The sequence below is a fragment of the Rhodoferax saidenbachensis genome (assembly GCF_001955715.1).
Lineage (GTDB): Bacteria > Pseudomonadota > Gammaproteobacteria > Burkholderiales > Burkholderiaceae_C > Allorhodoferax > Allorhodoferax saidenbachensis.
Map to the genome: position 1 here is coordinate 279,582 of NZ_CP019239.1, position 111,702 is coordinate 391,283.

Annotated in this window: 113 protein-coding genes, 1 tRNA gene and 1 pseudogene (2 of these 115 running past the window's edge); 78 read left to right on the plus strand and 37 right to left on the minus strand. The window is 59.3% G+C overall.

Annotation, left to right across the window (positions count from 1 at the left end):
• The 3 genes from mreC to mrdA form a co-directional block, all read left to right on the plus strand.
• Positions 1-888, plus strand: partial view of a rod shape-determining protein MreC gene (gene mreC, locus RS694_RS01350; protein WP_029709392.1) — the 3' portion only. 36 nt of this gene lie to the left of the window's left edge; only the last 888 of its 924 coding nucleotides appear in the window; its start codon lies beyond the left edge, outside the window; the stop codon is at positions 886-888.
• 28 nt (positions 889-916) lie between these two features.
• Positions 917-1,447: a rod shape-determining protein MreD gene (mreD, locus tag RS694_RS01355; protein WP_029709393.1), complete on the plus strand. Its 531-nt coding sequence runs from the start codon at positions 917-919 to the stop codon at positions 1,445-1,447.
• A 124-nt stretch (positions 1,448-1,571) separates the two neighbouring features.
• A complete protein-coding gene (gene mrdA, locus RS694_RS01360; protein WP_029709394.1) occupies positions 1,572-3,572 on the plus strand; it encodes a penicillin-binding protein 2 in 2,001 nt (666 codons plus the stop codon).
• A 64-nt stretch (positions 3,573-3,636) separates the two neighbouring features.
• On the opposite strand, the gene RS694_RS01365 is transcribed toward mrdA, so the two are convergent.
• The 5 genes from RS694_RS01365 to RS694_RS01385 all read right to left on the minus strand — a co-directional run bounded on the left by RS694_RS01365 (position 3,637) and on the right by RS694_RS01385 (position 9,303).
• A complete protein-coding gene (locus tag RS694_RS01365) occupies positions 3,637-4,395 on the minus strand; it encodes a sulfite exporter TauE/SafE family protein (protein ID WP_029709395.1) in 759 nt (252 codons plus the stop codon).
• Positions 4,396-4,620: 225 nt separating this feature from the next.
• Positions 4,621-4,881, minus strand: a complete 261-nt coding sequence (locus tag RS694_RS01370) for a hypothetical protein (protein ID WP_076069236.1) — start codon at positions 4,879-4,881, stop codon at positions 4,621-4,623.
• Between the two features lie 561 nt (positions 4,882-5,442).
• Positions 5,443-7,194 (minus strand): GMC family oxidoreductase, encoded by a 1,752-nt coding sequence (locus RS694_RS01375; RefSeq protein ID WP_051392098.1) that lies wholly within the window; start codon positions 7,192-7,194, stop codon positions 5,443-5,445.
• A gap of 33 nt (positions 7,195-7,227) precedes the next feature.
• On the minus strand, positions 7,228-8,505 hold the full coding sequence (locus RS694_RS01380) for a putative Na+/H+ antiporter (protein ID WP_029709397.1): 1,278 nt from the start codon (positions 8,503-8,505) through the stop codon (positions 7,228-7,230).
• A gap of 3 nt (positions 8,506-8,508) precedes the next feature.
• Entirely contained in the window at positions 8,509-9,303 is a 795-nt protein-coding gene (locus tag RS694_RS01385; protein ID WP_029709398.1) for an enoyl-CoA hydratase/isomerase family protein, read from the minus strand.
• 81 nt (positions 9,304-9,384) lie between these two features.
• Here RS694_RS01385 and RS694_RS01390 point away from each other — a divergent pair, with 81 nt between their 5' ends.
• Genes RS694_RS01390 through RS694_RS01410 form a run of 5 tightly spaced genes read left to right on the plus strand, consistent with a single transcriptional unit; the run spans position 9,385 to position 13,709 of the window.
• Positions 9,385-10,539 carry an MlaE family ABC transporter permease gene (locus RS694_RS01390; protein WP_174407701.1) on the plus strand — a complete coding sequence of 385 codons (1,155 nt, stop codon included), beginning with the start codon at positions 9,385-9,387 and terminating at the stop codon, positions 10,537-10,539.
• Complete coding sequence (locus tag RS694_RS01395) at positions 10,536-11,363, plus strand: ABC transporter ATP-binding protein (protein ID WP_029709400.1); 828 nt, start codon at positions 10,536-10,538, stop codon at positions 11,361-11,363. Before RS694_RS01390 ends, RS694_RS01395 begins: the two co-directional genes overlap by 4 nt.
• Positions 11,364-11,374: 11 nt before the next feature.
• Positions 11,375-12,331, plus strand: coding sequence for an MlaD family protein (locus tag RS694_RS01400; protein WP_029709401.1), 957 nt, complete (start codon positions 11,375-11,377; stop codon positions 12,329-12,331).
• Entirely contained in the window at positions 12,328-13,029 is a 702-nt protein-coding gene (locus tag RS694_RS01405) for an ABC-type transport auxiliary lipoprotein family protein (RefSeq protein ID WP_081708714.1), read from the plus strand. The genes RS694_RS01400 and RS694_RS01405 overlap by 4 nt, the downstream gene beginning before the upstream one ends.
• A gap of 26 nt (positions 13,030-13,055) precedes the next feature.
• On the plus strand, positions 13,056-13,709 hold the full coding sequence (locus RS694_RS01410; protein ID WP_029709403.1) for an LON peptidase substrate-binding domain-containing protein: 654 nt from the start codon (positions 13,056-13,058) through the stop codon (positions 13,707-13,709).
• 7 nt (positions 13,710-13,716) lie between these two features.
• On the opposite strand, the gene RS694_RS01415 is transcribed toward RS694_RS01410, so the two are convergent.
• The gene (locus tag RS694_RS01415; protein WP_029709404.1) at positions 13,717-14,349 is read right to left on the minus strand and encodes a MarC family protein; all 633 of its coding nucleotides are present in this window, start codon (positions 14,347-14,349) and stop codon (positions 13,717-13,719) included.
• Between the two features lie 75 nt (positions 14,350-14,424).
• Here RS694_RS01415 and RS694_RS01420 point away from each other — a divergent pair, with 75 nt between their 5' ends.
• Positions 14,425-15,315 (plus strand): amidohydrolase family protein, encoded by an 891-nt coding sequence (locus RS694_RS01420; protein WP_029709405.1) that lies wholly within the window; start codon positions 14,425-14,427, stop codon positions 15,313-15,315.
• Positions 15,316-15,324: 9 nt separating this feature from the next.
• Here RS694_RS01420 and RS694_RS01425 read toward each other — a convergent pair whose 3' ends face one another.
• Positions 15,325-16,071: an SDR family oxidoreductase gene (locus RS694_RS01425; protein ID WP_029709406.1), complete on the minus strand. Its 747-nt coding sequence runs from the start codon at positions 16,069-16,071 to the stop codon at positions 15,325-15,327.
• A 48-nt stretch (positions 16,072-16,119) separates the two neighbouring features.
• Between RS694_RS01425 and RS694_RS01430 the strand changes: the two genes are divergently transcribed.
• Positions 16,120-16,866 carry an MgtC/SapB family protein gene (locus RS694_RS01430; RefSeq protein WP_029709407.1) on the plus strand — a complete coding sequence of 249 codons (747 nt, stop codon included), beginning with the start codon at positions 16,120-16,122 and terminating at the stop codon, positions 16,864-16,866.
• A 30-nt stretch (positions 16,867-16,896) separates the two neighbouring features.
• Positions 16,897-17,880 (plus strand): Bug family tripartite tricarboxylate transporter substrate binding protein, encoded by a 984-nt coding sequence (locus tag RS694_RS01435; protein WP_029709408.1) that lies wholly within the window; start codon positions 16,897-16,899, stop codon positions 17,878-17,880.
• Between the two features lie 47 nt (positions 17,881-17,927).
• Here RS694_RS01435 and RS694_RS01440 read toward each other — a convergent pair whose 3' ends face one another.
• The 3 genes from RS694_RS01440 to hemB form a co-directional block, all read right to left on the minus strand.
• Positions 17,928-18,671: a substrate-binding periplasmic protein gene (locus RS694_RS01440; protein ID WP_051392099.1), complete on the minus strand. Its 744-nt coding sequence runs from the start codon at positions 18,669-18,671 to the stop codon at positions 17,928-17,930.
• 112 nt (positions 18,672-18,783) lie between these two features.
• Complete coding sequence (locus RS694_RS01445; protein ID WP_029709410.1) at positions 18,784-19,905, minus strand: magnesium transporter CorA family protein; 1,122 nt, start codon at positions 19,903-19,905, stop codon at positions 18,784-18,786.
• A 72-nt stretch (positions 19,906-19,977) separates the two neighbouring features.
• Complete coding sequence (gene hemB, locus RS694_RS01450) at positions 19,978-20,994, minus strand: porphobilinogen synthase (protein ID WP_029709411.1); 1,017 nt, start codon at positions 20,992-20,994, stop codon at positions 19,978-19,980.
• 361 nt (positions 20,995-21,355) lie between these two features.
• Here hemB and RS694_RS01455 point away from each other — a divergent pair, with 361 nt between their 5' ends.
• From RS694_RS01455 to RS694_RS01555, 21 genes are all read left to right on the plus strand, one after another.
• Positions 21,356-21,784 carry a CopD family protein gene (locus tag RS694_RS01455; protein ID WP_029709412.1) on the plus strand — a complete coding sequence of 143 codons (429 nt, stop codon included), beginning with the start codon at positions 21,356-21,358 and terminating at the stop codon, positions 21,782-21,784.
• Positions 21,785-21,805: 21 nt separating this feature from the next.
• On the plus strand, positions 21,806-22,900 hold the full coding sequence (locus RS694_RS01460) for a VanZ family protein (protein ID WP_029709413.1): 1,095 nt from the start codon (positions 21,806-21,808) through the stop codon (positions 22,898-22,900).
• Between the two features lie 9 nt (positions 22,901-22,909).
• Positions 22,910-23,260 (plus strand): (2Fe-2S) ferredoxin domain-containing protein, encoded by a 351-nt coding sequence (locus RS694_RS01465; RefSeq protein ID WP_029709414.1) that lies wholly within the window; start codon positions 22,910-22,912, stop codon positions 23,258-23,260.
• Positions 23,261-23,333: 73 nt separating this feature from the next.
• Positions 23,334-23,987 (plus strand): alpha/beta hydrolase, encoded by a 654-nt coding sequence (locus RS694_RS01470; protein ID WP_029709415.1) that lies wholly within the window; start codon positions 23,334-23,336, stop codon positions 23,985-23,987.
• A gap of 21 nt (positions 23,988-24,008) precedes the next feature.
• The gene (locus tag RS694_RS01475; protein ID WP_029709416.1) at positions 24,009-25,193 is read left to right on the plus strand and encodes a D-alanyl-D-alanine carboxypeptidase family protein; all 1,185 of its coding nucleotides are present in this window, start codon (positions 24,009-24,011) and stop codon (positions 25,191-25,193) included.
• Between the two features lie 201 nt (positions 25,194-25,394).
• Positions 25,395-25,772, plus strand: coding sequence for a 30S ribosomal protein S12 (gene rpsL / locus RS694_RS01480; protein WP_011466063.1), 378 nt, complete (start codon positions 25,395-25,397; stop codon positions 25,770-25,772).
• Between the two features lie 177 nt (positions 25,773-25,949).
• Entirely contained in the window at positions 25,950-26,423 is a 474-nt protein-coding gene (gene rpsG, locus RS694_RS01485) for a 30S ribosomal protein S7 (RefSeq protein WP_029709417.1), read from the plus strand.
• 155 nt (positions 26,424-26,578) lie between these two features.
• A complete protein-coding gene (gene fusA / locus RS694_RS01490; RefSeq protein ID WP_076069242.1) occupies positions 26,579-28,681 on the plus strand; it encodes an elongation factor G in 2,103 nt (700 codons plus the stop codon).
• A gap of 161 nt (positions 28,682-28,842) precedes the next feature.
• Positions 28,843-30,033, plus strand: a complete 1,191-nt coding sequence (tuf, locus tag RS694_RS01495; RefSeq protein WP_076069245.1) for an elongation factor Tu — start codon at positions 28,843-28,845, stop codon at positions 30,031-30,033.
• A 24-nt stretch (positions 30,034-30,057) separates the two neighbouring features.
• Positions 30,058-30,372 carry a 30S ribosomal protein S10 gene (gene rpsJ, locus RS694_RS01500; protein ID WP_029708110.1) on the plus strand — a complete coding sequence of 105 codons (315 nt, stop codon included), beginning with the start codon at positions 30,058-30,060 and terminating at the stop codon, positions 30,370-30,372.
• A gap of 175 nt (positions 30,373-30,547) precedes the next feature.
• Entirely contained in the window at positions 30,548-31,222 is a 675-nt protein-coding gene (rplC, locus tag RS694_RS01505) for a 50S ribosomal protein L3 (protein ID WP_029708111.1), read from the plus strand.
• The gene (gene rplD, locus RS694_RS01510; protein WP_029708112.1) at positions 31,222-31,845 is read left to right on the plus strand and encodes a 50S ribosomal protein L4; all 624 of its coding nucleotides are present in this window, start codon (positions 31,222-31,224) and stop codon (positions 31,843-31,845) included. The genes rplC and rplD overlap by 1 nt, the downstream gene beginning before the upstream one ends.
• 8 nt (positions 31,846-31,853) lie before the next feature.
• Positions 31,854-32,177, plus strand: coding sequence for a 50S ribosomal protein L23 (gene rplW / locus RS694_RS01515; RefSeq protein WP_152528836.1), 324 nt, complete (start codon positions 31,854-31,856; stop codon positions 32,175-32,177).
• Positions 32,178-32,179: 2 nt separating this feature from the next.
• Positions 32,180-33,004: a 50S ribosomal protein L2 gene (rplB, locus tag RS694_RS01520; RefSeq protein ID WP_029708114.1), complete on the plus strand. Its 825-nt coding sequence runs from the start codon at positions 32,180-32,182 to the stop codon at positions 33,002-33,004.
• 11 nt (positions 33,005-33,015) lie between these two features.
• Positions 33,016-33,294, plus strand: a complete 279-nt coding sequence (rpsS, locus tag RS694_RS01525; protein ID WP_029708116.1) for a 30S ribosomal protein S19 — start codon at positions 33,016-33,018, stop codon at positions 33,292-33,294.
• Positions 33,295-33,303: 9 nt separating this feature from the next.
• Positions 33,304-33,633, plus strand: a complete 330-nt coding sequence (gene rplV / locus RS694_RS01530; protein WP_029708118.1) for a 50S ribosomal protein L22 — start codon at positions 33,304-33,306, stop codon at positions 33,631-33,633.
• Between the two features lie 16 nt (positions 33,634-33,649).
• Complete coding sequence (rpsC, locus tag RS694_RS01535; protein ID WP_029708119.1) at positions 33,650-34,552, plus strand: 30S ribosomal protein S3; 903 nt, start codon at positions 33,650-33,652, stop codon at positions 34,550-34,552.
• 2 nt (positions 34,553-34,554) lie between these two features.
• A complete protein-coding gene (gene rplP, locus RS694_RS01540) occupies positions 34,555-34,971 on the plus strand; it encodes a 50S ribosomal protein L16 (protein ID WP_029708121.1) in 417 nt (138 codons plus the stop codon).
• A gap of 16 nt (positions 34,972-34,987) precedes the next feature.
• Positions 34,988-35,197, plus strand: coding sequence for a 50S ribosomal protein L29 (gene rpmC, locus RS694_RS01545; protein WP_029708123.1), 210 nt, complete (start codon positions 34,988-34,990; stop codon positions 35,195-35,197).
• Between the two features lie 10 nt (positions 35,198-35,207).
• The gene (gene rpsQ / locus RS694_RS01550) at positions 35,208-35,477 is read left to right on the plus strand and encodes a 30S ribosomal protein S17 (protein WP_029708125.1); all 270 of its coding nucleotides are present in this window, start codon (positions 35,208-35,210) and stop codon (positions 35,475-35,477) included.
• A 96-nt stretch (positions 35,478-35,573) separates the two neighbouring features.
• Complete coding sequence (locus RS694_RS01555; protein ID WP_029708127.1) at positions 35,574-36,080, plus strand: peroxiredoxin; 507 nt, start codon at positions 35,574-35,576, stop codon at positions 36,078-36,080.
• Between the two features lie 56 nt (positions 36,081-36,136).
• Here RS694_RS01555 and RS694_RS01560 read toward each other — a convergent pair whose 3' ends face one another.
• Positions 36,137-36,631, minus strand: coding sequence for a GNAT family N-acetyltransferase (locus RS694_RS01560; RefSeq protein ID WP_029708129.1), 495 nt, complete (start codon positions 36,629-36,631; stop codon positions 36,137-36,139).
• A 17-nt stretch (positions 36,632-36,648) separates the two neighbouring features.
• The gene (locus RS694_RS01565) at positions 36,649-37,314 is read right to left on the minus strand and encodes a cytochrome b/b6 domain-containing protein (protein WP_029708130.1); all 666 of its coding nucleotides are present in this window, start codon (positions 37,312-37,314) and stop codon (positions 36,649-36,651) included.
• Between the two features lie 155 nt (positions 37,315-37,469).
• Between RS694_RS01565 and RS694_RS01570 the strand changes: the two are divergent.
• Positions 37,470-37,922, plus strand: a pseudogene (locus RS694_RS01570) (c-type cytochrome).
• 88 nt (positions 37,923-38,010) lie between these two features.
• Here the strand turns inward: RS694_RS01570 and RS694_RS01575 are convergent.
• On the minus strand, positions 38,011-38,508 hold the full coding sequence (locus RS694_RS01575) for a TlpA disulfide reductase family protein (protein ID WP_029708131.1): 498 nt from the start codon (positions 38,506-38,508) through the stop codon (positions 38,011-38,013).
• A gap of 15 nt (positions 38,509-38,523) precedes the next feature.
• Between RS694_RS01575 and RS694_RS01580 the strand changes: the two genes are divergently transcribed.
• From RS694_RS01580 to ptsP, 5 genes are all read left to right on the plus strand, one after another.
• Entirely contained in the window at positions 38,524-39,225 is a 702-nt protein-coding gene (locus RS694_RS01580) for a DUF4197 domain-containing protein (protein WP_029708132.1), read from the plus strand.
• A gap of 8 nt (positions 39,226-39,233) precedes the next feature.
• Positions 39,234-39,737: a hypothetical protein gene (locus RS694_RS20705; RefSeq protein WP_029708133.1), complete on the plus strand. Its 504-nt coding sequence runs from the start codon at positions 39,234-39,236 to the stop codon at positions 39,735-39,737.
• Between the two features lie 84 nt (positions 39,738-39,821).
• Positions 39,822-40,268, plus strand: coding sequence for a PTS sugar transporter subunit IIA (locus RS694_RS01590; protein WP_029708134.1), 447 nt, complete (start codon positions 39,822-39,824; stop codon positions 40,266-40,268).
• The gene (locus RS694_RS01595; RefSeq protein WP_029708135.1) at positions 40,237-40,506 is read left to right on the plus strand and encodes an HPr family phosphocarrier protein; all 270 of its coding nucleotides are present in this window, start codon (positions 40,237-40,239) and stop codon (positions 40,504-40,506) included. Before RS694_RS01590 ends, RS694_RS01595 begins: the two co-directional genes overlap by 32 nt.
• 85 nt (positions 40,507-40,591) lie before the next feature.
• A complete protein-coding gene (gene ptsP, locus RS694_RS01600; RefSeq protein ID WP_029708136.1) occupies positions 40,592-42,367 on the plus strand; it encodes a phosphoenolpyruvate--protein phosphotransferase in 1,776 nt (591 codons plus the stop codon).
• 61 nt (positions 42,368-42,428) lie between these two features.
• Here the strand turns inward: ptsP and RS694_RS01605 are convergent, their stop codons facing one another.
• The 3 genes from RS694_RS01605 to mgrA all read right to left on the minus strand — a co-directional run bounded on the left by RS694_RS01605 (position 42,429) and on the right by mgrA (position 45,096).
• Positions 42,429-43,265, minus strand: coding sequence for a DMT family transporter (locus tag RS694_RS01605; protein WP_029708137.1), 837 nt, complete (start codon positions 43,263-43,265; stop codon positions 42,429-42,431).
• A 64-nt stretch (positions 43,266-43,329) separates the two neighbouring features.
• Positions 43,330-44,019: a helix-turn-helix domain-containing protein gene (locus tag RS694_RS01610; protein WP_029708138.1), complete on the minus strand. Its 690-nt coding sequence runs from the start codon at positions 44,017-44,019 to the stop codon at positions 43,330-43,332.
• A 27-nt stretch (positions 44,020-44,046) separates the two neighbouring features.
• The gene (gene mgrA, locus RS694_RS01615; RefSeq protein WP_029708139.1) at positions 44,047-45,096 is read right to left on the minus strand and encodes an L-glyceraldehyde 3-phosphate reductase; all 1,050 of its coding nucleotides are present in this window, start codon (positions 45,094-45,096) and stop codon (positions 44,047-44,049) included.
• Between mgrA and RS694_RS01620 the strand changes: the two genes are divergently transcribed.
• Positions 45,095-45,649 carry a hypothetical protein gene (locus tag RS694_RS01620; RefSeq protein ID WP_029708140.1) on the plus strand — a complete coding sequence of 185 codons (555 nt, stop codon included), beginning with the start codon at positions 45,095-45,097 and terminating at the stop codon, positions 45,647-45,649. The two genes, mgrA and RS694_RS01620, sit on opposite strands and share 2 nt — an antisense overlap.
• 21 nt (positions 45,650-45,670) lie before the next feature.
• Here the strand turns inward: RS694_RS01620 and RS694_RS01625 are convergent, their stop codons facing one another.
• A complete protein-coding gene (locus RS694_RS01625; RefSeq protein ID WP_029708141.1) occupies positions 45,671-46,084 on the minus strand; it encodes a DUF1801 domain-containing protein in 414 nt (137 codons plus the stop codon).
• An 820-nt stretch (positions 46,085-46,904) separates the two neighbouring features.
• Here RS694_RS01625 and RS694_RS01630 point away from each other — a divergent pair.
• Positions 46,905-47,744 carry a hypothetical protein gene (locus RS694_RS01630; RefSeq protein ID WP_037247482.1) on the plus strand — a complete coding sequence of 280 codons (840 nt, stop codon included), beginning with the start codon at positions 46,905-46,907 and terminating at the stop codon, positions 47,742-47,744.
• Positions 47,745-47,763: 19 nt separating this feature from the next.
• Positions 47,764-50,046 (plus strand): hypothetical protein, encoded by a 2,283-nt coding sequence (locus RS694_RS01635; protein WP_051391925.1) that lies wholly within the window; start codon positions 47,764-47,766, stop codon positions 50,044-50,046.
• Positions 50,047-50,306: 260 nt separating this feature from the next.
• Here RS694_RS01635 and RS694_RS01640 read toward each other — a convergent pair whose 3' ends face one another.
• The 3 genes from RS694_RS01640 to istA form a co-directional block, all read right to left on the minus strand.
• Positions 50,307-51,830 carry a hypothetical protein gene (locus RS694_RS01640; protein ID WP_037247484.1) on the minus strand — a complete coding sequence of 508 codons (1,524 nt, stop codon included), beginning with the start codon at positions 51,828-51,830 and terminating at the stop codon, positions 50,307-50,309.
• A gap of 958 nt (positions 51,831-52,788) precedes the next feature.
• The gene (gene istB, locus RS694_RS01645) at positions 52,789-53,580 is read right to left on the minus strand and encodes an IS21-like element helper ATPase IstB (protein WP_029708149.1); all 792 of its coding nucleotides are present in this window, start codon (positions 53,578-53,580) and stop codon (positions 52,789-52,791) included.
• The gene (istA, locus tag RS694_RS01650) at positions 53,570-55,114 is read right to left on the minus strand and encodes an IS21 family transposase (RefSeq protein ID WP_029708150.1); all 1,545 of its coding nucleotides are present in this window, start codon (positions 55,112-55,114) and stop codon (positions 53,570-53,572) included. The genes istB and istA overlap by 11 nt, the downstream gene beginning before the upstream one ends.
• A gap of 584 nt (positions 55,115-55,698) precedes the next feature.
• On the opposite strand from istA, the gene RS694_RS01655 reads away from it, so the two are divergent.
• The 11 genes from RS694_RS01655 (at position 55,699) to RS694_RS01705 (ending at position 73,447) form a co-directional block, all read left to right on the plus strand.
• The gene (locus RS694_RS01655; RefSeq protein WP_029708152.1) at positions 55,699-56,367 is read left to right on the plus strand and encodes a 3'-5' exoribonuclease domain-containing protein; all 669 of its coding nucleotides are present in this window, start codon (positions 55,699-55,701) and stop codon (positions 56,365-56,367) included.
• Between the two features lie 146 nt (positions 56,368-56,513).
• Positions 56,514-57,176 (plus strand): heteromeric transposase endonuclease subunit TnsA, encoded by a 663-nt coding sequence (locus RS694_RS01660; protein WP_029708154.1) that lies wholly within the window; start codon positions 56,514-56,516, stop codon positions 57,174-57,176.
• Entirely contained in the window at positions 57,173-59,083 is a 1,911-nt protein-coding gene (locus RS694_RS01665; RefSeq protein ID WP_029708155.1) for a helix-turn-helix domain-containing protein, read from the plus strand. Before RS694_RS01660 ends, RS694_RS01665 begins: the two co-directional genes overlap by 4 nt.
• Positions 59,083-59,982 carry a TniB family NTP-binding protein gene (locus RS694_RS01670; protein WP_029708156.1) on the plus strand — a complete coding sequence of 300 codons (900 nt, stop codon included), beginning with the start codon at positions 59,083-59,085 and terminating at the stop codon, positions 59,980-59,982. The genes RS694_RS01665 and RS694_RS01670 overlap by 1 nt, the downstream gene beginning before the upstream one ends.
• 5 nt (positions 59,983-59,987) lie before the next feature.
• Positions 59,988-61,004 carry a TniQ family protein gene (locus tag RS694_RS01675; RefSeq protein ID WP_029708158.1) on the plus strand — a complete coding sequence of 339 codons (1,017 nt, stop codon included), beginning with the start codon at positions 59,988-59,990 and terminating at the stop codon, positions 61,002-61,004.
• Positions 61,005-61,176: 172 nt separating this feature from the next.
• Positions 61,177-62,661, plus strand: a complete 1,485-nt coding sequence (locus RS694_RS01680) for a TM0106 family RecB-like putative nuclease (protein WP_161631568.1) — start codon at positions 61,177-61,179, stop codon at positions 62,659-62,661.
• A gap of 74 nt (positions 62,662-62,735) precedes the next feature.
• The gene (locus tag RS694_RS01685; protein WP_029708161.1) at positions 62,736-64,028 is read left to right on the plus strand and encodes a restriction endonuclease-related protein; all 1,293 of its coding nucleotides are present in this window, start codon (positions 62,736-62,738) and stop codon (positions 64,026-64,028) included.
• The gene (locus tag RS694_RS01690) at positions 64,025-67,486 is read left to right on the plus strand and encodes a pPIWI_RE_Z domain-containing protein (RefSeq protein WP_152528834.1); all 3,462 of its coding nucleotides are present in this window, start codon (positions 64,025-64,027) and stop codon (positions 67,484-67,486) included. Before RS694_RS01685 ends, RS694_RS01690 begins: the two co-directional genes overlap by 4 nt.
• A gap of 4 nt (positions 67,487-67,490) precedes the next feature.
• Positions 67,491-70,175: an RNaseH domain-containing protein gene (locus RS694_RS01695; RefSeq protein WP_076069250.1), complete on the plus strand. Its 2,685-nt coding sequence runs from the start codon at positions 67,491-67,493 to the stop codon at positions 70,173-70,175.
• Between the two features lie 363 nt (positions 70,176-70,538).
• Entirely contained in the window at positions 70,539-72,053 is a 1,515-nt protein-coding gene (locus RS694_RS01700; protein ID WP_029708165.1) for a helix-turn-helix domain-containing protein, read from the plus strand.
• A gap of 5 nt (positions 72,054-72,058) precedes the next feature.
• Entirely contained in the window at positions 72,059-73,447 is a 1,389-nt protein-coding gene (locus RS694_RS01705) for a DNA adenine methylase (RefSeq protein ID WP_076069255.1), read from the plus strand.
• Here the strand turns inward: RS694_RS01705 and RS694_RS01710 are convergent.
• The 6 genes from RS694_RS01710 to RS694_RS01735 all read right to left on the minus strand — a co-directional run bounded on the left by RS694_RS01710 (position 73,349) and on the right by RS694_RS01735 (position 80,622).
• On the minus strand, positions 73,349-74,719 hold the full coding sequence (locus RS694_RS01710) for an LlaJI family restriction endonuclease (protein ID WP_037247492.1): 1,371 nt from the start codon (positions 74,717-74,719) through the stop codon (positions 73,349-73,351). The two genes, RS694_RS01705 and RS694_RS01710, sit on opposite strands and share 99 nt — an antisense overlap.
• Positions 74,688-76,550, minus strand: a complete 1,863-nt coding sequence (locus tag RS694_RS01715; RefSeq protein WP_051391927.1) for an AAA family ATPase — start codon at positions 76,548-76,550, stop codon at positions 74,688-74,690. The genes RS694_RS01710 and RS694_RS01715 overlap by 32 nt, the downstream gene beginning before the upstream one ends.
• A 285-nt stretch (positions 76,551-76,835) precedes the next feature.
• Entirely contained in the window at positions 76,836-78,527 is a 1,692-nt protein-coding gene (locus tag RS694_RS01720) for a hypothetical protein (RefSeq protein ID WP_152528835.1), read from the minus strand.
• 66 nt (positions 78,528-78,593) lie between these two features.
• The gene (gene lipA / locus RS694_RS01725; protein ID WP_029708172.1) at positions 78,594-79,616 is read right to left on the minus strand and encodes a lipoyl synthase; all 1,023 of its coding nucleotides are present in this window, start codon (positions 79,614-79,616) and stop codon (positions 78,594-78,596) included.
• A 15-nt stretch (positions 79,617-79,631) separates the two neighbouring features.
• Positions 79,632-80,279 carry a lipoyl(octanoyl) transferase LipB gene (gene lipB, locus RS694_RS01730; protein ID WP_051391929.1) on the minus strand — a complete coding sequence of 216 codons (648 nt, stop codon included), beginning with the start codon at positions 80,277-80,279 and terminating at the stop codon, positions 79,632-79,634.
• A gap of 61 nt (positions 80,280-80,340) precedes the next feature.
• Positions 80,341-80,622, minus strand: coding sequence for an HP0495 family protein (locus tag RS694_RS01735; RefSeq protein ID WP_029708174.1), 282 nt, complete (start codon positions 80,620-80,622; stop codon positions 80,341-80,343).
• A 195-nt stretch (positions 80,623-80,817) separates the two neighbouring features.
• Here RS694_RS01735 and RS694_RS01740 point away from each other — a divergent pair, with 195 nt between their 5' ends.
• The 15 genes from RS694_RS01740 (at position 80,818) to RS694_RS01810 (ending at position 95,278) form a co-directional block, all read left to right on the plus strand.
• Positions 80,818-81,318, plus strand: coding sequence for an ATP synthase subunit I (locus RS694_RS01740; protein ID WP_029708175.1), 501 nt, complete (start codon positions 80,818-80,820; stop codon positions 81,316-81,318).
• 13 nt (positions 81,319-81,331) lie between these two features.
• Positions 81,332-82,210, plus strand: a complete 879-nt coding sequence (gene atpB / locus RS694_RS01745; protein ID WP_029708176.1) for a F0F1 ATP synthase subunit A — start codon at positions 81,332-81,334, stop codon at positions 82,208-82,210.
• Between the two features lie 62 nt (positions 82,211-82,272).
• Positions 82,273-82,521: a F0F1 ATP synthase subunit C gene (atpE, locus tag RS694_RS01750; protein WP_029708177.1), complete on the plus strand. Its 249-nt coding sequence runs from the start codon at positions 82,273-82,275 to the stop codon at positions 82,519-82,521.
• Between the two features lie 35 nt (positions 82,522-82,556).
• Positions 82,557-83,027 carry a F0F1 ATP synthase subunit B gene (locus tag RS694_RS01755; protein WP_029708178.1) on the plus strand — a complete coding sequence of 157 codons (471 nt, stop codon included), beginning with the start codon at positions 82,557-82,559 and terminating at the stop codon, positions 83,025-83,027.
• A 9-nt stretch (positions 83,028-83,036) separates the two neighbouring features.
• Positions 83,037-83,567: a F0F1 ATP synthase subunit delta gene (locus RS694_RS01760; RefSeq protein ID WP_029708179.1), complete on the plus strand. Its 531-nt coding sequence runs from the start codon at positions 83,037-83,039 to the stop codon at positions 83,565-83,567.
• A 50-nt stretch (positions 83,568-83,617) separates the two neighbouring features.
• Complete coding sequence (atpA, locus tag RS694_RS01765) at positions 83,618-85,171, plus strand: F0F1 ATP synthase subunit alpha (RefSeq protein ID WP_029708180.1); 1,554 nt, start codon at positions 83,618-83,620, stop codon at positions 85,169-85,171.
• A gap of 30 nt (positions 85,172-85,201) precedes the next feature.
• Complete coding sequence (gene atpG, locus RS694_RS01770; protein ID WP_029708181.1) at positions 85,202-86,080, plus strand: F0F1 ATP synthase subunit gamma; 879 nt, start codon at positions 85,202-85,204, stop codon at positions 86,078-86,080.
• Positions 86,081-86,139: 59 nt separating this feature from the next.
• Complete coding sequence (gene atpD, locus RS694_RS01775; RefSeq protein WP_029708182.1) at positions 86,140-87,555, plus strand: F0F1 ATP synthase subunit beta; 1,416 nt, start codon at positions 86,140-86,142, stop codon at positions 87,553-87,555.
• A gap of 3 nt (positions 87,556-87,558) precedes the next feature.
• Positions 87,559-87,975, plus strand: a complete 417-nt coding sequence (locus RS694_RS01780; protein WP_029708183.1) for a F0F1 ATP synthase subunit epsilon — start codon at positions 87,559-87,561, stop codon at positions 87,973-87,975.
• A 242-nt stretch (positions 87,976-88,217) separates the two neighbouring features.
• Positions 88,218-89,381 carry an ROK family protein gene (locus RS694_RS01785; RefSeq protein ID WP_076069258.1) on the plus strand — a complete coding sequence of 388 codons (1,164 nt, stop codon included), beginning with the start codon at positions 88,218-88,220 and terminating at the stop codon, positions 89,379-89,381.
• Positions 89,378-90,865: a sugar ABC transporter ATP-binding protein gene (locus RS694_RS01790; protein ID WP_029709747.1), complete on the plus strand. Its 1,488-nt coding sequence runs from the start codon at positions 89,378-89,380 to the stop codon at positions 90,863-90,865. Before RS694_RS01785 ends, RS694_RS01790 begins: the two co-directional genes overlap by 4 nt.
• On the plus strand, positions 90,846-91,859 hold the full coding sequence (locus tag RS694_RS01795) for an ABC transporter permease (RefSeq protein WP_029709746.1): 1,014 nt from the start codon (positions 90,846-90,848) through the stop codon (positions 91,857-91,859). Before RS694_RS01790 ends, RS694_RS01795 begins: the two co-directional genes overlap by 20 nt.
• 71 nt (positions 91,860-91,930) lie before the next feature.
• Positions 91,931-92,902, plus strand: a complete 972-nt coding sequence (locus tag RS694_RS01800) for a substrate-binding domain-containing protein (RefSeq protein WP_029709745.1) — start codon at positions 91,931-91,933, stop codon at positions 92,900-92,902.
• 141 nt (positions 92,903-93,043) lie between these two features.
• Positions 93,044-94,051 carry a sugar phosphate isomerase/epimerase family protein gene (locus RS694_RS01805; protein WP_029709744.1) on the plus strand — a complete coding sequence of 336 codons (1,008 nt, stop codon included), beginning with the start codon at positions 93,044-93,046 and terminating at the stop codon, positions 94,049-94,051.
• 51 nt (positions 94,052-94,102) lie between these two features.
• Positions 94,103-95,278 carry a Gfo/Idh/MocA family oxidoreductase gene (locus tag RS694_RS01810; protein ID WP_029709743.1) on the plus strand — a complete coding sequence of 392 codons (1,176 nt, stop codon included), beginning with the start codon at positions 94,103-94,105 and terminating at the stop codon, positions 95,276-95,278.
• 122 nt (positions 95,279-95,400) lie between these two features.
• Here the strand turns inward: RS694_RS01810 and RS694_RS01815 are convergent, their stop codons facing one another.
• From RS694_RS01815 to RS694_RS01825, 3 genes are read right to left on the minus strand one after another with little or no spacing between them, the layout of a single operon-like run.
• Positions 95,401-95,916, minus strand: coding sequence for a TPM domain-containing protein (locus tag RS694_RS01815; RefSeq protein WP_029709741.1), 516 nt, complete (start codon positions 95,914-95,916; stop codon positions 95,401-95,403).
• Positions 95,916-96,791 (minus strand): TPM domain-containing protein, encoded by an 876-nt coding sequence (locus RS694_RS01820; RefSeq protein ID WP_029709740.1) that lies wholly within the window; start codon positions 96,789-96,791, stop codon positions 95,916-95,918. The genes RS694_RS01815 and RS694_RS01820 overlap by 1 nt, the downstream gene beginning before the upstream one ends.
• 3 nt (positions 96,792-96,794) lie before the next feature.
• Complete coding sequence (locus tag RS694_RS01825; protein ID WP_029709738.1) at positions 96,795-97,403, minus strand: LemA family protein; 609 nt, start codon at positions 97,401-97,403, stop codon at positions 96,795-96,797.
• 64 nt (positions 97,404-97,467) lie between these two features.
• Between RS694_RS01825 and RS694_RS01830 the strand changes: the two genes are divergently transcribed.
• Genes RS694_RS01830 through RS694_RS01845 form a run of 4 tightly spaced genes read left to right on the plus strand, consistent with a single transcriptional unit; the run spans position 97,468 to position 100,345 of the window.
• Positions 97,468-98,208: a Rossmann-fold NAD(P)-binding domain-containing protein gene (locus tag RS694_RS01830; RefSeq protein WP_029709737.1), complete on the plus strand. Its 741-nt coding sequence runs from the start codon at positions 97,468-97,470 to the stop codon at positions 98,206-98,208.
• 19 nt (positions 98,209-98,227) lie between these two features.
• On the plus strand, positions 98,228-98,683 hold the full coding sequence (locus RS694_RS01835; RefSeq protein WP_029709736.1) for a YybH family protein: 456 nt from the start codon (positions 98,228-98,230) through the stop codon (positions 98,681-98,683).
• Positions 98,684-98,728: 45 nt separating this feature from the next.
• Complete coding sequence (locus RS694_RS01840; RefSeq protein WP_156876163.1) at positions 98,729-99,799, plus strand: YheT family hydrolase; 1,071 nt, start codon at positions 98,729-98,731, stop codon at positions 99,797-99,799.
• Positions 99,800-99,802: 3 nt separating this feature from the next.
• A complete protein-coding gene (locus RS694_RS01845) occupies positions 99,803-100,345 on the plus strand; it encodes a DUF2946 family protein (protein ID WP_029709734.1) in 543 nt (180 codons plus the stop codon).
• Positions 100,346-100,393: 48 nt separating this feature from the next.
• Here the strand turns inward: RS694_RS01845 and RS694_RS01850 are convergent, their stop codons facing one another.
• Positions 100,394-100,924 (minus strand): c-type cytochrome, encoded by a 531-nt coding sequence (locus RS694_RS01850; RefSeq protein WP_037248609.1) that lies wholly within the window; start codon positions 100,922-100,924, stop codon positions 100,394-100,396.
• A gap of 86 nt (positions 100,925-101,010) precedes the next feature.
• Between RS694_RS01850 and RS694_RS01855 the strand changes: the two genes are divergently transcribed.
• The 3 genes from RS694_RS01855 to RS694_RS01865 all read left to right on the plus strand — a co-directional run bounded on the left by RS694_RS01855 (position 101,011) and on the right by RS694_RS01865 (position 102,172).
• A tRNA-Arg gene (locus RS694_RS01855) sits at positions 101,011-101,086 on the plus strand.
• Between the two features lie 262 nt (positions 101,087-101,348).
• Complete coding sequence (locus RS694_RS01860) at positions 101,349-101,633, plus strand: hypothetical protein (RefSeq protein ID WP_029709731.1); 285 nt, start codon at positions 101,349-101,351, stop codon at positions 101,631-101,633.
• Between the two features lie 212 nt (positions 101,634-101,845).
• Positions 101,846-102,172, plus strand: coding sequence for a hypothetical protein (locus RS694_RS01865; protein WP_029709730.1), 327 nt, complete (start codon positions 101,846-101,848; stop codon positions 102,170-102,172).
• 6 nt (positions 102,173-102,178) lie between these two features.
• On the opposite strand, the gene rsmI is transcribed toward RS694_RS01865, so the two are convergent.
• A complete protein-coding gene (gene rsmI, locus RS694_RS01870; protein WP_029709729.1) occupies positions 102,179-103,090 on the minus strand; it encodes a 16S rRNA (cytidine(1402)-2'-O)-methyltransferase in 912 nt (303 codons plus the stop codon).
• A 1-nt stretch (position 103,091) separates the two neighbouring features.
• On the opposite strand from rsmI, the gene RS694_RS01875 reads away from it, so the two are divergent.
• The 3 genes from RS694_RS01875 (at position 103,092) to RS694_RS01885 (ending at position 104,807) form a co-directional block, all read left to right on the plus strand.
• Positions 103,092-103,481 (plus strand): YraN family protein, encoded by a 390-nt coding sequence (locus RS694_RS01875; protein ID WP_029709727.1) that lies wholly within the window; start codon positions 103,092-103,094, stop codon positions 103,479-103,481.
• A gap of 91 nt (positions 103,482-103,572) precedes the next feature.
• Complete coding sequence (locus RS694_RS01880) at positions 103,573-104,172, plus strand: phosphoheptose isomerase (protein ID WP_029709726.1); 600 nt, start codon at positions 103,573-103,575, stop codon at positions 104,170-104,172.
• Positions 104,169-104,807, plus strand: coding sequence for a BON domain-containing protein (locus tag RS694_RS01885; RefSeq protein WP_029709725.1), 639 nt, complete (start codon positions 104,169-104,171; stop codon positions 104,805-104,807). The genes RS694_RS01880 and RS694_RS01885 overlap by 4 nt, the downstream gene beginning before the upstream one ends.
• 73 nt (positions 104,808-104,880) lie before the next feature.
• Here RS694_RS01885 and RS694_RS01890 read toward each other — a convergent pair whose 3' ends face one another.
• From RS694_RS01890 to RS694_RS01900, 3 genes are all read right to left on the minus strand, one after another.
• Complete coding sequence (locus RS694_RS01890) at positions 104,881-105,807, minus strand: NAD(P)-dependent oxidoreductase (protein WP_029709724.1); 927 nt, start codon at positions 105,805-105,807, stop codon at positions 104,881-104,883.
• Positions 105,808-105,953: 146 nt separating this feature from the next.
• On the minus strand, positions 105,954-107,090 hold the full coding sequence (locus RS694_RS01895; RefSeq protein WP_029709723.1) for a PilT/PilU family type 4a pilus ATPase: 1,137 nt from the start codon (positions 107,088-107,090) through the stop codon (positions 105,954-105,956).
• 135 nt (positions 107,091-107,225) lie between these two features.
• Positions 107,226-108,269, minus strand: coding sequence for a type IV pilus twitching motility protein PilT (locus RS694_RS01900; protein ID WP_029709722.1), 1,044 nt, complete (start codon positions 108,267-108,269; stop codon positions 107,226-107,228).
• A gap of 50 nt (positions 108,270-108,319) precedes the next feature.
• Here RS694_RS01900 and RS694_RS01905 point away from each other — a divergent pair, with 50 nt between their 5' ends.
• Positions 108,320-109,018, plus strand: coding sequence for a YggS family pyridoxal phosphate-dependent enzyme (locus tag RS694_RS01905; protein ID WP_029709721.1), 699 nt, complete (start codon positions 108,320-108,322; stop codon positions 109,016-109,018).
• Here RS694_RS01905 and RS694_RS01910 read toward each other — a convergent pair.
• The 3 genes from RS694_RS01910 to RS694_RS01920 all read right to left on the minus strand — a co-directional run.
• Positions 109,015-110,142, minus strand: a complete 1,128-nt coding sequence (locus RS694_RS01910) for an ABC transporter substrate-binding protein (protein WP_029709720.1) — start codon at positions 110,140-110,142, stop codon at positions 109,015-109,017. The two genes, RS694_RS01905 and RS694_RS01910, sit on opposite strands and share 4 nt — an antisense overlap.
• Before the next feature lie 200 nt (positions 110,143-110,342).
• Entirely contained in the window at positions 110,343-110,882 is a 540-nt protein-coding gene (locus RS694_RS01915) for a DUF3617 domain-containing protein (RefSeq protein WP_029709719.1), read from the minus strand.
• Between the two features lie 713 nt (positions 110,883-111,595).
• A protein-coding gene (locus RS694_RS01920) for an Lrp/AsnC ligand binding domain-containing protein (RefSeq protein WP_029709718.1) crosses the window boundary here: on the minus strand, positions 111,596-111,702 show its 3' end. Its footprint extends 367 nt past the window's final position; the window shows 107 of its 474 coding nt (coding positions 368-474); its start codon lies beyond the right edge, outside the window; it ends in the stop codon at positions 111,596-111,598.

The following is a 111,702-nucleotide window of genomic DNA, read 5'->3' on the forward strand; positions in this document are numbered from 1 at the left end:
TTCTTCCGCCAGGGCCCATCGGCCCTGTCCAAGTTGGCTGTCTTCAGTGCTCTGGCGCTGTTTCTCATGGTGGCCGATGCACGGTTCAAGATGATGCAGCCGCTGCGTGTGGCCTTGGCCGCCGTGTTGTACCCCGTGCAATGGCTGGCCATGCGCCCGGTATTGCTGGTTCAGGACAGCGGCCAGTACCTTGAATCACTGCGCAGCGCCCAGTCCGCTGAAGAGGCGGCACGCAAAAAACTGAACCTGCAGTCCCAGCGCGCCAACCAGGTCGAGCAACTGGCCCTGGAGAACGACCGCCTGCGCAAACTCATGGGTCTGCGCGATCGCCTGCATTCGCCTTCTATAGCCGCCCAGGTGCTCTATGACGCGGCCGACCCGTATACCCGCAAGGTGGTGATCGACAAGGGCCAGATGGACAAGATTGGCCTGGGCTCACCGGTGCTGGACGAATCCGGTGTGCTGGGCCAGGTGACCCGTGTGTACCCCTTTGTGAGCGAGGTCACGCTGATCACTGACCGCGACCATGCCATCCCCGTGCTCAATACCCGTACCGGTGCGCGTGGTGTGGCCTTTGGCGACACCTCCACCCACGCCGATGCCATGGTGCTGCGGTTCATGGCCGCCAATGCCGACGTGGAGGTGGGCGATCTGTTGACCACCAGTGGTGTGGACGGCGTGTATCCGCCCGGCCTGCCGGTGGCGCGCGTGGAAAAAGTGGACCGCCGTGTGGACGCGGTGTTTGCCTATATTTATTGCCAGCCGCTGGCGCTGGCATCGGGTGCCGCGCATGTGATGGTGTTGGAGCCGCTCACAGCGCAGATACCGGTGCGCCCTCTGCCGGATGGGCCCACGCCTGCCGTAACGCGCCGCGGAGAACTCAAATGAACGCCCTTGACTTTGCTGGAGCGCGGCCATGATCATGCGCCAGGGCCAGCAACTGCTGTTGCCTGCCAATCCCTTGTTCATCTGGGGCAGCCTGTTGTTGGCATTGCTGCTCAACATGTTGCAAAACATGGGGCTGTGGGGCCGCGCCGCCTGGTCGCCGGATTTGTTGGCGGTGGTGCTGGTGTTCTGGACCGTGCACCAGCCGCTGCGCGTGAGCATTGGTGCTGCTTTTTTCTTTGGCCTGCTGATGGACGTGCACCAGGGGGGCTTGCTGGGCCAGCATGCCATGGCCTACACAGTGTTGAGTTTCTTTGCCATCACCATCCACCGCCGTTTGTTGTGGTTCTCGGTGCCTTCGCAAGCAGCCCAGGTGTTTCCGCTGTTTCTCGCTGCCCACGGGGTGGAGCTGGTGTTGCGCATGCTGGGGGGCGGCACGTTCCCGGGCATCGCCATGGTGTTGTCGCCCGTGATTGAGGCCCTGCTGTGGCCGGTGGCCAGCATCCTGTTGCTGGCGCCGCAGCGTCGGGCGCCCAATCCCGATGCGAATCGCCCACTCTAGTCGAAATGATGGCCCCCACGCTCCCTCACTTTGTGTGGTCGCTGCCCCCATCCGGGGGAGGGGCCCTGGATTTTCAAGGGCGTGGAGCTAGCCTGGCTTGGGTCGGCCCTGCGCTGCGGCTGCCATGACTGAGTTACGCAATGTAGAAGCCGACCTGGCCCGCTTTCGCACCCGCATTTTTGTGGTGAGCATGGTGGTGCTGGCGTGTTTCCTGTTGCTGGTGGCACGCCTGGTCTACCTGCAGATCTGGCGGCATGACGACCTGCGTGCGCAGGCCGAAAACAACCGCACCGCCATCATCCCCATCGTGCCCAACCGGGGCCTGATCCTGGACCGCAATGGCATTGTGCTGGCCAGCAACTATTCGGCCTACACGCTGGAGATCACGCCGTCCAAAAGTGGCGGCCTGGAGCGCACGCTGGAAGAGCTGTCCCAGGTGATTGACATCACGCCGCGCGACCGCCGCCGCTTCAAGAAGCTCATGGACGAGTCCCGCAGCTTTGAGTCGCTGCCCATTCGCACCCGCCTGACCGACACCGAGGTAGCCCGTTTTGCAGCCCAGCGTTTTCGCTTCCCCGGGGTGGAAATCAAGGCCCGGCTGTTTCGCAACTACCCCTATGGCGAACTGGCCAGCCATGTGATCGGCTACATCGGCCGCATCAACCAGTCCGAGAAGGAAAAGATCGAGGACAGCGACGACCAGGCCAACTACCGCGGCACCGAATACATCGGAAAACTCGGTGTGGAACAAAGTTTTGAGACACAGCTGCACGGCATCACGGGTGTGGAACAGATCGAGACCTCGGCGGGCGGGCGCGCCGTGCGCAAGCTGGCCAGCAACCCTTCCACTCCCGGCAACGGTGTGATGCTGTCCATCGACATCAAGCTGCAAAAACTCATCGAAGACATGTTTGGCGAGCGCCGTGGTGCGCTGGTGGCACTGGACCCCAAGACCGGCGAAGTGTTGGCCTTTGTCAGCAAGCCCACGTTTGATTCCAATCTGTTCGTCGAAGGCATTGACCAGGAAAACTGGGCCATGCTTAACGAGTCGCTGGACAAACCGCTGTTGAACCGGGCCCTGCGCGGCACCTACCCACCGGGCTCCACCTACAAACCCTTCATGGCACTGGCCGCGCTGGAAACCGGCACCCGCTCTCCCTCCACGTTGGTCAATGACCCCGGCTTCTACATGTTTGGTGGCCACCGCTTCGGCAGCCCGGAAAACGAGAAGGGCGGCATCATGGACATGCACCGTGCCATCGCCGAGTCCAGTAACGCCTATTTCTACTCCCTGGCGAACGAGTTGGGTGTGGACACCATGCACGACTTCATGAAGCCTTTGGGCTTTGGCCAGATCACCGGCATCGACATCAATGGTGAAGTGCGCGGTGTATTGCCCAGCACCGACTGGAAGCGCCGCTACTACAAGCGCCCCGAACAGCAACGCTGGTACGCCGGTGAAACCATCTCCCTGGGCATCGGCCAGGGTTACAACAGCTTCACCATGCTGCAGTTGGCCCAGGCCACGGCCACACTGGCCAACAACGGCGTCAAACACAAACCGCAACTGGTCATCGCCACCCAGGACGCCACCACCCATGCGACCGAGCGTGTGCCGGCGCAACCTGCAGAGGATCTGGGTTTCAAGCCCGGGCACATTGACGTCGTCCGCAAGGCAATGGTCAGCGTCACCCAGGAAGGCACCTCGTCACGCGTCTTTGCCGGCGCGGGTTACCTGAGCGCGGGCAAAACCGGTACCGCCCAGGCGGTGAGCCTGGGCCAGAAAGAAAAGTACAACGCCGCCAAGATGGAAGAGCGCCAGCGCGACCATTCCCTGTACATCGCTTTCGCGCCGGTCGAAGACCCCAAGATTGCGTTGGCCGTGATTGTGGAAAACGCGGGTTTCGGCTCGGCCGCTGCGGCGCCGATTGCGCGGCGCGCTTTTGACTACTGGTTGATGGGTCAGTACCCCAGCCAAGAAGACCTGGTTGCTGTGAGCCGTGGCCAGGCCACCGCCCCCACCGGCAAGCCCCGCATCGTCAAGGATTTGCCCTGGCCCCTGCCGGGTACCGCAGTCGTCACGCCTGCTACGGCCCCCGCAGTTATAGGCGAAATCGGTCACTAGCCCTTATGGGGATTGCGCAAGTAGCTACTAAAAATGTAGCAATTTGCGCTCTGTGCGCAGCGGCTCAGCGCATGAAAGCGTCGTAGCCGGTCTTCAGGATCAGGGCCGACACCACCAGAATAAACACGCCGCGTACAAAACCCGTGCCGTGTTTGAGCGCCAGGTGGGTACCGGCCACGCTGCCCACCACATTGGCCAGCGCCATCACCAGCGCGTAGTGCCACCACACATGGCCTTTGAGCGTGAACAGCAGCAGTGCGGCCAGATTGGTGGCGGTATTGAGCAGCTTGGCGCCAGCGGACGCATGTAAAAAGTCATAGCCCAAAAAGCGCACCAGCAAAAACACAAAGAAGCTGCCCGTGCCCGGGCCAAAGAAGCCGTCGTAAAACCCGATCAGCGCACCAATGCCACTGGCCACCAGCATCTCCGCCACGCCGGAGAAACGCGGCGCGTGGTGGCGCCCCAGTTCTTTCTTGGCAATCGTGTAGATCAGCACCAGCACCAGCACGCCCGGCAGCAGCTTGCGCAGAAACTCGGGCGATATCACCGTCACCAGCCAGGCCCCGCCCAGCGATGCGGTAAACCCGGCCACTGCCGCAGGTGCCAGCGCTTTCCAGGGCATGGTCACGCGTTGGCTGTACTGCACCGTGGCAATGCCCGTGCCCCAGACCGAAGCGCCCTTGTTGGTACCAAACAGCGTGGCCGGATGGGCGTTGGGGAAGGCGGTGAACAGCGCAGGGATCAAAATCAGTCCCCCGCCCCCCACGATAGAGTCCACAAACCCGGCCAGCAGCGAGGCCAGCGTGACGACAAGCATTTCCATTTCCATGGGTTGATTGTCGCGGGGTTTTAGGGGGCTATTTCAGGGCCAGGCTTTCTCGCTTCGGGTGAAGTGGCTTGAGATTTTGCGAGTCTTGGACAGGCTGCTTCAGACTGATAGTCGACTTTCACATCGCTCTAAAGCAGTCGTTAACGTTGGCGCTGCCCGGCACACAGCACTGGCCGCGAAGCGGCCTCTCTCTGCTGTGTGTCCGCGCCGAGCAACCCGTTAGGTTTTGTACCCATTGCGGATTGTTCTAAGAATGACCCTGCCATGAGGTTCTTCGCCATCGCCCTGAAGAACGGCAACTTGAATGCTTCCTCCGATACATGGAGTAATGCGCTTTTCAAGTAACTCTGTAATTCTCAAACTTGCATCTGCGGCATTTTTCTTGTCGTAATCTTTTACTTCTGTATTTGGATCTGTGCGCAAAACAATCCGAATTCCTTCGACAGCCCAGACCTTTTCCTCAAAATCACTTGCTTTCATGTTGTAACGCTCCTTGTGGTGAAAAAAACTCGATAAAAACCTAACGAATGCCTACCGCAAAACCTGCGGGATATTCTGGTCGCTGCGGGATAAACTGGGCGAAAAATGCGCTGGGAAGCCGCTTGCAGTCTCGATTTCAGTAATATTCATGTGCGTTTGTACAGGTATAAAAATTCCGACAAACCACGCACGTTGTAAGGAACGGCGTGGGCCACAGAATTCACGATTCTCACGCCTCGGAACCAGCTTGAACATCCCCCATTCGGGTGATTCTGCGAACGACTGCTTCCGCCGCAATGCAGCCCAAGCAAACATTGAATCCACCATAAAAAAAGCACCGGGATCACCGGTGCTTTTTGAAGCAGTCTTTGCGAAGCTGCTGTTGTTGTTTTTGCCGTCTCCTCGGCGTCGTCTCTAACCAGGTTGCGTGTTCGCAGTTGCTGTGTGTCTGGAACAAGCCTCAATGTAGCTGCCTTGTGGGGGCGTCGGCATCAGGACAAACCCTTTAAACATATTGCCCCCACGCTCCGCCGCTGCGCGGGTCGCTGCCCCCGGAGGGGGCTAATTCTGCTTGGGGCGGCCCGGCGCAAAATTGTCCCGGGCGTCCTCGGCGATCCACTGGGCCGCCTTTTCCGCAATCATCAGGGTGGGGGAGTTGGTGTTGCCGCTGGTGATCAGTGGCATGACGCCCGCATCGACCACGCGCAGACCGGCCACGCCGCGCACCTTGAGGCGGTTGTCGACCACAGCCATCGGGTCGTTGTCGGGTCCGTCCACGCGGCCCATTTTGGTGGTGCCGACGGGGTGGAAGATGGTGGTGGCGATATCACCGGCCAATTGCGCCAGTTCGGCGTCACTCTGGAACTGGGTGCCGGGTTTGTATTCCTCGGGCTGGTATTTCTGCAGCGCCGGCTGCGCCACGATCTTGCGGGTTACGCGCAGCGAGTCGGCGGCGATCTGGCGGTCTGCGTCGGTGCTCAGGTAGTTGGGCGCAATGGCCGGTGCGTCCTTGAAATCGTTGCTCTTGATCTGCACCGTGCCGCGGCTGGTGGGGTTGAGGTTGCAGACGCTCGCGGTAAAGGCGTTGAAGCTGTGCAGCGGCTGGCCAAACGCATCCAGGCTCAGCGGTTGCACGTGGTATTCCAGATTGGGGTGCGGTTGGCTGGCATCGCTGCGCGTGAAGGCGCCCAACTGGCTGGGCGCCATGCTCATGGGGCCGGTGCGTTTGAAGGCGTATTCCAGCCCGATCTTCGCCTTGCCCCACAGGCTGTTGGCCTGGGTGTTGAGGGTGGGGGTGTTCTTGACCTTGAACACCGCGCGGATCTGCAAATGGTCTTGCAGGTTGGCGCCCACTCCGGGGGTGTCCTGCACCACAGGTACGCCGCGCGCCTGCAGCAGCGCGGCCGGGCCCAGGCCCGAGAGTTGCAGAATCTGTGGGCTGCCCACGGCACCTGCACACAGCAGTACCTCGGCGCGCGCTGTGGCGGTCACAAGCGTGGAGCCATCCCACACCTGCACGCCGGTGCAGCGCAAGGGCGCGTCACCTTCGGTTTGCGGCTCCACTACCAGCTTGGCCACTTGGGCGCTGGTCCACAACTCGAAGTTGGGGCGGGCGTAACAGGTGGGGCGCAAAAAGGCCTTGGCCGTGTTCCAGCGCCAGCCGGCTTTCTGGTTCACCTCGAAATAGCCCACGCCTTCGTTGTCGCCGCGGTTGAAGTCGTCGGTGGCGGGGATGCCGGCCTGTGTGGCCGCTTGTGCAAACGCGTCCAGCACATCCCAGCGCAGTCGTTGTTTCTCGATGCGCCATTCACCGCCCGCACCCCGATGGCGCAGTACTTTCTGGTACGGCGTGCTGCCTTCCTGCAGCAACGCTGGGGTGGTGCCGCGTGCTCCGTGTACGGCGCTGGCGCCTTTGTAGTGGTCTTCGTGCAGCTTGAAGTAGGGCAGCGACTGGTCCCAGCGCCAGCTTGGGTCGTTCAGCAGCTGGGCCCACTGGTCGTAGTCACGCGCCTGGCCGCGCATGTAGATCATGCCGTTGATGCTGGAGCAGCCGCCCAGCGTCTTGCCGCGCGGGTAACGCAGCGCGCGGCCGTTGAGGCCGGCCTCGGGCTCGGTGTTGTAGAGCCAGTCGGTGCGCGGGTTGCCGATGCAGTGCAGGTAACCCACGGGGATATGGATCCAGTGGTAGTCATCGCGGCGGCCGGCTTCGATCAGCAGCACGCGCTTGGATGCGTCCGCCGAGAGCCGGTTGGCCAGCAGGCTGCCTGCCGTGCCTGCGCCGATGATGATGTAGTCAAACGTGGTTTCGCTCATGCCGTGCAATCCGTATAAATCGAGAAGAGGCTCTCAGAGCCACAGGAAGAAAACGCAGGCCACCGCCGTAGGTGCCAGCGCACCCAGCAGCAAGCCGAGCGCACCGATGGAGCCATCGGCAAAACCACGTTTGAGCAGGGCCACACCCGCAGGGTTCGGCGCATTGGCAATCACGGTGAGGCCGCCGCCCGCCACGGCGCCGGCCATGAGCATGTATTTGGATGCGTCCGACATACCGACGATCAGCGAACCCAGGTAGGTGAGTGCCGCGTTGTCGGTGACGGCGGTCAACCCCAGTGCTCCGAAGAACAGCGCGTTGGGGCCCAGGCCGGCGACGATGGGTTGCAGCCACCACTGCTGCATGCCGCCCAGCACCACCAGCCCGGCCAGGAAGAAGCCCACCAGCAGCCCCTCCTTGAGGATCAGCGGGTTCTGGAAGCGCTCATAGGCCTGGGTGTAACCCAGGAAAAACAGGAACAGTCCCAGAAACAAAACCGGGTGGTGCGCCAGCAGCACCACACCCGCCAGAAACGCCAAGTGCACCAAGCTGACGAACCACGGCACTGCGGCACGTGTCTCTGCAGAAACGGAGGGCGCATCCGCTGCGCGCAGATGTTTGCGCAGGAAGAAGACCACACCCGTCGCGTTGACCACCACCGCCAGCGCCGCCTTCCAGCCAAAGGTGGCGGCCATGAAGGCCGTGTCCCAGTGCCAGGTGCTGGCCACCATGAGCACTGGCGGGGCGGCATACGAGGTCAGCGTACCGCCAATCGACACATTGACAAACAACACGCCCAGCGCTGCGTACTTGAGCCGTTCGGGCACATCGGGGCGAAAGATTTGTGTGCTCAACATCAGTGCAGCCAGCGTCATGGCGGCGGGCTCGGTGATCAACGAGCCCAGCAGCGGCACGGCGGCCAGCCCCAGCCAGGCGAGCATCAGCGGCGTGGGCAGGGGCACCACACGCGCTATGCCTCCCATAAGCTGGCGCACGGCTTCGAGCACCGGGCGTGACGCGGCCACCACCATCACCACAAACACAAACAGCGGCTCGGTGTACTGGCGCGACTCGGCATAGGCAATCGCCTCCGCCCCGCCCTGGATAAAGGCCATGCAGGCGATCAGCACAAAGGCCCAGAAGCCAAACACCACCTCCACCTCGCCCAGCAGGTGCAGCAAACCAGCATGGCGCGGGTTCTTGTGGGCCAGCACTTCAAAGGCCTTCGCGGCAAAGGTGTGCAGCAGCGCCAGGCCAAACAACACCGCCCCGAGGATTTGCATCACGGGGCTCAAGGAATCTTGTGTAGGCATGGTTTACTGCCCCGTCCAGACCGGCTTGCGCTTTTCCTGGAAGGCCTTCTGGCCTTCCTTGGCGTCTTCGGTCAGGGTGAACAGGGCGATCTGGCTTTCGGTGAAAGACATGCTTTCCTCAAAAGACATGGCTTCGATTTTTTTCATCGTGTATAGGCCGCGGCGGATAGCGGCGGGCGACTTGTCCAGCAGGCGATCCAGCAGCCACTGCAGCTTGACGTCCACGTCATCGTCCACATGGTTGACCAGCCCATACTGCAGCGCCTGCGCGCTGGTGATGGGCTCGCCCGTGATGCACATCTCCACCAGCACGCGCCGTGGAATCAGGTGCTGCAGCACGGCCAGCACCTGCGCCGGGAACACGCCCACCTTGACCTCGGGCAGGCCGAAGATGGCGTGGCTGGCCGCCACCGCCATGTCACACATGCTCATCAGGCCCATGCCCCCGGCCATGCAGGCGCCATTGACGCGCGCGATCAAAGGGATGGTGCTGGCCTTGGCTACGCGCAACAGTTGCGCCAGGTGGCCATGCGGCTCCGAGTAGTCGGTGGTGAATGCATTGGCGCTTTGCAGGTCGGCACCGGCGCAAAAGGCCTTGCTGCCGGCACCGGTGATCACGATGGCGCGGATGCGGCGCTCACCTTGCGCTGCTTGAATGGCCTGCGCCATGCCGGCCAGCACGCCGTGGCTCATGGCGTTGCGCCGTTCTTCGCGGGTGATGGTGAGCCACAGGACGGGGCCGCGTTGCTCGACCGACAATTCGGCGGATGAGGTGAAAGAAGTGTTCTGGCTGCTCATGGTGTCTCCTGCCGCCATTTTGCTTGCAATTGGCATGCGGGCACCTTACGTGGCGATCACCCCAGTGCGGCAACGGGTACCATGCGTGCCATATCCACTTTGACATCGCATACCGCCGTGGAGGACACCCAACCCCGCATCGCCCGAGAGTCCACGCCCGAAGGGGTGTGTGCTGTGCTGTGGGGGCGCTGGACGGCGGCCGACCTGGCCGCGCCGGCGCACTGGGCGGCAGTGCAGGCCAGTATGCGCGCGCACCGCGCGACCACTGTGTGGGACGTGCGCCAGGTGCTGCGCATGGACCATGCGGGCGCGCAACTGCTGTGGAATGGCTGGGGCCACCAGTGGCCGCAGCAGGTGCTGGCCCTGCCCGCACAACACGCCATGCTGGAGCGTGTGGCCCGGTTGACCGAAGTGGCCCCTGCGCCACAGGCCACCTCTTTCTGGACCTTGTTTTTGCGGCTGGGCGCGTGGGTGCATGCCGTGGCCGGGCAGTGGCTGGACGCTGTGCGCCTCTTGGGCCAACTGCTGCTGGACATAGGCCGTCTGCTGCGCAAACCGGCCAAGGGCCCGTGGCGCGATATCTCGGGCCACCTGTACCGCATCGGCGCCACGGCCTTGCCGATCACGGCGCTGGTGGGTTTTCTGATTGGGGTGGTGCTGGCCTATCTGATGTCGCAGCAGTTGCGCCAGTTTGGTGCCGACGCCTTCATCGTCAACATCCTGGGCATCTCGCTGATCCGCGAACTCGGGCCGGTGCTGGCCGCCATCCTGATCGCCGGGCGCAGCGGCTCGGCCATCACTGCACAAATTGGCGTAATGCGCGTGACCGAAGAGTTGGACGCCATGCGTGTCATGGGCATTGCCCAGGGCTATCGGCTGGTGATGCCACGCGCGCTGGCGATGGCGCTGGCCATGCCACTGCTGTCGGTGTGGACCACGGTGGCGGCGCTCCTGGGCGGCATGCTGGCGTCGGACTTGGCCATGGGGCTCACGCCCGCGTATTTCTTGAGCGCACTGCCTAAGGCGGTGCAACTCTCCAACCTCTGGCTGGCCATGGGCAAATCGGTGGTGTTTGGTTTGATGATTGCACTGATCGGTTGCCACTACGGCCTGCGCGTGTTGCCCAACACCCAAAGCCTGGGGCAGGGGACCACCGCGTCGGTGGTCACCTCCATCACCATGGTGATTCTGGTGGACGCGTTGTTTGCCGTGGTGTTCAAGGACATTGGCATATGAGCGCCATCCGTCCCCCCTCTGTGCCCACCGCACCCGTGGTGGAGGTTAAAAAACTCTGGTCGACCTTCCGCACCGACGGGGTGGACGCGGTCATCCACAAAGACCTGGACCTGACGATTGCGCAGGGTGAGCTGCTCTCCATCGTGGGGGGCTCGGGCAGTGGCAAGACCGTGCTGTTGCGCCAGATCCTGGGGCTGGAAACACCGGCGCGCGGCAGCGTCACCGTGCTCGGGCACCCGGCCGCCGAGCTGGGCCGTGCCGGGGCGGCCAGCCGTGTGGGCATGTTGTTCCAGCACGGCGCGCTGTTCTCGGCCTTTACCGTGCTGGAGAACATCGCCTTCCCGCTGCGTGAGTTGCGCAACCTGCCCGACGACCTGGTGCGCGACGCGGCCATGGTCAAGCTGCGCATGGTGGGGCTGGACCCGTCGCACGCGCACAAGATGCCGTCGGATCTGTCGGGCGGCATGGTCAAGCGTGTGGCACTGGCGCGCGCCCTCATCATGGACCCGCCGCTCTTGCTGTTGGACGAACCCACCGCCGGGCTGGACCCAGACCGCTCGGACGCGTTTTGCACGCTGCTGCGTGAACTGCACCGCGAGCTGGGCCTGACCGTGGTGATGGTCACGCACGATCTGGATACCATCTACGAACTCAGCACCCGCATTGCGGTGGTGGCCGAAAAGCGGGTGATTGTGGACGCCTCGCCCCAGGAAGTGCTGGCCTATCCCCATCCGTTTGTCAGCGCCTTCTTTTTGGGCGGACGGGGCCACCGGGCCATGGAATTGTTGCGCGCCCAGCCCCCGCGGCCGCTAGAAGGCGTGTAAAAAGAGGTCTTATGGAAAATAAATCCCACGCGCTGGCCGCCGGCCTTTTTGTGCTGGCCATTGCGGCCCTGCTGGCCGGCATGGCCGCCTGGCTCACGCGCGACACGACGCAGCGGCGCGCGTTTGAGCTCGCCAGCCGCGAAGCCGTCACCGGCCTGCAGCCCCAGGCGGGTGTGCGCTATAAGGGCGTGTCGGTCGGCAAGGTCACCGCCATCACGCTGGACCGCCAGGTGCCGGGCCAGGTGCTGGTGCGCATTGCGGTGGACGACAGCGTGCCCATCACCCAGTCCACCTTTGCCACGCTGGGTTTCCAGGGCGTGACCGGTCTGGCCTTTGTGCAGCTCGACGACAGCGGTACCTCCACCGTGGCCTTGGCAAGCAGTGGCGATGCCGTGCCGCGTATTCCCATGCGCCCCGGGCTGATGTCGCGCCTGTCGGACCAGGGGGCCAATCTGGTGACACAACTGGACCAGGTCAGCCAGCGCACGAACCAATTGCTGGCGGCGGAGAATCAGAAAGCCCTGATGGCGGCGATTGGCAATATCGGGCAGGCGGCCGCGCAGCTCAGCCAGTTGTCGCAGCGGGTAGACCAGGCACTGCTGGCACCCGTGGGCCAGCCGGGCTTGCCGCAACTGGTGCAACAGGCGGACCAGACCTTCAAGACCATGCAGACCACGGCCGAGCGCCTGAGCGCCAGCGCCACGTCGGTCAACACCTCGGCCGCCGAGTTCAAGCGCATGTCCGCGCGCATGAACGAATCCGGCGGCACGCTGGACCAGATTGCCCGTGGCGTGGACGTGCTGGTGCCGCGCCTGAGCCGCACCGCCGATGAAGCCACCCGCACCGCGCGCCAGGTTGGGCGCGTGGCCGATGCGGTGAACGAGAACCCGCAAACCCTGTTGCTCGGCAAGGGCGCGACCCCGCCTGGCCCGGGAGAGTCCGGCTTTGTCGTGCCACCCAAACAATGACCTCTGAAAACGCTATCAAAATGCTAGCTGCTTGCGCACATTCCATAAGGGCTGGAGGCCTATTTGTCTTTGTATTGCTCGGGCTTTCGGCCTGCAGCAGCCTGCAGGCGCCCGCGCGCCCGTTGGTCTATGACTTCGGCCCCGGCGCGGTGGCCACCGAGCCGACCAACCGCATGGCGCGCCTGCCCACACTGTCCCTGGCCGAGGTGGACGCGGGCGCCGCGCTCGACGGCACCGCAGTCCTGTACCGCCTGGCCTATGCCGACGGCCAGCAGCTGCGCCCTTACGCACAAGCCCGCTGGTCCATGCCACCGGCGCAACTGTTGCGCCAGCGCCTGCGCGAGCAACTGGGCCAGCGCCGTGCGGTGCTCAACCTGTCGGACGGCCTGCTCGCCGGGCGTGCGTCTTTGACCCTGCATGTGGAGCTCGAAGAATTCAGCCAGTTGTTTGAAGCCGCCGACCGCAGCAGCGGCCTGGTGCGCCTGCGTGCCACGCTGGGCCATGTGCGCCCTGAGGGCGCGGGTGGTGGCCCGGCCGGGGAACGCCTGGTGGCGCAGCGCAGCTTTGTGGTGCAACGCCCTGCTGCCAGTGCCGATGCGGCGGGCGGTGTGCGCGCACTCACCCAAGCCAGCGACGCACTGATCGAGGAACTGGAGCAGTGGATTGCCCAGGTCCAGCAGGCGGCCGCCAGCCGCTGAGTCGACCCTGCGTGACTAGGGCATTCATGGCTGCGCCCCTGTCGCTGTCTTCCCTGCCGCTGTTTCCGCTGCACACGGTGCTGTTCCCGGGCGGCACGCTGCACCTGCAGATTTTTGAGGTGCGTTACCTCGACCTGATGAACAAATGCATCAAGACCGGCGCCCCGTTTGGTGTGGTGTCTTTGGTGGAAGGTCAGGAAGTGCGCCAGCGCAGCACTGAGGCTGGTGACGGTTTTGCATCCGAGCGTTTTGCCGACGTGGGCACGCTGGCCACTGTGACCGAATGGGAGTCACCCCAGGCCGGACTGATGAAAGTGCGCTGCACCGGCGGCGAGCGTTTTCGCATTGCCCGGCACAGCCAGCTCAAGCACGGCTTGTGGGTGGCCGACGTGGATGGCCTGGCCGCGGACACCGGAGTGCCCGTTCCCGACGACTTGCAGGTGATTGCCGATGCGCTGGACACCGTGTTGCAGGGCCTGAAAGACCAGGACCTGCCGCCCGCGCAAATGCCAGTGCAACCGCCCTACCACTTGCAGGACTGCGGCTGGGTGGCCAACCGCTGGTGTGATCTGCTGGCCCTGCCGCCTGCGCTCAAGCAAAGCCTGATGCAGTTGGAGAATCCGCTCTTACGCTTGGAGCTGGTGGGCGACATGTTGACCAAGGGCGGCATTACGCCCTGAAAAACGCTTAGTGCATCAAGGCCGGGAACAGCTTGGAGAGTCCATCGGCCATCACCTCTACGGCGAGCGCGGCCAGGATCAGGCCCATCAGTCGCGTCATCACATTGATGCCGGTCTTGCCCAACACCCGTGCGATGGGCTCGGCCAGCGAGAAACACAAGGCCGTGGCCAGCGCGATCACCACGCCGTAGCCCAGCAGCGTGCCCAGTTGCAGAAAGGTTTTGGCCTTGTCGGCATAAATCACCACGGTGGACATGGTTGCCGGACCGGTGAGCAGCGGAATGGTCAGCGGCACCACGGCAATGCTGGCGCCCTGGGCGGCTTTCTCGGCACCGTCTTCGAGTTCGTGGGTGCTGGTTTTTGCCTCGGCTGGCTGGGCGTTGAGCATGTTGAGCGCACCGGTGAGCAGCAGCAGGGCGCCGCCGACCTGGAAGCTGGCCAGCGAGATGCCGAAGAACTCCAGAATCTGCAGGCCCAGCAGCGCGCTCACAGCGATCACTACAAACGCACTGACCGACGACACCCACACCGTGTTGCGGCGCTGCGCCCGGCTGAAGCCTTGCGTGTAGTGGATGAAGAACGGAACGATGGCCAGCGGGTTCACAATGGCCAACAGGGTGATGAGCGGTTTGAGGTCCATAGGAGGGGCTTCCGAGGTTGCGGGCAAACTGTGCCACAGTAATGGCGGCTTGCGCGCCTATTGAAGGAGAAAAGCATGCAATTCCTGGTGCAAGGCCTGCTGTGGCTTACCGTGGCGCTGTGTGGCACGGCCAGAGCCGCCGACTACACCGGCCCGATTTTTGACGCCCACCTGCACTACAACGTGGAAGCCCAGTCGCCCCATCCACTGCCCGACGTGCTGGCGCGCATGCAGCGCAACGGCGTGCGGGCGGTGCTGGCCAACTCGCGGCCCAACGACGGCACGCGCACGCTGGCCGAAGCCGGTGCGCAAACCCGCGCCGCGGGCGTGACGGTGGTACCACTGGTGCGCCTGTACCGCAACCGCGACGACTACACCAGTTGGTTCCGCGACGACAGCATCTACGACATGGTGCTGGCCGAACTGGCGCGCGGCACGGCCGCCGGGCCCTACCGCGGCATTGGTGAATTCCATTTGTATGACAGTGCCAATGCCGCAGGGCCGGTGGCCAAAAAGCTCATGGCCCTGGCCGAAGCGCGCCAGCTAGTGGTGCTGGCCCATGTAGACGATGCGGCGATTGATGGCCTGATGCAACCCACCCCGTCGGGTGGCAAAGCCGTGCGCCTGATCTGGGCACACACCGGCATTGGCGGTGCACCGGTGGAGCGGGTGCGCGCGCTGCTGCAGCGCTACCCGCTGCTCATGGGCGAGTTGTCGTACCGGCCCGGTCTGACGTGTACCGGCACGGGCGGAGTCGTTCAACTGTGCCCCGAATGGCGAGCCCTGTTGCTGGACTACCCAGACCGGTTTGTGCTGGGCTCCGACACCTGGATCAACCAGCGCTGGCAGTACTACGACGACACCATGCAGGACTACCGCGCCTGGCTCGGTGGCCTGCCCGCGCCGGTGGCACGCCAGGTGGCGTGGGACAACGCGGCGCGTCTGTTTGGGCTGCCGTCTCCCTGAGCGCGGGGCTCACCGCCCGCCGCTCACGTCCAGAAGGGCACCGGTCGTGTAGCTGGACTGTGCACTGAGCAGCCAGACGATGGCGTCGGCAATTTCCTGTGCCGTGCCCGGGCGTTGCATGGGCAACTGGCTGGCCAGGCGTTGCGCGCGGTCAGGCTGGCCGCCGCTGGCGTGGATGTCGGTGTCGATGACGCCGGGGCGCACGGCATTGACGCGGATGCCCTCGGCCGCTACTTCACGCGCCAGGCCGATGGTGAAGCTGTCGATCGCCCCTTTGCTCGCCGCGTAGTCCACGTACTGGCCCGGTGAGCCCAGTGTGGCGGCCACGCTGGAGACATTCACGATGGCGCCACCACTGCCGCCATGGCGTGTGCTCATGCGCAGCACCGCTTCGCGCGCGCAGACCATGCTGCCCAGCACATTGGTGGCCAGCATGCGCTGCAGCCGCTCCACTGTCATGGCGTCCACGCGGGAGGCCACGTCCACCACGCCGGCGTTGTTGACCAGTGCGCTGATGCGCCCCAGCTTGGCATCGACCTTGGCAAACATGGCCAGCACCTGTGCCTCTTGCGACACGTCGGCCTGCACCGTGATGGCCGTGCCGCCCATGGCGCGGATCTGGCGCACCACTTCGTCGGCGGCCAGTGAGTTGGCGGTGTAGTTGACCGCCACGGCATAACCGGCACGGGCCGCGGTGAGGGCGGTGGCGGCGCCGATGCCGCGCGAGCCGCCGGTGATCAGAACGATGGGTTGCATAGTGTTTCCCAGGGTGTACAGAGTAGGTAATTGCAGTATCTTCGCACCATGTTCTCCGCCGATGCATTTGCAGCATATTGGTCCTGGCCCATCCTGATGGCTAACTTCTTTGTGTTGCTGCACCTGATGGGTGCACTGGTACTGGGTCTGCTGGTGGGGTATGAGCGCAGCTACCACGGCCGCGCGGCCGGCATGCGCACCTATGGTCTGGTGTGTATGGCCTCGGCGGCCCTCACTGTCATCGGCGGTTACTCCCATTACTGGTATGGCGGCACGGCCACCACGGTCTTCTCGGTGGGTGACCTGTCGCGTGTGCTGCAGGGCATCTTGACCGGCATCGGTTTCCTGTGTGCCGGTGTGATCATGAAAGAGGGTTTCAACATCAGCGGCCTGACCACGGCGGCGTCGCTGTGGGCCTCGTCGGTGATCGGCATTCTGGTGGGTGTGGGCCTGTACCCCGCGGCGATGGCACTGGCCTTGCTTAGTGCGGTGTGTATGGTGTGGATTTCCAAACTGGAGCAGTGGCTGCCGTCACGCCAGGCGGTGGCCATCAGTCTCAAGTTTGACCCGGGGTTTGTGCCAGTGGAGCGGGCGTTGCGCAAGCTGGCCCACGCGCAGGGGTATGACATTGCGGGTGGCACCATCGTGATTTCCGCGGAGGGAAACACCCAAAGCTGGAGTTTTGTGGCCGTGGCGCGCAGCCGCAAGACTGCTGCGCCGGTGTCGGAGTTGAGTGCACAGATTGCACAATTTCAGGGCGTGCAGAGTTTCAATCTGGCGTACGCTCGCAACTAGTTTTCGTCGTCACTTTTTCAGGAGTTCTTCATGTCGGTCTTTTCTTTGCAGCGTGTGTTGGGCACGCTTCGCCACTCCCTGGTTCTGGGGGCTTTGCTGGCTGCAGGTGCCAGCCAGGCGCAAAACGCAACCGTGCATTTGCTGGTGGGTTTCCCCGCTGGCGGCGGCACCGATGCCATTGCCCGCACCCTGGCGGACAAACTCAAGGACCAACTGGGCATGCCCGTGGTGGTGGACAACAAGGCCGGTGCCGGTGGCCAGATCGCGGCCCAGAGTCTGAAGGCCGCAGCGCCAGACGGCTTGACGGTTTTCCTCACCCACGACCACACCATTTCCATCCTGCCCCAGGTGGTGAAGAACCCGGGCTTTGACCCGGCCAAAGACTTTGTACCCGTGGCTGGTTTCGCCACCTTTGTGAATGCGCTGGCGGTGTCGGGTGGCACACCCGCCAAGTCGGTCAACGAATACGTGGCCTGGGTCAAGACCCAGGGTGGCAAGGGCACCGTGGGTGTGCCTGCACCCGCCTCCACGCCCGAGTTTCTGGTGAGCGTGATTGGCAAAAAATACGGCCTGGACCTGCAGTCCGCCCCCTACCGCGGCAGTGCGCCCATGATGGCCGACATGCTGGGCAACCAGATTGCTGCGGGCATGGGTTCGGTGCCTGATTTCATCGAAAACCACAAGGCCGGCAAGATTCGGGTGGTGGCGGTGCTGGGCGGTGCCCGCCAAGCCATCCTGCCCGATGTGCCCACGTTTGCCGAACTGGGGCTGGCAGGGTTTGAAGACCTGCCTTATTACGGCATCTTCGCACCCGCCGGTACGCCCAAGGCGGCCATCGACAAGTTCTCTGATGCGCTGGCCAAGGTGCTGGCCCAGTCGGATGTGAAAGAGCGCCTGACTGCCATGGGCCTGACGGTGGGTTTCATGGACCAGGCGACACTGGCCAAACGTGAACAGGCCTACACCCAGGTCTGGGCCAAACTGATCAAGGCCAGCGGGTTCGTCGCGCAGTAAACGCCGCGAAGACGGATCGGTAACGTGCTACCGGCACCCTGGGCCTGTCAATTGCCCGGGGCGTAACGCCCGGCTTCGGCATCGTCCAGAAAGCGTTTGGCGGTGCCGTCCCGGATGACCTTGGCCAGGCCCTGGTTAAAGGTTTGCATCAGTTTTTCCGCGTTGGGCAGCGTCTTGGCAATCACCATGCGCGACTGCTTCTCCGAGACGCTGACGGATGATGCGGCAATGCGTTCCCGGTCGGCGGTCGGAAAGCTGTGGAGGAGTTCGAAACCCACGGCACGGTTGAGCACGATCATGTCAAAGCGCCCGGCCAGCAGCTTGCGCAGGTTGCTGGTGTCATCGATCGCACGGTCCAGCGTGAAGTCGCCGGCTTTCTCTGCCGCGTCGAATGCGGTGCCGTAGGAATAACCTATCGTGGCGCCAAGGGTCTTGCCCTTGAGGTCTGCCAAGGTTCGGAAGTTGACCGGTTTGTCCTTGCGGAAGAAAAGCACTTCTTTGGACAGGATCACGGGGTCGCTGAACAGAAAAGTCTTGGCGCGCTCGTCTGACATGACCCAGCCCGGCGAGCCGCTGACGCTGCCGTTTTCCGCCAACAGCAGCGCACGTTTCCAGGGGTAAAACTCGTAGCTGACGCTCAGGCCTTCACGTGCGAACGCTTCCTTGACGATGTGTGCGAACACGCCGTTCTCACGCAGGTTCTGCGAGAAGTAGGGCGGCCATTCGCCAATGGCCAGTTTGACCGGCTCGGCCGCCCAGGCCCCGCCGGCCAGCAGGCTGCTGAGCAGCAAAAGGAGCCCCCTTCGGTTTGGGACTGTGGTGTGCATGGCATTTCCAACGGATAGGGTGGCCCATGGTAGGCAGCCCCTGGGATGGGTGTCAACAGGCAAGAGCCCGGCGGTCTCAGCGCACCGAACGCGCCAGATAACGCTTGCGCCAGAAGAACACCGCCAACACCACGGCGATGAACAGCATGCTGGTGAGCGCCCACCAGAAGCCGCCCTGTTGGTGCAGCAGGGGGATGAAGTCGAAGTTCATGCCGAAGATGCCGGCAATCAGGTTCAGCGGGAGGAAGATGGCGGTGAGCACCGTGAGCGTGCGCATGATGTCGTTGGTGCGGCTGCCCTGCACGCTGAAGTGCATTTGTACCGCGGTCTCCACGCTTTGCTCCAGCCGGCGCACATGGTGCACCACCCGCTCGATATGTTCCAGCACGTCACGGCTGCGCACCTGCAGCAGTTCCCGCTCGCGCGCCTCTGTCGGGCTGTTGGGTTCCGGCCAGGTTTTGATGGCCTCGATCCAGTCCTGCACGCTGGAGCGTTGCTCCTCACACACGTCGTCGAGCTGGTGCAGCGCCATGCGTGCGTCCAATAGCGAGCCCCAGTTGGTGAAACGTCCGCGCGGACTCAGCAGCTCGTTTTGCCAGTGGTCCAGCTGTTGGGTGAGTTCCTTGCGCAGCGCCAGGTAGCCGTCCACCATGTGGTTGACAATGCGCAGCATCAGGTCGGCCGGGCTGGTGGGCAGGCGGGCTCCAGCGCCATGGGACTCGTTGCTCGCGGCTTGCAGCAGCTTGGCGGCGTAGGCGTCGCGCACGGCGCAGTCGGTAGGGTGCACGGTAAGCAACACGCGGTCAAACACGGCAAAGCCGACCGGGCTGGTGTCGATGCGCCGCAGGATCGGCGGACCACCACGCTTGGGCGCCACATTCAGGGGCTGGCCGGGTTGCTCCAGGTCGGTGGGGCGGTTGCCCGCAGCCAGGCGGCGGAACACCAGCAGGTCGTACTGCGAGGTGTAGTCGTAGTGCGAGGGGAGCTGGTTGTTGATCAGGTCGGAGATGTGCAGGTCCAGCAGTTGCACGCCGCACAGCGTTTGCAGGGCCGCTTGCACTTCGGCCTGCGTCACCTCAAACTCGCGCCGCGCGCAGGCAATCCACACATAACCTTGGGTCGGCAGGCCTTGCGCCGTGAGTTCGGGCAGGCTCAGGCCCTCGGTCACGCCACTGGTCTGGATATGGAAGATGCGCATGGTGTTGTCTGGGTGTGGGCTGTGTTTATATAAGAAATAGGCCTCTAGCCCTTATACATTGTGCGAAAGCAGCTACGTTTTTTGTAGCAATCTGGCGGCATCCCGGGCAAAGTAGGTCAGCACGCCATCGGCTCCGGCGCGTTTGAAGGCCAGCAGGCTCTCCATCATGACCGCATCGTGGTCGAGCCAGCCGTTGTGCGCAGCGGCCTTGAGCATGGCGTATTCGCCACTCACCTGGTAGGCGAAGGTGGGGACCTTGAATTCATCCTTCACGCGGCGCACCACGTCCAGGTAGGGCATGCCGGGTTTGACCATCACCATGTCGGCGCCTTCGGCAATGTCCATAGCCACTTCGCGCAGCGCCTCATCGCTGTTGCCGGGGTCCATCTGGTAGACCTTTTTGTTGCCCTTGCCCAGGTTGCCGGCCGAGCCCACCGCGTCGCGGAACGGGCCGTAAAAGGCGCTGGCGTATTTGGCGCTGTAGGCCATGATGCGGGTGTGGACGAGCTTCTCGGCTTCCAGCGCGGCACGGATGGCGCCAATGCGGCCGTCCATCATGTCGCTGGGCGCCACGATGTCCACGCCGGCGCGCGCTTGCGTGAGCGCCTGCTGCACCAGTTGGGCCACGGTTTCCTCGTTGAGGATGTAGCCGTTCTCTTCGGGCCGGGTATCCGGCAGACCGTCCTGACCGTGGGTGGTGAAGGGGTCCAGCGCCACATCGGTCATGACACCCAGATCGGGAAATTCCTTTTTCAGCGCCCGCACCACGCGGGGCACCAGGCCGTCGGGGTTGAGCGCTTCTTTGCCATCGTACGTTTTGAGCGACTGGTCGACCACGGGGAACAGCGCCATCACCGGGATGCCCAGCTTCACGCAATCTTCGGCCACGGGCAGCAACAAATCCAGGCTCAGGCGTTCCACGCCGGGCATGGAGCCAATCGGTACGCGCTGTTGCTGGCCGTCCACCACGAATACCGGGTAGATCAGGTCGTGCGCCGTCAGCGTGTTTTCGCGCACCAGATTGCGGGTAAAGCTGTCGCGGCGCAGGCGGCGGGGCCGGCCGGCGGGAAAGGGGGCGTAAGAGGTCATGGGGAAAATTGTGCCTGAATCCCGGACGCGCCCTTTGGCGCGGGGGGTCTGCACAGCCTTCAATACCAGAGGCCATTGAGCGGTTATTTGGTAAAGCTGCTTGCCATTGCCGCGGAAGCTTGTTAGATTTCACACCGGGTAGCTTGCTACCTCCCGCTTTTCCTCCCTGAGCGGGGCCTTGATGTGTGACAGCAAATAGGCTTACCACCCCAGCCCACGTGCTGGGGTTTTTTTTGGCTGCGGCATAACTTCGCTACGCGAAGTGAGCCTGCGCCGCAACCCGGCAAGCGGGTTGTGCCTTTCCATGAAAGCAGCGCTGTGGGCGCCTGCCAACGCAGACACCAGCGACTACACTTTCCCCATGCTCTGGGTCAAAGCCTTCCACATCGTTTTCATCGCCAGCTGGTTTGCCGGCTTGTTTTACCTGCCACGCATTTTTGTGAACCTGGCGCTGGTGCCGCCGGGTTCCATTGCCGAGCGGGATCGCCTGTTGCTCATGGCGCGCAAGCTGATGCGTTTTACCACGCTGCTGGCTGGGCCCGCGTTGGCGCTGGGAGTCTGGCTGTGGCTGGGTTATGGCATTGGCCGCGGCCCGGGCAATGGCTGGATGCATGCCAAGCTGGCGCTGGTGGTGCTCGTTGCCGGCTACCACCATGGCTGTGGTGTGATCCTGCGCAAACTCGAAGCGGGTACGCTGCAGCGCAGCCACGTGTGGTTTCGCTGGTTCAACGAGGTGCCGGTGCTCTTGCTGCTTGCCATTGTGATCTTGGTGGTGGTCAAGCCTTTCTAAACCCAGGAACGGCGCAGCACCATGCACAAAACCGCTGCCTGGCCCCTGGCGCTGATTTATATCGGGCTGATCGTCTACGCCAGCCTGTACCCGTTTGGCGAGTGGCGCGACCAGGGCATTGCGCCCTGGGCCTTTCTGAGTGCCCCCTGGCCCCGCTACTGGACCGGTTTTGATGTGACCATCAATGTGCTGGGCTATATCCCTTTGGGCGGGTTGCTGGCCCTCAGTGCCCTGCGCACCGGGCGGTCCCGCCATCCGGTGCTGATGCCGGCGCTGGTGGGCGGGGTGCTGGCGCTGACCATGGAGTGTCTGCAGGGCTACTTGCCCGTGCGGGTGGCTTCCCGGGAAGATCTTTTGCTGAATCTGGGCGGCGCCTGGGCCGGTGCCGTGGGCACGCTGGTGCTGGAAAAAATGGGGGCGATTGACCGCTGGAGCCGTTTGCGGGCGCGCTGGTTTGTGGACCATTCGCGTGGTGGCCTGGTCCTGCTGGCGCTGTGGCCCATGGCCTTGCTGTTTCCCGCGGCCGTGCCGTTCGGACTGGGACAGGTGCTGGACCGGCTGGAAGGTGCGTGGAGCGAGTGGATGATTGACTCGCCCTTTCTGGAGTGGCTGCCCACGCCGGGTCTGGAGCTGCGCGCGCTGGTGCCTGGGGCCGAGCTGGTGTGTGTGACGCTGGGCTTGTTGATTCCGTGTCTGCTGGGGTTTTGTGTGGTCCGTGCCATTGGGCGCCGCTTGGTGCTTGCGCTGTTGGTGCTGGCGTTGGGCGTGGCCGCGACTGGGCTGTCGGCGGCGTTGAGCTGGGGCCCTGCCCATGCCTGGGCCTGGCTGGACTTGCCCACGCAATTGGGGCTGGCCGCCGCGGCGGTGCTGGCGCTTTTGCTGCTGGCTATTCCCGTGCGGGCCAGCGCTGCGCTGGTGTTGCTGGCCTTGGGGATCTACCTGAGCCTGCTGAACCAGGCGCCCGAAAGCCCCTACTTTGCACAAACCCTGCAGGCATGGGAGCAGGGGAGATTCATCCGTTTTAACGGCCTGGCGCAGTGGGTGGGCTGGCTGTGGCCCTATGGCACGCTGGTCTATGTGTTGTCGCTGGTTTGGCGGCGCGACACAAAAAACTAAAATCGGCGTATGAACGCAAACCCTCCGAAACCGGACTCGTATTACGAGCGCCACATCTTCTTTTGCCTGAACGAACGCAAAAACGGCGAAGAGTGCTGCGCCCAGTACCAGGCGCAAGCTGCTTTTGACCGCTGCAAGATGGCGGTCAAAAACGCGGGGCTGTCCGGCCCCGGCCAGGTGCGTGTCAACAAGGCGGGTTGCCTGGACCGCTGTGCGGGCGGGCCTATTGCCGTGGTCTACCCCGAAGCTGTCTGGTACACCTATGTGGACAACCAGGACATCGACGAGATCGTCGAATCGCACCTGAAAAATGGCAAGGTGGTGGAGCGCCTGCTGACACCGCCCAACGTCGGCCGGTAATCCGGTTTAGTGTCAAATTGGCCTCTAGCCCTTGCGGATATTGCGCAAGCAGCTATCAATTAAGTAGCATTTTGTGAACACCCAGACCCAAAAAATCAGCCTGTCCGGCCCGGCTGGCGCATTGGCCGCCCAGATCGACGAGCCAACCTTGGCGCCGGGCGCGTCCGCACGGGGTGTGGTGGTGATCGCCCACCCGCATCCGCTGTTCGGCGGCACCATGGACAACAAGGTCGTGCAGACCTTGGCACGTGCATTTGTCCAGTGCGGCTGGCGCGCCGTGCGTTTCAACTTCCGCGGTGTGGGCGACAGTGAAGGCGTGTACGACGAAGGCCGCGGCGAACTGCAGGATCTGCTGGCGGTGATTGCCCACAGCGCACCGCAGGGTGCTTTGGCCTTGGCCGGGTTCTCGTTTGGCGCTTTTGTCACCAGCCATGCGGTCGCTGCGTTGGGTCCGGACCGCGCCCCGGAGAAGCTGGTGCTGGTAGGCACGGCTGCATCCCGATTCACGGTTGCTCCGGTACCGCCCGAATTGCACGAACGCACGCTGGTGCTGCACGGCGAACAAGACGACACCGTGCCACTGGCCGACGTGATGACTTGGGCACGGCCGCAAACCTTGCCTGTCACGGTGATTCCCGGGGTGGCGCACTTCTTTCATGGACAATTGCCGCTTTTGCGCAGCCTGGTGGTACGCCACCTCCAGGCCGAGCCTGGCGCCGCCGCATAGACATCTACTGACGAACTCCCCATGAAATCATTTTTTACCGCTCTTTTGGTCACGGTCTGCCTTGGTGCTGCCGCACAAACGCCCCAGGCTCCGGAAATTGCGGCCCGTTCTTACCTGTTGCTCGATGTCACGGCCAACCAGATCCTGGCCTCCAAGGAAATCGACACGCCGGTAGAACCAGCCTCGCTGACCAAGCTGATGACGGCGTATCTGGTCTTTGACGCGCTGAAGTCCAAAAAAATCGATATCAAGCAAACCATGCCGGTCAGTGAACGCGCCTGGAAGATGCCTGGATCGCGCATGTTCATCGACCCCAAGATGCAGGTGCCGGTGGACGATTTGATCAAGGGCATGATCGTGCAGTCCGGCAACGACGCCACCATGGCGCTGGCCGAAGGTGTGGGGGGCACGGCTGAACGGTTTGTCGAAATGATGAATGCGCAGGCCAAGCTGCTGGGCATGAAGGCCACCGGGTACAAGAACCCCGAAGGCCTGACTGAAGCTGGCCACACCACCACCGCACGCGACCTGAGCATCCTGGCCACCCGGTTGATGGCGGATTTCCCGGAGTACGTGGGGATTTACGCCATCAAGAAATACCGCTACCCCGGCACCCCGGCCGCCAATGACAGCAACCGAAATCTGCTGCTGTTCCGTGACCCGACGGTCGATGGCCTGAAGACCGGTCACACCGACGCGGCCGGCTACTGCATGGTGGCCACGGCCAAGCGCGACTTTGCCAATCTGGTGACGCCGGGTGCTCCCGCCGGTTCGCCCGAGGCCACCGGAAGCCGCCGCCTGTTGTCCATCATTCTGGGCGCCGACAGCGAAAACGCCCGTGCCAACGAGTCCCAGAAACTGCTGAACTGGGGCTACACCGCCTATGAGCCGGTCAAGTTGTTTGACGCCAACCAAGCGGTGGCCACGCCCAACGTCTGGAAGGGCTCGGCTTCTACGGTCAAGTTGGGGCGCCCCCATTCGATCGTCGTCGCTGTCCCGCATGGCAGCGCGGCCAAGCTCAAAACCCAGATCATCCGTGCCGAGCCCCTGGTTGCACCGTTTGCCCGTGGGCAACAAGTGGCGACCTTGCGGGTTCTGGCGGGTGACCAGCCGGTGGTGGATGTGCCTTTGCTGGCGCTGGAAGGCGTTGACCAGGCCGGTATCTTTGGCCGCGCATGGGATGCCATGCGTTTGTGGGTTCGCTAAGACGGCTTTGATAGGATTGCACTGAAAGTCGCCGAAATCGAGGTTTCGCGACTTTCATTGGGCAACCAAGTCGACGCAATGCGCCGCACCACCCCGCAGTTCTTGCAGGGAAACCCTCAATCTGATACATTAGAAGGCTTTTCGGAAATTCCGAAGAGATTCACGTTTTCGTAATATTCAAACGTTTAGGGACGTTTTTCAATGCCAACCATTAACCAGCTCGTGCGTCAAGGCCGTGAGGTCGAGACCATCAAGTCGAAGAGCCCTGCTATGCAGAACTCTCCGCAGCGTCGCGGTGTGTGCACCCGTGTGTACACCACAACGCCTAAAAAGCCCAATTCCGCTCTGCGTAAAGTCGCCAAAGTGCGCCTGACCAACGGTTTTGAAGTCATTTCCTACATCGGCGGTGAAGGCCACAACCTGCAAGAACACAGCGTAGTGCTGGTTCGCGGCGGTCGTGTCAAGGATTTGCCCGGTGTGCGTTACCACATCGTTCGTGGCTCGCTCGATTTGCAAGGCGTGAAAGACCGCAAGCAATCGCGCTCCAAGTACGGTGCAAAGAAGCCAAAGGCCAAGTAAATTGACCTGGATTCAAGGCGATCAGCCCTGGATTTGGAAAAGTAAAAGGTGTTTGTTTGCTGCGTGGCGCAGGAAATGAACGAAGTGACCCGCTGTTTGGGTCGAGTAAGTGAGAGTCTTATTGATTAACTCTCGCGGTGCCTGCAAAGGTGCCAACTGAAGCAAAGAGGTGAAAAAATGCCACGTCGTCGCGAAGTCCCTAAACGTGAAATTCTGCCGGATCCCAAGTTCGGCAATGTAGAGCTGTCCAAATTCATGAACGTGATCATGGAAGGCGGCAAGAAGGCTGTAGCCGAGCGCATCATTTACGGTGCTCTCGAGCTGATCGCCAAGAAGCACCCTGATAAAGACCCGGTGGAAGCTTTCACCGTCGCTATCAACAACGTCAAGCCCATGGTGGAAGTGAAATCCCGCCGTGTGGGTGGTGCCAATTACCAGGTGCCCGTTGAAGTGCGCCCTGTCCGTCGCCTGGCTTTGTCCATGCGCTGGATCAAGGATGCCGCCCGCAAGCGCGGTGAGAAGTCCATGGCGCAGCGTCTGGCCAACGAAATGTTGGAAGCCACTGAAGGCCGTGGCGGTGCCATGAAAAAGCGTGACGAAGTTCACCGCATGGCAGAAGCCAACAAGGCTTTCTCCCACTTCCGCTTCTAAAGCGGTATTCGCGACTTTCAGGTGGGGCGGGCCCTGGCGGTGCCATGGCGCCGTCATTTTGACCGGCCACACTTCGAAAGTCGCTCGCCACGCAGCAAGGATCAAGAGCCCTTGCTGCTGGCAGTTTAAAGATACAGACCAACCAAGGATCCATCATGGCTCGCAATACTCCCATTGAGCGCTATCGCAATATTGGTATTTCAGCGCACATTGACGCTGGCAAGACCACCACGACCGAGCGTATTTTGTTTTACACCGGTGTGAACCACAAGATTGGTGAAGTGCACGACGGCGCAGCCACCATGGACTGGATGGAGCAAGAGCAAGAGCGTGGTATCACCATTACTTCCGCAGCAACAACCTGCTTCTGGAAGGGTATGGATGCGTCCTTCCCCGAGCACCGCATCAACATCATTGATACACCTGGACACGTGGACTTCACGATTGAAGTGGAGCGTTCCATGCGCGTGCTGGACGGTGCATGCATGGTGTATTGCGCTGTGGGTGGCGTGCAGCCCCAGTCTGAAACCGTGTGGCGTCAGGCGAACAAGTACAAGGTGCCACGTCTGGCCTTCGTGAACAAGATGGACCGTACGGGTGCCAACTTCTTCAAGGTTGTGGAACAGATGAAGTTGCGCCTGAAGGCCAACCCTGTGCCCGTCGTCATCCCAATTGGCGCTGAAGAAAACTTCACCGGCGTGGTCGATCTGCGCAAGATGAAAGCCATCATCTGGGACGAAGCGTCTCAGGGCATGAAGTTCACCTTCGAAGAAATCCCCGCTGAACTCGTGGCAACTGCCAAAGAGTGGCGCGAGAAGATGGTTGAAGCTGCGGCTGAAGCCACCGAAGAACTGATGAACAAGTACCTCGAAGAAGGTGACTTGACCGAAGAAGAGATCACCGCCGGTCTGCGCGCGCGCACCATTGCTGGCGAAATCCAGCCTATGTTGTGCGGTACTGCGTTCAAGAACAAGGGTGTGCAGCGCATGCTGGACGCCGTGATCGAACTGATGCCTTCCCCGCTCGACGTGAAAGCCATCAAGGGCTTTGACGAAGACGAAAAGGAAGTCACCCGCAGGGCCGACGACAACGAAAAGTTCGCTGCGCTGGCGTTCAAATTGATGACGGATCCGTTTGTGGGTCAGTTGACATTCGTGCGTGTGTACTCCGGCGTTCTGAAAAAGGGCGACACCGTTTACAACGCGGTGCGCGGCAAGAAGGAGCGTATCGGACGTATCGTGCAGATGCACGCCAACAACCGCGAAGAAGTGGATGAAATCCGCGCCGGTGACATCGCCGCTTGCGTGGGTCTGAAGGACGTGACGACCGGTGAAACCCTGTGCGATCCGCAAGCTGTGATCACACTGGAGCGCATGGTGTTCCCGGACTCGGTGATCCGCCAAGCCGTCGAGCCCAAGACCAAGGCCGACCAGGAAAAAATGGGTATTGCTCTGAGCCGTCTGGCTGCAGAAGATCCATCTTTCCGCGTGCAAACCGACGAAGAATCCGGCCAGACCATCATTGGCGGTCAGGGCGAGTTGCATCTGGAAATTATTGTTGACCGCATGAAGCGCGAATTTGGCGTGGAAGCCAACGTGGGCAAGCCCCAGGTTGCCTACCGCGAAACCATTCGCAAGCAAGTCACCGAAGTCGAAGGCAAGTTCGTTCGCCAATCCGGTGGTAAGGGTCAATACGGTCACGTGGTGTTCACGGTCGAGCCGAACGAAGCCGGCAAGGGCTTCCAGTTCGTCGACGCGATCAAGGGCGGTGTGGTTCCTCGCGAATTCATCCCTGCGGTTGAAAAGGGTGTCATCGAAGCGCTGAACCAAGGCGTGCTGGCCGGTTACCCCGTGGTGGACGTCAAGGTCACGCTGACTTTCGGTTCCTACCACGATGTGGACTCGAACGAAAACGCGTTCAAGATGGCCGCTATCTTCGGTTTCAAGGAAGGTTGCCGCAAGGCCAACCCCGTGATTCTGGAGCCCATGATGGCTGTGGAAGTGGAAACGCCTGAAGACTATGCCGGTAACGTGATGGGCGATCTGTCCAGCCGCCGCGGTATGGTGCAAGGCATGGACGACATGGTTGGCGGTGGCAAGGCGATCAAAGCCGAAGTTCCGCTGTCCGAAATGTTCGGCTACTCCACCACGCTGCGTTCGATGTCGCAAGGCCGCGCTACCTACACGATGGAATTCAAGCACTACGCGGAAGCTCCGCGCAATGTGTCTGAAGCCATCATGGCTGCTCGCGCAAAATAATGACCAGGGGTCAGACCACTTGCTTCAGCGTGTGGTCTGACCCCTCTAATTAGTTCCCTGTCTGCGACGGTGTGCCGCCCTGTTTTCCGTGCGGGGCGAACCAGCAACACCGTGCAGACATAAAACCAATACACGGGATTAGCTCTTTGGAGATTTGAAAAATGGGTAAAGAAAAATTCACACGTACGAAGCCTCACGTCAATGTGGGCACGATTGGCCACGTTGACCATGGCAAGACTACGCTGACAGCGGCCATCACGACCGTGCTGGCAGCCAAGTTTGGCGGTTCTGCCAAGGCTTACGACCAGATCGACGCAGCGCCTGAAGAAAAAGCACGCGGTATCACGATCAACACCGCCCACGTGGAATACGAAACGGCTAACCGCCACTACGCCCACGTTGACTGCCCCGGACACGCTGACTATGTGAAGAACATGATCACTGGCGCTGCCCAAATGGACGGCGCCATCCTGGTTTGCTCCGCAGCTGACGGCCCCATGCCTCAGACCCGTGAGCACATCCTGTTGGCTCGCCAGGTGGGTGTTCCTTACATCATCGTGTTCCTGAACAAGTGCGACATGGTCGATGACGCTGAACTGCTGGAACTGGTCGAAATGGAAGTTCGCGAACTCCTCGACAAGTACGACTTCCCAGGCGACAAGACCCCCATCATCCACGGCTCTGCCAAGCTCGCCATGGAAGGCGACAAGGGTGACCTGGGTGAAGGCGCCATCATGAAACTGGCCGACGCACTGGACAGCTACATCCCCCTGCCAGAGCGTGCTGTTGACGGCGCGTTCCTGATGCCCGTGGAAGACGTGTTCTCCATCTCTGGCCGCGGCACCGTGGTGACTGGCCGTATCGAACGTGGTGTGGTCAAAGTCGGCGAAGAAATCGAAATCGTCGGTATTGCTGACACCCAAAAGACCACCTGCACTGGCGTGGAAATGTTCCGCAAGCTGCTGGACCAAGGTCAAGCGGGCGACAACGTCGGTATCCTGTTGCGCGGCACCAAGCGTGAAGACGTGCAGCGCGGCCAAGTGCTGTGCAAGCCCGGCTCCATCAAGCCCCACACCCACTTCACTGGCGAGATCTATGTCTTGTCCAAGGACGAAGGCGGCCGCCACACGCCTTTCTTCAACAACTACCGCCCTCAGTTCTACTTCCGTACAACGGACGTGACCGGTGCGATCGAGTTGCCAGAAGGCAAGGAAATGGTCATGCCTGGTGACAACGTGTCGATCACTGTGAAGCTGATCAACCCCATCGCCATGGAAGAAGGCCTGCGCTTCGCTATCCGCGAAGGTGGTCGTACCGTGGGCGCCGGTGTGGTTGCCAAAATCATCGCGTAATTCGCAGTACCTAAAGGAATTACCATGGCTACCAAGCAAAAGATCCGTATCCGTCTGAAAGCGTTTGACTACAAGCTCATCGACCAATCGGCCGCTGAAATTGTGGACACCGCCAAGCGCACCGGCGCGATTGTCAAGGGCCCTGTGCCTCTGCCAACCCGCATGAAGCGTTTCGACATCCTGCGTTCACCCCACGTGAACAAGGCCAGCCGCGACCAGTTCGAAATCCGCACCCATCAGCGCCTGATGGACATCGTGGATCCTACGGACAAGACCGTGGACGCTTTGATGAAACTCGACCTGCCAGCCGGCGTCGACGTGGAAATCAAGCTGCAGTAATGGGTTTGTGCAGGTCTGGATGTAAATTCAGGCTTGCACGGATTTAAGGAGCGGGTTATACTCGCGGGCTCGCTTGGACAGGCTATGACCTGTCCTTCGGGTTTTATTAACAGTCTTTCACGCAAAAACGGTACTGCCAATTGCAGTCGTACCGGTGGAAGTTACGGAGAAAACAATGAGTCTTAGCAATCACTTAGGGTTGCTGGGTCGCAAGGTTGGCATGATGCGCCTATTCACCGAAGACGGGGATGCAGTTCCTGTGACGGTGGTAGACGTTTCCAACAACCGCGTGACGCAGGTCAAAACCCAGGAGAACGATGGCTACGTTGCCTTGCAGGTAACGTTCGGTTCGCGCAAAGCTTCGCGTGTGACCAAGCCTATTGCCGGTCACCTCGCCAAAGCGGGTGTTGAAGCCGGTGAAATCATCCAGGAATTCCGCATAACAGCTGACGCTGCCGCCAAGTACGCAACCGGCGCTACTGTGCCTGTGGCTGATGTATTTGTTGTGGGTCAAAAAGTGGACGTGCAAGGCACTTCCATTGGTAAAGGCTTCGCCGGTACCATCAAGCGTCACAACATGAGCTCGCAGCGTGCTTCTCACGGTAACAGCCGTTCGCACAATGTCCCCGGCTCTATCGGTATGGCGCAAGATCCAGGTCGAGTATTCCCTGGCAAGCGCATGACCGGTCACCTCGGTGATGTCACCAAGACGACCCAAAACCTCGACGTGATTCGTATCGACGAAGCCCGTCAACTGCTGCTGATCAAGGGTGCAATCCCCGGTGCGGCCGGTGGTTTTGTAACCGTCCGTCCCGCAGTCAAGGCTAAAACAGCGAAAGGAGCGAACTGATGCAGCTCGAACTCCTGAATGACCAAGGTCAGGCTACGTCGAAATACGACGCGCCCGAGACCGTGTTTGGTCGTGCATACAACGAAGACTTGGTTCACCAAGTGGTGGTGGCCTTCCAAGCCAACGCGCGTCAGGGCACCCGTGCCCAGAAGGATCGCGAACAAGTCCATCACAGCACCAAGAAGCCTTTCAAGCAAAAGGGAACCGGTCGCGCTCGCGCTGGTATGACGTCCTCGCCACTGTGGCGCGGAGGCGGTCGTATTTTTCCGAACATGCCTGACGAAAACTTTGCTCAGAAAATCAACAAGAAGATGTACCGCGCTGGTATGGCTTCCATCCTGTCCCAGTTGGCCCGTGAAGGTCGTCTGGCGGTGGTTGATTCCCTGAAAGTTGACTCTCCCAAGACCAAGCCACTGGCTGCCAAATTCAAGGCCATGAACCTTGAATCGTCGGTGCTGGTGATTGCAGACGAAGTGGATGAGAACCTGTACCTGGCATCGCGCAATCTGGTGAACATCCTGGTTGTTGAGCCACGTTACGCTGATCCGCTGTCGTTGGTGCACTACCGCAAGGTGTTGGTGACCAAGGCTGCCATGGACAAACTCAAGGAGATGTTCGCATGAGCGCCCGTATGAACAACACGTCGAAAGTCAAGTACGACGAAGGTCGCTTGATGCAGGTTTTGGTTGCTCCCATCGTGTCCGAAAAGGCCACCATGGTTGCTGAAAAATCCAATGCCGTGACATTCAAGGTGCTGCAAGACGCTACCAAGCCCGAAATCAAGGCCGCTGTGGAATTGATGTTCAAGGTGGAAGTACAAGGCGTTTCTGTGGTGAACACAAAAGGCAAGGCCAAGCGCTTTGGCAAATCCAATGGCCGTCGCGACAATGTTCGCAAAGCCTACGTGATGCTCAAGGCTGGTCAAGAGCTGAACCTCGGCGGGGAGGCTGCGTAATCATGGCTGTTATCAAAATGAAACCAACTTCCCCAGGCCGTCGTGGCGTGGTGAAGATTTCGCGTGACCACCTGTACAAGGGTGCGCCTCACGCTGCCTTGCTGGAACCCCAGTTCCAGCAAGCCGGTCGTAACAACAACGGCCACATTACGACTCGCCACAAGGGCGGTGGACACAAGCACCACTACCGTGTGGTCGACTTTGTCCGCAACAAGGACGCAATTCCTGCCAAGGTTGAGCGTATTGAGTACGACCCTAACCGTTCCGCGCACATCGCTCTGGTGTGCTACGCAGACGGTGAACGCAAGTACATCATTGCTCCGCGTGGTCTGGAAGTCGGCGCAACCATCATGAATGGTTCCGAAGCTCCCATCCGCGTTGGTAACACGCTGCCGATTCGCAACATCCCCGTGGGTTCCATCATCCACTGCGTGGAATTGCAAGTTGGCAAGGGCGCCCAGATCATCCGCTCTGCGGGTACATCTGCCACCTTGCTGGCCCGCGAAGGTACTTACGCTCAGGTTCGCATGCGTTCCGGTGAAGTCCGCAAGGTCCACATCGACTGCCGCGCAACGATTGGCCAAGTGGCCAACGAAGAGCACAGCCTGCGCCGCCTGGGTAAAGCCGGTGTCAAGCGCTGGATGGGTATTCGCCCGACCGTTCGCGGTGTGGTGATGAACCCGGTCGACCACCCACACGGTGGTGGCGAAGGCAAGACTGGCGAAGGCCGTCATGCAGTCGATCCTTGGGGTAATCTGACCAAGGGTTACCGTACCCGTAACAACAAGCGCACGCAGGTCATGATCGTGTCGCGTCGCAAGAAGTAAGGGGTAGGTAAATGACTCGTTCTCTCAAAAAAGGTCCCTTCGTGGACCACCACCTGATCGCCAAGACTGAAAAGGCTGTGGCGACCAAGGACAAAAAGCCGATTAAGACCTGGTCGCGCCGCTCCATGATCCTGCCCGATTTCATCGGTCTGACGATCGCCGTGCATAACGGCAAGCAGCACGTTCCGGTCTATATCACCGATCAAATGGTTGGCCACAAGTTGGGTGAGTTCGCTCTGACCCGTACTTTCAAGGGTCACCCTGCGGACAAAAAAGTCCAGAAGAAATAAGGATTGACCATGGAAACACGTGCAACCCTTCGTGGCGTCCGTTTGTCTGTGGACAAAGGTCGTCTGGTCGCGGATCTGATTCGCGGCAAGAAAGTGGACCAAGCCCTGAACATCCTGCAATTCACACAGAAAAAAGCTGCTGTGATTATCAAGAAGGTTCTGGAGTCCGCGATCGCCAATGCTGAGCACAATGATGGTGCCGATATCGATGAACTGAAGGTTACGACCATCTACGTCGAACAAGGTGCTTCTCTGCGTCGCTTTACGGCCCGCGCCAAAGGCCGCGGTAACCAAATTCGCAAACCCACGTGCCATGTGTACGTGACGGTTGGTAACTGAAAGAGGCCAGGAATTTATGGGACAAAAAATACACCCCACCGGCTTTCGCCTTGCGGTGAGCCGTAATTGGTCTTCTCGCTGGTACGCCAACAACCGTGACTTCGCCGGCATGCTGGCCGAAGACATCAAGGTACGTGAGTACCTGAAGCTGAAGCTGAAAAACGCTTCGGTGTCTCGCATCCTGATCGAGCGTCCTGCCAAGAACGCCCGTATCACGATCTTCTCGTCCCGTCCGGGCGTGGTGATCGGCAAGAAGGGTGAAGACATCGAAAACCTCAAGCGCGAACTGGGCAAGCAGCTCGGCGTGCCTGTGGCAGTGAACATCGAAGAAGTGCGCAAGCCCGAAATCGATGCCAAGCTGATCGCTGACAGCATCACCCAACAGCTCGAAAAACGCATCATGTTCCGCCGTGCCATGAAGCGCGCCATGCAAAACGCCATGCGTTTGGGCGCCCTGGGCATCAAGATCATGTCTGCCGGTCGTCTGAACGGTATCGAAATCGCACGTACCGAGTGGTACCGTGAAGGCCGCGTGCCTTTGCACACTCTGCGCGCTGACATCGACTACGGCACCTCTGAAGCCAAGACCACCTACGGTGTGATCGGCGTCAAGGTTTGGGTCTACAAGGGTGACACACTGGGTCGTAACGACCTGCCGGCTGCCACTGAGCCCCGTGCCGAAGAAGAACGTCGCCCACGTGGCCCGCGTCGTGACGACCGTGGCGGTGCACGCCCCGGTTCTGACCGTCCGGCGCCCCGCGGTGCTGCACCTCGTCGTCCAGTCGGTGGCAACACTGCACCGGCTGATGGCAGCGACAAGCCCGTCGAGGCCTCTGGCGTCGACGCTACCAAACCCGCCGTTAAGCGCGTTCGCAAAGTCGCCGCGCCAGCCGCAGCAGCTGACGGTAAAGGAGAATAACCATGTTGCAACCCGCTCGCCGGAAATACCGCAAAGAGCAAAAGGGCCGTAACACCGGCATCGCGACACGAGGCAGCTCGGTCGCATTCGGTGACTTTGGTCTGAAATGTACTGATCGCGGCCGTCTGACGGCTCGCCAGATCGAAGCTGCACGCCGTGCAATTTCCCGTCACGTGAAGCGTGGCGGCCGTATCTGGATTCGCGTGTTCCCTGACAAGCCGATCTCCCAAAAGCCTGCTGAAGTGCGTATGGGTAACGGTAAAGGTAACCCCGAGTACTACGTGGCTGAAATTCAGCCCGGCAAGATCGTGTTTGAAATCGTCGGTGTGCCTGAAGAGCTGGCACGCGAGGCATTCCGTTTGGCTGCGGCCAAACTGCCTCTGCGTACCACTTTCGTGGCACGCATGATTGGCCAGTAATTCAGGAGATATCGAAATGACGAAAGCTGCTGAACTGCGGACCAAAGACGTTGCCGGACTGCAATCGGAAGTCAAAGCGCTGCAAAAAGCCCACTTTGGCCTGCGTATGCAAAAGGCTACACAACAACTCAACAACACCGCTACGCTGCGCACTGCGCGCCGCGATATTGCTCGCGCCAAGACTATTCTTGTCGAGAAGCAAAGCGCTGAAAAATCCGCCAAATAAGGAGCGATAAATGACGGAAGCTAAAAAATCCCTCAAGCGCACCTTGGTTGGCAAGGTGGTCAGCGATAAGCGTTCGAAGACAGTGACAGTACTGATCGAGCGCCGTGTTAAACACGAGCTCTATGGCAAGATCGTTGCCAAGTCGAGCAAGTACCACGCCCATGACGAAAAGGGCGAGTACCACATGGGCGACGTGATCGAAATCACCGAAAGCAAGCCTATCTCGAAGACCAAAAACTGGGTTGCGACCCGTTTGGTTGAAAAGGCTGCTGCGGTTTAAGCATATTGCTTAAGTTCGCTGCAAGGCACTTTAAAACGGCTCACAATGTGAGCCGTTTTTATTGGTAAGTACAGATTGCATTTTTAAGGAGCCAGCATGATCAAGGTAGGTGATTCTCTTCCCGCAGCCACACTGATGGAATATTCCGAAGTCGAAGGGGAGGGCTGCAGCATTGGTCCCAATCCGGTCGACGTGACCAAAGCCACGGCGGGCAAGACCATTGCCCTGTTTGCCTTGCCAGGCGCGTTTACGCCCACTTGCTCTGCCAAACACGTGCCTGGTTTCGTAGAGAACTTCAATGCGTTCAAGGCTGCTGGTGTGGATGAGATCTGGTGCGTCAGCGTGAATGATGCGTTTGTGATGGGCGCCTGGGCACGTGACCAGAAGACGGATGGCAAGGTGCGCATGCTGGCTGACGGAAGTGCCGCCTTTGCCCAGGCCACCGGCCTCACGCTGGACCTGACCAGCCGCGGCATGGGTCTGCGCAGCAACCGTTATTCCATGCTGGTCAAGGACGGCAAGGTGACGGCGCTGAACATTGAAGGCCCCGGCAAGTTCGAGGTCAGCGACGCTGCTACTCTGCTGGCCCAGACCAAGGCCTAAGACCTGCCTTTGGCAAAAGCCCGGCCGCACGGAAGTCTGGCTGGGTTTTTTTATGCCTAGAGATCGGCCTTCAGGTAGTGCGCTCCGGGGATTGGGTTGTAGTAGTAGGGGGGCACTTCGACAAATCCCAGCTCCTGGTACAACGCGCGGGCCGACTCCATGTCGTCCAGGGTGTCCAGCAGGATGCAGTCGTAGTCTTGCTGGCGGGCTGCATCCAGCGTTGCCTCCGCCAGTATCCGCCCCAGGCCGCTGCCCCGGTGGTCGGGACGCACATACAGGCGTTTCATTTCACAGGCATTGGCATAGTCCACTGTGTCCAGAGGCCGCAAGGCGCAACAGCCAGCGAACTGACCGCCTACAGTGGCCAGCAGCAATGCGCCACGGGGCGCTGCGTATTCGCCGGGCAGGTCGCGCAACTCATCTTCAAAGTTCTGGAAACACAGATCCACTTTGAGGGACTGTGCGTATTCCATAAACAAGGTTCGCACGGCGTCCAGTTCGGCTTTGGTGGCCGGCGATACCAACGTCACTTCCAGATTTCCGGGTTGCATGGTTATGAATATGCGCGCTAGTTGGCCCAGCGAACCAGCCAAGTGACTGCGCCGGCACACAACAAAAAGACCGCGGCCGCCAGGGTGCGGCTCACCGCATCGTCGCGCGATGGTTCGACGGTGTCCGGCAGCTCTTTGTCGCCGTTAAGCATGGGAGAAATCAGGTCTTCTTTCTTCTTGATGCGGTAGAAGAGGATTGCGACAATGTGCAGGACGACCAAAGCGATCAGGATCACAATGCCTACTTCGGTGTGGTAGTCGGTGGCACGCCCTACCCACTCACCAGAAGCCATTTTGGACAAAGGCCCGGAGGTTGCAATTTCGTCATCGCTGAACAGGCCGGCTGCTACCTGCAACAGGACAAAACCCAACAGCGCCCATACCGACAAGGCGCCCAGCGGGTTGTGGCCCACCGCATGTTCTGCGCGGTGTTCACCTTTGAGATAACGAATGAGGGTGCTGGGTGTGTACATAAAAGAGGCGAAGCGCGACCAGCGCCCTCCGACGACACCCCAGACCAGGCGAAACAGCAACAGGCTGAGTACCGAATAGCCTAGACGGAAGTGCCAGACCATGGCCTCGCCCCCCACCTGGCTGGTAATGATGAGCCCCACGAAACACACCGCCAGTGCCCAGTGGAACAGGCGTGTCGGCAAATCCCAAACCCTGACTTTCTTCACCATCCGTCTCCTTCAAAGCCCGTAGTCCACGCCCTGGCGCTCGAAAACCGCGCCAAATCAGTAGTTTCCCTGACTCGCGGCGCAAGGCAGAACTTTCGCGCGCCGCCTACACTCTATCCGGTTCTCCCCTTTTTCAACCTCCATTTTCAGGAAACACCATGAAGAAAATTGCTTCTTTCATTCTGGCGGCTGCCGCCTGCGCGTTGTCTGTTCCCGCCATGGCCCAATTTGCCAAACCTGAAGATGCGATCAAGTACCGCCAAAGTGCCTTGTTTGTGATGCAGCAGAACTTTGCTCGCGTGGCCACCATGGCCGCAGGCCGGGCGCCTTTTGATGCCAAGGTGGCGGCAGAAAGCGCCGCGACGGCGGAGTTCATGTCCAAACTGCCCTGGGCGGCCTTTGGCGAGGGTACCGACAAGTGAGGAAACACCAAGGCCAAGGCGGAAATCTGGTCCGACAAAGCCAAGTTCATGGAGTATTCCGAGAAGATGCAGGGCGAAATGAGCAAGCTCAATGCCGCTGCCAAAACCGGCAACCTGGACAGTATCAAGGCGGCTGTGGGTGCGGTGGGTGGTTCGTGCAAGGCTTGCCACGACGCTTTCCGCTCCTGATGCGGCGCGTGGCAGTGCTAAAATGCTACTGATTTAATAGCTGCCTGCGCACGTTACATAAGGGCTGCAGGCACTTTTTACGTATAAGTCAGGACTCCAGCAGCAGCTTGTCTATCAACTGGTGCAGCTCTGCCATGTTGGGCTCGCCCACGTAGCGCTTGACGATCTCGCCCCGCTTGTTGACCAGGTAGCTGGTGGGGGTTAACTGCACCTCTCCCCAGGATTTGGCCACGTCGCCGGTGTTGTCGATGGCTACGTCAAATGGCAGTTTGCGGGTCTGCACAAAATTCACCACATAACTGGGCGGGTCGTACTGCATGGCCACGGCCAGCGTGCCATAGCCGCGGCTTTTGAACTTCTCATGCGTGGCGATCAGCTTGGGCATTTCGGCCACACAGGTGACACAGCTGGTGGCCCAGAAGTTGACCAGCGTGACCTGGCCCTTGAGGTCGGATGTCTGCTTCTTGGACCCATCCAGCAGCACATAGGTGGCTGCCGGCGCAGCAGAGCTGCTGCTCCAGAAATAAGTGCCTGCCAGCAGGGCGCAAAACGCTAGGATGGCGGCAACTGCAATATTTCGTTTCATAACAAGGTGGTATCCATGGATCGTCGTCAGTTTAATTCTCTTTCCCTCTCCACGCTGGCCCTGTTCACCATGACCCTGCAGCAGGCCCATGCGCTCACACTGGCAGACCTGACCAACGCGGACGCGTCCAAAGGGCTCAAAACTGCACTGGAAAAGGGCGCCCAGTCTGCCATCGGCATCCTGGGCGCCAAGGATGGATTCCTCGGCAACGAAAAAGTTCGCATTCCTTTGCCCGGATATCTGGAAGATGCCGCGAAATTGATGCGTACGTTCGGCCAGGGCGCCCGCATCGACGAACTGCTGACCGCCATGAACCGTGGCGCTGAAGCCGCCGTGCCGTTGGCCAAAAACCTGCTCGCCAAGGCCGTGAATGGCATGACGGTGAACGACGCCAAAGGCATCCTCACCGGAGGTGACACGGCCGTCACCCAGTTTTTTGCAGACAAGACCCGCACGCCGCTCGGTGTGCAGTTCCTCCCCATCGTGACCCAGGCCACCGCCAAAGTCGGCCTGGCCGACAAATACAACCAGGTCGCAGGCAAGGCTTCCGAGCTGGGCCTGGTGAAAAAGGAAGACGCCAACATCCAGCAGTACGTCACCGGCAAGACGCTCGATGGCCTGTACTTCATGATTTCCGAAGAAGAAAAGAAGATCCGCCAAAACCCCGTGGGCTACGGCAGCGCCATCCTCACCAAGGTCTTCGGCGCGCTGAAGTGACAGGAGGCATGTTGCGCCATGGCTTGGTTGTGGCTGCTAGCGCCCTGCTGCTGGCGTGCAGCCCGGCATTGAACTGGCGCGAGGTGCCGCTGGGCGGTGCAGCCGTTATGTTGCCCTGCAAACCCGATCAGGCGCAACGCACCGTTGCCATGGGTGGGCGCGATGTGGTGCTCAGCATGGCGGGTTGTGAAGCGGCCGGTGCGCTGTTTGCGGTCAGCCACGTGCAGGCCGCGAATGCGGCACATGCCGCAACGCTGCTGACCGAGTGGCGCGCCGCCAGCCTGCAAGCCATGCGCAGCAGCACCGCAACCGAGCTGCCAGCTCTCGTAGGTGCGGGCCGTGCACCAGCTCTGTCGCTCGCGGCCCAGGGTCAGCGGCCCGATGGCACGGCAGTACAGGCTCGCCTGGCCTGGTGGCTGGTGGGGGATGCGGTCTTCCACATGGCGGTATACGCGGACCGGCTGACCCCTGACATGAGCGAGACGCTGGTGTCCGAACCCCGGCGGTTATGAGTACACGGCTACGTCTGAAATGCCTCGCGATTTGTCTGCGCGCAAAGCGGCCATAATCAACACCGAATCCACCCGGGCTGCTCCATGAATACAGGCATTCTCATCATCGCCCATGCGCCGCTGGCCAGCGCACTGCGCGCGTGCGTGTTGCATGTGTTCCCCGAGTCGGCCAGCGGTATCACCGCACTGGATGTGCCCCCCAACGAAGCCACCGACACCACGCGTGCTGCAGCCCAGGCGCTGCTGGCGCAGATGGGTGCGCCCTACACTCTGGTGCTGACCGATGTGTTTGGTGCCACGCCCTGCAACATTGCCCAGAAGGTGGTGGACGGTGTGAACGCCAAGCTGGTGGCCGGGGTCAACCTGCCCATGCTGTTGCGCACCATCAACTACCGCCATGAAGCGCTGGATGTGCTGGTGGCACGCGCGCTGGCCGGCGGCACCCAAAGCATCATGCAGGTCGCCGTCACTGCGCCGCAAAACCAGAACCGCAAACCCAATGACCCAAGCCACTACGACCATAGTCAATAAACTGGGCCTGCACGCCCGCGCATCCGCCAAGCTCACCAAGCTGGCCGGCAGTTTCCCCTGCGAAGTCTGGATGGTTCGCGGCGAACGCCGTGTGAACGCCAAGAGCATCATGGGCGTGATGATGCTGGCCGCGGGTCTGGGCTCCGAAGTACTGCTGGAAACCACAGGCGACCGCGAACAAGAGGCCATGGACGCCTTGTTAGCTCTCATCGCAGATAAATTTGGAGAAGGCGAATGAGTGACCTGAGCGGCGCCGGGCCGTCCCAAGCCGCGAGCGCCCCCTCGGGGGGCAGCGAACCACGCGCAGCGGGGAGCGTGGGGGCATGACTTTCTCTATCCACGGCCTGGCGGTTTCCCGCGGCGTTGCCATCGGGCGTGCCGTGCTGGTGGCGTCCAGCCGCGTGGATGTGGCGCATTACTTCATCGCTGCGGACCAGACCGAAACCGAGATTGACCGCGTGCGCGCCGGGCGTGATGCGGTGGTCAACGAAATCCATCGCCTGCAAAAAAGCATCACGCTGATGGGGCCCAAAGAGGCACCGCACGAACTCACTGCGCTGCTCGATGTGCACCTGATGTTGCTGCAGGATGTTGAGTTGATCGGCGGCGTGAAACACTGGATTACCGAGCGGCTGTACAACGCCGAGTGGGCGCTGACCACTCAGCTGGAAATCATTGCGCGCCAGTTTGACGAGATGGAAGACGCCTACCTGCGCGAGCGCAAGGCGGACCTAGAGCAAATCGTCGAGCGCATCCTGCGCGCCATGAAAGGGGCGGCCTCGCCCATCATGGCCACCAACCCGCGCGGGCCACGCAAGCCCTCGCAGCAGGACCTGCTGCTGGACGACACGGTGGACGTGCCGCTGGTGTTGATTGCCCATGATTTGTCGCCCGCCGACATGCTGCAGTTCAAGCAAAGCGTGTTTGCTGGCTTCATCACCGATGTCGGCGGCAAGACCTCGCACACCGCCATCGTTGCGCGCAGCATGGACATTCCTGCCGTGGTGGGGGCCCGCACCAGCAGCCAGTTGGTGCGCCAGGACGACTGGGTCATCATCGACGGCGACGCCGGTGTGGTCATCGTCGACCCGTCTCCCATCATCTTGGCGGAATACGGTTTCAAGCAACGCCAGGGCGAGCTGGAGCGCGGCCGCCTGCAGCGCCTGCTGCACACACCGGCCGTCACCATGGACGGCCAGAAGATCCAGCTGCTGGCCAACATCGAAATGCCCGAAGACGCGCTGGGCGCACTCAAGGCGGGTGCCCAGGGCGTGGGGCTGTTCCGCAGCGAGTTTTTGTTCATGGGCCGCCAAGGCCGCCTGCCCGACGAAGAAGAGCAGTACCAGGCCTACAAACGCGCCGTGGAAGGCATGAACGGCCTGCCCGTGACCATCCGCACCGTGGATGTGGGCGCCGATAAACCGCTGGACGATTCGGTGCGTGACAACGCCCACCTGAACCCGGCGCTGGGCCTGCGCGCCATCCGCTGGAGCCTGGCCGACCCGGCCATGTTTTTGACGCAGTTGCGCGCCATCCTGCGCGCTGCCGCCCATGGGCCCGTGCATCTGCTGGTGCCCATGCTGGCCCATGCGCGCGAGATCCGCCAGACGCTGGCCCACATCGACCATGCGCGTGCCCACCTGGACAACCGCGGCGTGGCCTATGGCAACGTGAAGCTGGGCGCGATGATCGAGATCCCCGCCGCGGCGTTGAGCCTGCAGCTCTTTCTCAAGTACTTTGATTTCCTGTCCATCGGCACCAACGATTTGATCCAGTACACGCTGGCGATCGACCGGGCTGACGAATCGGTGGCGCATCTGTACGACCCACTGCACCCGGCCGTGCTCAAGCTGGTGGCCGACACCATTGCCGAATGCCGCGCGCAGGGCAAGGAAGTGGCGGTGTGCGGCGAGATGGCGGGTGACGTGACGCTGACACGCCTGCTGCTGGGCCTGGGCCTGCGCAGCTTCTCCATGCACCCGGCGCAGATACTGGCCGTCAAGCAGGAAATTTTGCGTGCCGACACCAGCACCCTCGAAGCGTGGGCACGGCGCGTGTGTACCGCTGAGGACCCGGCGCTGGCGATGGCGCTGCCCTGAATGCTATTAATTCGGTAGCTGCTCGCGCATATTCCATAAGGGCTGGAGCCCTATTTGGCACTTATTTTCCAGCGCGTGAGCCCAGTACTGCGGCTCCAATAATCATGGCGGCAGCCAGCACCACCGACAGGCTGGGCACCTCGGAGCGCACCCACAGCAGCGCCAGCGTGGAGAGCAGCGGTGTGAGGAAAGACAACACCCCAATCTGCCGCGCGTCCCCGCGCTTGAGCGCCGCATCCCACAGGTAAAACGCGCCGCCCAGCGGCCCCAGGCCCATGGCGGCCAGCAGCAGCCAGTCGTGTTGGCTCAGCGTCACCGGCGTTTCCAGCAGCGCATGGCACACGAGCGAGAACAGGCCCGACACCAGCCCGAACAGGCCAATGGCCGCACTGGGAAACGCCGGCACCCGTTTGGTGAGCAGCGAGTAACTGGCCCACACGAACGCCGAAGCCAGCGCGGGCACATAACCCCAGGCAAAGCCACCTTGCAGGTCGCGCCCGCCCACAATTGCCAGCGCCGCACCGGCAAACCCCAGAAAAGCCGCCGCAATGTGCAGGCCGTGCAATCGGGTGCCAGGCAAAAACAGCGGTGCCATCAGCACAATGCCCAGTGGCCACAGGTAGTTCACCAGATTGGCCTGTACCGGCGGCGCGTGGCGCAGTGCGATGAACAGCAGAAAGTGAAAGCCAAACAGCCCATACACGCCCAGCGCCAGCGTGGCAGCGGGCACCTTCCACTGTTGCAATCGGCCCTTGGAGAGCACCAACCCGATCAGGCTGCCAATGAGCAGCGCACAGCCGGTCAGCAAAAACGGCGGCACATGGGTCAGCGAGACACCGAGCGGGGCGAGGGAGCCCCACAGGGCAATGGCGGCGAGGGCGAAGAGGGAAGCTTGCATGGCCGCAAGCTTAGCCGCTGGAGCCTGCTTTGGACGACGGTTATGCGTCGCCAAACGCCGGTCTTTAGTGCAGTGCGTTGTGGCGCAGGGCCGCGGTGAGGGCCGATGCCGACTGGTAGCCGCAACGCCGCGCAATCTCGGCCATGGCCAGCCCTTGCGCGCGCAGCGTGCGGGCGCGTTGCAGCCGCAGGTCGCGCAGCCACTGCATGGGGCGCATGCCGGTGTCCTGCTGGCAGCGCACCGCGAACTGGGTGGGGCTTAGAAACACCTGCTGCGCCAGATCGGCTACCGTCAGTGGCGTGTGCAGCTGGCGCTCGCACCATGCCGTCAGGTTGCGCCAGTCAATGCGGCGCTGGCTGCGCGTGGGGCGGGCCAGGGGCGCACGCCAGCAGTCCAGCAGCAACAGCGGGCCGTAGTGCTGGGCTAGGCTGTCTTTCTGGGTCAGCGCCAGTTGCAGGTACTGCGCCAGTGCCAGCGCGGTGGCGGGTTGCACCGGTGCATCCACGGCGCTCGCCCAGTCAGGTTGGGCCGTGTCCAGCACCAGGCAGCGGGCGTTGTGCCGGGCCTCAAAGTCGTGCCGCGCGCCAGGCGCTATCACGCATCCACCGCCCGCAGTAATGCGCTGCCCTCGGCCGTCCACCTCCAGCTCCAGCGTGCCGTCCAGGCCCAGAAGCACCTGAAAGTGGTCGTGCGCATGGCTGCCCGGTGAGGGGCCGTACTGGCGCAGCGACAGGGAGCCGTGGGCAGGGTGCATGGATCAGGCCAGGCCGCTTCGACAGGCTCAGGACAGGCGCTGGTCGGTGGAAGGGCGCTTCCACAGATTGATGCCGCCGTCCACCGCGTGCTGGTCAATCGCGGCCAGCTCGTCGGCGGTGAAGTCCAGCTTTTGCATGGCGCCCACCAGGTCGACGATCTGCTCGGGCTTGCTGGCGCCAATCAACGCAGAGGTGACGCGTGCATCGCGTAGCACCCAGGCCGTAGCCATCTGCGCCAGGCTTTGGCCGCGGGCTTGCGCAATGTCGTTGAGGGCGCGCACATGTTTCAGGTTGGCATCGCTCAAATGGTCCTTGTTGAAGGAGCCACCGCCGGGCCGGTTGATGCGCGCGTCTGCGGGCACACCGTTCAAGTACTTGTTGGTCAGCAGGCCCTGCGCCAGCGCGCTGAAGGCAATGCAGCCCATGCCGGTGTCGTCCAGTGCATTGAGCAGGTCTTCCTCAATCCAGCGGTTCAGCAGGCTGTACGACGGCTGGTGGATCAGCGCCCGCACGCCCATGCTTTTCAGAATGGCCGCAGCCTCGCGCGTCTTGGCGGCCGAGTAGCTGCTGATGCCTACGTACAGCGCCTTGCCCTGTTGTACGGCTGTGGCCAGTGCACCCATGGTTTCTTCGAGCGGAGTGTCGGGGTCAAAGCGGTGGCTGTAGAAGATGTCCACATAGTCCAGGCCCATGCGCTTCAGGCTCTGGTCCAGGCTGGCCAGCACGTACTTGCGGCTTCCGCCGCCCTGACCGTAGGGGCCGGGCCACATGTCGTAGCCAGCTTTGCTGGAGATGATCAGCTCGTCGCGGTAGGGCTTGAAATCGCGGCGCAGGTGTTCGCCAAAATTGGTCTCGGCGCTGCCAAAGGGCGGGCCGTAGTTGTTGGCCAGGTCGAAGTGGGTGATGCCCAGATCGAAAGCCGTGCGCAGCATCTGGCGCTGCGCTTCCATGGGCGTGGCATCGCCAAAGTTGTGCCACAGGCCCAGCGACACTGCAGGGAGCTTGAGTCCGCTTTTGCCGCAATAGCGGTAGGGCACGGTGCCGTTGTAACGTTCGGGTTTGGCGTGGTAGTTCATGGGGGTAGATACTATCTGCCCAGCCATAGCCCCACAGCTCCCTCAGTTACAACCGCGCGACAGCGCTCTATCCGTGTCCGACACCCCCGAAAAAATCCAAGAACCCCGCACCTGGCGCAGCGACGGCTGGACCGCCCAGGTCATCAAAAACGAAGACGATGACGGCTGGGCCGTCGCCATGACCAAAGACGGCCAGTCCGAGCCCGCCCTCGTAGGCCCCTGGACCATGGGCCGCGACAAAAAGAACCCCAAGCCGCTGGACAGCAATGCGTTCAGCACACTGGTGAAAACCGCGAGTGAGTTTGTGCGCCGCAGTGAACAGCAGTTGCATGCGTCGTTGCACCAGAGTATTGCGGTGACTGCCGGTGGGGCCCGCGTGACGGTGCATCTGGACATTGAGCCCGATGAAGACAACCCTTCGGCGACGTTGAGCGCGCGGGATGAGGGCGACGATCTGCTGGCTGAGGTGCGTGTGGGGCCTTCGTTCAAGCTGAACCGCAGCAGTGCGGTGGCCTGGGTGGAGGGTGGGTTTGGGAAGCCTAAGGGCGGGTAAAAGCCTGTTCGACTGAACGCGTTAGGCTTTTGCCTTCTTCGCAGGCTTGGCCGCACTGTTGAGCGCAACCGCTTCGCGGATCAGCGCCTTGAAGGCGTCCGCATCCACTTCATCCCCTTCAAAGATATCCAGCGCGCGGCGTGCATTGCCGTCAAGGCTGGAATTGAAGAGGCCGGTGGGGTCCTTCAATGAGGCGCCTTTCATGAAGGTCAGCTTCACCTTGTCTTTGTAGGTTTCACCGGTGCAAAGGATGCCGTTGTATTCCCACACCGGTGTGCCCATCCACTTCCACGTCTCGACGACATCAGGGGCAGCCTGCTGGATCAGCTTGCGCATGCGGGCCAGCGTTTCGCCGCGCCAGTCGCCGAGGTCGGCGATGCGTTTGGAGATCAGTTCCGATGCTGGCAGGCCCGGGCTGTTTTCTGTCTTTGCCATGCGTGTCTCTCGAGAGTTCCCGCAGGTGCCAAGGTTCAGGCGACGGACGTTCCTGTGAAGAAAGCTATCAATTTGCGACAACTCGGCCGTATTTGCGCACTTTCATCATGAGTTAATGCGAACGTATCTACAAGTTAGTGAGACTGTTTAGGCGGTTGCACTACGGCCAAGTCCGCGGATGGCTCTTGCATTCTAGTCCTGCAAATTTCAGAGGGTCTACCTACGGCACAGTTCCTGAGCGGAACTCAAAGACGAATTGAGCAAAAATTGTCTGTCAATGCCGTGACTTCATGCCAAGGCGATAAGTGCAGCAAAGGTTAGTAACCGCATCCGATCAGAAATAGCGCATCGATCCTAACCTGCGCCAAGCAGTACGCTCAACGGCTTCTGGAAAGTCGTACAGAGAAGGCGCAGTCCGTACACCCAGAAGTGTGACCTACTGCTGAACACAGTACTGTCTCTTGTTAAGGTCGTCGCCATCGGCAGTGAGTGGTTGCCAGAGCGAAATTTATGTGGCGTTGTTCCGCGATGTTCCAGAGCATCCGGTTTTGAGTTATAATTGGAACAACATGTCACAACAGAGCCACGCCGGCGTTTCCACTTCTTGGCTTCCGCTGCATGATGGTGTGGCTGGGACGAATCAAAAGTGGAATGTCATAAAGCACAACGCCACCCGAAGGTGGCGTTGGCTCTGGTACGAACAGGGGCATCACCAACTTTCAGTTCTCGCGAACCTATGGAACCCAGCGTGGCTAGGTGTGGGAGTGGGATCTCTGCCGCTTATGAGAATAAGTATAACGCATGCCCTGAGGGACGTCAAATGAGCGCCGCGCTGTTTTTGGACGCGTTGTCTGTCCCGCGTGTTGGGATCTACCGTAATCTGTTTCGCACACAGAGCGACGATGAAACCGTCGGTGCGGTTCTCTGGGGACAGGCGATGGCTGCAGCCTTACAGCCGTTGATCTGTACGAGCGAAGTGGCGCTGCGCAACCGAATCCACGCTAGTCTGTCGCGACAGGCCAGCGTACATGCGAGTCTGCAGCCTTCAAAATCGTACCCCTGGTACGACCAACGTCTGGGTTGGAAGACGCTTGAAGGCGAGACGCTTGCCAAGGTCGAAGACCTGCTGATTAAGAACGGCATGCTTTTGACAAATCCGCCATCGCCCGACCGAGTCGTAGCGGAGCTTTCGCTGGGAGTCTGGCCGAACATTCTCGAGTCGCAGTTGACCAACAAGCAGCAACAGGACACATTCAACGACGTTTTTCCCGATCACCCCAATCGCCACCGCAAACACTGGAAGCACTCGAACGCGCGCGAGGACGCGATCGCTCGCTGCAAAGACTTGCAACGGCTGCGTAACCGCATCGCGCACCGTGGCCCTATTTGGCCCGAAAATTGGTCGCATGGACGTCCGCACTGGACGGAGATGCTTGATCGCCTGAGGGCGCGTCGCGCCCAGTTGCTGGAATTGTTGTCATGGATTTGCGCTGCGTCGGCTGACATCCACAGCCAGTCGCTGATGGGTCGACTGTTCGACCACTTGTGTACCACGGACGCCGTGATGGCTTTCATGCTAGACCCCATCAATGCCGGCGGACTCCAAGTCTTCACCCGAGTTGATCAAACCACGCTCGACGCTCACCTGCAGCGTAAGTGAACTCGCCAGGACTGCTCCCATGGCTTATACCGCCTCCCTCTCACCCAGCAAAGATCGCCCTGGGTTCAACATTACCTTTCGGCATCCGTGTCGCCAGGATGCCAAAGGCAAACTCGGACTTAAAGTGCGGCGTGGACTTGGAACGACCGACGAGACCGAGGCTAGGGGCCTGGTCGAGCAGATGAACCAGTTGCTGGCAGATGAGGGCTGGTGGAACGCGAACCGCTACACCCAAGCGCTCGGGACATTTGCGACCGTGGTTGTGGACGCCTTTTACGACGGTCTGCAGGCCGGCGCAACAGCCTCGTCAGTATTGCGCGATAGCTTCATCCGATTGCCGGATCGCACTGATGGCTATGCCCGGGTACTGTTCGTTGGCACCACCGGTGCTGGCAAGACCTCACTGCTGCGTCACTTCATCGGTTCCGATCCGGAGAGGGATCGTTTCCCCTCCACCTCTACCGCCAAAACTACCGTGTCGGATATTGAGGTCATCCCCAGTGAGGGACCCTACAAAGCGGCGGTCACCTTTTTCTCCGAGCACGCGATCCAGGCCAATGTGGAGGATTGCGTGATTGCGGCCGCAACAGCGGTCTGGGAGAAGATGCCCGACGACAAGATCGCAGACCGGCTTCTGCACCACGCCGATCAACGGTTTCGTCTCAGCTACGTGTTGGGGTCCTGGGGCACCGTGTCCGGCGACGTGGAGGAGGACGAGAGCAACTGGGACTTTGGCACCCAGGCGGGGACTGCAATGGTGGCGATGAGCGATGTCGGAGGCGTTGATGCGGAAGAGATGCGAGCACTGCAGGGGGAGCTCCAAGGATATGTCGGTCGGATTAGGCGGATGACCGACCATCAAGCTCAGATCATCCGTGCGGAACTGCTTGGATCTGAAATGTCTCAGCTTGATGACGATCAGTTCGCCTTGGAGTGGTTTCAGAGCGAGTTGCAGGACGAGGACGAGTTTCGCGACCTCGTCTTAGATATCATGGATGCGATTCGGCAGCGCTTCAACCAACTTACTACGGGCTCCCTCACCTGGCATGGCCGCTCAGCGCGCTGGCCGGAGCTCTGGACCTACCAATCTTCCAATCGCGAAGATTTCCTTCGCCAAGTTCGGTGGTTCTCCAGCAACTATGCACCGGAGTTTGGCCGCCTCTTGACGCCGCTGGTCGATGGAATCCGAGTAGAGGGGCCGTTCTGGTCGACGTTCACTCAGCACAAGCCGCGGATCGTTTATTTAGATGGCCAAGGTCTTGGTCACACGCCGGAGTCCTCCAGTAGCGTTACAACCCATATCACGGCGCGCTTCAGCGATGTCGATGTCATCCTGCTCGTCGACAATGCCGAGCAGCCTATCCAGGCGGCTGCACAAGCTGTCGTACGTGCGGTGGCCGCCAGCGGTCACTACGGTAAGCTGTCTATCGCGTTCACCCATTTTGATCAGGTCAAGGGTGCGAACTTGCCAAAGTTCGCGGACAAGAAAGCCCATGTCCTAGCATCACTGCACAACTATCTCACGAGACTCAGGGACGTTCTCAACGGACCGATCGTGACCGCTATCGAACGCACCATCGACGATCGATGTTTCATGCTTGGTGGGCTGTCCATTGCCCAACTGCCTCGCGGCGTTGTCACGCAGATGGAGGCGCTGTTCCAGCAGTTCGAAGACTCGATTCAGTTGCCTTGCGCGCCAAAAATAACACCAAAGTACGATGCGACGACGCTGGGCTTCGCTGTGCAGCGTGCAGTTATCAGTTTCCAGAGTACATGGGCCAACAGGCTTGGCTTCGCCAGCAGTCTCGCGGTTTCCAGCGAGCATTGGACCCGCGTCAAGGCCCTCAACACACGAATTGCCAAGGAGTTGGATGTGGAGTATGACTCCCTGCGGCCTGTGGCCGATTTCGTCGGCAGATTGGCTGAAGAGGTCTCCAATTACCTCGACCACCCACTCGACTGGACGAGATCACCAGAAGACGACGCTGAGTCACTCGAAGCTGTCGCACCGATCCGCCAAACGGTCTTTCAGGAACTTCATTCCTTTGCGATCGCTCGCTTGGTCGGAGAGCAGCTCTCGGAGTGGCGGCGCGCACTCGATCTGAAGGGGCAGGGGTCGGCCGGACGGCGTGCTAGCGCGATTCGCGGAATCTACGAACTCGCGGCCCCCGTTCCGGGAACAATGCAAGCTAAGTCGGCACCCCGCTTCCTCGAGGCCGTACAGAATATCGTGCATAAGGCCGTTAACGATGCGGGAGGCGAAATGATCGGTATCGCGGAGCTCATGAACCGGCCGCACTGAAAGCCGCCGGCGGGTGGGCATCGACGCGCGGATTGTTTCGCGAGAAGGAGTCCAAGGGGCTGCAGACGAAGGAGAGACCGGGGCGGATCAAGGAATTGAACTAGTCTAGCGATAGGTGTCCGCAATTGGCCGATCTTGAAGCCTTTTTGCAGCAAGGATGTGCTGCAAAAAGGCTTGCCGCAGCGTGTCGAATATTTTCTGCGCCACAACAACAAAAGTGCGTCTACTCACCGCCAGTACTACTAGCGGATTCAAGCAGTTCAAGCGGTTGAATGCCTGGACAGAGTTTGTTCGAGCAGTCGCTGAAATTTCTCCCGGTCTCTTTGCTGCTTTTTCTCTTCAAAGAACTCCATGCCGTTTTCGGTCGTGTCGGGCAGGTTTGCTCGGATTTTGTCCGCAGCTACTGGGCTCAACCCGCTGATAACAGCAACAGGATGTTTTCCGTCGTAGTCCGCACAGAGAACGTATGTTCCCGTTCTGCGATGGTTCTGCAACAGCCCTTTGTATGTAGGCACTGCGGCAGACCAGATGCTGTTGCCAGCCTGGTCCATACGATGCACCCATAGAAACGTACCGTGCTCCTTGGGGACTCCCGTTCGGGTAAAACGCCACTCCCCATCCTGCACGATCAAGATTTGTTTTGCTCGATCATCGAGCAACTTGGCCTTCGTATCTGCAGGTAGGCCTAGACAGAAGAGTGTTGCGAGGCTGTCTGGCATGCATGTCACCGCACTCTCTACCCGTTCGAGTAGCTCGTGATCAGGCGGTGTGGCGCGAATCACTGAATAAACGGAAATCTGTCGCACATCGCTTGTGGGTTTTGGGTTGGCCTTGTCATATTCACTAAGCGTATAGATCGGTACGTAATCGACTGTTGCGATGCCATACCGACTATCGAACTCCACGCCTGACCAATCTGAGATCCATTCGTGCGGCGCCCGCGCTATCAACTCGGCGAAGGCGTCGATTGCGTCTGCATAGAACGCGGAGGCCCCGTCGTCCTTGTAAAGATACCAAGGCTGCAGCAAACCCGCACTGTAGTCCCCGTACGGTTCTGCGAGGTGGTTCCAACTCAGCGCACCTAGGGCGGTGGCAGCTACGGTTTGCACCATTGATGCGCTCGGATTAGTCTTTCCGCATGCGGTGCACAACAAACGTGCTGACTGTAGCCATTCGCGCGGTATAGGGTGGTGGGCCATTTGTTGGCGAAATTGCGGTATCTCGCCGACATCCAAAGAATCACTGGACACGAGGTTTCCGAGGCTTGGCCACTTGCGTACACGCTTGAGCAATTCTGCTCTCGGATCGGTGAAATCGCGCAAGCCAGAGACCGTACTCAAGGCCCTTTGACGAAGTTTGTCACTCATGCGCTTGACCGAAAGCGGTTCGATCGTCGCGAGGAGGACGTCGCCCATAAGTAGCTGCAAGCTACGTGGCGCTTCGGTGTAAACCACTCGACTGGGCAGAATTCGATTGCTTTCGCAAGCGCCAAGCAGCACCGCTACGGCCTCTGTCCAAGAAGATGCACAGACTAGGCCATCTCCTTCTTCATCCAAACGACGCCCTGCTGGAGCATAGTGAATCACGAACCAATCGGGAGTGGTTCTTGGTTTCTGAAGGATGGCGCCGGCAACCATAAAGTCGGCCTCGGTGAAAAGCGCTTCGACCTTCTCATGCCACTGGGCCCCCAATTTCTTGGGAATGTTGCCAAGGTGCAGCTCAAGTCGTCGACACATATCGGACCAACGTCCACCAGTGAAGTTTTCGGAAAGCGGGATGTTCATGCAATACCTCTGAAGAAGTGGGCATTGCGGTGTGCACCTTGCCGCGCCCAGTTCAAGAGGTACCAAGCGGGAGAAACGAAGGCCCGGGTTTACCATCCGCAGCGTTACGGGTGCACGGCAGGCTTGGGCAGCCTGCGGAAATGTTATCACAGGAAATTTTTAGTGCATTCAAAATTTCCTGTGGCCTGGTAATTCAGAACCTCTGAAATGGCGATGCGTTTGACGTTTGCGCAACATGAAGTCAAAGCATGCCAGACAACCTTGTTTCCTATGAGTCGTTGACTGCGGATTGATGCCCCATTTCACTCGCGCTAAAAATCATGATTTCTCTCTGAGGACCAGAGTGTCGGTGGCTCGTTTAACGAAGTGACTGCATGCAAACACATAAAACTCCGAGCAAGATGCTCAGCGTGTGACTCGACATCAAGTCGACCGGGCCCCTTGTATACCCCCGCCCAGCAAAGTACAGCATCCGCTGTAAGGTTGTAGCGCTTGAGGGAGTCTCTCTTTGGGCCCAAATATCTTTCATTGCGAAGCTCGACATCATCGCGCGTCGAGAACCACGTCAGAGTCTGCAAATCCTTTTTGTAATCTGGCCTTCCACGAGGGTAGTACTTCAATTCAATTACGCCAATGATGCTTTGGGTATGACAAACGATGATGTCGGGAGATCGAGTTCCATCGTGATCTCCAAAGCAAGGTTCGACAAAGATGCGACGATTTACGTCTGAAAACTGCTTAAGCAACTGGTGACAAAAATGAACCTGCAGTCCACGCTCACTGTTAATGAGTTGTTCAGAATACGCCTCTCGTAATGTGTCTGCCCAGGCGGTGGCTATGTGCTTGCGCAGCAACGTTCGTGTAGCCATGGACATAGTCTCCGGTGTTGAATTGCGCTGAACCCTGACCCAACCTTTCCATCAAATCTTGACCCACACGATTTGTGTGCACAAGGTGCTCACGTTGTGGATAAGTTCTTGATCTCCTTCTTCTTGGGTTGAGTTTTTGCAGTACTGTTTTTGAACCGATAACTGTCGTTTCCGGTTTCAAGGATATGGCATCGGTGGGTGAGTCGATCCAGCAGCGCCGTCGTCATTTTGGCATCGCCAAAGACACTGGCCCACTCGCCGAAGCTCAAATTGGTCGTAATAACGACACTGGTCCTCTCGTAGAGCTTGGACAGCAGGTGAAACAGCAGTGCTCCACCCGACTCGCTGAATGGCAAGTAACCCAGCTCATCCAGGATCACCAGGTCAACGTGCATCAACCGGTTGGCGGTGTGACCTGTGTTTCCAGTCGATTTTTCGACTTCCAGAGCATTGACCAACTCGATCGTGGACAGGAATCGCACGCGCAAATGGTGATGTTCAATAGCCTGGATGCCCAGGGCAGTGGCCAAATGCGTCTTCCCTGTGCCTGGACCACCCACCAAAACGATGTTTTGGGCCTTCTCCAAGAATTCGCATCGGTGCAATTGGCGCACCATGGCTTCGTTCACTTCACTGTGGCTGAAGTCGAAGCCTGCCAGATCTCGGTACGCTGGGAACTTCGCCTGCTTCATCTGGTAGGCCATAGACCGTACTTCACGTTCTGCTGTTTCGGCTTTCAGTAGCTGAGCGAGGATGGGCTGGGCCGCCTCGAAGGCAGGGGAACCCTGATCACCCAGTTCGGCTACGGCGTGAGCCATGCCATGCATCTTGAGGCTCTTCAGGAGGGTCACGATGGAGTTGGATGCGGAATCACGTGCCATGGCGCACCTCCAGGTTCTGGTCGTCCCCTCGAAGCGAGTCGTACCGTCCGACATTTGCCTGTGGTTCAGTCGCAAGCCTCAGTGCTTGGGGAGCGATGACTTCGGGGATGGCCGTCTTGCCGTCTACCAGGCGGTGAAGAATGTTCAGAATGTGGGTCTTGGTGGCAACCCCAGCGTCTATGGCGGTCTCTACGGCTGCCAGGACCGCTTGCTCGTCATGGTGCAGTACCAGTGCCAGGATTTCCACCATCTCACGATCTCCGCCGGGCTTCTTCAGCAGCAAAGCCTGCAGCCGCTTGAAGGAAGCCGGGAATTCAGCGAAGGGGGCTCCGTTTCTCAAGGCGCCGGGTTTGCGCTGCAGGACCGCTAGGTAGTGGCGCCAGTCATAGACGGTGCGTCCTGTCCCCTCGTGGCGTCGGTCAATGATCCGTTCGTGCTCGCAGATCAGCATCCCTTCTGCCGCAATGACCAGGCGATCCGCGTACACCCGCAGGCTGACAGGCCGGTTGGCAAATGAGGCTGGCACGCTGTATCGGTTGCGTTCGTGCGTCACGAGACAGGTGGGTGAGACGCGTTTGGTGTGCTCGACGAATCCGTCAAAGGCGGGTGGCGGCGGCATCAGGAATGGCTTTTCCTGAGCCCAAACGTCGGCAACCGTGCCTGGCAGCTTCCCATGAACGATCTCCTTCCAGAGAGCCTTGCAGCGCAGCTCCAGCCATTCGTTGAGTTCGCCCAAGGTGCCGAAGGCCGGCACGGGCTGCCAAAGGCGATGGCGGGCGTCACGTACGTTCTTCTCGATCTGGCCTTTTTCCCAGCCGGAAGCCGGATTGCAGAACTCGGCCTCGAAGAGGTAGTGGTTCACCATGGCATTGAAGCGGGCGTTGATGTCCCGGTCTTTGCCACTGCGAACTTTGTCGACCGCCGTCTTCATGTTGTCGTAGATACCGCGCTTTGGTATTCCCCCCAGCATGCCAAAGGCATGGTTGTGGGCGTCGAAGAGCATCTCGTGCGTCTGCAGCAGGTAGGCCCGGACGCTGAAGGCCCGGCTATGGCTGAGCTTGAAATGCGCCACCTGCAGCTTGGTACGTTCCCCGGCAATCACTGCCCAGTCTTCACTCCAGTCGAACTGGAAAGCCTCTCCCGGTCCAAATACCAGTGGAATGAAGGTACCGCGGCCGGCAGTTTTAAGCGCTTCCTGGCGTTCTTCACGCCATTTGCGACTGAACGCGGCCACTCGTCCATACGATCCGTCGAAGCCCAGGGCTACTAGATCTGTGTAGATCTGCTTCAAATTGCGCCGCTGTTTCCGCGATTTAGTTGCCTCCATTCCGAGCCAGATGGCCAGCTTCTCGGCAAATGGATCGAGCTTGCTTGAGCTCACCCGCTTTGCGTAGGTGGGCTCAGTCTCATCTGATCGCAGGTACTTCTTTACGGTGTTGCGAGCCATGCCTGTACGCCTGGAAATCTCGCGGATGGACATGTTTTCTCGCAATGCCCAACGCCTGATGACATTCAATGTCGCCACGTTTATCACTCCTAAATTCCCCCCGCTTTAAAAACTAGCAGGGTAGGTCCTACGTGGGTCAGTTTTGAATGGAAATTACTGTCCTAAGTGGGTCAGATTTCGACGGAATTCAACACGGGCAAGGTTTTCCACTCAAAAGTGATCCACTCCGCACAGATATTTCCAATCTGATTGACCCGGGGCATTCAAGCAAACCGCCAATGAGATTCGGCCGCGCACCCGGCCCTACTCAAATGGAAACGGTGGCTCAATTCTTTTGAGAAATCTATGGACTACACCGCAAATGATTTCAGTCCAAGCTGAATGATCGTTTGAAGAACTCTTGGGTACGCCAATGCGGGCTGACAACTATCGTGCGCAACGATCTTTTGAATTAGGATGAACACCTTGTATGCCGTGACTACTTCAGAGAATCTCCGTGCCTGTCCGAAAGATCCCAAAGAACTACTTGCTTGTTGCTGGCGGCTACACCCGAGCAGCAAGCCAACTGGGCGGCTGCCCTTAAAAGGCAGGCGCTGTAAGCCAGGGGCTAAAAATGCTGGTCTTACAGGGCGTGGAAGATCTTCATGGAACCCATCAGGAGGATTCGATAAATGGACCGCCTCTTTGTTGACATCAAATTCACCGGAAAAACCCCGGACGCCAAGCTCATGTCCATCGGCTTGGTGGACGAATCGGGCGAGCACAAGTTCTACGCCGAGCTGTCCGATACATGGCAACTATCAGACGTGGGTGAATTCGCCCAGAGAGAGGTTATTCCGAAACTTGAAGGCGGCGCATCGCGCCTCCCCATAGACACACTAAAGCAGTACCTCGCAGACTGGATCAAAGAATTGCGTGTGCCCGTGATGCTAGCGACGGACTCCGTGCAATGGGACTGGCCCTGTATTGAAGACCTTTTGAAGCAGCGTTGGCCGCAAAACCTTGCCCGTGATCCATTACTGCTGACGACGGATTACCTGTACGCATTCGATGCATTTGAGGCAGCGCGTGAAGCGGCGTTCGCCAGCGGCCTACGCCGCCACCATGCTCTGGACGATGCCCTGGCCAACCGGCAGGCATGGTACACATCAGGCGGCGACATTCGTGATGTTGGCGGTCTGCCTATGCTCAAAGCGCGCCAGCGCAAGGACGCAGAAGAAGTGGTTGCCGGTCTACGATCAGCGCGCAGTCTCTGGGTCGTGGGAAAAGGCGATCTGAAAGGCGCTACCTTCACGCTGAATCCGGAGTCTGAGTTCAGTCGCAAAGGTGAAGGCTGGTGAGGTAATGGTTGAGGCTTTGCGAATCAGTACAGTTTCGTGGCCGCCCTCTTCGTGGGTATGCCAATGGAATCTGACAACTATCGTATGCAAGGATCTTTTGAATTAGGATGAACGCCTTGTATGCGTGACCACGCTAAAGAATCTGCATGCCCGTACGGAAGATTCCAAAGAACTACCTGCTTGTCACTGGCGGCTATTCCAGCCGCAAGAATGCTGACATGGGTGCATTCGAGTCACTGCTGGAAAAAGACTATCTGCTCCTCCTGGACTTTGATGACAGCGTGGAAACGTTTGAAGTCCAACCTGTACGCATACCGGTTGCAGGTATCCCCAGGGGCTATGTGCCCGACGTCCTCGTCAAATACCGCGTGGATACCCAAACCGGCGTGACGCCCAAGCCTTCTTTGGTCGAGGTCAAGCACAGTGACGACTTTGCTCGCAATGCCGAAAAATATGTCCCCAAATTCGCAGCAGCGAGGCAGTACGCGGAGCAACAGGGATGGGAGTTCGTGACCAAGGACCAAAACGACATTCGCACGCCCCGACTTGCCAACCTCAAATTCCTGCGCGAATACCGCAACGTCACTCCTTCGGGCGATGACGTGCAGGCCGTGTTGGACGCCATAGGAGAGGAAGGCGGTGAAGCCACTTCAGAAGCTCTGCTCGATATCTTGGCCGTCACAGAGGAGGAGCGATTGCATTGGCTCCCCATCGTCTGGTCCATGGTGCTGACCTGTCATTTGGGCGCTGATCTAGATACGCCATTTCAAAACGATGTCCCGCTCTGGAAAACCGGAGCGTCAGCATGAAGCGGCAAGTCCCCACACAACTATGGGTCACCAAAGGAAGCACCTTCACCAATGAGGGGCGCGAGTATGTCGTGCTCCGCCTGGCAGATATCAACTTGGTCTTGGCCAAGGATATTGAGTCTGGCGAGCGTGTTCTTCTGAAAATTGGAGATATGGGGCCACCTCGGCGCATTGAGGATGCGAAACCTGTTCCCCAGGAAGAGCAAGAGTTGTTGGACGTGCCCGACGAGCTATGGGCTATTGCCCAGGCGCGTCGCGAATGGATAGAGCCGCTACTTGTCAGCTATCAGCACAACGCCCAAGCTCGGGCTGATCAAATTGCCGCTGATGCAGAAGTGAGTCGAGCCACGGTGTACCGCTGGGTGGCAGCCTTCCGGCAAACCGGATTGTTGTCTTCCTTGCTCCCCAATACGCGGCGGCGTGGCGGAAAGAATGGGAGCCGGATTCTGCCCGAGGTGGAAGCGCTCATTCTTGAAACCTTGCAGAATTTCCATGACACGCAGCAGCAGCAGAGCATTGCGGAGACGGTGACAGAAATCCGCAGGCGTTGCTCCAACGCTGGTCTGCCATTGCCGGCAATGAACACCATCCGCGCGCGCTTAGAACGCACAGATGGACGCGAACGTACCCGTCTCCGCGCGGGTCCAGCGGCCGCACACGATCAGCACGATCCGATCAAGGGGGTGATTCCGGACGCGGACTGGCCACTGGCGATAGTCCAGATCGACCACACCTTGTTGCCCGTCATCATTGTGGACGACGTGCACCGCAAGCCCATCAACCGGGCCTGGGTCACGCTGGCCATCGACGTAAACACGCGTGTATGCCTGGGCATGTTTTTGGCGCTGGATGCACCCTCGGCCATGTCGGCCGGCATGTGCATTGCGAACGCCATTTTGCCCAAGGAGGCGTGGCTGCGGCGGCTTGGTGTTACATCAGTTGAATGGCCAGTCTGGGGTGTCATGGGTACGTTGCATATGGATAACGCGCGCGAATTCCGGGGTGACATGCTTAAAGCCGCTTGCAGCGAATACGACATTGACATCCATTTACGTCCAGTCAAGACACCTCGCTATGGCGCCCATATCGAACGGCTGATGGGCACGGTCACCCAGGGACTTAAGGCCGTCAAGGGTGCCACGTTTTCCGGGCCTGCTGAAAAAGGGGAATACGACGCAGAGGGCAATGCGTGCATGACCTTTGCCGAAATTGAAAAATGGCTGGTTCTCTTCTTTGCCCGGTACCACATCGACAAACACAACGGCATCGGTATGTCGCCGCTCAAGAAGTGGCGTGAAGGCCTGCTTGGTACTAAGGGCAAACCTGGTCGCGGCCTTCCGGCGCGGCGACTAGACGAAGAAATTCTACGCATCAATTTCACGCCCTATATTGAACGCACCGTACAGGGATATGGCGTGGTCATCGATGACGTCCACTACTACCATGATGTATTGCGGCCATGGATCAACGCCCCGCATCCGGAGTTTCCGAAGCACAAACGAAAGTTCCGTTTTCACCGGGACCCACGCGACATCAGCCAGCTGTACTTTTTCGATGAACTCTCGGGACGCTACGTTCAGATCCCTTACCGAGATACCAGTCTGCCACCAGTCAGTATCTGGGAGTTGCGGGAGGCGCATCGCAAGGGTGCCGAACGCGGCATTGCGCCGGAAAACGAAAAGGCCATTTTTGCCATCATCACCGAGCAGCGGGAACTGGAGGCCGGTGCGGCTGCCAAAACGAAATCGGCGCGGCGCGAACAGCAACGGCGCACCGAACACGATAAGCAGCGTGGCGACAAGGCGAAAACAATGCCGACCGTTTCACGTGCACCTGAACAGAGTGCTCCGCCTCCCGCAGTGCGTGGCTATGACCCCGATGACGTACAGGCGCTGGATGACGACTGATGTCTGATCAAACAGATTTCCCGCATCTCAACGACGCTGCCAAGGCTTTGATCCACGCGTCCGATGCGCAGCGCATTCATGCGATCCGTTCCGGTACTTGGCTCGGCTATGCGCGTGCGAAGGAAATCCTGATTCGGATGGAAGACTTGCTGGAGTATCCGCGTATCACGCGCATGCCCAACATGCTGCTGGTGGCGCCGTCCTTCAACGGCAAGACCTCCATCCTGGAGCGTTTTTTGGCGCTGCACCCGCCAGATCTGGATCCGGAAGGCGAAACGACGATTTGCCCGGTACTGATGGTGGAAGCACCCCCAAGTCCGGACGTGTCGTCCTTCTATTCGCGCACCTTGGATGCTTTGATGACTCCGTACAAACCAACCGCATCTGTGCAGGAGAAGAATTCCCAGATCAAGCTTCTGTTCAAGCAGATGGGAGTCAAGATGCTGATCGTGGATGAAATCCACCACCTAATTGCGGGAAGTCTGAACAAGCAGCGGGATTTTCGGAACGCGCTCAAGAGCTTGGGTAATGAAACCAAGGTGGTCATCGTTGCCGCAGGCACTGAGGATGCGTACAACGCCTTCAATACTGATCCGCAAATGTCCAGCCGCTTCACTCCCGAGGAGTTGCCACTTTGGCGTGCCAACAAGGATTTCGGTTCCTTGCTGGCGACTCTGGAGTTGCGCTCACCGCTCAAGAAACCATCGAATCTCAAGGATCCCGCCAAGATGCTTGAGATGCATTCCCGCAGCGAGGGCACACTGGGGGATATGTGTGATCTGTTCAAGGAGTTGGCGGTGGACGCCATCCGAAGCAAGGCGGAAGAGATCACTCTGGACAGTATCCGGGCGTTGCGCTGGGTACCGCCGTCCAAGCGGAAACAGTATCGGCGGCTTTGACGATCATGCGGGGCCTCACGTCACCACTGTGGCCCATCCGGTACAAGCCCCTCCCCGATGAATTACTGACATCCTGGTTAGTGCGTCTGGCTTACGGTCATGGTCTCAAAGTCCAGACCTTTTGTAATTTAATCTTTGGCAATCGGCGCCAGGTGTGGAACCGTGATGTGGATCGCCTTGCGCCGGAATGGCTGGTGGACGAATTGAGCAGACGCACAGGCACTCCCTTGGAAGTCGCTTATGGCACGACATTGCGGTCCTACGAGGGGAGGCTCTTCCCCAAGTTCAGATCATCTGGGGCCTTGCTCTGGTTGCAGACCTTGAAGATGTACCACCGCAAGCGTGAGGGCTATGGCGTGCAGTTTTGTGGCGCGTGTTTGGCGGATGACCCTCTGCCGTATTTCAGGAAAGCATGGCGCGTGTCGTTCAACACCATTTGTATCAAGCACAACAGGATGCTCCTCGACCGCTGCCCTCAATGCGGTTCGGCGGTGATGTTTCACCGAATGGAAATGGGGCGTGGCAGTGCCTTTGAGGCGGGGTCCATGGCGGCGTGTCATGCATGCGGCTGTGACCTCAGGGAGTCGCCGGCCATATCGATCATGTCCTATGACGAAGGTGCCACGATGTGGCACCTGCGTTTGTGTCGCTCCATAGTGGATGGAGTCGATCTGCGTGACGCAGACATCAACGTGGGGCTGATGCGTGTCATGCACCAACTGACAACGCTGCTGACCACGAGATTTCAGAACCGAGGGCTGGATCAGTACATCTGTCGTCAGTTGAGGGTGGAGGGTATCGAGCTACTCCCTGGTCGTATGCCGATTGAGACTCGGCCGCTTTTGGAGCGTCACCACATGATGCAGTTGGTGGCGTGGCTCATGGCCGATCTGGAGCCAAGGCTGAGGGGTGCCTGGCGAGCGAAGGCGGTCCGCTACAACCGAATGATCAAAGATTTTGACGATGTGCCGCAGTTTTATGCGGAGATCGTTGAGGGGTTTTCTGACTGGAGACGCCAATGAAGCTGTTGACATCTCATGTTGGGATGAGAAGCATCAGGAATAGTTTGGTTTCGACAAGCTTCGCGCTGCCGTCACGTTGCAGTTATGAATTGCGTATGTGCTCATATCCCCCAAACGGGGGATAGGGTTTTTCCCTTCAAAAGCTTACTATGTTCCCGTCAGGGAGATGCTTATGAAGTTGATTTCCGGAAGTATGTTGTATGACGCGGTGCATTGTCCGCATCGTGTTTCTATGGACGTTTTTGAAGACCCTGGTCTTCGCGATGACCCTTCACCGTTTCTTGAAATGCTATGGGAGCAGGGTTGGAATCACGAGTTCAAGGTTATTGAGCGAATGGGCGACGGTGTATTGAATCTCTTTGCGCTGGAGACGGCCGAAAAAGAGGTACGCACTCTGGAGGCGATTAAAAACCGAGTACCACTGATATACGCGGGACGTATTCAACATGGTGACTTGGTCGGCGAGCCAGACCTCTTGTTCCTGCGTGGCGATGCATATGTCGCTGGTGACATCAAATCGGGTTCGGGCTTTGACGGAGAGGAATCTTCCGGAAAACTAAAAAAGCACTACGCAGTTCAGGTCGCGCATTACACGAACATTCTGGAGCTGCTCAGTTTTTCTGACGGTACCAAGAGCGCTGTAATCTTGGATGGTGGGTACAAGCAAGTTCCCTATGCTCTTGCCGCCCCCCAGGGGATGCGTAATAAGACAACCTGGTGGGAGCTGTATCTTGAGACGCTTCAATACATACGACAACTGCTGGACCGAAGCGAAACGTCCCGTGCTGCCTTGTCTGCGCAATGCGGCCACTGCCATTGGCGTCGACGATGTGACGAGGTTTTGCGCGAGGTCGACGATCTCACCTTAATTGCTGAATTGGGACGTGCAAAACGTGATGCGATGTTCGCCACTTTCCCGAACGTTGCTTCTCTTGCCGCTTGCGACCCTGCGAGTTACATCAGCGGCGCCAAAACGTCATTTGCTGGAATTGGCCCGGACACGCTGCAAAAGTACCGGGCTAGGGCGATTTTGTTGACGCAACCCGACGCCAAGCCCTATTTTCGTGAACCGGTTGAGCTCCCTTTGTCCGAGATAGAGGTCTTCTTTGATATTGAGGATGATCCCATGCGAGGGATTTGCTACCTACACGGATTTGTAGAGCGCAGGGGCGGCGCGAATGGAACGGAGCGCTACATAGCATGCATTGCCTCAGAACCCACTCCTGCTGCGGAGGCGGTCGCCTTTCGGAGCGCTTGGGAATATCTAATGGGGTTTGATGGCGCGGCGCGAGTCTATTACTACTCTAAGTACGAACGTACGGCTTGGAAAAAATTGGCTGAGCGGTACCCAGAAGTCTGCAGCATAGACGACGTGGATGCGCTATTTCTAAAAGAGTGGATGGTCGATCTGCTCTACGACGTGGTTTCAAAGACAGAGTGGCCGGTCAATAACCGCTCCATAAAAACACTGGCCAAATACTTGGGATTCCGGTGGCGCGATTCCAATCCGTCTGGTGCGGCCTCTATCGAGTGGTATGACCAGTGGGTGCAGACTGGAAGCGCAGAGGTGCGCCAGCGCATCCTTGATTACAACGAAGACGATTGCCGAGCAACGCGAGTTCTGCTGGATGGTTTGCGCAAAATAGCAGGCTATTGAATATTTATCGAAAACGCTTTACACTTTACAAATAATGCATTTATTGCGAATTTGTAAAGACTGTAAAGGCGCCTATGACGGAGTTTGAAGCTCAGCTTGTCGAAAAGTCAGGAGCCCCCGCTGTACGCTGGAAATCACACGCCGCAGCGTGGATGGGGGTATCGCGCCCGACACTAGATGCGTACTTGGCACATGCATCAGTTGGAAACTTGGAGCAAATCCCGAAAGCCGTCCTGGAAATGCTGGGCCTCCTTCCTGAGCAAACAGCATCACAGCCCAAGCCACCCTCAGTTGAAGAGATGGTTTTGAGTTTTGCCGTGGGATTGGTGGCGTTGCAGGATGAAATTGATACCCACGGGTATCCGCGAGCACCCTATCCAACTCACTTGCAGCGAGGCTTGGATGTCGCCTCAATTCTGAAATGTTTGGATGGGAGCGAATATCCGGTCACGTTAGCTGATCTTTTGGGGGTTGCAGGGAAACCGCTGTACGAGTGGTGCCAAAAATTAGATGGACCGGTGTCGGACGAGTTCTATGCGGCAAGGTTGTTGGAGAACTTCGAAATCACTCGTGACTGTCTGGCTCTTGCAGAGCGTGGGCAGCAGGACAGTGAGCACGTCTTCTACCAAGCCGTAATGGATTGCTGCGAAGAGCTTGGCTCGGCGGGTCAAGAACTCTATGAGGCTTGGCGGCGTACCGTGGTGGAGGTCCCGGTTGCGTCTGGCTATACGCAACTATTGGGTCGCCACCCGATATTCATGCGTCAAATAGGAGTCGCTCAAAGGTTGATTGACACTTTTTACGTACGTATGCCACCAGTGCATGCCGAAGCAGGGAAAGTCTTGCTTTGCCCATCCACGGGGACGCGGTTGCGCAGAGTGGGTGGGAAGCTGATTACAGAGCTCCGTGACGATTCCGCACAGCGCGCGCTTGATATGCAAGGGCCAAAAGCTATCGACTACACGCCGGACGTATTAGAACTGCGGAGACCGGCAAGACTCTTCTGGTCCTTGCCGGGCTGGCACGAAATCAAACTCATGGAAAGTGCACAGCAACTCGGTTGGGAAGTTGATCTCTGGCCAAAGCTTGATACGGTCGATCTCGTTATTCGGAAAAAAGGCAATGCCAAGCGGTTTGCTGTTGATGTCAAAGACCACATCTCCGCACAAGGCCTGGCGAGATCATTCAAGCGCTTTAGGGACTACAAGACACACGTCCGATTCGTTGTCATTCCCGACTACTTGAAGGTTCTAAATCCAGACTACATAAAGGTATTTACGAGGGCGCGCGCATCGCTAGGCAAGGAAAAAGTGGATTTGCTCACGGTGAGTGAGTTGCTGAAGCTATTGAAAAAGGCAGAAAAATGAGGCAGTCCAAATCATTCGTTGCGCTCTACGCCGACTCAGTACTTTTGCTCGAAAGCAAGCGTGGACCCACTCAGGAATCTAGAGATACTGCGCTGGCAGACTTGTGCCTCCATTTCTTGGGAAGGTATTTGCCTGGTGAGACCACCGACATCATCCCATCTCTACTGCAAGGGCATCTTTCGGGACTCACACCAGATGATGCAAGTGCGCCGCTCGCCACGCTGCGGCATATGGCGAGTTCCTATTGCAGCCGATTGGCATGGCGCAATGCACTAAGCAACCACAAAACCAATGCAGGCCGCACTCTGTACGCGGTTTCCGCGCAGGTTCCTGAAAGACAAAGATCGGCGGACGATGCTGGATATACGCTCTTATCAGATGCACTAAATAACGTTGCTCCCTACGAACTAAGGACGATTCACTATGCGACGGCAGGGCACTGGATGTCCACCGTGCGATGGGACAAAGCAACCATCGGTTATGAGGTTCCAGCAATTAGCCCACCTGATGCGCCGATGATTGCGCTCAAACGACGGGCAATCAATCCCGCAATCGCAATCAAGTGGTCTGACTTGCTGTCTACCGCGGCCGAAGTAGATGAACGCGAGGCATTGGCGACATTCCCCAAATGGCTGCCCACGCTTCATTTGCGCAAGCGTCTTGAACGAGTATCTATTGAGGCAGTGGGCTCCGAAATGTGGCGAGATGGCGTGCTGACCTTATCGGAGACACAGCATTTGGTTGGCATGTTGTCCAGCGGGAAAAGTACGCTGCTGCTTGCGCTGCTGTTTCTGCTGATTCGTCCGGGATATGACAAAAGGGTCGTCGTCATTGCAAGTGACACAGCCGCCGCATCACTATTGGTGGCGCGTCTCCGAGCGCACGGTGTGCTTAAGGCTACCGTGATCAGCTCAATCCCCAATCGTGCTGAACACCTAAGTGCCGCCCATTGGGCGGCCGGAGGAATGGAGTCAGATAGCAAGTTGCTTGCAGCTGCCGCGATGACCGAGTCCCTTGGAATTGCATGCCCGCTGGAAGGATACCAATCGGCAGAACGTGAACTGATCAGTCGGGGTGAAATGGATGGAGAGACAACATTCGTGCCAACCCTGCGTGAGAAGCCTTGTCACAGATTGGTTGCACCACAGAAATCAAAGCGTTCGAAAACAGAAACGTTGGACACGAGAGATCTCCGGTCGTGTCCATTGATTTCCATGTGCCCTGTGCACGCTCAACAAATGTCTCTTTCTGATGCGAGCGTCATAGTGATGACTTCACAAGCTTTGCTATCCATGTCACCAGACAAGAGCGTGGTGGAAGAACACATGTCCTTTCCGGAGCTATTTCAGTACACGGCCGACGTTGTATTGATTGACGAAGCGGATAGCGTTCAACAAACATTTGATGATCACTGCTTGCAGGACGCAAGTTTGCTAGCCGCTGATAGTGGTGCTTTCTTGCCCGAGCATCAGAGGCTAATGGCAAATTCGTTGCAAGATCGATTGGGGGGGCAGTACGCCAAGGCGGTTACTGTGCGCTGGCAAGCTGCCTTCTCACGGCTGCAGGGGGCGGTGGCCTTGGCTTACCACTTCATTCTTCGTTTTGAGAAGGACCTTCTATGGACTACACGCGGGCAGCCTTTTACGGCGGCAAGCATTCTGTGCGACCTGTGGTCCACGGCAAACCCCGGGGAAAACGAGGAACGCAGAGCCTATTTCGAACAGGTTGCCATTCTTGCGAGTTCTTTGTACAGCGAGGTAGCTGATGAGCAAGACACTCAAGATACTCCTCAGGGACTTACCGACGATAGGTTGCTAGCGGCGCATGCATTTCTCAAACCTATACAGCGAGAGTTGTTGGAGCGAGGAACTGATTCTGGGGAAGGAAGCCCTCTGGAAAAAATTGCGAAAGCAATGAATGAAGGGCCACTTTCAATGTTCTCAACGAGCGCGCAGACGGGGCAAAGTAAGCTGCGTCGCAAGTCTATTCCTAATGACGACACAGCGCGGTCAAGAGCGCTCGGACTGGCGTTGCTAACCAATGTTGTGTTGTCTACTTTCGGCTACCTGGTGAGAAATCAGCCAGCTGTTGAAGATGACTTCAAGCTAGCGCCAGATAGTATCTTCAACACAGCACGACGCTTCATGATGCACTACGGTGCGATCATTCCTCGGCCTCTTTATGGCACGGTATTCGGGCTGCTGTTTGAACAAGGGGCAGACGAAAATGCGGGTGGGGCGCTGAAACTAGTAAACCACCTAGGCGTTGGTCGATACCTACTCACGAACTTTCACAGACTTATCCAAAAGGAAGGACAAGCTGGGCCGCATGTATTGCTCATGTCTGGTACAAGTTGGGCGGGCGGAGAGGCTGCTGATGCCTCGCCTAGATACGACGTCCAATCCCCTGTTGTAGGTATCTTGCGCCAGCCTACCGCTGAACTTCAAGCTCTAGAAAATAGTATTTACGAATTCGTCTCCCTAAGTGATACACCAATCCCTGTTTCCGGCTGCCCTTCCGATGTGCGGCGTGACAACCTTCGGCGAATAGCCCGCTTGCTGGGGCAAAGCAATCCAGCGGGAACGAGGCTGGAGCAAAAGTGGAAGGTCTTAGAGCAATCGTGGGGCGCCGGCTCTCTCATCAATAGGCGCAAAGCGTTGTTGGTTGTCAGCAACTACCGAGATGCGCGGGTTGTGGCCAATGCATTGATGACGGCGGCGGGTGTAAAGCACACGGTCTACTGCCTCGTTGCCGATTCAGTCGCCAAGGCAGACGGCTTTGCCCATGAACAGGCGAAAGAAGCTGAGGCGTACGGCCAGAATCTCGTTTTGCTCCCGCGTTCACGGGTTGAGACTTTCGGGGATGCTCCAGATGGGGCTATCTTGATCGCGCCCATCGGGCCAATTTCACGAGGTCACAACATTGTGCGAAGTGACGGGTGTGCCGCTATCAGCACCATCTATTTTTTGCATAGGCCACATCCTCGTCCCGACGATATCCAAAGCATTGTTGGTTGTGTGAACCGCTTCACCATGGAATGGATCAATAAATCGCGTCCAGGACAGGACTCGATTTCAACGGCGGGGAAGACCTTTGAACGAAAGGCCAGGTTCGCCCTGGATGATGGGTTTGCGCTGCGGCGTTCATTCAGCATTATGCCGGCTCGTGCCCGCACCCAATACAGTTGGGACCTTATTACGCAACTCTGGCAAACCATTGGGCGGGGTATTCGCGGAGGAGTGCCCGTGTATGTCGGTTTTGTCGATGAGCGGTTTGCTCCACAAACCTTTGCCGGCAATCCGAACGCAGAAACTCAAGCTTCCAGTTGTCTGATGGCATGCATGAGAACCCTTGATACGGCAATGCACTCGCAAGAAGTACGCGATCTGGCATCTCGGCTCTATCAGCCGTTTTTACAAGGACTTCAGCAACTCTTTCCGTTGGCAAAACGAGGGTAACTTCATGGCAGACATCATCACCCCATACTTATTCGAACTGAACATGGAACAGCTGCGCGAAAAGCAGCTAGTCTCATACGTCATGCCAGTAAGGGCGTACGAGGCAATTAAATCTGCTCAAAGCAAACTGGCACATCAGAATATTGACCTCCGTGGTTTAGAAGCCGTGCTGGCGTGGGTCGCTCCATGTGTCGATCTGTTTGAAATTCGCAGGATTGACATCAGCAATCCTGGTCGTTCATTGCACCTGTGGATTTACGCTCCTGAGTCTCCTCTGGATAAGGTCAAAGTGGAAGTTTTGAATGCCTTGAGCATTTGGTTAGGACTTACGCTTAGCGTGGAGCGCTCGGAAGAGGTTCTTGAAATTCTGAAGGATGAGCGATCGACCAAATCTGCCTGGCACGATCTGTCAATCGATCTAAGCTTGGTGCAAGGGGCGGCGTGCCCAGTGCCCAAAGACCGCCGTCTCTACGACTTGATTGCGGTATTGGCAAGTCGTGGACTGGAGGGAAAGGTGCTTGACGATAGTCGGGACTCGTCACGGATCCTATTACCAGCTGGTCCGGGAGAGTCTCTGTACGGAGGGAAAACACTTTTAGGCTACAGGCCGCACCCTGTCGAATCACGTAAGACAGGTGATGTCCGTGGGTACTGGACGGAAGCGCTCAAAGTCTCGGCGCTTTCCACACCGGAGCAGCAACGGCTCCGCGTGGCGGTCAGCGTATCCATTCGCAATTACATGCCAATTCATCCCGCATCGTTTAAGCCAGATGGGTCAAGGTATCTTGATGTGTTCCTAACCCCGGACGCTTTTTTTACGAAAGGCTCAGAACGAGTGCGCGCACTCCAAGTGTCGCTTAAGCAGGACGAAGTAAATGTGCTCTTGGGGAAAAGCGATGCACAAGGGGGGCGCTCGCTACCTGTACTGCGCAAAATCCTGTCGCTAACCGGTGTAAATGAGGCATCTCTCGCCACTGACAAAGGTCTCTTGGGCGCAGTGATTGACCGGAAGGTCTCCATATATCCACGAGCAGGTGCGTACCATGGAGATAAGAATCTGCCCGGAGAAACAGGAGTAGGAATACCTGAGCGAAAAGCGTACTTCAAATTTCTTGAGGAGCATCTCGGTGGCATTGGATTTGCCCCCGTTTCATTAGAGCGAAAGACTCCTCCACGCGCGTCACACTACGCAAATATCAGCAAAACCGAGAATCAGACGGACTCGCTGACCCGGCAAATTCTTAAGGAAATCGTGGCCTTGAATAGCGGAGAGACGCTTCATGTAGCACTCTTTTCTACTAGGACCTCGGCCTTGTCAGAAACGAACGCTGCTCTGAACTTACTTCTTGGGGAAGCTTCTTCAATTGTGGAGAATGAGCGCACTTACGCATGTGGATTGAAAGTGGTGATTCACCCTCTGCCCGCCGGTCCGCTTATATCGTGGCTAGATGATCCTAAAGAGGCATCTGCGAAATTTGCGGTTGGGCTGCCCAAGGCCAAGCGCGTGCAGATCGAGCGAGATGCCATTCGCAAGGCAACGCTAAAACGTCAGTCGGAATTGGATGCGCACTTGAGTGCACATATCGCCAACAAACAAGGCGTTTGGCTGGCGCTTGTGGAGATGGATGAAAAGCTTCGTGATGAGCCAGAACGGGATCCATATGTTTTGGTGTACCAGGCGTTGGCGCGGCGTGACGTGCTGGCCCAAGTTGTTCTGTTCGACCCAGAAGAGCGTGAAAGGTTTAGGCTGGCGCCTTCAGAAGAAGATGACCCGCATCCACACAAGTTGCGCAGTGCTTTACGCGATTTGCTTCGCGCATTGGGTGTTGTATATGTGGACAGTGAGTCGGTGCCGGAAAATACATCCCTGCAGGCATGGTGGATAGTCAATCTCAATTCCAAAAGATTCGAACGTCAACCGGGAGCGCGGAAAGATGGTGCGGTGCTTCCGGTAGTGGTTGAATACGTCAATGGCCGTCTGATGGCGCTGTTTCCTGATCGTATGGGCGCTCAGAATTGGAAGCCCTATGCCCGCGCGATGCTGGCGTTGTATTCGGAGGACTATGAGAACACGAGTGACATGCGCGATGACCAGTTAAAGACGTATATCGGTCAGTTCTTTGGTTCGTTATCTGCTCAGACAGCCAAAACTCTAAGCTTCTGCGACGCTTCCAATATTCGCAAGTATGTACCTCAGCTTGGGAATGGCGCCATGCAGCTTGGCGAACTAAAAATGGGTGGTGTAGGTGCCGCAGCCGCCACTGCGGTTCTGCGCGATGGTGGGGCGGGTACTGTTGTTAGGTTGCTCACGGACACCGACAAATCGCCGACTTACCTTGTCGCGGACAACAAAACCGGCATTGCTACTGGAATTTTTGCGGAGCCCAACTCCAATCGCACATTCTGGCTGAGTCGAGGACTGCCAATGCCGTTGCAAAAAAGCGGCGCTATTCGAGTCGCCAATCAACAATCTCGTTTTGCAGAAGAGGATGTACCTGCAAACTTGAAGGCTCGGCGCTTCCCTTCACTCAGCGAAATTTGCATTGTCGTCCTTGGCCGAGATGAAGACGCTCGCAATGTCGCAGGTCTTACTCGAAAAGCAATGGAACTGCATGCTTCTACAGATGACACAACTATCTTGCCGTTTCCCTTGCACGAGGCGTGTCTACTTGGTGAATCTCTCCGGTAGGATTCCACTTAAGAACTGGGACTGCAGCTTCTATGGGAATCGCTCTTTTTGAAATCGCGACCAATTCCAAAAATAGGGATAGGGGTGACGGTAAGTGCACGAAAACAGCGCGCAGAGTGGCCATTGTTGGTACTAGAGCGTCGGAGGGGCAGGGCATATCGATAAAGGCTGAATTTGGCACATTGATCGATCAGGCCATTTAGGCCGATTCGTATTGTGTTGGGATTGATGGCGCGGCTGCTTGCCTCGACGTAACAGAGGGCTAGTCTACGAATGGTACTGTCATCCACCACGGATGCGTGGCCCTAACCAATCAACAAAAAATCATCCAACAATAGTAGATGTGTTATAATAACACATCTTATGGAACCAGCCGCAATTCGTGAACTTCGACAAAGCTTGGGTGAATCCCAAGCGCAGTTTGGTAAGAGGTTTGAGGTGAGTCAGATCACGGTGGGGTATTGGGAAAGTGGTCGGTCTCAGCCTGCACGCCAGAGATTGGCCGAGCTCATCTCCTTGGATTCGAGCGCCCCTTCGGTTATTCCGCCCACCTCCGTTGCACAGCCCTTCCGTCCAATACAGTATCTCGGAAGCAAACAACGCCTCGCTGAGAGCATCGGAGTCCTCATCAATGAGATTGCTCCGGGGATGTCGCGTGTTGGAGATCTATTTTCTGGTAGTGGAGTTGTAAGCGCTTTGCTTGCCGCTCAGCGACCGGTCACTGCTGTTGACAAGCAGGTGTATTCGAGCGTGCTTTCTTCGGCCTTGTTACAAGGGCGCGCAGAGCATTTCTCGGCGCTGATTGGCCAGGAGTTCAAAGCGCGGGCCGAAGAAATCGCAAGTGAAATCGCAAGGTCACTGGCACCTCTCCTTGCTCTCGAAGAGGAGGCAATGGTTGCAGCGGCCGGAGGTAGGCCTGAGTTGCTGATCGAGTTAATCGAGTTCGGTTCCATCGCCGTTCATGCGCAGCGGGTTCCCGAAAATGCGTCGCCACGTCTGGTTAAGTCGCTCGGTGACGCAGCCAGGAACTTGGACCGGAGTGCGTTCACAGCTGCCGACCTGACAGCCACCCGGTACTTTGGTGGCCCCTATTTTTCTTACAAGCAAGCGATCGCTTTGGATGCGATATTTGTGGCGACCAATGCACTGCCGGCTGCCCCTATAGCACTAGCAGTATTGCTCAGCGTTGCAAGCGAGATTGTCAACACGGTTGGGAAGCAATTTGCTCAGCCGATGAAGCTGAAGAAGGCCGATGGAACGGTTCCCTCTCTGTTGCTTCAGCGAGCCTTGCGTGATCGTTCGCTGGATGTTTTTGAGACGTATAAGGACTGGGCATCGCGCTGGATGACGAGCGTGCCCGCCGAATGCTTTGAGCACAGGATAGTGCGTGGAGATGTACTGGATTTTGTCGACGGTGACAGCAGCTGCCAAGCATGGTACGCCGACCCGCCTTACACAATAGATCACTATTCGCGGTTCTATCACGTGCTGGAAACACTGTCATTGAGGGATTCGCCGCGACTGGACGAAATGAACAAACGGGGAGAAGCCGCGGTCATGCGTGGCGTCTATCGGACGGGGCGCTATCAGTCGTCATTCTGCATTCCCTCACAGGCTCCTGTCGCCTTCAATCGACTTTTTTCTGCGACTGCGAAGCGAGGAACCCCACTAGTGCTTTCTTATTCGCCCTTCGATGAGGAGAAGGGACACCGTCCGCGCCTTCTTACCTTGAAGGAAATGGTCCAGACAGCGAAGCGGCACTATCGACGCGTGACGGTGATGGAAATTTCCGCCCATAGTCATCGAAAATTGAACGCGAAAAGCCTGAATACAAGCGTCCGCGGCGATGCGGAACGTTTAATCCTCTGCGAGGCATAGAGTTTATGGAAAAATATCTGGGTAACAAAGCGTCCCTGCTTCCATTGATTGAACAGTTCTTCGTGGAGCGTATTCCGGGAGCGAGCAGCCTGTCGGATGTATTCGCCGGCACCAACAATATCTCCCGGTATTTCCGCGCACGTGGCTGGGCTACGGCATCGTGCGATGCGAACCGGTTCAGCTATGTGCTAGCCCAAGCATATCTAGGCACAGGTGATTCCCCGCAGTTCCAGGCCGTACGAACCAGACGGAATGACACCTTCCGCCTGCTTCAAATGCAAACGGACCTGCGTCGCGGTATGGCCCGATACGGTGCCCTTTATCTTCCAGGGTGCACGGGTGAAAAAGTGTTTCAAGACCTGAGGCACTTGGCGAATGTACTTGCTCGCCTTCAGGGCATTGGAGAGGACAACCAGCAGCCAGGTGTCATCACCGAGTTTTTTACCCAATGGGGGACTCGCTCGTCTTACTCCAGTCGCCGTGGCACTGAAGGGGTTCGTAATTACTTTTCACGTAAGAATGCCCTGTTCCTTGATGGAATCCTCGATACGATTCGCAACTGGTGGCAGGAAGGCTGCTTATCCAGGAACGAGCTTTTCCTTTTGATGACTAGTGTTTTAGAAGAGGTGGTTATCACGGCGAACGTCAATGGGACGTTTCACGATTTCAATCGAGATCGTATATGGCCCAATGCGGAACAAGCGTTTCGTCTGAGGATTCCCCTGATCTCGTGCGCCGGTCAGTTGGCGGAGACCGCGAATGCAGACTCAATCAATGCTGCTGCCAGCTTTGCGCAGCACGACATCTGCTACCTCGATCCTCCTTACAATTTCCGTCAATACAGCGCCTATTACCATTTCTTGAATTTCATTGCAGCGTACCCGTTCCTGAACGACATAGAAACTTATGTCAAAGGGCTCGAATACGTCCGTGGGCAGCACCCAGAAGACGATTTCACCAGCGATTTTTGCTCTCGTGCACGGTTCGTAGATGGTCTCCGCAAGCTAATCGAAGTGGTTGACGCCAAACACGTCGTCTTGAGCTACTACGGTGGCCGTAATCACTGGAACCACTGGGCTTCTGTCTCTGAGCCGACTGATGAGGGGCTTCGTGAGCTGAGAGCGTTGTTTGAGGATACAAATCTGTTTACGGACTGCGAAGTAATCCCTGCACTCGGAATCCGAAAAAACTACCAGAGCAGGCTTGGTGAGCAAAAAAAACTTGTCAACGAATACCTGTTCCATGGTGTCAAGCGCGACCTGCCTGCAGACATACGACCAGCATCACCGCCGCCGCTACCCGCTAATGTCCGCTGGGGTCTGGTTGATGATTTTTGCCACACCCCCCCGTTGGGCGAGGATCGGATTGATCAAATCATCCTTGCTGCGGGCTGAGTTGGACGCATACTGTGACAGCAACAGCTTTGGATCAACGCCCCATGCTTCAATTTTGTCAAAGGTGCGGTGGGCGGCCTCGATGGTCGCATAGCCCAGGAACATGGGTTCGTTTGCACCAGGCATTGGAAGAAGGAACACCGACAGGACATCCGCGGGCGCGACGCGGAGCGACTCCATATAGTAGAGTTGCTTCACTATGTCCTGTCCACCTGGGTGGGACTGCGGAAATCGGTAGTAGTATTTAGCATCGATGATCAAATGCCACGAATCCCGGACTAGGATGATGTCCGGTATCTGGCGTGTTTCGTACTTGACGACAGATCCGACCGAGTCGCGGGCCCACCAAACAGGCGTACCGACCAGCGAAGCCGGATCCGGGGATGCATGGTCTTGCATGACTACCCGGCAAGCATCCTCCCACACCGAATAGAACGCCGTCGTTCCGTAGATTTGGAGCTGCGGCGCCGCGCCTGCTAGTCTCGAATCCATCGTTTCGCGAAGCAGCTTGAATAGATGCAATGTGTCCGTGCGAAACGCGGTGCGCTGTTCTATGGACAGTCGCCGCAGGTGGTAACTGCGCTGATCTTCTGGAAGTGGCCAATGAGAAATGGCGATGCCTGTAGCCTGCTGTGCATGCTTGAGCGAGGCCGGTACTTCGAATCCGTAGCGATCGAGTAGGTGCCAAAGCACGCTAATTTGGAGGGCGCTGATGTCGTTGAACACGCCTTCGCGTCGCTCTGCGATGATGGATGGGTAAACGACAGAACCTTGGACAAACAAAGGGGTCCGTTTGGCAATTGTCTTGACCCAGTGTGGACGACCATTGTCACTAACTTGCGCCTGCTCACGGCAGTACACGCCATGCGCAAAATACCAGTCTCGCAGACCCAGCAATGCGTCGAATTCCCTAAGGACCTCGCTATTTCCATACTCCGGATCGCGCATTCTGTCCACGGATGGTCTTCGTCGCAAACTTCTCGCAAAGTAGACTTGGAGAATTCGTAGAACTTCCTGCAACCCCATTGGTCTTGCATCGCCGAACTTGGGCTGCGCAAACAGCAAGGAGTTTGTAAAAACGACGATGCCTACGAACGTGAGTTGGAAACTCTTGTCGCCCTCATCTCGCAGAATCCTGGCATTGACGAGATTCGTGAATTCCCGATGGTTGATGTGCAGGCGGTCAGTCCATCCAGTTTCCGTCAGCGACGTGCCCTCAAGAACTGTGACGGCTCCCATGTCAAAGTCCGTTTGGAGCAGACGCGCTTTCACCAGGATTCATTGATGCCTCCGCTTCCGTTGTATTTGACTGAATCGCCGGTTCGGCTAAGGGTGCCGAAAGCGTCAGGTTGAGCGGAGTGCCGGCACCCGAATTCCACGATGCGGCAATCGCGGAAAAACTCTTGGCCAAAAACAGCGAATCCTGTCGGAACCTCAGGACGTCATCCCACAGATATAGGAAAAGCTTCTGCAAGATAGCTTCAGGATCAGCCAATTGAAGCTCGCTCAAGAAGTAAGGGCCAATCAATTTGTCTTCATGGATACCTTGTTCGATCAAGTGATCGTTGACAGTCCCACGGAAGCTGTCCCAGTCGTAGCGTTTTCCGCCATAGCCGATCACGGCCACTTCGGGGGCGTAGGCGCAAGGTTCAGTGTAGCCCTTGTAAACATAGCTCCACCGTCGACGAAATGCCGTATCCAATGGGAAGACACCCTGATCTGCGCTATTCATGGTCGCCCAGAGGTAGAAATTCGCCGGCAGGCGGATTGAATCTAGTACCAGGCCGATAGAGGCAAAGTAAGCACGTTGTTCCGGACTGGCTTCGATTGGATATCGGCTCCAACCATCATCGCTCCGGTCTAATAGTTGCAGTACATCGCCCAGAATCGCCGCCGCGTTGCCACGATTGAGTTCTTCGATTAAGACAACGACGTTTTCCTCTGGGTGCGCCAGCGCACGGGTTAATCCTCGCATGAAGGGGCCTGGTACGAAACGGTAGTCGATCAAGGGCCTTCCTCGTTTGCCGACAGTTCCATCTCCTTCTTCGAGCGGCTGCGCAGTGTTGAATGGCTCGTAGACCGGCTGGGGCTTGTATGCACCCACGAAATCGAAGAACGAAGACTCCGGGTGGAATTGCGTACGGATCACGCAATCGGCATTTGCGGTGATCCTATTGACGTGGTAGCTCTTCCCCGACCCGGGGCATCCAGTGACGATTAGCTGGTGTGGGTAATCCAGCGGGGTAGCGGGGTTTATATCTGTGTCGATTAGTGGCCTGGAGGGCGTGCCACCGCCCCCACTTCCGCTGGCGCCAACTCGCACCATGAGTTTTCGGTCGAGTCTTGGCAAATTGGATTCAAGATCTTTTCTGAGGTGGTTATAGGCGTTCAAAAAACCACTGATTCGGAACCTGGCATCGGACTGAATGGTGTTTGCAGCATCTTTGTATTTTGCTGCTCCCACTTCAATGGGATGCGTTGGACTCCAATCAGAAGTAGGCTGCACTTTGGCGAATGCTGCTTCGAACTGCTCTCTTTCCTGTTCAGTGAGCAGGAAGTATCGAGCGATCTCCCAGCCGTTTGAGTTGATGCGGAACAAGTCCAATAGGCGCTCCTTGTTCGCCAAGACGCTAGACAGTACTTCTTCAGGTACATAGTCGAAGAAGGTTTGAGCGCCATACCAAGCGGCCTTGAAGAAATCGCCAACTTCCTCCCCTCGACGCATCCGGTCAGCGAGAACTCGAATCACATCAAGTTCCACGGCCTCACCGCCATCGCCTTTCCAAAATTCACTATTGGCCCCCTGATCCAGCGGCTTGAGGTAGTAGTTCGAAAGGTCAGTTAGCACGGGGGTCGATGATGTGCCTTGGGCCAGGCCCTGGTTTGACAGTGAGTTGAAGTATCGATCGCGGCTTGATTTGGTGTCTGCTAAAGGTCGATTTTCTCGAATGTCCCGCAAACAGCCTGCAATCTGCTCTCTCCCTTTCAGCTCGCTGCTATACAGCGACAACGGCAATAGCTTGGGAGTGTTCTTCCTGGTAAGCGAAGTCCGAAAGTCCAGCACCTTCGTCAGCGCAAGTCGATCTTCGTCGGTAATAGGCATCCCTCAATCTCCGTTTTAAGCGTAAAGTGATCGACATGGTAATTGAACGTGCGATCGGCAATCACCACGTTGTCCAACCTGCATAAAGCGGACTGGACGCTCTTAAAAGTCCAATTGCAGTTTGCCCGAACTGCCGGAGGGCAACTCGGGGTCAGCTCCGCGGCCCAAGCAGACTTCCATTCGCCTCTCCAGGCTTTTGACCTACTCCCCAGTCAAACTTTTGGGCGGGGACGGTTGGGCTCGCTATTCTTGTCTTCAGGTGCGGCTGGTGGCGTCTACTCCAAGTCAGATTCCAAACGCTGCTTTTAACAGACTAGGTATGCTTACAGTGCTACTCGGTGCATTCAAAAAATCAGCAGTAGCGTGCCGTAGGGTTTTCAAAACATCGTCTGAATTGAACGCAATCATTGAACCTGATTTGATGTGTACAGGCGTTGACTCTATAGCCACTAGGTAGATTTGTTTTTCAGCATGCTTGAGTGCGAACACGCTGATGCGCCGGAGTCGGAAATCTTCGCCAGTCTGGATAAATAGTTTGGAGTCAATCTCGCCATCCACATTTGCGACTATGGAAATGGGGATGGTCCAACCGTCATCTTCGCTCTCTGTCAGCAACTCAACGTTGATGTGTTGACTCGCGTTGAGTACTTGCACAATGGGCCGTAAAAACTCAGGAGCGGATGAAAAACTGATTGGGTCTTTCTGTGCCAGCAAGGCAAGGTCTACGGGGCGAATCCGGCGTTCTGAGCCAGGTTCCCCTACGGCGCCCTCTCGCACCGATGAAGTGTTACGTCGACGATCTTGTTTTTTGAGCCACTCTGTATAAGATAGCGCTCGGCTCTTCCAAATTGGTTTGGGTGCAAGATCTGGAAATCGCGGCTCAATTCGGTAGGTTCGTGTTCTTGGTGCAAGGTTGTTGGATGCATCACGCTCAACCAATGGTTGGTCTTGTGCGTCTCGAGCGCTGGCGCGCATGGGCTGTGCTTGCGATTGATCTGAGTCCTCAATTGGACGTTCAGGTTTGGTATGACCGCCAGTGATCTTGTAGCTCAAAGACCTGAATGGAAATGGATGCTCGCAAGAGCGCAGGTTGTAAACCAAGAACGTGGCGCGAGGCTGTCCTGCGAAAGACAACCACTTGCCGGCGGCAATCAAGGTTGTCTCGCCTTCGAAAGGAAAAAGCGCTTGCGGGTGAATTGGTTGCTGGGCCACCGATGCCTTGAGGAGCGATGAGCCCACCACTGCCGCCGCGCGCCAGGCGAGTCGGCTTAAATGCAAGCGTCCAATGTCTGCAGCTGATGCGCCAGATATTTTTTCGGCGAGTTGAAGGAACAGATGCTTCGAGCGGGCATCAAATGACGCGCTGCTGTACAGGGACTTGCGATCCAGCGCCGGAATGAATAGCTTGGAGAGCAGGTTGCTTGAAGATCCAAAGTAGAAGCGGATCAACTCCATGCATGGAATGATCAATCGCTTTCCATCGGGCAAGTTCACCATGGCGCAATAGGACTGCGTGCATTGCAGATGCCAAGGGTGTTCGGCCAAAGGCAGCAGGAATCCTGCTTCGTCAATATTCAGTCCCGCTTTGATCAGCGTGGTGGTTCTCGCGTCGATCTGGATGTTCTTGAACTCTTCCAGCTCGTAGTCAGGTCGACCATCAAGCTGGCCATCACGCCAGATGTCGCCTACCCGCAGTAGTGGCAAGGTACCGATGGAAATCCAGGTGCGTTTTTGAAATTGAGCGGGAGCGGTGCAATCTGGCGACAGAAGAACAGATGGATCGTTGCGGAAGCGCTCGTCGTTAACCCTGGACAGGTGAACAAACACCGAGGGTTGTTTCCGGCGGTTGGATCGGTCTGGATAGGCAATGTCACCGAACCAATCAATTCGCCAAAAATTTGGCCCCGTTGGTAAGGCCGAAATTCGCGGCGCTCCATTGGAGAACCCTGAAAATTTGAGGCCTTTTTCGGGATCCATTACGCCCAAATGTCGCGTTAACTTCTAATATTTGTCGCAACAACTACTGGATTGTTGCAATAACTTCTAATCATTCACAGTTCCCATCGCGTGCCCGGCCTGCTGGTCTGCGTGGTACGAGCTGCGCACCATCGCGCCCACGGCTGCGTGCTTGAAGCCCATCTTGTAGGCCTCTTGCTCGAACATCTTGAAGGTGTCGGGGTGCACATAACGGCGCACAGGCAGGTGTGAGGTGCTCGGTGCGAGGTACTGGCCGATGGTCAGCATTTCGATGTTGTGGGCGCGCATATCGCGCATCACTTCCAGAATTTCTTCGTCGGTCTCGCCCAGGCCCACCATCAGGCCGCTCTTGGTCGGCACGTCGGGGAACAGCGCCTTGAATTTCTTCAACAGGTTCAGCGAGAACTGGTAGTCCGAACCCGGGCGCGCTTCCTTGTACAGGCGCGGGATGGTTTCCAGGTTGTGGTTCATCACATCGGGTGGTGCGGCTTTCAAAATCTCCAGCGCACGGTCGTCGCGACCGCGGAAGTCAGGCACCAGCACCTCGATTTGCGTCTTGGGCGACAGTTCGCGCGTCTTGCGGATGCATTCCACAAAGTGACCAGCGCCGCCGTCGCGCAGGTCGTCGCGGTCCACGCTGGTGATGACCACGTAGTTGAGTTTGAGCTGGGCGATGGTCTTGGCCAGGTTGTCGGGTTCGTTGACATCCAGCGGGTCGGGGCGGCCGTGGCCCACGTCGCAGAAAGGGCAGCGGCGCGTGCACTTGTCGCCCATGATCATGAAGGTGGCCGTGCCCTTGCCAAAGCATTCGCCGATGTTGGGACAACTGGCTTCCTCGCATACCGTCACCAGCTTGTTGGCGCGCAGCACGTCCTTGATTTCATAGAAGCGGGTCGTGGGGCTGCCGGCCTTGACGCGAATCCACTCGGGCTTTTTCAGAATCTCGCCCTGCACCACCTTGACCGGAATGCGTGACAGCTTGGCCGCGGCTTTTTGCTTGTCGGTGGCCTTGTAGGCGTCCAGCGACTGCACTTCGCGCACCGTGGCGTTGGCAGTGGGTTGCAGTGTGGTGTCTTCGCTGTGGCTCATGGGGCAGGGCGCGGGTTAGGGCGCGAGGTAGGTTGCGAGCTTGTGGCCCAACACGTCGGCCGCTTCTTGCCAGCCAACATTTACACCGATTGTAGAAAGATCCACGGTTTGCAGCCCGGTGTAGCCACAAGGGTTGATACGCGAGAAGGGTTCCAGGTCCATCGCCACATTCAATGCGACGCCGTGGTAAGTGCAGTTGCGGCTGACCTTGATGCCCAGTGCAGCAATCTTGCCCAGACCGGTGAAGTCTGGTTGCGCGGCGCCAGCGGCGCTCTTTTGCGGGCGCTGGGCCAGCGGCGTGTGTCCCGCCGGGTCGTCCAGCCGCACGTAGATACCGGGTGCGCCGGCGACGCGGTGGCCGGTCACGCCGAAGTGGAGCAGTGTCTTGATAACGGCTTCTTCAATGCGGTAAACGTATTCCTTGACGAAATAACCGGCGCGCTTGAGATCGATCAGCGGGTAGGCCACCACCTGGCCGGGACCGTGGAACGTCACCTGGCCGCCGCGGTTGGTTTGCACCACCGGGATGTCGCCGGGCAGGAAGATGTGTTCCGGCTTGCCCGCCAGGCCCTGCGTAAAAACCGGAGGATGCTCACAAATCCATAGCTGGTCGCGCATATCCTGCAAGGGCTGCAGGCCTCTTTGGCTTGTAAATTCCTGCATCGCCGCATACGTGGGCGCATAGTCCACGCGGCCGAGGTGCGCGAGGGCAATATCCACCGGGTTACAGCACCACTTTGACCATGGGGTGGGTGCTGAGCGTACGGTACAGCTCGTCGAGCTGTTCACGGCTGGTGGCTGTGATGGTGATGGTCACACCCAGGTACTTGCCGCCCTTGCTTTCGCGCAGCTCAATGGTGGAGGCGTCAAACGCTGGGTCGAACTGTTTGGCGATGACCGTAATGGCATGCACCAGACCTTCCACCTTGTGCCCCATAACCTTGATGGGGAACTGCGACGGGTATTCGATCAGGGATTCAGCAGGGGGTGTGGTGGGGGTATTCATGCGTTGGCCCTCTCGTTTACGGGGGATTAGATGGTGCGTCGGCGAGCGTACTCGCAGAGAATGCATGGTCAATTATCGCCGTGGGGCGAATAGGGAGTGCACCCAAAGCGGGAAGTGCTAGGCACGGCCGGGTTTCTACGTATAATCGTGGGCTGTGCATTGAGCAGCGGCTGTAACTTGTGCGTAATTTCATTCATGACGATCGCGCCCATTCCTTACCAGTCCACTGACGCAGAGAATCCAGATGGAGTCTTTGACGCAGAGTTCAAGCCCTTGACGGCAGAAGAAGCCCGGCAGTGGCGCAGTGCCCATCCCGCAATTTCCCCCTGGTGGGTCATCGTGTGGCAATTGGTGGCAGGTGCGGTACTGGCTCTTGTGGCCGGTCTGTGGGGTGGCAAGGTGGTAGGAGTTTCTGCGGCTTACGGTGCTTTGGCGGTGGTTTTCCCCGCGGCGCTGATGGCGCGGGGACTGCAGCGGCAACGTCCGGTGACCCAGCCGGGCGCCGCGATGCTGGGTTTTATGATTTGGGAGTCGGTGAAAGTTGCCTTGACGGTTGCCCTGTTGTTGGTGGCGCCCAAGGTGGTTTCTCCGCTCAACTGGCTGGCCCTGGTGGCTGGTTTTGTGGTGACGATGAAGGTGTATTGGGTGGCCGCGTGGTTGCACTCGCGACGCCGAAGTCTCAACGGTTCGAATTGATATTTGGTGACCTATGTCTGTAGAAAACACTGGAACACATGCTCCCTCCGCTGGTGAATACATCCAGCACCATTTGCAGCACCTGCAGAAGGATTTTTCCTTCCAAAGCGTGAAGCAAACCAGTATTGTCGACTTCAGCCTGTTCAATCTGGACTCGGTTGTTTTCTCGCTGGTTTTGGGTGTGATTGGCTGTCTCGTGCTGTGGAGCGCTGCGCGCAAAGCCACCTCCGGCGTGCCCGGCCGCTTCCAGGCGGCAGTGGAAATTTTGTCCGAGATGGTGGAAAACCAGGCCAAGGGCGTGATCCACAACGCCAAGAGCCGCAAACTGATTTCTCCGCTGGCCCTGACCGTGTTTGTCTGGATTTTCCTGATGAACGCCATGGACATGATTCCCGTCGACCTGATTCCCCAGATCTGGCACAGCGCCGGACCTGCTCTGGGTTTCAAGGACTATCTGCGTGTCGTGCCTACGGCTGACTTGTCCACCACGTTGGGCCTGTCCTGCTCCGTCCTGTTTATCTGCTTGGTCTACAACATCAAGATCAAGGGTCTGGGCGGCTGGGCGCACGAACTGATTGCTGCGCCGTTTGGCGACCACTGGGCGCTGTATCCGATCAATTTCCTGATGCAGATGATTGAGTACCTTGCCAAGACCGTGTCCCACGGCATGCGGTTGTTTGGCAATATGTTTGCAGGTGAGTTGGTGTTTATGTTGATCGCCCTGATGGGTGGCGGCTGGGCGCTCTCCGTAACGGGTGTTGGTTTGGCCATTGGTCACATCATCGCCGGAACCGTGTGGACCCTGTTCCACATCCTGGTGATCACTTTGCAAGCCTTCATCTTTATGATGTTGACGCTGATCTACACCGGTCAAGCGCACGACGCACATTGATGTAACTGTTTTCGTTTTTTTGTTTTCGTTTTTCTTTTTCCACTAACTTTTAGGAGCTTCTCATGGAAAACATTCTCGGCCTCGTGGCACTGGCTTGCGGCATCATCGTTGGTCTGGGCGCTATTGGTGCGTCTATCGGTATCGCCATCATGGGCGGCAAGTTCCTGGAATCTTCTGCCCGTCAGCCCGAGCTGATGAACGAACTGCAAACCAAGATGTTCATCTTGGCTGGTTTGATTGACGCTGCGTTCCTGATCGGTGTTGCTATCGCTCTGCTGTTCGCATTCGCCAACCCCTTCGTCCTGCGCTAAAAAACGGCCCTTCACGTTAGAGAAGGAATCAAACCGTGAACATCAACGCAACCCTGTTCCTGCAGGCTATCGTTTTTGCGATCCTGGTGTGGTTCACGATGAAATTCGTGTGGCCCCCGATCACGAAAGCGCTGGACGAGCGGGCACAGAAGATCGCCGACGGCCTCGCAGCCGCCGACAAGGCCAAGGCCGAACTGGCTTCTGCCAACAAGCGTGTGGAAGCCGAACTGGCTACTTCCAAGAATGAAACCGCAGGTCGCCTGGCTGATGCCGAGCGTCGTGGACAGGTCATCGTGGAAGAAGCGAAGCTCCGTGCCACTGAAGAAGGCAACCGCATCATTGCGGCTGCCAAAGCAGAAGCCGAGCAGCAGTCCGTGAAAGCCCGTGAAGCATTGCGCGAACAGGTCGCCGCCCTCGCCGTTAAAGGCGCTGAGCAGATCCTGCGCAAGGAAGTCAATGCCGGTGTGCATGCCGACTTGCTGTCTCGTCTGAAGACTGAGCTGTAAGGGAAGACCATGGCTGAACTTGCCACCATCGCCAGGCCTTACGCCGAAGCCTTGTTCAAGTCTGCAAATGCAGACCTGAACGCTGCCGCAGTGTGGCTGGATGAACTTGCTGTCATTGCCCAGAATGGCCAGTTGCAACAGTTCGCCAGCAACCCCAAAGTCAGCAGCGCCCAGGTCTATGACCTGATTGCGGGTCTGATGAAGGTCGCCCTGTCTGAGCAAGGCAAAAACTTCCTGCGCACTGTCATCGACAACGGACGCCTGGAAGCGCTGCCCGAAATTGCAGTCGCGTTCCGTGCGCTGAAGAACGCCAAAAATGGCCTGTCTGATGCCGTCGTGTACAGCGCTTTTCCGATCGACGCAGCGGCGTTGACGGAAGTGGCTGCAACGCTCGAAAAGCGTTTTGGCCGCAAGCTCAACGTTAGCGTTGCGCTCGACGCCGAGCTGATTGGCGGTATTCGTGTGGTGGTCGGTGACGAAGTGCTTGACACCTCCGTCAAGGCCCGTCTGGAACAAATGAAAGTGGCTCTCACAGCCTGAGGCGCAAGCCTTTCGCCGTGAAGCCCAACTAAAGAAAGAAGGAAAGAGTCATGCAACTCAATCCCGCAGAAATTTCTGAACTGATCAAGAGCCGTATTGATGGCCTGACCGCAAGCAGCGACATCCGCAACCAGGGTACCGTGGTTTCGGTGACCGACGGTATTTGCCGCATCCACGGTCTGTCTGACGTGATGGCCGGTGAAATGCTGGAGTTCCCCGCAGGCTCCGACGGCCTGCCCACCTACGGTCTGGCACTGAACCTCGAGCGTGACTCGGTCGGTTCCGTGATCCTGGGTGAGTACGAGCACATCTCCGAAGGCGACACGGTCAAGTGCACCGGCCGCATTCTGGAAGTACCCGTGGGCCCCGAGCTCAAAGGCCGTGTGGTCAATGCCTTGGGTCAGCCTATCGACGGCAAGGGTCCTATCAACGCCAAGATGACCGACGTGATCGAAAAGGTCGCTCCAGGCGTGATCGCCCGTGAGTCCGTCAGCCAGCCTATGCAGACCGGCCTGAAGTCTATCGACTCCATGGTTCCCGTCGGCCGCGGCCAGCGCGAACTGATCATTGGTGACCGTCAGACCGGCAAGACTGCCGTGGCTATTGACGCGATCATCAACCAGAAGGGTCAGAACATGACCTGCGTGTACGTTGCGATCGGTCAGAAGGCTTCTTCTGTCAAGAACGTGGTGCGCGCGCTGGAACAAGCTGGCGCCATGGAATACACCATCGTGGTGGCTGCTACCGCTTCTGAATCGGCCGCGATGCAGTACGTGTCTGCGTACTCCGGTTGCACCATGGGCGAATACTTCCGCGACCGCGGCGAAGACGCGCTCATCGTGTATGACGATTTGTCCAAGCAAGCCGTGGCGTACCGTCAGGTGTCCCTGTTGCTGCGCCGTCCTCCAGGCCGTGAAGCCTACCCCGGCGACGTGTTCTATCTCCACAGCCGCTTGCTGGAACGCGCCGCACGCGTGAACGCCAAGTACGTGGAAGACTTCACCAAGGGCGCCGTGAAGGGCAAGACCGGTTCTTTGACCGCGCTGCCTATCATCGAAACCCAAGCCGGTGACGTGTCCGCTTTTGTGCCTACCAACGTGATCTCGATCACCGACGGCCAGATCTTCCTGGAAACCTCGTTGTTCAACGCCGGTATCCGCCCCGCGATCAACGCCGGTATCTCGGTGTCCCGCGTCGGTGGTGCAGCGCAGACCAAGCTGGTGAAGAACCTGTCTGGCGGTATCCGTACCGACTTGGCCCAGTACCGCGAACTGGCTGCGTTCGCGCAGTTCGCTTCCGATTTGGACGAAGCCACTCGCAAGCAGCTGGACCGCGGTGCCCGCGTGACCGAATTGCTGAAGCAAGCCCAGTACAGCCCCCTGACCATCAGCCTGATGGGCGCAACGCTGTTTGCCGTGAACAAGGGTTTCATGGACGACATCGAAGTGAAGAAGGTTCTGTCCTTCGAACACGGCCTGCACGCTTACCTCAAAGACAAGCACGCAGCCCTGCTGGCCAAGCTGGAAGCCGACAAGGCCATGGACAAGGATGCCGAAGCCGAATTGAACGCTGCCATCGCAGCATTCAAGAAGTCTTTCGCTTAAGCCCCGTCTGTTGACCCAAGGAGCCTTGTAATGGCAGCAGGTAAGGAAATACGCGGCAAGATCAAATCGGTGGAAAACACCAAGAAGATCACCAAGGCCATGGAAATGGTGGCCGCCTCCAAAATGCGCAAGGCGCAGGAACGGATGCGCGCTGCCCGGCCCTATAGCGAAAAAATTCGCAATATCGCCGCCAACCTTGGCAAGGCCAATCCCGAGTACACACACGCGTTCATGCAGACCAACGACGCGAAAACGTCGGGTTTCATCGTTGTCACCACGGACAAGGGTTTGTGCGGCGGCATGAACACCAACGTGCTGCGTGCAGTGACCGGCAAGCTGCGCGATCTGCAAAGCGCAGGTATCTCGTCGCAGGCCGTGGCCATTGGCAACAAGGGCTTGGGCTTCTTGAACCGTGTGGGTGCCAAAGTGGTCTCGCATGCCACCCAGTTGGGCGACACGCCCCACTTGGACAAGCTGATCGGCCCGGTCAAGGTATTGCTGGACGCCTACGTCAAGGGTGAAGTGAACGCCGTGTACCTGTGTTACACCAAGTTCATTAACACCATGAAGCAGGAGCCCGTGGTGCAGCAGCTTCTGCCTTTGTCTGCGTCGCAGATGGAAGCCGAATCGCAAGCCAGCGGTACCAGCCACGCATGGGACTACATCTACGAGCCCGATGCACCGGCTGTGATCGACGACCTGCTGACCCGTTACGCAGAAGCCCTGGTGTACCAGGCGGTTGCAGAAAACATGGCGTCCGAGCAATCGGCGCGCATGGTGGCCATGAAGGCCGCAACCGACAACGCGGGCAGCGTGATTGGCGAGTTGAAGCTGGTCTACAACAAGACCCGCCAGGCAGCGATCACCAAAGAGTTGTCCGAAATCGTGGCCGGTGCCGCAGCGGTTTAAACCGTTTGCCATCGTCTGACAAAGTTTTGAAGTTTTAGATTTTATTTTTGGAGCGAAAAATGGCTCAAGCTAACTCCCAAGTTCAGGGAAAAATTGTTCAGTGTATTGGCGCGGTGGTGGACGTTGAGTTCCCCCGTGACAAGATGCCCGGCATCTATGACGCGCTGAAGATGGACGGCTCCACCCTGACGCTGGAAGTTCAGCAGCAGCTGGGTGACGGCATCGTCCGTACCATCGCTTTGGGTTCTTCCGACGGCCTGCGCCGCGGCATGATGGTGTTCAACACCGAGAAGCCAATCATGGTGCCCGTGGGTCAAGCGACTCTGGGCCGCATCATGGACGTGCTCGGCGCGCCCATCGACGAGCGTGGTCCTGTGGACGCAGCAATGCACATGTCCATTCACCGCAAGCCTCCTACCTACGACGAACTGAGCCCTTCGCAAGAACTGCTCGAAACCGGCATCAAGGTGATTGACCTGGTGTGCCCGTTCGCCAAGGGCGGCAAGGTCGGTCTGTTCGGTGGTGCCGGTGTGGGCAAGACCGTGAACATGATGGAACTGATCAACAACATCGCCAAGGCGCACAGCGGCGTGTCCGTGTTCGCTGGTGTGGGTGAGCGTACCCGTGAAGGGAACGACTTCTACCACGAGATGGCTGACTCCGGCGTTGTGAATCTGGAAGACCTGCCCAAGTCCAAAGTGGCGATGGTGTACGGCCAGATGAACGAACCCCCAGGAAACCGTCTGCGCGTGGCCCTGACCGGTCTGACCATTGCGGAATCTTTCCGTGACGAAGGCAAGGACGTTCTGTTCTTCGTGGACAACATCTACCGTTACACACTGGCCGGTACTGAAGTGTCCGCGTTGTTGGGCCGTATGCCTTCCGCCGTGGGTTACCAGCCTACACTGGCCGAAGAAATGGGTCGCCTGCAAGAGCGTATTACCTCCACCAAGGTCGGCTCCATCACTTCCATCCAAGCCGTTTACGTGCCTGCGGATGATTACACCGATCCGTCGCCTGCAACCACCTTTGCCCACTTGGATTCCACCGTGGCGCTGTCGCGTGACATCGCTTCTCTGGGTATCTACCCCGCTGTGGATCCTCTGGACTCCACCAGCCGCCAGTTGGACCCTAAAGTGGTCGGCGAAGAGCACTACAACACGGCCCGCGCCGTGCAAGGTATGCTGCAGCGTTACAAGGAATTGCGCGACATCATCGCTATTCTGGGTATGGACGAGCTGGCTCCCGACGACAAGCTGGTTGTGGCCCGTGCGCGCAAGATCCAACGTTTCTTCTCGCAACCTTTCCACGTGGCTGAAGTGTTTACCGGTTCCCCCGGTAAGTACGTGTCCCTGGCTGAAACCATCCGTGGTTTCAAGATGATTGTGGCTGGCGAGTGTGATCACCTGCCAGAACAAGCGTTCTACATGGTCGGCACCATCGACGAAGCGTTCGAAAAAGCCAAGAAGGTCTAAGACATGAACACCATCCACGTTGATGTGGTCAGTGCAGAAGAGTCCATCTTCTCCGGTGAAGCCGTCTTCGTGGCGCTTCCCGGTGAGGCTGGCGAGCTGGGCATCAAGCCCCGCCACACGCCACTGATCACGCGCATCAAGCCTGGCTCGGTGCGTATTCAGAAAGCCGATGGCAGCGAAGAGTTTGTGTTCGTGGCCGGAGGCATTCTGGAAGTGCAACCCAACTGCGTGACGGTGTTGTCCGACACCGCCATTCGCGGTAAGGACCTGGACGAAGAGAAAGCCAATGCCGCCAAGGCCGCTGCAGAAGAAGCTCTGAAGAACGCCAAAAGCGAAATCGACATTGCCAAAATCCAGTCCGAAATCGCCATCATGGCGGCCGAGATTGCAGCAGCACGCAAGTTCCTGCACAAGAAATAATTCTTTGCGGGACAGATCTTTAGCTCTGTCCCCAACTGAATAGATGCCTATACAAAACCGCCTTCGGGCGGTTTTGTCATTTGTGGCCCAGAAAAACACTTCGACCCAAATTAGTTTTAAGTTAAAGCTTGTTGGGCTGAAGTGGTCGCCCTATTATTCGCCACCGCCCCCATCCACGAGGGGCGGAATACGAGGAGCGAGACTTGGGCCTACGGGACAACCTATCCGGGGATGAGACCACCGTGCTGCAGACCATTTTCTGGTCTGTGGGCGTGTCACGCTTTGCGCTGTCTGATCGGCTGGCCTTCTCCAAAAGCAAGACCAACGCCCTAGTCGCCTCCTTGCTCGATGTCGGCCTGCTCGAAGAAACCGGCCTGCAGGATTCCACCGGTGGGCGCCGTGCCGAAACGGTGCAGATCAGCACCCGCCTGGGTGTCCTGATTGGTGTGGATCTCGGTGCCACCAGCCTCGAAGTCGCCATTCTCCAACCCAACATGCAGGTGCTGGCCCGCCACACCGAACCCGCCGATGTGCGTGCCGGCCCCGGTGTGGTGCTGGCCCGGGTGCGTGCGCTGATGGGGCAGTTGCTGCAGCAGTGCAAGCTCGCATCCAAGCAGGTGATCGGTATCGGCATTGGTGTACCCGGACCGGTGGATTTTGAAAGCGGGCAACTCGTCAACCCACCGCTGATGCCGGCGTGGGACAGTTTTTCGGTGCGCGACTACTTCAAGGAAGAGTACGCCGCCCCTGTGTTTGTGGACAACGACGTAAACCTCATGGCGTTGGGCGAGCTCTGGCGCCTGCAGCACAGCCTGCAAAATTTCCTGGTCATCAAGGTCGGCACCGGTATTGGCTGCGGCATAGTCTGCCATGGCGAGGTGTATCGCGGCGCCAATGGCTCGGCGGGCGACGTGGGCCACATCTGTGTGGACACTGAAGGGCCACGCTGTCACTGCGGCAATCTGGGTTGCGTGGAAGCCATGGCCGCGGGCCCGGCGATTGCCCGTATGGCGACCCAGGCGGCGCAGGATGGTCAAAGCCCGGCGCTGGCGGCCTCATTGCAGGAGCGCGGCACGCTGACACCCGAAGACGTAGGCCAGGCGAGCCGTAATGGTGATGCGGCGGCTAATGCCATCATTCAACAAGTCGGTGCAAAAATTGGCCAAATGCTGGCTTCGGTGGTTAATTTCTTCAATCCATCGCACGTCTTCATCGGCGGTGGTATTACCCGCATGGGCCCGCTGTTTTTGGCCTCGGTGCGCCAAAGCGTGTACCAGCGCTCGCTGGCGCTCTCCACCCGACACCTCGAAATCCAGTACACGCCACTGGCAGAGCAGGCCGGTTTGGTGGGTGCCGGTGTGCTGGCCATGCAGGAAACCCTCAAAACCTGGAAGGGACGGCCATGAGCGTGGATGTCACGTTTGACGGCGTGGTCAAGGAGTTCGGGCCCGTGCGCGTGTTGCACGGCGTGAACTTCGCACTGCAGAAAGGGCGGGCCTATGGCTTGCTGGGTGAAAACGGCGCGGGCAAGTCCACGCTGATGAAGATACTGTCCGGCTATGAATCGCTCACCGGCGGCAGCATGTACATCAACGGTGAGTCCATGCGGTTCACCAGTTCGCGCCAGGCCGAAGAACAAGGCATTGTGCTGATCCACCAGGAATTCAGCCTGGCCGAAGACCTGACCATTGCGCAAAACCTGTTTCTGGGCCACGAAAAGAAAAAAGGTTTTTTGCTGGACGACAAGACCATGCAGCGCGAGGCGGCCCAGGCCCTGGCGCAGGTCGGCCTGCAACGTGATGTGAACCTGCGTGTGCGCCAGCTCATCGTGGCCGAGAAGCAGTTGGTCGAAGTGGCCCGTGCACTCTTGCGCAAGGCACGCTTGCTGATCATGGACGAGCCCACCGCCACGCTGACACCCGGTGAGACCGAACGCCTGTTTGCGCTGATGACCCAGCTCAAGTCCGAAGGCGTCACCCTGGTCTATATCTCGCACAAGCTCGACGAAGTGCAGCGCATGACCGACGAGGTGGTCGTCATGCGCGACGGCCGTTTTGTGGCGCAGGAGCCGACCAGCAGCCTGACGCGCCAGCAGATGGCCAACCTCATGGTCGGCCGCGAACTCGCGCACCTGTACCCGGAAAAGGAAGCTGTGGCGCAAGACCAGGCGCCGGTGCTGAAAGTCACCGGGCTGACCGTGCCCGGCTGGGCTGAGGATGTGAGTTTTGAGGTGCGGCCTGGCGAAATCCTGGGCTTTGCCGGTTTGGTCGGCGCGGGCCGTACCGAACTGTTTGAAGGCCTGCTGGGCCTGCGCCAGCGCAGCGCAGGCACCGTAGAACTGCAGGGCCGTGTCTGCGCGCTGCGCAATCCGCGCGACGCCGTGCAGCATGGGCTGACGTATCTGAGCGAAGACCGCAAGGGCAAGGGCTTGCATGTGCACTTTGGCCTGCGCCAAAACCTGACGCTCATGGCACTGCAGCGTTACGCCACACCGTGGCTGCAAACCGGCGCGGAGGAGCAGGCGCTCAAGACAGCGGTGGAGGCCTTTGGCATCCGCACCGGCAACCTCAACAGCCTCGCCTCGTCCCTGTCCGGCGGCAATCAGCAGAAGCTGGCGCTGGCCAAGGTGCTGCACCCCAACCCCAAGGTCGTGGTGCTGGACGAGCCCACGCGCGGTGTCGATGTGGGCGCCAAGCGGGACATCTATTTCCTGGTCCAGAGCCTGGCGCGCCAGGGGCTGGCCGTGGTCGTGATTTCGAGCGAGCTGATGGAGCTGATTGGCCTGTGCCATCGCGTAGCCGTCATGCGCGCAGGCCGCCTGCAGACCGTACTGCAGGCCCACCAACTGACAGAAGAGGAGCTGATCGCCCATGCCACAGGAACCCACTAAAACCGCCGCACCGCAAAGTGTGGGCGCCAGAGCGGGCGCCGTGTGGGGCCGGTTGCATGGCGCCGGGCCTGTCATCGGCCTGCTGCTGCTGTGCATCGCCGGCACGCTGCTTAATGGCGAATTCGCCACCCTGGACAACGCGCTCAATGTGCTGACCCGTACCGCCTTTATCGGCATCCTCGCGGTGGGCATGTGTTTCGTCATCATCTCCGGCGGCATCGACCTGTCCGTGGGCTCGATGGCGGCGCTGATCGCCGGCTGCATGATTCTTCTGATGAACAAGCTGGCGCCATCCATTGCATCGCCAGTGCTGGTGGTCGTACTGGGCATGGCGCTGGCGCTGGTACTGGGCGCCGCTTTCGGACTGGCGCACGGCCTGTTGATCACCAAGGGGCGCATCGAGCCCTTCATCGTCACCCTGGGCACGCTGGGCATCTTTCGCGCCTACCTGACCTACTTTGCCGATGGTGGCGCAATCACGCTGGACAACGCGCTGGCGGACGTCTACGCACCGGTCTACTACGGCAGCCTGCTGGGCGTGCCGATGCCGGTCTGGGCGTTTCTGGCGGTGGCGCTGGCTGGCGGTTTCATTCTCAATCGCACGCCGTTCGGTCGTTATGTGCAGGCCATCGGCTCCAACGAACAGGTCGCGCGTTACGCCGCGGTGGACGTGGACCGGGTGAAGATCCTCACCTACATGCTGCTGGGCGTTTGTGTCGGTCTGGCCACCATGCTGTATGTGCCGCGCCTGGGCTCGGCTTCGCCAAGCACCGGCCTGCTGTGGGAGCTGGAAGCCATCGCCGCCGTCATCGTCGGTGGCACGGCGCTCAAGGGCGGCGCGGGCACCATCACCGGCACCGTGGTCGGCGCTGTTCTGCTGTCCGTCATTGGCAACATTCTCAACCTCACCAGCATCATCAGCGTCTACCTCAACGCTGCGGTGCAGGGTTTCGTGATCATCGCTGTGGCCTTCCTGCAAAGAGGGCGGCGGTAAGCATTCCTGAACATGTTCCCCCACCGCGGCCGCAGGGCCGCATTTTCAAAAGCAACCACAAGGAGACAAGCATGAAGAAGACAATCACCCGCCGCCTGGCCCTGGGCGCCACTGCCCTGGCCATCGCTGCCATCGGCGCGCCCGCATGGGCGCAAGCCAAGAAAGAAGTGCTGGGCGTGTCCATGCCCGCCGCCACGCACAGCTTCATGGCTGGTGCCGTGTACTGGGCCAACCAGGCGAAGGCAGACCTGGAGAAAGCCAACCCCGGCATGCAGGTCATCGTCAAGACCGCCAAGGACGCTTCCGAGCAGGCCAACCAAGTGCAGGACCTCGTGACGGTCAACAAGATCACCTCGCTGGTCGTGTTCCCGTTCGAGTCGGCGGCGCTGACCAAGCCCGTGGCGCAGGTCAAGGCCAAGGGCATCTACGTGACGGTGGTTGACCGCGGTCTGACCGACACCAGCGCACAGGATGCCTACGTCTCGGGCGACAACACCGCGTTCGGCAAGATTCCGGCGGAATACATCGCGAAGACCCTGAACGGCAAGGGCAACATCGTCGCGCTGCGCGGCATTCCGACCACCATCGACAACGAGCGCATGGATGCCTTTAATGCCGTGATGAAGGGCCACCCCGGTATCAAGCTGCTGGACGCCAAGCCCGGCAACTGGAACCGTGACGACGCCTTCAAGGTGATGCAGGACTTCTTGACCCGCTTCAAGGAAATCGACGCGGTCTGGGCCGCTGACGACGACATGGCTGTGGGCGTGCTCAAGGCCATCGAGCAGGCCAAGCGCAAGGACATCAAGATCGTATTCGGCGGCGCTGGCGCCAAGGGCGCGATCAAGACACTGATGGACGGCAGCGACCCGCTGATCCAGGCCAACGTGTCCTACTCGCCCAAGTTCATGTACGACGCCATCAAGATGACTGGCGAAGCACGCCTGAAGGGCCAGAAGCTGCCAGCGAACAACATCGTTCCGTCGGTGCTGATCACGAAGCAGAACGCCAAGGACTTCTACTTCCCGAACTCTCCGTTCTAAGCTATTGCTCGAAAATTTGAGTAAAAAAGGCCTGTAGCCCTCGTGGAATGTGCGCAAGCAGCTATGTAAACCATAGCAATTTCACGTGGGCCGCAGGCACCAGATTCGATACAGACAGACCGCACCCCGCTGGAGACCGCCATGGCAAGACCCGTCACCCTCTTTACCGGCCAATGGGCCGACCTGCCGCTCACGGAGCTCGCGCCCCTGGCCAAAAGCATGGGCTACGACGGGCTGGAACTCGCCTGCTGGGGTGACCATTTCAATGTGCAGGAGGCCTTGGCCTCGGCCACTTACGTCAAAGACAAACGCGCCATGCTGGAGCAACACGGCCTGCAATGTTTCGCCATCGGCAACCACCTGGTCGGCCAGGCCGTGTGTGATCGGATCGACGAGCGCCACCAGTCCATCCTGCCCGACCACGTGTGGGGGGATGGCGACCCCGAAGGCGTGCGCCAGCGCGCCGCCGCCGAGCTGCAGGACACGGCGCGTGCCGCGGCCCAATTTGGTGTGAAGACCGTCACCGGCTTCACCGGCTCTTCCATCTGGCATGCCACCTATGCGTTCCCGCCGACCAGCCAGGCGTATTGGGACAAGGGCTTTGCCGACTTTGGCCGTCGCTTCACACCCATCCTCGATGTGTTCGCGTCGGTCGGCGTGAACTTCGCACTCGAAGTGCACCCCACTGAAATTGCCTTTGACATCGCCACCAGCGAACGCGCATTGGTGGCCGTGAATCAGCACCCGCGCTTCGGCTTCAATTTTGACCCCAGCCATTTGGGTTACCAGGGCGTGGACTACATCCGCTTCATCCGCACCTTTGGTCCGCGCATCTTCAACGCGCACATGAAAGACGTGTGGTGGGGCAAGGGTGATGGCACGGTGGGCACCTTTGGCGGCCACACCAGCTTTGGCGACGCGCGCCGCACCTGGGATTTCCGCAGTGTGGGGCGCGGAATGATTGATTTTGAATCGCTGATCGTTGCGCTCAACGACGTGGGTTACGCAGGCCCCCTGAGCGTGGAGTGGGAAGACAGCCGCATGGACCGTGTGCACGGCGCCTCCGAAAGCGCGGCCTTCTGCAAACGCCTGGACTTCAAGCCCGCCAGCGGCGCCTTTGACGCCGTGTTTGCCAAAGACGCGCAATAACAACGTAACGACGCGCAGCCAATCTGCCCACTGAACCCAAGGACTCCGACCATGCCCGAGCACTCTCCCACCGCAGCCCACCGCAAGCTGCGCTACGCCATGGTGGGCGGTGGCCGCGATGCCTTCATTGGTGGCGTGCACCGCAAGGCCGCCGCGCTGGACGGGCAGATCGAGCTGGTGGCGGGCGCATTGTCCTCCACGCCCGACAAGGCGCGTGCCTCCGGACGTGACCTGTTTCTGAGTGACGCGCGCAACCACGGCAGTTGGCAGGAACTGCTGGCCGACGAACTCAAGCGCCCGCCCGAGGAGCGCATCGACTTTGTCTCCATCGTCACACCCAACCACCTGCATTTCCCGGTCGCCAAGGCGTTTGTGGATGCGGGCTTCCATGTGGTCTGCGACAAGCCGCTGGTCCACACCAGCGCGCAGGCACAGGAACTCGTGGCCGCCGTGCACCAGCAGGGCACGGTGTTTGGCGTGACCTACAACTACACCGGTTACCCCATGGTGCGCCAGATGCGCGAGATGGTGCGCAGCGGTGTATTGGGCGTCGTGCGCAAGGTGGTGGTGGAGTACCACCAGGGCTGGCTCGCCACACATCTGGAAGCCAGCGGCAACAAACAGGCCCAGTGGCGCATGGACCCGGCCCAAAGCGGCATGGCCGGCGCCATGGGCGACATCGGTTCCCACGCCGAAAACCTGCTCACCAGCGTGACCGGGCTGGAGGTGGAAGCCATTTGCGCCGACCTCAGCGCCATGGGCGCGGGCCGCACGCTGGACGATGATTGCAACGTGCTGCTGCGCCTGCGCGGTGGCGCCAAGGGCGTGTTGATGGCCTCGCAGATCTGCATAGGCTGTGAGAACGGTTTGCGCCTGCGTGTCTTTGGCACCGAAGGCTCGCTGGATTGGCAGCAGGAGAACCCCAACCAACTGCTGCACGCGCCCTTGGGTGTACTGCCCCGCATCCTCACACGCGGTACGCCGGGCCTGAGCCCGGCCGCCCAGCAGGCCACACGGCTGCCCAGTGGCCACCCCGAAGGTTTTATCGAGGCCTTTGCGAATGTCTACCTCGGTGTGGCCTCCGATATCCGCGCCCGCCTTGAAGGCCGCCAGGCCACGCCGCTGCAGGCCGACTACCCACGCGTGGAAGACGGTGCGCGCGGCGTGCGCATGATCGAGAAAGTGGTGGAGTCGGCCCACGCGTCCCACAAGTGGACACCGTTGTAAGGGCAGGCCTTAAGCGTGTCCGCACAACTCCGTTCGCGCTGAGCTTGTCGAAGCGCACCGTGCACAAAGGCGGTGACTTCGACAAGCTCAGTCCGAACGGTTTCGGGGTATCCAGCGATTCCTTAACCCAGTGTCGGGGTGTCCGGCAGTTCGTTGGGGTTGACGGCGCCGGGTGCCAGCGGGAAGTGCTGTTTCAGCAACGCCGACACTTCGTTCACCGCCTGTGTCAAACCGGCTTCAAACTGCTGCTCTCGCAAAGCCGTGCCCAGCCGCTGTACCAGCGCTTGCCAGACCTCTGGCGCCACATGGTTGTTGAGCCCGCGGTCGGCCACCACTTCAATCGCGTGTTCGGCCAGCAGCAAGTAGATCAACACGCCGTTGTTGTGCGCGGTGTCCCACACGCGCAGCTTGCCAAACTGGGCCAGTGCGCGCTGGCGTGTCAGCGCCGGGGTGGTGTCGGGGCGCAGCAGGTAACTGTTGGGCAGGCCGGCTTCGATAAAGATGCGGATCTCGCCGCTGTGTTGTTGCTCACTGGCGGTGACTTGTTGGCCCAGCGCCCGCACCACGGCGGGTGCCAAGCGGCGGCTGGCGTCATCCATCCAGCGGTGTTTGAACAGGCGTAACAGACGGCTCAACATCACCAACTCCCCGAGGCGCCACCGCCTCCAAAATTGCCACCACCGCCCGAGCTGAAACCACCGCCACCACCGCGGGACGAACCCGAACTCCAGCCGCCACCCGAGCCGCCTGAGCCGCCCCCGCCGGAGCCCGGCTTGGCGATCAGCGTGAAGATCGCCGCCACCAGCCCGACCAGGCCGCCCAACAGCAGGCTGGAGGTGATGGCGATCACGATAAAACCAATCAAACCACCCGTGACCAACGCGCCCAGCTTGCTGCCCAGAATGCCGCGCAAAATGCCACCGCCCACCAGCACCGCAAAGATGAGGACTATCCACAGCTCCTCACCTTGTGGGGAGGCATCGTTATTTGTAGCCTCCGGCGCTGGCAGGGCTTCGCCACGTACCAGGCCCATGAGTTGCTCCACGCCGGCATCCACACCGCCGGCAAAGTCACCGGCCTTGAAACGCGGCGTGATGGCTTCGTCAATCACGCGGCTGGCCATCAGGTCTGGGATCGCTCCCTCCAGTGTCTTGGCCACTTCGATGCGCAGCTTGCGGTCGTTCTTGGCCACCACCAGCAACAGGCCGTCGCCCACGTCCTTACGGCCAATTTTCCAGGCATTGGCGACGCGGTTGCTGTAGCTGAAGATGTCTTCGGGTTGCGTGGTGGGTACCAGCAGCACAACGAGCTGCGTGCCGCTGCTGGTTTCAAACGCACTGAGTTTGGCCTCCAGCGCCTGCTGCTGTGCAGCGTCCAGCGTGCCGGTGCTGTCCATCACGTGCGCGGTCAGCGCGGGGACCGGCAGTACCGCCTGTGCGCCAACGTTCAGGCCCGTGAGCAGGCAGGCCAGGCCTAGCAGCCACGCCAACCCGGTGTGCCGCAGTCGCAGCATCACTTACTTCTTTTCAAAGTCCACGACTGGCGGCGCACTGATGGCGGCCTCGTTCTGCACGCTGAAGTTGGGCTTGGTGGCATAGCTGAAAACCATGGCCGTCAGGTTGCTCGGGAAGCTGCGCGCCAGCACGTTGTACTCCTGTACCGCCTGGATGTAGCGGTTGCGCGCCACGGTGATGCGGTTCTCCGTGCCTTCGAGCTGCACGCGCAGGTCGCTGAAGCCCTTGTTGGCTTTCAGGTCCGGGTAACGTTCGCTCACCACCATCAGGCGGCTCAGTGCACTGCCCAGCTCGCCCTGGGCGGCCTGGAATTTGGCAAACGCTTGCGGGTCATTCAGGGTTTCGGGCGTGACCTGCATGGAGGTGGCCTTGGCGCGTGCTTCCACCACCTTGGTCAGCGTGTCTTGCTCAAATTTGGCTTCGCCCTTGACGGTGGCGACGATATTGGGTACCAGGTCGGCACGGCGCTGGTACTGGTTGAGCACCTCGCTCCAGGCCGATTTGGTTTGCTCGTCCAGGCGCTGGAAGTCGTTGTAGCCGCAACCGCTCAGCAACGTGGTCATTACCACCGCCGCCAGCCAAGCCGGGGCCCGAAAATAAGACAAACGCATGGGGAGCTCCTGTTAATGCAACAGCCCGTACTATAGATGGGAGGAGCGCCAACCCATCCCTGCCATGACCGTATTCCATGCCCTACAAGCCGCCCAGCGCGGCCCTGCGTCTGCCGCACCCTTGCCCGTGGCGCTGATCGCGGGCGCCGCAGGCACGCTGGGGGCCGAGGTGCTGCGGCGCCTGGCAGGTGGCCACCACTACCGCCAGCTGCGGGTGCTGGCGCAAGAGGACATGACCCCTGCGCTGGACCGTGTGGCATTGGTTCGCGTGCCCTCAGACGACCCAAGCACCTGGCCGCTGCAGCCTGCCAAGGTGGGCGTGATCGTGTTTGATGCGCCTAACCTGTACAACGACCGCGAACGTGCGTTGTGGACGCCGCAACCTGCGCAACTGCCGACGCTGGCCGCCTGGATGCTGCGTTGTGGGGTGGACACGCTGGCCGTGGTTGTGCCACATGAACAGGGCCGTCTGCCCCAGGCCCTGAAGGCAGGCTTGGCCAATCTGGATGAACACGCGGTAGCCAGCATGGGCTTTGAGCGCCTGTTGCTGGTGCGGCCCGCCGCCTCGCCGCAGGCGCCGCCCCATGCCAACCTGCTGGAGTGGTTGGCCCACCGCATGCTGTCCATCTTTGCCTACATGGTGCCCAGCAACGAGATGCCTCCGCGCGCGGTGGACCTGGCTGCGTTGGTGGACGTGGCACTGCGCGAAATGCCAGCCGGCGTGCACGTCGCACCGCCCGAACTGGCGCGCCGCACCAGTGAGGCCACGGTGCAAGAGACCGTGCGCGCCTGGCTGGCCCGCTGAGTTGGGGGAAAATGGCCCCATGCCCAGACTCCCCGCCAAACTCCAAGCCGCCATGGGCGGAACCCCCGACGACGTGGAGGTGGCCTTCTACGAGGCCCTGCAGTCGGCCGACATCGAAAAACTCATGGCCTGCTGGGCTGATGAAGACGAGATCGTGTGCATTCACCCTGGTGGCCCGCGTGTGGTGGGGGCGGGCGCCATCCGCGCCGCGTTCGAAGCCATGTTTGCGCACGGCGGCTCCATCCAGGCCCGCGCCGAACACATCCGCCGCATCGACGCCCTGGCCAGTGCCGTGCACCATGTACTGGAAAAGGTAGAGGTGCTCACGCCCGAAGGCGCTGCACAGGCCTACGTACTGGCCACCAACGTCTACCACAAGACCCCGCAGGGCTGGCGCATGGTGGTGCACCATGCGAGCCCCGGCACGCAAGGCGCCGCCCAGGAGATCAACCAGGCGCCACAGGTGCTGCATTAATAGTAAAGCATGCCTCTAGCCCCCGTGCAATCTGTGCAAACAGCTATGAATTATGTAGCGCCCCGGTGGTTGCCTGGCGGCAACCTGCAAACCATCTGGCCCGCCTTGTACTCGCGCCGCGTGTTTGGCCCGCACCCGCAGTACCGGCGTGAGCGCTGGACAACCCCTGATTCCGATTTCATCGATGTGGATTGGATGGTGGATGCTGTACCAGCGCCTGCCGCATCGCGTCCCTTGCTGGTGTTGTTCCACGGCCTTGAAGGTTCGTCACGCAGCCATTACTCTGAGGCGTTTGCCGACTTTGCGCATGCACAGGGCATGGCCTATGTGGTGCCGCATTTCCGGGGCTGTGGCGGTGAACTCAACCTCGGGCCGCGGGCCTACCATTCGGGGGATTTTGAAGAAATTGGCTGGGTGCTCGCGCGCCTGCGGCAGCAGCACAGCGGTCCGATCATTGCCGTCGGGGTTTCTCTGGGTGGCAACGCCCTGTTGCGCTGGGCTGAGGAAATGGGCGAGAGCGCGGCGCAGGTGGCCTCCGGTGTGGCGGCCGTGTGTTCCCCAATTGACCTTGCGGCCGGTGGCTGGGCCATTGGCCGCGGCTTCAACCGGCTGGTCTACACGCGCATGTTTCTGAACACAATGAAGCCCAAAGCGTTGCAAAAGCTGGCCCAGCACCCGGGCCTGTTTGACCGGCAGGCGCTGGAGTCCGCGCGCGACCTCTACGAGTTTGACAACGTCTTCACTGCGCCGCTGCACGGGTTCAAGAGCACGGAAGACTACTGGGGCCGCGCTTCGGCCAAACCGCATCTGGCGCAGATCCGTATCCCTGCGCTGGTGGTCAACGCGCGCAACGACCCCTTTGTCCCCGCCTGGTGCCTGCCCTCGCAGAGCGAGGTGGGTGACCACGTCACGCTGTGGCAGCCTGCGCACGGGGGCCATGTGGGTTTTCCGCACGGCCCGGTGCCCGGCCATGTACGCACCATGCCCGACGCCGTGGGCGGCTGGCTGGACAAACATTGCCCCCACGCTCCACCGCTGCGTGGGTCTCTGCCCCCCGAGGGGGCTGTTCCGCCTTGGGGCGGCCCGGCGGCGGAACATCTGCCGGCAAAGGAGTAAGCCATGGACGACATCGTCAAACAAGCCATGGTCAAGTGGCCCAATGTGCCGCACTGTTACGGCTGGCTGGGCCTGGATGCGCGCGGCAACTGGTACATGCGCGACGACGGCGCACAGGCCCAGGGCGCTTTTGGCAGCGGTGCGCCGGGCGCCAAGGGCAGCCTGCTCAAACATGAAAAGCTGATCGACTTCATCCAGCGCAACTACGCGGCCGACGCGGCCGGGCAATGGTTCTTCCAGAACGGGCCGCAGCGTGTGTATGTAGAGCTGGAAGCCACACCCTGGGTCTGGCGCGTGGGTGCCGACCTGGGTGTGCATGCCCATGACGGGCAAAGCGTCACCGTGCAACGCGGCCTGCTGGATGAGCGGGGCTGGCTGTACCTGGAAACGGTGAAGGGTCTGGGGCTGGTCCACACCCAGGACGTGGGCGAAGCGGCGCGTGCCATTGAGGCCGGACTGTGGACAGTGGACGAAGTGTTGTGTGCCGACCTGCCCGCGCATTACGGCTTTGTGCGCAGTCCGCAAGCCCTGCAGACCAAGCCATAAAAAAAGCCGACGCATGCGTCGGCTTTTTGGCAGGGTGCGTGGCCTGAATTACTTGGCGGCTTCCGGCGCGGCAGGCTTTTGGGGCTCTGCAAACTTGGCGCCACCGGCATTGGCCATGTAGACCACAGCGCGGGCGATTTCAAAGTCGTCAAAATCACCACCACCCTGGGCACCCATGGCGCCTTTACCCTTGAGGGCGGAATGCAGCAGCGCATCAAAACCGGTCTTGATGCGGGCGCCCCAGGCGCCAGCGTCACCAAACTTGGGTGCACCCGCGGCACCGGCGGTGTGGCAGGCGGTGCATTGGGCCTTGAAAACGTCTTCACCAGTGCGCATTTCGCGGTTGGCATCGCGAATTTCCACCATGCCCACTTTTTGCAGTCGTTCGGCAATGGATTTCTCCATGTTGACCGAGCCTGCAGCGGGCTTGTCCTGGGTCGTAACGAAGTACACCAGGCCAATGATCACAAAGATGGGGAACACAAACGAGAAAAATACTGCCAGCAACAATTGCTTTGGATTTTTGATCGGGCCGGTGTGGGCCTCTTCGTGAACAGTTGCGGTGTTGGTGTCGCTCATGGTGTCCTCAAAACGTGGGGCGTGTATTCAGCCCGGGATTATAGCGGCCCCCTCTGGGAAACCGCCTACAATGCGGCCTTCGGTTTGCGGCTGTAGCTCAGTGGATAGAGTATTGGCCTCCGAAGCCAAGGGTCGTGGGTTCGATCCCCGCCAGCCGCACCAAATCTCGGTGAGGCTCGCACATATCTTGTGGATATGTGCGAGCTTTCACGTGACGCAATCTCGTCTGCGCTCCGGCCCGGATACAAACCCGGACACATTGCGACGCGGCATGGCTTCCAAATCTGCCTCGCTGGTCCGACGGTGCGACGCAGGAACGCCCTGGGTTCGCTGGCGCAGATTAGCGCTTGCCTGCAAGCGAAGGGTGCCCTACATTCAAACACCTTCAATGTGAAGGTGCCCTCCATACTCAGGAGACATTCGAATGAAAAAACTGGCCCTCGTATTGATTGGCGCCGTCTTGACAGTTGGCTTGGCGACTGGCGCCCTTGCCGCCAACAAGACCGCTGCAGAAGATGCCGCGACGATGAAAGCCGCGAAAGACAAGTCCAAGGTTCCTGCTGCCCCTGGTGCGCCAGCTGCAGCTGCAGCGCCTGCCAAATCACCTGTCGCCATGAATGTGAAGGCCAACAAGACCCCTGAGCAAGATGCCGCGACGATGAAAGACGCCAAAGACAAAACGAAAAAATGCCCCCCTTCTTGCAAATAGAAGTGATGCACGGTTGTTTTTAACTGGCATGCAAAGGCCCGCATAACGCGGGCCTTTGCATTTGGTCTCAGGCCAAGACCGCACAGCCCCTGTGCCACAATGGAAACAGCAATGCTTGCGAAGGCATATTCCATGCGGGTTGTGCGATGAAATCGTCATCCCCGCCAGCAGCACCAGGCTCCGTATTGACCGCTATTTTGACAAGCACTTTTATGGCGGACGACTACCAGATCGAGATCCCCACGTCCTTCATGGACCTCTATACCGATGCGGCGCGTCGCAAGCCCACGGCATCGCGTGAGGTGGTGGCCGCGCGTTACGAGCTGTGTGAAGACATGGCCAATCTGCTTGCACCTACGGCGCAGGACATGCAGTTCAGCCTGGGCATCACGGAATCAGCTGCCTTGGAGCGCTGTCTGCAGGGGCTGGAGGGCGAGTCTGCGGTGGTGAGTGCAGCAGAGGCGCGCTGGGTGGTGTGCCGCCTGGCCGAACTGGCGGGCTGGCCGTTGCCCAGCTTTGCTGCCAATCTGCCCGAATAGTGCGGCTCAGGCCTCGACCTTGAGCGCCAGTGCGCGCTGGTACAAGTCATTGCGCGGCGCGCCCGTGATTTCGGCGGCCAGTTTGACGGCCGTTTTTAGCGGCAATTCGGCCAGCAGCAACTGCAGGATGCGCTGGTCCGCGCCTGTGTCTGCCACCACGGGAGCCGGGTGCAGCACCAGCGCAAATTCACCGCGCAGACGGTTGGCATCTTCTGCCAGCCAGGCAACCAGGCCCTCGGCGCTGACCGTGGCCACTTCTTCAAACTGTTTGGTCAGCTCGCGCCCCACCGTCACAGGGCGTGTGCCCAAGGGCGCCAGCGCGAGGGCCAATGCCTCGATGCGGTGCGGCGCTTCCAGCAGCACGACCGCGCGCTCCTGCTGGGCCAGCGCCTCCACGGCCAGTGCACGCTCACTGCTCTTGTTTGGCAGAAACCCGGCGAAGACAAATCCACCAGCACCACCGTCTTCGCCAATGCCGGCGACGGACAGCACACTGGTCACGCTGCTGGCACCGGGCAGGGGAATGGCGCGCAGGCCCAATGCCCGCACGGCGGCCACCAAGCGCGCGCCGGGGTCACTCACGCCCGGTGTACCCGCGTCGCTGACATAGGCCACACGCTGGCCCTGGTGCATGCGACCCACCACGGCCTGCGCGGCCTCGGACTCGTTGTGCTGGTGCAGCGCCAGCAACTGGTGGCTGCTTTTGTCGATGCCATAGGCGCGCAACAGCGACTGGGTGTGGCGCGTGTCTTCGCAGGCAATGGTGTCGGCCAGGCCCAGCACATGCAAGGCGCGCAGGCTGATGTCGGCCAGGTTGCCGATAGGTGTGGCCACCACGTAGAGCGCACCCTGCGGATAATGTTGTCCAGCAGCAGCCTCGGTGGCTGCCGCAAGGGCAGAGGTAAAAGACGCGCTCACTATGGGTTTCCTTCCTTCCAGAACACCGGCATCCGCAACCACCAAACAAGTGGGTGACGCGGCCGAAGACCAGGCTTTGCAGTATTTGCAGAAGCAGGGCTTGCGTCTGGTGCAGCGCAATTATCGGACGCCCGGGCGCGGTGGTGGCGAAATCGACCTCATCATGCGTATGCAAGACGGAACCACGGTGTTTGTGGAGGTGCGCAAACGGGCTTCCGGCAGCCACGGTGGTGCAGCGGCCAGCGTGGGCGGTGTCAAGCAGCGGCGCATCGTGTTTGCCGCCCGCCACTACCTGAGCAGTTTGCGGACCCCACCGCCTTGCCGTTTTGATGTGGTGCTGGTGGAGCCCGAGGGCCTGCAGTGGCTGCAGGCGGCGTTTGACGCCGGCTAGGTGCGCGCTGCCCGCCAGCCGGCACCACCGCTTACAACTGTCAAGAACGCGCGCCCCCTAGGGACTTGGTGGGCCGGGTATCATGCGGCCCATGCTGGAACAACGTATTCAACAACACTTTATTGACAGCGCCGACCTCAAATACCAGTCCGCGCAGTCATTGAGCAAGCCGATTGCGGCGGCAGTGCAGGCCATGCTGGCCTGTGTCACCAGCGGTGGCAAGGTTTTAGCGTGTGGCAATGGTGGCTCCGCCGCGGATGCACAGCACTTTGCGGCTGAATTTGTGGGCCGGTTCGAGCGTGAACGCCCGGAGCTCGGTGCGATTGCACTCACCACCGATACGTCCATCATCACTGCCATCGCCAACGATTACGACTTCAATGTCATTTTTTCGCGCCAGGTGCGCGCCCTGGGCTCTCCCGGTGATGTGCTGTTGGCGATCTCTACCAGCGGCAACTCGGCCAACGTGCTGGCCGCCATTGAAGCGGCCCATGCCCGCGAGATGGTGGTGGTCGGCTTGACCGGCCGCAATGGCGGAAAAATGGCGCAAATGCTGCGTGACACCGATGTCCATATCTGTGTGCCACATGACCGCACCGCGCGTATCCAGGAAGTCCATCTTTTGACCCTGCATTGCATCTGTGATGCGGTCGATGCCCAACTTTTAGGTGATCAGGAAACCACAACATGAATGTAACTTTGCGACGTATTACTTTGGGCCTGGCAATGGTTGCCAGCCTGGGCGGCCTGACGGCCTGTGTCCCTCTGCTCGTGGGCGGCGCCGTGATGGGCGGTGGCATGGTTGCGACCGACCGGCGCACGTCGGGCTCGGTGCTGGAGGACGAAGGCATTGAGCTGCGTGCTTCCAGCCGTGTACGCGAGGGCCTGGGTGAGCGTGTGCACATCAACATCACGAGCTACAACCGCCAGGTGCTGATCACCGGCGAAGTGCCGAACGCACAGGACAAACAACTGGTCGAGAAAATCGTGTCCGGTGTAGACAACGTGCGCAACATCGTCAATGAGCTGGCCATCATGGGCAACTCGACGCTGACACAGCGCTCCAGCGACACGCTGGTGACCGGCCGCGTGAAGGCGGCGTTGGTGGATGCGAAAGACCTGTTTTCCAGCGCCTTCAAGATCAGCACCGAGCGCGGCACCACCTATGTGATGGGTCGCGTGACCCAGCGCGAAGCGGACCGCGCCACCGAGGTGATTACCCGCGTTTCTGGCGTGCAGCGTCTGGTGCGCATGTTCGAGATCATCAGTGAAGATGAACTGGCGCGCACCCTGCCGCAACAGCCACCGGCAGATCCCAAGAAATAATAAAAACGGCCCGATCAGGGCCGTTTTTATTTGGGGCAGCGACCCGCGCAGCGGCGGAGCGTGGGGGCTAAATTTACTTGAGGCGTTTGATCAGGCTGGAGGTATCCCAGCGCTGGCCGCCCATCTGCTGCACATCGGCATAGAACTGGTCCACCAGCGCGGTCACCGGCAGGCGTGCGCCGTTGCGCTTGGCTTCGTCCAACACCAGGCCCAGGTCCTTGCGCATCCAGTCCACGGCAAAACCAAAGTCGAACTTGTCGGCCACCATGGTCTTGCCGCGGTTGTCCATCTGCCAGCTTTGCGCGGCGCCCTTGCCAATCACGTCCAGCACCTGGTTCATGTCCAGGCCCGCCTTTTGACCAAAAGCGACTGCCTCAGACAGGCCTTGCACCAGTCCAGCAATGCAAATCTGGTTCACCATCTTGGCAAGCTGGCCCGCGCCGCTGTCGCCCAGCAGCGTGAAGGCGCGCGAGAAAGCCATGGCGACAGGCTTGACGGTTTCAAACGCCGCCGCATCGCCGCCACACATCACGGTTAGCAAACCGTTCTGGGCGCCGGCCTGGCCGCCGGAGACGGGCGCATCAACGAATTGCAGGCCTTTGGTACGTGCCGTTGCGCTCAGTTCGCGTGCAACGTTGGCAGATGCCGTGGTGTGGTCTACAAAAATGGCGCCGGGTTTCATGCCCGCAAAGGCGCCGTCGGCACCCAACACCACGCTGCGCAAATCGGCATCGTTGCCCACGCAGCAAAACACGATGTCGGCGTTTTGTACCGCCAGTCGCGGTGTGGAACCATGGTTATGGGCACCATTTTGGCTGGTAGCCCCCGCGAACTCTGCGCACCAAGCTATCGATTTCGTAGCGGTTCGGTTGTACACCGTGACCTGGTGGCCAGCGCGGGCCAGGTGGCCTGCCATGGGGTAGCCCATAACGCCGAGGCCCAGAAAGGCAACGGAATAGGCGGGAGAGGGTTCGTAGGTTTTGTCGTTGATGTTGGGCATGGTGTAAGGGGATTCAATCAGTTGACAGGGCAATTTGCCGCCGGGCCGCCCCAAGCCGTCTGAACCGCCTGGCGGTCAGCCCCGCTAGGGCAATTAGTCCCCTTGGGGGGGGGCCGCGACCCGCGCAGCGGGCGTGGGGGCCACATTCACATAATCGCGAAATTTTCGGTACCGGCAGACAGATCGGTGGACTTGCCGCGTTGGCTGTTGAGCTTGATCTGCAGGCGCAGGTCGTTGAGCGAATCGGCGTTGCGTAACGCGTCTTCGTAGGTGATGGCGTTGCTTTCGTACAGGTCGAACAGTGCCTGGTCGAAGGTCTGCATGCCGGCCTGGCGGCTCTTTTTCATGATTTCCTTCACCTCCGATACTTCGCCCTTGAAGATCAGGTCGGAGATGAGTGGCGAGTTGATCATGATCTCGACGGCGGCGACACGGCCCTTGCCGTCCTGCTTGGGGATCAGGCGTTGGGACACCAGGGCTTTCAGGTTCAGCGACAAGTCCATCAGCAATTGGCTACGGCGCTCTTCGGGGAAGAAGTTGATGATGCGGTCCAGCGCCTGGTTGGCGCTGTTGGCGTGCAGGGTGGCCAGACACAGGTGGCCGGTTTCGGCAAAGGCCACGGCGTGTTCCATGGTCTCGCGGTCGCGGATTTCGCCCATCAAAATCACATCGGGCGCTTGGCGCAAGGTGTTCTTGAGTGCGGCTTCCCAGCTGTCCGTGTCCAGGCCCACTTCACGTTGCGTGACCACGCAGTTCTTGTGCATGTGCACAAACTCCACCGGGTCTTCAATCGTGATGATGTGGCCCCAGGAGTTTTCGTTGCGGTAGTCCACCATGGCGGCCAGCGTGGTCGATTTGCCAGAGCCTGTGGCGCCCACCATGATGGTCAGACCACGTTTGCTCTGCACAATTTCCTTGAGGATTTGCGGCACACCCAGGCCATCAATCGTGGGCAGCACCGCCGGAATCACCCGCAGCACCATGCCGACCTTGCCTTGCTGAATAAAGGCGTTGACACGGAAACGTCCGATGCCGGGGGGCGAGATGGCAAAGTTGCCTTCCTTGGTGCGCTCGAACTCGGCGACCTGCTTGTCGTTCATGATGGAACGGGCCAGGGCCAGCGTATGGGCCGCGTTCAGGGGCTGGGGCGACACCTTGGTGACCTTGCCATCGACCTTGATGGCCGGCGGGAAGTCGCCGGTGATGAACAAATCGCTGCCATTGCGGCTGACCATCAGCTTAAGCAGGTCGTTGATGAACTTGGTGGCCTGGTCGCGTTCCATGAGTGCTCCCTCAGAAATTATTCGAAAGAAAAAGTGCCGCGCTGCGAGCCGCAATTCGCCGCCGGGCCGCCCCAAGGCGAATTAGCCCCCTTGGGGGGCAGCGACCCGTGTAGCGGTGGAGCGTGGGGGTCATGCTTAGCCCGGGAAATTTTCGGGAATTTTGGCTTTGCTGCGCGCTTCTGCGGGGCTGATGACGTTGCGCTTGACTAAGTCGGTCAGGTTCTGGTCTAGCGTCTGCATGCCCACGCTGTTACCGGTCTGAATACTGGAATACATCTGTGCGACTTTGGCTTCGCGGATCAGGTTGCGGATGGCGCTGGTGCCCAGCATGATTTCGTGTGCTGCGACACGGCCTTGGCCGTCCTTGGTCTTGCACAGCGTTTGCGAGATCACAGCCTGCAGCGATTCGGACAACATCGCACGGACCATTTCCTTTTCGTCCGCCGGGAACACGTCAATGATCCGGTCGATTGTTTTAGCGGCGCTGGAGGTGTGCAGCGTGCCAAACACCAAGTGGCCGGTTTCAGCGGCGGTCATCGCCAGGCGAATGGTTTCCAGATCGCGCATTTCACCCACCAGAATGGCGTCAGGATCTTCCCGCAGCGCCGACTTCAAGGCGGCGGCAAACGACAGGGTGTGCGGGCCGACTTCACGTTGGTTGATCAGGCACTTCTTGGATTCGTGGACAAACTCGATTGGGTCTTCCACCGTCAGGATGTGGCCGAACTCGGTTTCGTTCAGGTAGTTGACCATCGCGGCCAGCGTGGTCGATTTGCCCGATCCGGTGGGTCCGGTCACCAGCACCATGCCGCGGGGCTTCAGGGCTAGCTCGCCAAAAATCTTCGGAGCGTTGAGCTGTTCCAGCGAGAGGATCTTGGAAGGAATGGTCCGGAACACCGCACCGGCGCCGCGGTTGTGGTTGAACGCGTTGACGCGGAAGCGCGCCAGGCCGTCAATCTCGAACGAGTAATCGATTTCCAGGAACTCTTCGTAGTGCTTGCGCTGCGTGTCGTTCATGATGTCGTACACCATGCCGTGCACCTGCTTGTGGTCCAGTGGCTCCACGTTGATGCGTCGCACATCGCCGTGCACCCGGATCATCGGGGGCAGGCCGGCGGAGAGGTGCAAGTCAGACGCTTTGTTCTTGACGCTGAACGCCAGCAGTTGGGTAATGTCCACAAAAATCCCCGTTCGAAGGTTCGTTGGCAGTTTGTTACGCTAGAGCGATTATGACCATGATTGCCGACAATCTCCACCGTGTTCAGGCCCGGATTTCTGCGGCCTGCGCCCAGGCCGGGCGCTCGCCCGATGCCGTGGCCCTGCTGGCCGTATCCAAGACCTTCGGGCCGGAAGACGTGGCCCAGGCACATGCCGCCGGACAGGTGGCTTTTGGCGAAAACTACATCCAGGAGGCTGTGGAAAAAATCACACTTCTGGCGCATTTGCCGCTGGAGTGGCACTGCATAGGCCCGATCCAGAGCAACAAGACCCGGCTGGTAGCCACCCACTTTGACTGGGCGCACACGGTGGACCGCCTGAAGATTGCCCAGCGCCTGAGCGAGCAGCGGCCGGCGGAGATACCCGCACTGAACGTGTGCATCCAGGTCAACATCGACGGCGGTGCCACCAAAGCTGGTGTGGCGCCTGAGGAGGCGCTGGCCCTGGCGCAGCAGATTGCGGGTTTGCCCCGGCTGCGCTTGCGTGGGCTCATGTGCATTCCCGAGCCCGCTCCTGATTTTGTAGCTGCTTGCGCAGTATTCATAAGGGCTAGAAACCTGTTTGATGCATTGAATGCGCAGGGGTTGGCATTGGATACCCTGTCCATGGGCATGAGCGCCGACTTGGAAGCTGCGGTGCAGTCTGGCAGCACGCAGGTGCGCGTAGGCACCGCAATCTTTGGTGGCCGCAGCTATCTGGCCGGGACTTAGGTGCGCACGCGCCCGTCGCCAGTGAGCATGGACAGCTCGACAAAGCTGGAGGCCACATGCTCGTTGCGCGAGAAGTTCACATTGAAACCGCCGAAGGGCTGGCCGTTGATGCTCTCCAAAGCGCTAATCAGGGACTCGGACCCACCCTTGGCGCCGGAGCGACGCATGCCTTCGGCCAGCACGCGGGCTGCGATATAGCCTTCCATGCTGGAGAAGTTGGCCTGCACGGCGCCGTTGGTCTTGCGCACCGCATCGGCAAATTCGCGCGAGATGGGTTTGCTGCCGGTGTACGGCGAGGGCACGACTTGCGAGACAACCACACCAGCGCCTTCTTTGCCCAGTTCATCGGCCAGCGCCTGGGTGCCCACAAAGGACACGTTGTAGAGCCCACCGCCGAATCCTGCCTTGCGCGCCGCACGGATGTACGCTGCGCTGGCCTTGTAGGCGCTGATTTGCACCACCGCTTCGGGCGCAGCGGCGTTGATGGTTTCTACGGCCTTGGCCACATCCACCGAATTGCGCTCTACCGTGGCCACCGCCACGGGCTTGAGGTTCAAGGCCGCCAGCGCCTGCGTTACACCTTCCAGGCCGGCCTTGCCATAGGCATCGTTTTGGTAAAAAACGGCCACCTTGGTCAGGCCCACGTGGTTCAGTTGCTTGACGATCAGCGCGGTCTCGTCGTTGTAAGACGCGCGGACATGGAAGGCATAGCGGTTCATCGGCGTGCGCAGGCCCATGGCGCCAGTGAACGGTGCCACAAAGGGGACTTTGGCCTTGGTGGCCAGGGGCAGGGCGGTCAGGCTGGTGGGCGTGCCGATGTAGCCAAAAAGCGCAAAGACATCGTCTTCCAGCAGTTTTTTGGTGTTGTCAGCGCAACGTTCGGGCTCGTAGCCATCGTCGAGCTTGCGGACTTCCACACTGCGCCCGCCCACGCCGCCTTGGGCGTTGAGCTGGTCGAAGTAGAGCTTGGCGCCCGCATGGAACTGAATGCCGAGCTGGGCCGCAGGACCTGTAAAGGCGGCCGACTGGCCAAGGATGATTTTGTCGGACTGTGCGTGTACGGCCGGAAACCCGGCCAGACCCGCTGCGCCGGCAGCGAAAGAGAATTGGCGACGATTGATCATCGTGCCATTGTCCCCTTGATTGGGGTAAACCCTTATTACTTGTTGTTACCTGTTGTTACTTGAGATAAGTTTTGCACTCTAATTCCGCCATGACTGTTCAAGTACGGGCCGCTCGCGCACTGGGGCGAACATGGCATCTTGCCTGTAAGACCTGCCAGCCCCCAAGTCTGGCCTGCTTGTGTGGGCGTATTGAGGTCGGTTTAACCCTTGGGTCCGCCCAGCGGCTTCACGCTGCCGCAGTCGGTACCTAACCATTTGCCCTGGGTCTGCATGTCCATGGTTTCTTCCTTGCCGCGCGCGCTGCTGGTGGCCTTCATCTGCATGGTGTAAGCCTCGGAGCTCACAAAGGTGACCTGGCCGTCGCCACGGCTGGGCGGCTTGGTGCAGACAAAGGCAAATTTCATGGTGTTTCCGCTGCGCGGGCTGGTGGTGTGGGTGCAACCATCCTGTTGTTGGGCCACATCGTTGCGTTCGATCATTTCCTTGGTCATGCAGACCTTGATGGCCATACCCCCATTCGTGGATTTGCCCATCTGCACGCCCTGTTTGGCCATCATCTCTTCCATCATCTTGCGTTGCTCGGGCGGCAGGCTGGCGAGTTGCTTTTGCATCTCGGCCATCTGGCCGCCAGCGGCGCCTTGCATCTGGTTGGTGATTTCCCACAGGCCGGGTTTCATGGTCTGGGCGGTGGCGCCGGTGGCCAAGAGGGCGGTGACCCAGAGTAGCTTTTGGAATCGCATGGAGACTCTCCTTGGGATGGGGTAGGCAAGGAGGCCATTGTGGGTGGAAGTGGGGTGTTTGGGAAGGGCTCCTGGTCTTGCGTTTTGGTGTTTGCGTTGTCGAGGTGTCTTGGTTTTTTGGCGTGTCGGGATGTGCGCCCGACAGCGCACTTACTTTCTTTTGCTTCGCCAAAAGAAAGTAAGCAAAGAAAAGGCGACCCTACTGTCTGCGTCCCTTAGCTGCGCTACGGGCAACCTGCGGTGCTCGGGTTCAGTGGGGTCTGGCTCGAACTCGCCCTGCGGGCTCAAACAATCGCCAGTCCTGATCCACTGAACCCTGCGCTCCTCGGCGCAGCCAGAAGGGAGTTGGGGAATACAGGCCATCGCTGCGCTCGGCCAAGAGAGGTGAATACCCGTCCGCGCGGAGCGCGGACGAAGTTGGTTGTTGGTCTTCGGTTGTTTGGCTGGTGCCGTAATGAGGAGGCGAGTAGCGCAGGTTTGGGCGGATCAGGGCTGGCGATTGTCTGAGCGCAGCGAGTTCGAGCCAGACCCCGCTCAAACCGAGCAACGCAGCGTGCCCGCGTAGCGGGTCGACGAATCCGGCTCGCCTTTCTTTGCTTACTTTCTTTGGCGAAGCAAAGAAAGTGAGGCGGCCGCCGGGCCGAAACCCGGCTTGCTAAAAAACCAAACCATCCTGCCGGAGCGAGACCATCTGTTGTCCAGGAAGAGAGGGCTCAAGCCAACGGCAAATGCGTAGTGCTCTTCACCTCTTCCATCACCGGATAAGTCCGCGTCTCCCGCACCCCCGGCAATTGCCAAAGCACCGTACCCGCAAAGTCCC

Bases quoted from the DNA above. Each gene is read 5' to 3' on its own strand.
- mreD (WP_029709393.1), top strand. From the start codon at position 917: ATGATCATGCGCCAGGGCCAGCAACTGCTGTTGCCTGCCAATCCCTTG.
- mrdA (WP_029709394.1), top strand. From the start codon at position 1,572: ATGACTGAGTTACGCAATGTAGAAGCCGACCTGGCCCGCTTTCGCACC.
- RS694_RS01365 (WP_029709395.1), bottom strand. From the start codon at position 4,395: ATGGAAATGCTTGTCGTCACGCTGGCCTCGCTGCTGGCCGGGTTTGTG.
- RS694_RS01370 (WP_076069236.1), bottom strand. From the start codon at position 4,881: ATGAAAGCAAGTGATTTTGAGGAAAAGGTCTGGGCTGTCGAAGGAATT.
- RS694_RS01375 (WP_051392098.1), bottom strand. From the start codon at position 7,194: ATGAGCGAAACCACGTTTGACTACATCATCATCGGCGCAGGCACGGCA.
- RS694_RS01380 (WP_029709397.1), bottom strand. From the start codon at position 8,505: ATGCCTACACAAGATTCCTTGAGCCCCGTGATGCAAATCCTCGGGGCG.
- RS694_RS01385 (WP_029709398.1), bottom strand. From the start codon at position 9,303: ATGAGCAGCCAGAACACTTCTTTCACCTCATCCGCCGAATTGTCGGTC.
- RS694_RS01390 (WP_174407701.1), top strand. From the start codon at position 9,385: ATGCGTGCCATATCCACTTTGACATCGCATACCGCCGTGGAGGACACC.
- RS694_RS01395 (WP_029709400.1), top strand. From the start codon at position 10,536: ATGAGCGCCATCCGTCCCCCCTCTGTGCCCACCGCACCCGTGGTGGAG.
- RS694_RS01400 (WP_029709401.1), top strand. From the start codon at position 11,375: ATGGAAAATAAATCCCACGCGCTGGCCGCCGGCCTTTTTGTGCTGGCC.
- RS694_RS01405 (WP_081708714.1), top strand. From the start codon at position 12,328: ATGACCTCTGAAAACGCTATCAAAATGCTAGCTGCTTGCGCACATTCC.
- RS694_RS01410 (WP_029709403.1), top strand. From the start codon at position 13,056: ATGGCTGCGCCCCTGTCGCTGTCTTCCCTGCCGCTGTTTCCGCTGCAC.
- RS694_RS01415 (WP_029709404.1), bottom strand. From the start codon at position 14,349: ATGGACCTCAAACCGCTCATCACCCTGTTGGCCATTGTGAACCCGCTG.
- RS694_RS01420 (WP_029709405.1), top strand. From the start codon at position 14,425: ATGCAATTCCTGGTGCAAGGCCTGCTGTGGCTTACCGTGGCGCTGTGT.
- RS694_RS01425 (WP_029709406.1), bottom strand. From the start codon at position 16,071: ATGCAACCCATCGTTCTGATCACCGGCGGCTCGCGCGGCATCGGCGCC.
- RS694_RS01430 (WP_029709407.1), top strand. From the start codon at position 16,120: ATGTTCTCCGCCGATGCATTTGCAGCATATTGGTCCTGGCCCATCCTG.
- RS694_RS01435 (WP_029709408.1), top strand. From the start codon at position 16,897: ATGTCGGTCTTTTCTTTGCAGCGTGTGTTGGGCACGCTTCGCCACTCC.
- RS694_RS01445 (WP_029709410.1), bottom strand. From the start codon at position 19,905: ATGCGCATCTTCCATATCCAGACCAGTGGCGTGACCGAGGGCCTGAGC.
- hemB (WP_029709411.1), bottom strand. From the start codon at position 20,994: ATGACCTCTTACGCCCCCTTTCCCGCCGGCCGGCCCCGCCGCCTGCGC.
- RS694_RS01455 (WP_029709412.1), top strand. From the start codon at position 21,356: ATGCTCTGGGTCAAAGCCTTCCACATCGTTTTCATCGCCAGCTGGTTT.
- RS694_RS01460 (WP_029709413.1), top strand. From the start codon at position 21,806: ATGCACAAAACCGCTGCCTGGCCCCTGGCGCTGATTTATATCGGGCTG.
- RS694_RS01465 (WP_029709414.1), top strand. From the start codon at position 22,910: ATGAACGCAAACCCTCCGAAACCGGACTCGTATTACGAGCGCCACATC.
- RS694_RS01475 (WP_029709416.1), top strand. From the start codon at position 24,009: ATGAAATCATTTTTTACCGCTCTTTTGGTCACGGTCTGCCTTGGTGCT.
- rpsL (WP_011466063.1), top strand. From the start codon at position 25,395: ATGCCAACCATTAACCAGCTCGTGCGTCAAGGCCGTGAGGTCGAGACC.
- rpsG (WP_029709417.1), top strand. From the start codon at position 25,950: ATGCCACGTCGTCGCGAAGTCCCTAAACGTGAAATTCTGCCGGATCCC.
- fusA (WP_076069242.1), top strand. From the start codon at position 26,579: ATGGCTCGCAATACTCCCATTGAGCGCTATCGCAATATTGGTATTTCA.
- tuf (WP_076069245.1), top strand. From the start codon at position 28,843: ATGGGTAAAGAAAAATTCACACGTACGAAGCCTCACGTCAATGTGGGC.
- rpsJ (WP_029708110.1), top strand. From the start codon at position 30,058: ATGGCTACCAAGCAAAAGATCCGTATCCGTCTGAAAGCGTTTGACTAC.
- rplC (WP_029708111.1), top strand. From the start codon at position 30,548: ATGAGTCTTAGCAATCACTTAGGGTTGCTGGGTCGCAAGGTTGGCATG.
- rplD (WP_029708112.1), top strand. From the start codon at position 31,222: ATGCAGCTCGAACTCCTGAATGACCAAGGTCAGGCTACGTCGAAATAC.
- rplW (WP_152528836.1), top strand. From the start codon at position 31,854: ATGAACAACACGTCGAAAGTCAAGTACGACGAAGGTCGCTTGATGCAG.
- rplB (WP_029708114.1), top strand. From the start codon at position 32,180: ATGGCTGTTATCAAAATGAAACCAACTTCCCCAGGCCGTCGTGGCGTG.
- rpsS (WP_029708116.1), top strand. From the start codon at position 33,016: ATGACTCGTTCTCTCAAAAAAGGTCCCTTCGTGGACCACCACCTGATC.
- rplV (WP_029708118.1), top strand. From the start codon at position 33,304: ATGGAAACACGTGCAACCCTTCGTGGCGTCCGTTTGTCTGTGGACAAA.
- rpsC (WP_029708119.1), top strand. From the start codon at position 33,650: ATGGGACAAAAAATACACCCCACCGGCTTTCGCCTTGCGGTGAGCCGT.
- rplP (WP_029708121.1), top strand. From the start codon at position 34,555: ATGTTGCAACCCGCTCGCCGGAAATACCGCAAAGAGCAAAAGGGCCGT.
- rpmC (WP_029708123.1), top strand. From the start codon at position 34,988: ATGACGAAAGCTGCTGAACTGCGGACCAAAGACGTTGCCGGACTGCAA.
- rpsQ (WP_029708125.1), top strand. From the start codon at position 35,208: ATGACGGAAGCTAAAAAATCCCTCAAGCGCACCTTGGTTGGCAAGGTG.
- RS694_RS01555 (WP_029708127.1), top strand. From the start codon at position 35,574: ATGATCAAGGTAGGTGATTCTCTTCCCGCAGCCACACTGATGGAATAT.
- RS694_RS01560 (WP_029708129.1), bottom strand. From the start codon at position 36,631: ATGCAACCCGGAAATCTGGAAGTGACGTTGGTATCGCCGGCCACCAAA.
- RS694_RS01565 (WP_029708130.1), bottom strand. From the start codon at position 37,314: ATGGTGAAGAAAGTCAGGGTTTGGGATTTGCCGACACGCCTGTTCCAC.
- RS694_RS01575 (WP_029708131.1), bottom strand. From the start codon at position 38,508: ATGAAACGAAATATTGCAGTTGCCGCCATCCTAGCGTTTTGCGCCCTG.
- RS694_RS01580 (WP_029708132.1), top strand. From the start codon at position 38,524: ATGGATCGTCGTCAGTTTAATTCTCTTTCCCTCTCCACGCTGGCCCTG.
- RS694_RS20705 (WP_029708133.1), top strand. From the start codon at position 39,234: ATGTTGCGCCATGGCTTGGTTGTGGCTGCTAGCGCCCTGCTGCTGGCG.
- RS694_RS01590 (WP_029708134.1), top strand. From the start codon at position 39,822: ATGAATACAGGCATTCTCATCATCGCCCATGCGCCGCTGGCCAGCGCA.
- RS694_RS01595 (WP_029708135.1), top strand. From the start codon at position 40,237: ATGACCCAAGCCACTACGACCATAGTCAATAAACTGGGCCTGCACGCC.
- ptsP (WP_029708136.1), top strand. From the start codon at position 40,592: ATGACTTTCTCTATCCACGGCCTGGCGGTTTCCCGCGGCGTTGCCATC.
- RS694_RS01605 (WP_029708137.1), bottom strand. From the start codon at position 43,265: ATGCAAGCTTCCCTCTTCGCCCTCGCCGCCATTGCCCTGTGGGGCTCC.
- RS694_RS01610 (WP_029708138.1), bottom strand. From the start codon at position 44,019: ATGCACCCTGCCCACGGCTCCCTGTCGCTGCGCCAGTACGGCCCCTCA.
- RS694_RS01620 (WP_029708140.1), top strand. From the start codon at position 45,095: ATGGGGGTAGATACTATCTGCCCAGCCATAGCCCCACAGCTCCCTCAG.
- mgrA (WP_029708139.1), bottom strand. From the start codon at position 45,096: ATGAACTACCACGCCAAACCCGAACGTTACAACGGCACCGTGCCCTAC.
- RS694_RS01625 (WP_029708141.1), bottom strand. From the start codon at position 46,084: ATGGCAAAGACAGAAAACAGCCCGGGCCTGCCAGCATCGGAACTGATC.
- RS694_RS01630 (WP_037247482.1), top strand. From the start codon at position 46,905: ATGAGCGCCGCGCTGTTTTTGGACGCGTTGTCTGTCCCGCGTGTTGGG.
- RS694_RS01635 (WP_051391925.1), top strand. From the start codon at position 47,764: ATGGCTTATACCGCCTCCCTCTCACCCAGCAAAGATCGCCCTGGGTTC.
- RS694_RS01640 (WP_037247484.1), bottom strand. From the start codon at position 51,830: ATGAACATCCCGCTTTCCGAAAACTTCACTGGTGGACGTTGGTCCGAT.
- istB (WP_029708149.1), bottom strand. From the start codon at position 53,580: ATGGCACGTGATTCCGCATCCAACTCCATCGTGACCCTCCTGAAGAGC.
- RS694_RS01655 (WP_029708152.1), top strand. From the start codon at position 55,699: ATGGACCGCCTCTTTGTTGACATCAAATTCACCGGAAAAACCCCGGAC.
- RS694_RS01660 (WP_029708154.1), top strand. From the start codon at position 56,514: ATGCCCGTACGGAAGATTCCAAAGAACTACCTGCTTGTCACTGGCGGC.
- RS694_RS01665 (WP_029708155.1), top strand. From the start codon at position 57,173: ATGAAGCGGCAAGTCCCCACACAACTATGGGTCACCAAAGGAAGCACC.
- RS694_RS01670 (WP_029708156.1), top strand. From the start codon at position 59,083: ATGTCTGATCAAACAGATTTCCCGCATCTCAACGACGCTGCCAAGGCT.
- RS694_RS01675 (WP_029708158.1), top strand. From the start codon at position 59,988: ATGCGGGGCCTCACGTCACCACTGTGGCCCATCCGGTACAAGCCCCTC.
- RS694_RS01680 (WP_161631568.1), top strand. From the start codon at position 61,177: ATGAAGTTGATTTCCGGAAGTATGTTGTATGACGCGGTGCATTGTCCG.
- RS694_RS01685 (WP_029708161.1), top strand. From the start codon at position 62,736: ATGACGGAGTTTGAAGCTCAGCTTGTCGAAAAGTCAGGAGCCCCCGCT.
- RS694_RS01690 (WP_152528834.1), top strand. From the start codon at position 64,025: ATGAGGCAGTCCAAATCATTCGTTGCGCTCTACGCCGACTCAGTACTT.
- RS694_RS01695 (WP_076069250.1), top strand. From the start codon at position 67,491: ATGGCAGACATCATCACCCCATACTTATTCGAACTGAACATGGAACAG.
- RS694_RS01700 (WP_029708165.1), top strand. From the start codon at position 70,539: ATGGAACCAGCCGCAATTCGTGAACTTCGACAAAGCTTGGGTGAATCC.
- RS694_RS01705 (WP_076069255.1), top strand. From the start codon at position 72,059: ATGGAAAAATATCTGGGTAACAAAGCGTCCCTGCTTCCATTGATTGAA.
- RS694_RS01715 (WP_051391927.1), bottom strand. From the start codon at position 76,550: ATGCCTATTACCGACGAAGATCGACTTGCGCTGACGAAGGTGCTGGAC.
- RS694_RS01720 (WP_152528835.1), bottom strand. From the start codon at position 78,527: ATGGATCCCGAAAAAGGCCTCAAATTTTCAGGGTTCTCCAATGGAGCG.
- lipA (WP_029708172.1), bottom strand. From the start codon at position 79,616: ATGAGCCACAGCGAAGACACCACACTGCAACCCACTGCCAACGCCACG.
- lipB (WP_051391929.1), bottom strand. From the start codon at position 80,279: ATGCAGGAATTTACAAGCCAAAGAGGCCTGCAGCCCTTGCAGGATATG.
- RS694_RS01735 (WP_029708174.1), bottom strand. From the start codon at position 80,622: ATGAATACCCCCACCACACCCCCTGCTGAATCCCTGATCGAATACCCG.
- RS694_RS01740 (WP_029708175.1), top strand. From the start codon at position 80,818: ATGACGATCGCGCCCATTCCTTACCAGTCCACTGACGCAGAGAATCCA.
- atpB (WP_029708176.1), top strand. From the start codon at position 81,332: ATGTCTGTAGAAAACACTGGAACACATGCTCCCTCCGCTGGTGAATAC.
- atpE (WP_029708177.1), top strand. From the start codon at position 82,273: ATGGAAAACATTCTCGGCCTCGTGGCACTGGCTTGCGGCATCATCGTT.
- RS694_RS01760 (WP_029708179.1), top strand. From the start codon at position 83,037: ATGGCTGAACTTGCCACCATCGCCAGGCCTTACGCCGAAGCCTTGTTC.
- atpA (WP_029708180.1), top strand. From the start codon at position 83,618: ATGCAACTCAATCCCGCAGAAATTTCTGAACTGATCAAGAGCCGTATT.
- atpG (WP_029708181.1), top strand. From the start codon at position 85,202: ATGGCAGCAGGTAAGGAAATACGCGGCAAGATCAAATCGGTGGAAAAC.
- atpD (WP_029708182.1), top strand. From the start codon at position 86,140: ATGGCTCAAGCTAACTCCCAAGTTCAGGGAAAAATTGTTCAGTGTATT.
- RS694_RS01780 (WP_029708183.1), top strand. From the start codon at position 87,559: ATGAACACCATCCACGTTGATGTGGTCAGTGCAGAAGAGTCCATCTTC.
- RS694_RS01790 (WP_029709747.1), top strand. From the start codon at position 89,378: ATGAGCGTGGATGTCACGTTTGACGGCGTGGTCAAGGAGTTCGGGCCC.
- RS694_RS01795 (WP_029709746.1), top strand. From the start codon at position 90,846: ATGCCACAGGAACCCACTAAAACCGCCGCACCGCAAAGTGTGGGCGCC.
- RS694_RS01800 (WP_029709745.1), top strand. From the start codon at position 91,931: ATGAAGAAGACAATCACCCGCCGCCTGGCCCTGGGCGCCACTGCCCTG.
- RS694_RS01805 (WP_029709744.1), top strand. From the start codon at position 93,044: ATGGCAAGACCCGTCACCCTCTTTACCGGCCAATGGGCCGACCTGCCG.
- RS694_RS01810 (WP_029709743.1), top strand. From the start codon at position 94,103: ATGCCCGAGCACTCTCCCACCGCAGCCCACCGCAAGCTGCGCTACGCC.
- RS694_RS01815 (WP_029709741.1), bottom strand. From the start codon at position 95,916: ATGTTGAGCCGTCTGTTACGCCTGTTCAAACACCGCTGGATGGATGAC.
- RS694_RS01820 (WP_029709740.1), bottom strand. From the start codon at position 96,791: ATGCTGCGACTGCGGCACACCGGGTTGGCGTGGCTGCTAGGCCTGGCC.
- RS694_RS01825 (WP_029709738.1), bottom strand. From the start codon at position 97,403: ATGCGTTTGTCTTATTTTCGGGCCCCGGCTTGGCTGGCGGCGGTGGTA.
- RS694_RS01830 (WP_029709737.1), top strand. From the start codon at position 97,468: ATGACCGTATTCCATGCCCTACAAGCCGCCCAGCGCGGCCCTGCGTCT.
- RS694_RS01835 (WP_029709736.1), top strand. From the start codon at position 98,228: ATGCCCAGACTCCCCGCCAAACTCCAAGCCGCCATGGGCGGAACCCCC.
- RS694_RS01840 (WP_156876163.1), top strand. From the start codon at position 98,729: ATGAATTATGTAGCGCCCCGGTGGTTGCCTGGCGGCAACCTGCAAACC.
- RS694_RS01845 (WP_029709734.1), top strand. From the start codon at position 99,803: ATGGACGACATCGTCAAACAAGCCATGGTCAAGTGGCCCAATGTGCCG.
- RS694_RS01850 (WP_037248609.1), bottom strand. From the start codon at position 100,924: ATGAGCGACACCAACACCGCAACTGTTCACGAAGAGGCCCACACCGGC.
- RS694_RS01860 (WP_029709731.1), top strand. From the start codon at position 101,349: ATGAAAAAACTGGCCCTCGTATTGATTGGCGCCGTCTTGACAGTTGGC.
- RS694_RS01865 (WP_029709730.1), top strand. From the start codon at position 101,846: ATGGCGGACGACTACCAGATCGAGATCCCCACGTCCTTCATGGACCTC.
- RS694_RS01875 (WP_029709727.1), top strand. From the start codon at position 103,092: ATGGGTTTCCTTCCTTCCAGAACACCGGCATCCGCAACCACCAAACAA.
- RS694_RS01880 (WP_029709726.1), top strand. From the start codon at position 103,573: ATGCTGGAACAACGTATTCAACAACACTTTATTGACAGCGCCGACCTC.
- RS694_RS01885 (WP_029709725.1), top strand. From the start codon at position 104,169: ATGAATGTAACTTTGCGACGTATTACTTTGGGCCTGGCAATGGTTGCC.
- RS694_RS01890 (WP_029709724.1), bottom strand. From the start codon at position 105,807: ATGCCCAACATCAACGACAAAACCTACGAACCCTCTCCCGCCTATTCC.
- RS694_RS01895 (WP_029709723.1), bottom strand. From the start codon at position 107,090: ATGGAACGCGACCAGGCCACCAAGTTCATCAACGACCTGCTTAAGCTG.
- RS694_RS01905 (WP_029709721.1), top strand. From the start codon at position 108,320: ATGACCATGATTGCCGACAATCTCCACCGTGTTCAGGCCCGGATTTCT.
- RS694_RS01910 (WP_029709720.1), bottom strand. From the start codon at position 110,142: ATGATCAATCGTCGCCAATTCTCTTTCGCTGCCGGCGCAGCGGGTCTG.
- RS694_RS01915 (WP_029709719.1), bottom strand. From the start codon at position 110,882: ATGCGATTCCAAAAGCTACTCTGGGTCACCGCCCTCTTGGCCACCGGC.